Origin of the sequence: Proteiniphilum propionicum (genome assembly GCF_022267555.1) — a bacterium.
Lineage (GTDB): Bacteria > Bacteroidota > Bacteroidia > Bacteroidales > Dysgonomonadaceae > Proteiniphilum > Proteiniphilum propionicum.
Window position 1 is genome coordinate 2,832,501 of the sequence record NZ_CP073586.1, and the last position, 115,343, is coordinate 2,947,843.

A 115,343-nucleotide genomic window follows, 5' to 3' on the forward strand; every position below is an offset into this window, starting at 1 on the left:
AAACAGGTTGATTGCCCTGAACCCTTTCAACGGTAGAAAACTGGAATAGATGATCTTCATATTTACCCTGTTTTGTACATTATCACAGGTCTATCCTCTTTTTAGAACCTTTCTTAATACCAAAGGTAAAAACATTCCGTAATTTTTGTAACTTTGCATCCTTAAAAATTGATAAATCAAAGATGAACTGATATGAATAATAATTATTCCCCCGATCTTCCGTATAAAGTGGCGGATATTAATCTAGCTGATTTTGGAAGGAAAGAGATAGATATTGCTGAGCATGAGATGCCCGGCTTAATGTCGATACGTAAAAAATATGCATCGGAAAAACCGTTGAAGGGCGCTCGTGTGACAGGTTCGCTGCATATGACCATTCAGACTGCTGTACTAATTGAGACTCTGGTAGAGTTGGGTGCTGATGTGCGTTGGGCCAGCTGCAATATCTTTTCCACCCAGGATCATGCCGCTGCAGCAATTGCAGCAGCGGGAGTTCCAGTGTTTGCATGGAAAGGTGAAACACTGGAGGAGTACTGGTGGTGCACGGAGATGGCATTGCGTTTCCCTGGCGGCAAGGGACCTAACCTGATTGTTGATGATGGTGGGGATGCATCACTTTTGGTACATATGGGATATAGGGCCGAAAATGATTCCTCCACTATAGACAGGAAAGGAGCCAATCGTGAAGAGCAGGCTATCCTCGATACCTTGAACCGGATTCTGAAAGAGGACAACCAGCGTTGGCACAAGACTGTGGCTGAGATGAAGGGAATCTCCGAGGAGACCACTACCGGAGTGCACCGGCTTTACCAGATGATGGAAAGAGGTGAACTGCTGGTTCCAGCCATTAATGTAAACGACTCGGTTACCAAGTCGAAGTTCGACAACCTTTATGGTTGCCGCGAATCGCTTGCCGACGGTATTAAAAGGGCTACCGATGTGATGATTGCCGGCAAGGTTGTTGTTGTACTCGGATATGGGGATGTGGGAAAGGGATGTGCCCACTCAATGCGTTCATACGGCGCAAGAGTGATTGTAACCGAAATAGATCCTATCTGTGCATTACAGGCCGCTATGGAGGGGTTTGAAGTGACCACCATGGAGGAAGCTGTAAAAGAAGGTAATATTTTTGTAACCACTACCGGTAACCGTGATGTGGTGACCATTGAACATATGCTGCAGATGAAGGATCAGGCTATTGTATGCAACATAGGTCATTTTGATAATGAGATTCAGGTTGACAAGTTGGTTAATTACCCGGGAATTGTACATCTGAATATTAAACCACAAGTGGATAAATACACTTTTCCTGCAGGTAATTCACTGTTCCTGCTTGCCGAAGGCCGTCTGGTTAATTTAGGATGCGCCACCGGCCATCCTTCTTTTGTGATGAGCAACTCGTTCTCTAACCAGACTCTTGCACAAATGGACCTCTGGAAGAATAATTACGAAACGGGTGTATATCGCTTGCCTAAGCATCTTGATGAAGAGGTAGCGAGGCTGCATCTGGAACGGATAGGCGTGAAACTTACTACACTTACACAGGAGCAGGCCAAATATATTGGAGTGCATTTGGAAGGTCCCTATAAACCGGAACATTACAGGTACTGATACGCGCCATTAATATTTTGAATATAAGGCGCATAGCCGTATGTGTGCAAAATAAACCGTTTTTTATTGCATTAACAGTTGGAAAATTAAAATAAAGATTTTATCTTTGCACTCGCTTTTGCAAGAAAGCATTTAGGCTGATTCGCTAGCTCAGCAGGTAGAGCACATCCCTTTTAAGGATGGGGTCCTGGGTTCGAGCCCCAGGCGGATCACTGCGCAACCCGCCATCAAAGCGGGTTTTTCTTTGTTTAAGCCGATTGTAAGCCATTTAAACAGTTCCTCATTTAGTCGTTATTAGTCCAAAATAGTGCTATTTTTGTATCAAACACCCAAACGGTACAAAAATATTAAGATTATGAATAAAGGGAAGTCCAGACTATCAATGATAGTTGGGATTTTTTCGTTTTTGGGGTAAAAGCAGAAAATAGCTATTTTAGGCATATTTCACAGGTACAGATCGTGGAGCTGTTTGATATCGGAGGCCTTATAAAGAATCTTATCGTCTAATTTGATAAATGACAGTTTTCCCGTTTCCCAATAATCTTCAGGAGCTCAACGAATACTACCAGACCAAAATCCGGGAGAAAGAATCGGGAAAAGCCAATTTTCAAAACCTTATTACAAATCTCGTCAATCCATCGGGATAAGTGCGTAGCGAGTATTGGCAATTATGCTGCGATAGAACTTCACGAATGAAAAGCAGTCCGATTCCTTGTCCAGAAGGTTTACTCGAAAAAAACGGATTAAATAGCTTATTTTCAATATCCTTACTTATGCCTTTGCCATTATCGGCAATTTCGAGTGAGTTAGATTCGGCATCGGTTTTAATAATAATTTCGCCGTCTTTATCGATACTTTCGACTGAGTTTTTGATAATATTTAGCAATGCTTGTTCAAAAAGCGACGCATCCAATTGCAACGGTTGTAGGTTTCTGTCGGGATGAAGAGTGAGTTTTATGTTTCGATTATGGCACATAACTTCCATAAATCGGGTCATTGATTGGATTAAACCGTTCAAATCGGTTGGAACAAGCTCCGCTTTGGGTATTTTTACCACATCGGCAAAGTTGGTGATAAAATGGCTCATGCTATAACAACGCTCCACACAAACCTGCATGGTTTGTAGCAAATCTTGAGTTTTGGCGATGTCTTCCAGTTCCTTTCCAACGGTATCGAGCGTGGAAGTGATGCCGGCCGTGGTGTTATTCACTTCGTGCGAAATCATACGGATGACTTTTTCATAAGCCTTTTTCTCGGCACGCCGCACTTCTTCCGTAAGACTTTCGAGAAGATAGAAAGGGCGCGGGAAACCACGGTCGATAAACGATTCCAGTGTGCACTTGTACACTGCACCGTCGTTCAGGCTGATGGTTCGGGTTTCGTGCATCGGGATGCGGGTAAGGTCGATGAGGACATCGGTTTTCACGTCCGACAGAGTGCGTCCTTTTACGTCTTCCGGACGCTTTATTCCCATTATTTTTAGAGCAGCGGGATTGAGTTCTGCTATCCGATGGTCGTAATCTAGCACAATAACACCCATGGGTGATGCCTTAATGAGCAAATCGAGAAATTCGTTTTGCTCCCGGAGCCTGAGTCGCTCGTTTTTCAACTGCTCCATCATTTTGTTGAAAATTTCCACCACGCGGTCGGCTTCAAGCTGACCTACTTTACGCAGGCGTGAACTGAAATCCTGCTCGCGCAACAAATCCATACCGCTACCGATATTTTGCAACGGACGAACCGTTTTTCCGTAGAAAAAAAAGAGATAAGAGAGCGTGCCCAATATTATCACTTCAACGGCAACTGCTTTCCATGAAAAGCTGCTCAGCGTTTCGTAAAAAGTAACCCCGAAAATCAGAAGCAATAGAATTGCCAAAATATAGAAATAGCCACGTAGCTTCATTTTAATTTACGATTTTAGATTTACGATGTACGAATTAGCCCAATCTCCAAATCCACCAGTCACACCATCACAACCCATATTTCTCCATTCTTCGATACAATGCCGCGCGACTTATTCCAAGTGTACGCGCCACTTTCGACAGATTTCCGCCACATTGCTCCATAGCTTGCAAAATGGATTGCATTTCCATTTCTTCCAGCGTTAAACCAAGGGGAATTGTTTGCAGCGAATTTGAAAGCACCGCATCGTCTTGCAGCTGAATATCGGCAGCATCAATCATCGATTTACCGCTTACGAGGATAGTACGGTCTATAAGATTCTTTAACTCGCGGATATTGCCCCGAAAAGGCATTTTCTCCAGCAATTCGAAAGCTGCCGACGTGAACTCGACTTTTGACAGACGATTTTGCAACGACTGCCGGTCGGCAAAAAATTGCGCCAAGAGCGGAATATCTTCGGTTCGCTCGCGAAGCGCCGGCAAATGTATCTGGATGAGATTGATGCGGTAAAAGAGGTCTTCGCGAAACGTTTTTTCATGAACCATTTTCGCTAAATCGGCATTGGTGGCGCTTAACACACGCACATCAACCTTGCGCGGAAGGCTATCACCCAACACCTCGAAGGTTTGGTCTTGTAACACGCGCAACAGTTTCACTTGACAAGCCTTGTCCAATTCGCCAATCTCATCGAGAAAAATGGTGCCGTTATCGGCCAATTCAAAACGTCCGGTGCGGTCGGTATGAGCATCAGTGAAAGCGCCTTTTTTATGTCCGAACATTTCACTTTCAAACAAACTTTGCGATACGCCGCCCAAATTTACTTTCACGAAACGACTGCTTCGGCGTGCGCTGTTTTTGTGAATAGCCTCCGCAATAAGTTCTTTTCCTGTTCCGGTTTCGCCCGTGATTAGCACCGAAGCGTTTGTATCGGCAATCCGGGCAACGGTGGAAAGCACGTTCAGCATTGAATCGGATTTGCCGATAATTGCTGAAAAATCGTACATAGAGTCAAGTTCTTTACGTGTTTTAGGCACATCGTCAAGCACCGATTTCTTGCATCCCAAATCGAGCGCGGTTTCTACCGATTTCAGCAGTTGGCGGTTGTTCCATGGTTTCGTCATAAAATCGAACGCTCCCAGCTGCATCCCTTTCACAGCCAATGCTATGGAGCCCCACGCCGTGATAAGTATAACGGGAATACCGGGACAAAAAACCTGCATTTTCTGCAGCAAATCCAATCCTTCATCGCCTTTGGTGGTCAGTGAAAAGTTCATATCCATCAGCATCACATCGGGCGTGGTATGGCGTACGAAAGCCAGAGCGGCTTCAGGTGAGGCCACACAATGGAATTCGTGTCCCGCACGTTTCAGCAAAAGCGAAAGCGAAGATCGGACGGCAGCATCGTCATCAATAATGAGAATCATAGTTGTTTTTTTAGCGTCAAGTATTCCGAAACGACTTTGCGTTCAAAAAATGGGATGATACACTTTTAACATAGTCCGCTCCCTATCTTGTGCCTGACTTTCGGCAAACAGGGGGTGGCTTGTAAGGGGTTGCCAAACAATACCTAAAAGTAAGTGTCAAAATTACAAATAATAATCGAAAAAAGTATGGTTTGTCATTCAAAAATACCTATCTTTATAATTATTCATATAATATCACTTAGTGCTTATTTATGCGTAGTTTTGATAATATATTATCAGTTATTGACCGAAATGCCGACACAATATTAAAAAACATATCGGCAAAAGTGAAAGTCAGAAGATTGGAAATGAACCTTACGCAAGAAGGACTTGCTTCACGTGCGGGCATCAGCTACGGTACGTATCGTCGTTTTGAAACTTCGGGTGACATATCGTTACGAAATCTTGTTATGGTGGCGATGGCGCTAAACTCTGTTGACGATTTCGACAAACTCTTTCCCGAGCCTACCTACCGAAGTATCAGTGATTTAAGCGAACGCAATATAATTTCCACCCGAAAAAGAGGCAAAAGAAATGAATAATACCTCATCCATCGTATCCGTCTTCTGGAATCAACGCTTGGTCGGACAATTGGCACTGACACCCGAAGGACGCTGCGCTTTTGAATACAATCCAGCATTTGTTTCGAAGGGAACGTCCATATCGCCATTTTTTTGCCGTTGCGTCAAGAATTGTTTCTCGCTAAAGTAACTCCCTTCCCGGGCGGATTCGGCGTGTTCGACGACAGTCTTCCCGATGGTTGGGGACAATTACTTCTTGACCGCTACCTGCATTCAGTAGGTGTTGATGTACGCCGATTGACCCTCTTGCAGCGTTTATCGCTCGTGGGTTCCAACGGGCGGGGAGCATTGGAATACGTGCCCGACAAATCGGTTTTTGCCGAATATCCAGATTCGGATTTACACGTAATTTCTAAAGAAATACGAGAAATGCTTTCCGGCAACGACGACAAAAACAGTCTTGAGGAGCTTTATGTTCGTGGCGGTTCACCCGGTGGCGCCCGCCCAAAAATCTTCTATTGTCACGACGGAAAGGAGTGGCTCGTGAAATTTCGGGCAAGTAATGACCCTGCAAATATGGTAGAAACAGAATACCGCTATTCGCTTTTGGCGAGAAAATGCGGTATCGAGATGCCCGAAACACGTCTCTTTGAAAACAAATACTTTGGCGTAGAACGATTCGACCGCACACTTGCGGGTCAAAAAATTCACGTTCATAGTGATGCCGGAATGCTTCACGCCGATTACCGCATTCCGAGTCTGGATTATATCGATTTGCTCAAACTTTGCCGCTACATCACTTCCGATATGGAAGAGGTGAAAAAGTTATTTCGCCAAATGGTTTTCAATGTTGTAATCGAAAACAAGGACGATCACGCAAAAAACTTCGCCTTTGTATATTCAGACAACCGTTGGAAGTTATCGCCCGCTTATGATTTACTGCCATCTGACGGATTTAACGGTTTTCATACCACAACCGTAAACGGCAACGGTTTGCCTACGGCCGACGATATGCTGGTTGCCGGAAAAGAGGTGGATTTGAGCGTTTCGGTCTGCAAACAGATAATTGAAGAAGTGACGGATATTTGTGGTAATATCGCAACGTCAGATGTTCTATCGTAAAATTTCATTTCAGTCTTATTTAACGCAACAGTCATTACGGTAATGTGTGTCGCGTTAGCGAAGATATTTGTAAATTCAAAATAAGCAAAGAATAGGGATATTTTTATCCATACATAACATTCTTAACGATTTACCAATTTTTCGAACTCGGCATCCAAGTCCGTTTCTTTTTCAAAATCGTACAACGTAAGGCTGCGCAACTGATAGAGATAGTACCAGTACAAATGCATTTCCGAAACATATTTTGCCCGGGCATTGTCCTTTGAGAGCTGCGCGTCGTTGAGATCGAGGGTATTGATTTTACCGATCATAAACGATTCTACCGAAGTCTTGTACCGCTGTTGCGCTATTTCGTCGGCCTCGCGGGCGATGCGCAACTGTTCCGTCTGGTTGTTGTATTGCTCCACCAACAGGAAAATATCTTGATTGAAATTCATCTGCTCCTGTTTCAACCGGCTGGCAATCACTTCCCGGTTGGATTCCGCCACTTTCACGCGTCCCCGCCGCTTTCCCCAGTCGAGAATGGGGATTTTTACGCCCACCTGCACTATCTGGTAGTCCATCAGAATTTGGTATGCCGATTTAAAATACTGTTCTTGTCCGGTATAGCCAACCGATGCGAAAAGGTCTATTTCGCGTTGTGCGCCTTTTGCTTGTGCCACTTCATAGTCGGCTTCCAGTTGACGATGACGGATATTTTGAGCGAATGGGTTGTTTTCCTGTGCTTTAGCAAGTACATCCTGGTAATTTATAACGGGATAATTAAGCATTTCGGGAATTATTGGATCGATACTGTCCGATTCGCTTAATCCCAAAAACGAGCGCAGACGGAACATCGCACCGTTGAGTGACGATTGTTCCTTGGTAAGGTTCGATGCAGCTTTCAGTGCCGATAGTTTCAATTGTAGCAATTCGTTTTCCGATATTTGCCCCATTTGCCGCCGTGCTTGTGCGATTTCAAAAATGCGGTCGGCATTCTCCTTGTTTTGCATAGCAATGTTCAAGTTTTCTTTAGCCAGCAGTAACTGAAAGTAATACATAATAGCTCTGAGTGTTACCGTCTCTACATTTTCCAGGTAAGCTGCTTGCGCTTCCTTGTATCGAATGGGTTCGATACGTCGTTTCCATTTCATGTTGTTGACGGCAAATATCGGCTGTGAGAGTGTTACACCTACCGGAACGGTCATATAATAACGGTTTGCACCAGCCGTGTTGAGCGGATCGACAAATTGCATCGATGTGTTTACCGATAATTTCCCGCCCGTAAACCAGATGTTTTGGTCGATAGAAACATTACCTGTTACTCGTAACGAGTTGTTTCGTACGTATTTGTATGTCCCGTCTTCGGATTGATATAAGTTGTAGCTTTTTCGATAATCGGGCAACGTGGCGCTAAAATTAACTTCAGGCAGCAGGTCGGCACGATACGTGCGGTATTCCCAATACGATGTTTTAAGCTGATTGAGCGCCACGGCAGCATCTACCGATTGCAAACGCGCCAGTTCAATGGCTTCGGGAAGCGTCAGCGTTTGTTGCGCCGATGCTCCCGTTGCCATGATGAACACAAAAAGTAGAGTTATTAAGTATTTGGGATTTGCTATCTGGAATTTGGTATTTTCCCTAAATCCAAAAATCTGAAATATCTTTTGAGTACTATGAATAATTGTTGAGTGCATAATTTATCTTTTTATTTTTTATTTTTTATTTGGTATTGTAGAGATTTAGCACATCACTACTATTCTGATTTCAATAATTCAGAAATATCCAACTGTTTGATTTTGCGTGAAGGAATCCATATTCCGATCCAAAGGAAAATCAGCATCAGAAATGCGGTTACTGCAATAGCAGGCAAAGTGAGTTTGGCGGTAAATGTTTCTACTCCAAAATAACGAATGGCAAAAAATACCACAAGGGCAAAAACAAAAGCTCCCATCAATATCACCAAGTTTTCGAGAAAAATGTAACCGATTAGCTGCGGTTTCGAACGCCCTAAGGCGTATCGAATACTCCATTCCTGTTTTCGGCGTTCGGAGGTAAACCAAATAACGGCCACAAACGAAAGCAACGCGACCAAAAGCATAAACACGCGCGATAATAGAAACTGAAGCAGAAACATATATGCATAGAGGTTTACGGCTAATTCTTTATCGGAAATGGTTTCATAAGAAATAATATAATTGTTGATGCCGTAAGCCGATGCCAACAGATTTTCGAGCGAACGGGAAAAAGCCGGTTCCTCTCCTGTTTTTGTGCGAATGGTAAAAGCACCGTCTGGCTTTTCGTAATAGAAGAAAGACGGCGAAAAATTACTTTGCTTACTTTGCCGGATAGAGTTGCATACTCCCACAATAGCATATTTATTATCTTCATATTCAAATGATTTCCCTGTCACATTTTCTTCGTGGAAAAGAAGTTTCGCCATTTCGGGTGTAACCACTATACCATTAGAAATATGGTCGGACGGCCGCAACCAACGACCGTGTAACATCCTGATCCCCATCAAGTCTGCCATTTCTTCATCGCCACGTCGCGGATATGCCGAGAAAATGGTGTCGCTGTGTCCTTTTATGCTGATTCTGTTGTAATTGTAAATTAAATTGGGTGTTCCGAAAGACACTTTTTCCACGTAAGGTGATGCTTTCAACCGATTATACAACTCCACGTCCCGGATACTATCTGTTGCCTGATCTTTATTTTTGGTTCCGGCATATAGAATACCGATGTTGTCTAGTTCATACCCGCGGGGCAGGAAGTAATACTGCAGCCGCTGCATCATTCCGCCGATTGACAGGATGTTTACCAATACGGCTGCCGAAAGCAGTAGAAACGACAAAAGAGTTGTTACTTTGTTGCGGCTGATAATTCGCAGGATGTGTGAAATCATAATTCGTCTCCTTTCAATAGGTTTAAAACAGATTGACGATTGACGCGTACGATGGGCAGTGCCACACTGGCGGCTAAAAATACCACGAGCGTGAGCAGCAAGTGCGACAGCATACGCCAAGTGAATGAGAGCCACGCGCCGCCTTCAAAATTACCGGCATCGGCTCCGCTGATAAAGACTACCGGATAGAGATACACGGTCAAGTAAGCCAGAAAAACACCCAACACAATCCCGATTGAGATAATGACCGCGTTTTCGATAATCAGTTCGCCGTTAATTTCAAGTCTTCCCGCACCTACCATCCGGCGGATACCTATCTCGGTGCTGCTTTCGTTGGCACGCGCAAAATTCAGGCACATCAGTGCCAGTAGCGGAACCAGTAACAACCCCAAAGTGGACAGGTAGTTTCGCCAGATATCGGCTGCCGAAAATTGATATTTGTCCCGGTTTTTGTTTTTCCCGAAAAAATCGTTCATCCGGGTACTTATCATCGCCCGTGTTATTTTCATTTCGGGCTCCATTTCCTTGTTTAGTCCGGCAATGAGAGAGTTGTACTCCCGATGAATTTGGGCAAAATCCGACCGTTTGCGGGCAAGCGTTTGAACGAGATACAAGCCTTGTACTGCATTTTCGTCGTACGCCGAACTGTCGCCGTGAATTTTTCCGCCCCACGCCGTGTAAGGCATCCAAAATTCGCCAAAGGCATACGTGGACGAATAGGGTACATTTTCTACTACACCGCAAACGGTAAGCCGAAGTCCTTCTATTTCAATCTGCCTTCCAACAACCTGTGTCTCATTACCAAAGAACCGTTTTCGCGATGTTTCGGAAATAACCACCAACGGCTTATTTTCGGCAACGTCTTTCTCGGAATAAGGCAACCCTTCCACGAAACGAAACTTCATAACGTCCCAATAAACGCCATCGGTAGCGCGAAACGGAATCCGGTTTATTCTTCCGTTCTCAAACACCTCCCAATAACGCACCCACGTGAAAAAAGATACCTTTTCGGGCGATTTCATCGCTTTCATCCTTTTACAGAGTTTTAATCCGGCAAAAATCGTTTGCGTGCGGTTATCGGGATACATTATTTCTACGCTCGCAAGATATAAACTGCGATTCACAAACGGTTCATTCGGGTTGTTGGCGCCAATGCTGTCTATCCGAAGTTGTTGCTGCGCCACAAACATTACGGTAAGTGCTATGAGCACAATGTAGGCAATTACCAAAAATCGCTTTTGGAAGATACTTTTTAGAATGTGGTATAAGTTGTTCATATCGGGTGATGCGAATTCTAAATCGCATAAATTTTATTTTTACTTTGTATCATATAAGGACGTTAAGACGTTGTAACAACTCTGCGGAAATTGCGGACTGTGAATGTTGTAACATTCGGTTGATGCTCTCTCCAAGTTGCCCAGTCTCCACGTCGTATATTACTCCTCCCTCAACGCCTCCACCGGATGCACCCGCGATGCCCGGCGGGCGGGAATCAGGACACCCAGCAGGATGATCCCGGCCATGATTGCGGCGGTAAAAAGCTGGGTGATCCAAAACCGGCTTCGGGTGTAGTCCATGGCATCGTTGAACGTGTAGGTCACATCCCAGAAAGCGAGATTGGCGCACACGATAAACGCGGGAATAAATGCCGACGCGAATACAATCATGCTCTCCAACAGGATGTAGTTCAACACCCCTTTGCGGCTTGCTCCCAACGCCATGCGCAGCCCGATTTCGGCGCGCCGCGATTCCATCCGGAACCAGAACGTCCCCAACATTCCCAGAAAGACGATAAACAAAAAGAAAACGAGCAAGCCGGTAATGATGCGTACGTAGCTGCTGATCCCGCTATGGATATCTGCCACTTCGGAACGGAAATCGTAGGACATGAAGCCGAAAAGGTAGTAAGGACCGATATTGAGTTTGCTTTTCATATCGTCCGTAAACTGCCGGGCAAATCCGGGAACATCGGCTGCGGGGCTCACCCGAACGGCGATGGCCGGAACGGAGTAGGCAAACCTTTTGTAATTGAGCGGGGTGTAAATGAGCGGTTCGTAACGTCCGTACCTGTCGTATTTCATCGGCGCCGATACGCCGGTTGCCCGATAGGTCAAATCGGGTTCGTAATAATCGCGGAACGTTTTGCCGATCACCGATGGCGAATGAAACAGCGAGTCCGCCAACTCGGGCGAGACCACCGCTCCTTGCGGCGAGGTGGCGATATTCCAACCGGTAAAACCGCCGTCGCGCATCTTTACTTTAAAAACCTTGTCGTAGCCCTCGCTCACGTACCTGATTTTGGCTCCGTAAGCGTTTTTTTCGTCCGCCGTATAACCCTGGAATATGGCGTTTTGACTGAAAATACTTGTGCCGGTATAATAAGCCGTTGCCTCCACGCCCGGATAGGCTTCCACCAGCTTTCTCACTTGCAGGAAAGGGTCTATCCAGTAATAATCGATGCTGTCGGTATTGTTTCTGTCGAACTGCCTTGTCTGGTGCGCCCCTAAGTTCAGCCGATAGACGTGTTCGGTGTTGACACCCATCGGCTCCAGGTTTTTGCGGATAACCACGTACATAAAATCCACGCAGTACCACAACAAAACCGATACAACCCATATTTCGACGAATATCCAGAAATTTGATTTCCGGTTTTTCCAGATTTGTTTGAATGCTGATTTCCACATACGATTATGCTCCTTTTATGGTTTCGATGATGGTTGTCCGCGATGCGTTCCACACGGGAACAATGGCCGACAACAGATTGATGAACAGACAGAACAGCAGCATCAGCACAAACAGCCACGGGTTGAAAAAAGCCGACGCGGGCAGGCTGAAACTTTCCGAGGCGTTTACTGTCATCAGATCTGCCAGTAACCTGTTTTTGAACAGCGCTACCGCGGCGAAGGAGAGCAGCAGGCCGGCCACGCCGCCAACGAGCGTGAGCATCAGGTTCTCGAACAGTAACTGCCTGCCCACCTGCCCATTGCTTGCACCGTACGCTTTGCGGACACCGATCTCTTCGTTCCGCTTTTTCATTTGCGTGGAGAGCAAGCCCGACATGTTGATCGCCGGGACAACGAGCAGGATAAGGATGAGAATCACGATGATTCTTGCCGGATGGGCTATATTGTCGCCGAAAAAACTGGCTTGCGGATGGGAACTCATTTTCAACTCGAAAGTGAAGTCGCGCAAGCCGTCGTTCAGTTTCTTGATGTTTTCCTCTATCTCCGCCCGCAGTTTGCCGGGTGACACCCCCTTTTTGGCAAGAACCACCACCCGGCACATCCCGCGCAGCCCTTCGGAGTATTCCTGTCCCCAGTCCATGGAAAGCTTGTCGGCCACAATCCACACGTCGCTGTATGCCTTGTTGAACAGCGAGCTGACGGATTTTACCACGCCCACCACACGATGGTCGTTAAAGCCGATGGTGATGGTTTTACCCATCGCCTCGTCCACGCCGCCGAATAAACCCAGAGCGAGCTTATCGGTTATGACGGCCACTTTCGATTGGGCGTCGAATTGCTCGTCCGTCAACGGATTTCCCGCCAGGAAGTCGAACCTGAAAATCCGGAAATAGTCAGGGTCCACCGGACTGACGATGCGCTTTTCGCGATTGGCGGGGCTTGTGCCCACAAAACCGACACCTTCGCCCTTGTTGACGATATAGCTCACGGTTTCGGCATTTTTCAGATTACCAAAAATCTTTTCCGCCACGCTTTTCGACATTCCCCTATTGGCGTTCGAACGGTCTTTGGTCAGATAAGAATAACCGTCGCCCGAATAGAATGTGCGGCTGCGGTTGATTTCAGGTGCCATATCCGCCGTGCGAAAAGCATAGACCATATACAGCGTCATCACGAAAGCGATGGTGAACGCCGTTGCCAATACCGAAATAAGGCTGAAAAGCGGATTGGATTTCCAGAGTTGGATAATTTGTTTGAAATATTGTTTTATCATATCGGGTGATGCGATTTCCAAATCGCGTTAATTTTGGGTGATGCGAAATACCGTTCGGCCTTAGCCAATTCCGATTCGCCTTTTTATTGTTCGTATTTTATTTCTCACTTCATGATACGGCGATAGGGAATTGAAGTCAACGTAGTTAAATCGCCGCTTCTCGTCATTCATTTGCGGGCCCGAAAATGTTTTATATTCATATTTTGAGTCCCCTCCGAAAAGTCTTTTTTGCCAAAAGCTTCTGTTATAATTGAAACTTTTGGTATATTTGCCGAAAGTTTCTGTTATAAATTACAAAAATGACAAAGAGATATATTTCACGTCCTTTATATTTAGAGAAAATCCGTCCCTTCGTCAATAAATCCCTTATAAAAGTTCTTGTGGGGCAACGCAGAACAGGGAAAAGCTATATGCTGCTGCAGCTTATGGACGAAGTGCGGAATGAAAACTCGCATATCATTTATATTGACAAAGAGCTTGAGGGATTTTCCCCGATTAATAACGACAAAGAACTATATAACTACGTTTTGTCTCAACTGAATCCGCAAAAGGACAATTACTTGTTTGTTGACGAAATTCAAGAAATAAGCTCTTTTGAGCGTTGTTTGCGAAGCCTGCTCAATGAAGAGCGATGCGATATATATTGCACCGGGAGCAACGCAAACCTGCTTTCGGGCGAGCTGGCAACTCTCCTGTCCGGACGGTACATAGAATTTAAAATACACTCGCTGGGCTATACAGAATTTCTCAAATTCAACAACATAGAGAATAGCGATGAAAGTCTTACCCATTTTCTCACCTTGGGCGGAATGCCTTTTCTGGACAATTTTGACTTGCAACAACAACCATCGTTTGAATACCTAAAGAACGTGTATTCTTCCATTTTGCTGAAAGACGTTGTAGCGCGCGAAAATATCCGCAATGTCGCTTTTCTCGAAAACTTGGTAATTTACCTCATTGACAACGTGGGTAATCTGTTTTCGGCAGCCAATATCAGCAAATATCTCAAATCGCAAAAAATAAATATGCCCACACAAACCGTACTCAATTACCTGCGGGCCCTGAGCAACGCTTTTTTTGTGTACCCCACCCGGCGGATAGATATTAACGGATTGAAAGTGTTTGAGATTGGTGAGAAATACTATTTTGAAGATTTGGGCCTGCGAAACGCCATTCGCGGCTTTAATATGCAAAACGAAATTAACAAGTTGATGGAAAACGCCGTTTTTCTGCATCTTTTGCACCATGATTATTCTGTTTACGTGGGGAATACCCATGGCAAGGAGATTGATTTCGTGGCGCAACGCGGCAATGAGCGCATTTACATTCAGGTTGCTTATATGCTGTATGATGATGCCGCCGTCAGGCGCGAATTTGGCAACTTGATGGAAATAGCGGACCATTATCCCAAATATGTGGTAACAATGGATTCGCTGCCAATGCAGTCGAGTTATAAGGGTATTCATCAAGTTCATTTGCGCACGTTTTTAAGCAACAAAATATAATTTTTGGCGCAGCAACTTATTTTATTTTCAGCGAACTGCTTCTATGAACCGTTTTGGTAACATTTTTCGGATTCCCATACACAACCACATCGCTTCCGCCGCTTACCGATACCTCGAGACTGTTTGTGACGCGAATATTGCCATCAGCCGCTCCCGAAAAATCGGCTGTACAATTCTGCGCGTTAAACTCGGCTGCCGACACATCGCTTCCGCCACCGGCACTGATGTTAAGTTCTGCGGTTTTTCCCGTCAGCGTAACATCGCTGCCACCATTCGAAACAACCCGGCATTTTTGTGCATTTATGTTTGTGAAGTCCACATCACTGCCGCCGCTCATATCGGCTTTCAGGTTTTGCATTGGCGATGAAAAAACGATTTCGGCATCGCTGCCGCCCGAAAAGTTTCCGGTAAAATTGTCGCAACTTAGCGTAAGGTTTTCCAAATCTGTCCCTCCGCTCATGGATAAATCAAAATCGTTTGTCTCCAACGGCGTTTCAAAACGAATATCCACGCCGCCCGACGCGGTTATTTTCTTCAAATCGGTAACGGTTACGTAAGCTTTTTGTGTTATGTTGCGCATATTGCGAAACGAGAATACATGGTTTTGGCTTTTATTGTAGATGTGTAACGTGCCGTTTTTCACTTCGATAACCGCACGGTCTAATATTTCTCGGCTCACTTCGGTAGTTACCGATTGGCGGTTGCCTTGCCGGATGATTATATCCCATCCGCCGGTTGCGCTGATGGACGAAAATGCCGCCACCCGACGGTTTTGTTTTACAACTCTGTTGCTTTGTGCCGATGTGCCTGCAATTGTTGTTGCAATAATTAATAATGTAAGAAATATTTTTGTTCTCATATTTGTAAATGTTTAATATTTAAAGTTTAAGGTTCAAAGTTCAGGGTTTGAAGTTGAGCGGAAATCATATTCACGCCAAAACTCGCAACCCGAAACTTATCAAGATATCTGCCTTCCGTCCAAGAACCGTATGGTGCGGCCGGTCTCCTTGGCTTTACTCTCGTCGTGGGTAACCATCACGATGGTGCGCCCCTCTTCGCGGTTGAGCCGGTGCAGCAACTCCATCACCTCGGCACCCATTTTCGAGTCTAAGTTTCCGGTCGGCTCGTCGGCAAGAATGATGTGCGGATTGCCGATCACGGCGCGGGCTATGGCCACGCGCTGGCACTGTCCGCCCGACAGCTGGGTGGGAAAATGGCGCATCCGGTGCGAAAGGCCCACCTTTTCCAGCACCGTTTCGGCCAGCCGGCGCCGCTCGCGGGCGCCCACCTGACGGTATAGCAGCGGCAGTTCCACGTTGTCCAACACGTTGAGCGAGTTGATCAGGTGAAAGCTCTGGAACACGAACCCCAAGTTTTCGTTCCGGAATTTGGCCAGCGCCTTGTCTTTCATCGTTGCCGTCTCTTTCCCGGCGATAATCACATTTCCGCTGGTGGGCGAATCCAACAGCCCCATCACATTGAGCAGGGTGGATTTTCCGCATCCCGACGGCCCCATTACGGCAAGAAACTCGCCTTTCTTCACTTCTAAGTTCACGTTTTCCAACGCCACGGTTTCAATTTCTTCGGTACGGTATATCTTATGTACCTGGTTGAGTTGAATCATTGTTTCCATATTTGTTCCAATTATTAATTGCTCATTGTTAATTGTTAATTACTCCTCCCTCAACGCCTCCACCGGCTGCACCCGCGATGCCCGGTATGCCGGAATCCATACGCTAAGCGCAACGACTATTGCCAGTAAAATAAAAGTAATTGCATTGGTGATGAAAAAGCGCAGCCATTTGTTATTGGTAATGTATCCGCTGTTGGCAACTTGCTGTCCCACCACTTCTATCACATCGGCTTGAACAAGAAAAGCGTTCACGCAAAAAGCGGGAATGGCGGCAAGGGTAAGCAACAAAATGGCTTCGGCTATGTATTGCGCCTGGAGTTTGTTTCGCGAACTTCCCAACGCCATACGCAAGCCAATTTCATTTCTTCGTGCCTGATTCCGAAACCAAAACGTACCGATAATTCCCAAAGCGATATTGAGCAAAAAGAAAATCATTACCCCGGAACGCATACGTATATTGTTGGTTGTTCCGTCCATAGCCTCCATATTGTATTTAACTGCCTTGTAGCTAACAATACTGCCGGTAATGTCGTTCTTGAAATTTTGGAGCGAGAAATTTTCACCCACCCGTATTGCTATTTCGGGTTCCCTGACAGTGCTGTCATTGCGCTGATAGAAAAAAGAATAACAGTGCTGTTCGTAATCGTATCGTTTCTGGCTTGCCACCACATCCGATACCACATACGGGGATGTGCCCACAAAAACAGTTTTGCCGTAAGCCGGTTCATCTTTAAACAGAGCTTTTGCCAAATTTTCGGACAACACGATGGAATTTTTATCCGAAAAATTCAAATGTCCCAACTTATCGGGGTTAATGACGGATTTAACTTTAAAAATTGAGAAATAATTTTCCGAGCCGACCGGTTTCGATTGCGCTCCGAAACCTTCGGAAGCGCTTGTTGTATCGGTCTTCACGGTATATCCCGAAAAAGAGTTACAAAAAGGGGTTGTTCCCGAGTATTTCCCGGTTAAAAAAGCGGTTTGCACGCCCGGATACCGTTTTACTTTATCGTAAAAAATACGGAAGGCTTCTTTGTCGGCATCCGTTGTCAGATCCCTGTGCTTCACGCGATACGTGTTTTCCATATCGAATCCTCGCGGCAGCAATCTGTTGTAAACCATCATAAAGCCATAATCTATGATGTACCAGGCCAAAACAAAGACGATGAAAAGCTCGGCAAAGATCCACGCGTTGCGGCGGCGTTGCGTCCAGATCTGTTTTAAAATATGTAGAATCATGAGGGTTGAATTTATTTGTAATGGTCGAAAAGGGCGTCGATGATGTTCTTTCGGGTAAACCTGTAAGCCGGCACGAGGGACGAGAGCAGATTCATCAGCAGCACCGCCAACAAGGCTCCTATAAATACCCGTATGTTGAACAGCATGGCCGGGGTCACACCGACCGCGTCGCCCAATTGCGCCGACATGTCGGTAATGTTATAAAGGATGCTGCTTGGAACAAGCCACTGGCTCGAAAAGTAAACGAGCAGGTAAGACAGCATCAAACCAACCGCTCCGCCCAAAAAAGTAAGCAGGAAGTTTTCAGTCACCACCTGTCGGACAAGCACCGTTCGGGTGGCACCAAATGCTTTACGTATGCCCAATTCAGGTAATCGTTTTTCCATGCGGCTGCTGTTTAATCCCGATAGATTAAGTACCGGAACCAGCAAAAAAACAAGCAACAGCGCCGCAAATGATCTTCTGATTTTGTGGATGGATAACGGTCTGTTCCCTTTGCGAAAGGATGCTGTGAAGGCATCATCGGGTTGTCCTAAAAGATTCATTTTCCACGTAAGGTTAGCCTCGTATTTGGCTATATTTTCTGCCACTTCTTTTCGTATTTTGGAAAAATGTTTTTCAGACGGCGCCAAAATAAATACCAAATAATTTCCCAAAATACCTTCGGCACCAAACGATTTCTCATAATTCTCGTTGGTTGTGTAGGGAATCCAGATATTGGCATACGTGTGGGAGAGAATATACGAAACGTCTTTTACCACGCCCGAAACCCGGTATTCCGCATCGTTCAGCAACACGGTTTTGCCAATGGCGGAATTCCCGCCGAAAAGTCTTTTCGCGGTGGATGCATCAATCACCGCTATCCGTATGCCCGAAGCAAATTCCTCCTTATTATACGGTTTCCCTTCCACAAACCGGAAACGAAACAGATTCCAGTAATTTGCATCCGTGTATTTGACCGTCATGGGCAACTCAAACTTCTGTCCCGGCAATGACAAAAGATTATCATCGCCAAAGGCATTGAATACCGCCGTGACCGTTTCGGCCGACTTTAAAGGATAGAACACGCTTTTTACCGTTTGTAGCGAAAGGTTGGAAGCCGACATTCCCCGTTGGGTGGTGTCTTTCGGATAAATTTCGACAGAACCTACATAGAGCATTCTGCTGCGATTGACTTCGGGCGGAATATTCCCGCTTTTTATGTACAAATACACCGACACAATCATTACCATTGTTATGGCCAGCGCGGTTCCCAGAATATAGATCACGCTGTAGAGTTTATTGTCTTTCAGCAGCTTCCACGCTTGTTTGAAGTATTGTCTGATCATTTTTTCGTTTTTAAACCTTATCCATCCTAATGTAATTTCCTTAATATGAGACCTTTAACTTACTTTTATTTCGATACTGACTCATATCCGAAACCACAACCTTGTCGCCCGAATTCAGGCCTGAAATAACCTCCACCCGTTCGTAGTTGCTTTCGCCGAGTTGTATTTTGCGTCTTTCCAGCGAGTTGCCGTTCAACACGAACAGTTCGTAAGTGCCCGGTCCGCTGTAATAGGGACCGTTGGCAATGCGCATTACATCGTCCTTTACGGCGTTCATCACATAGACATCGGTTTTCAGTCCTGAACGAAGACGACTGTGGCTGTCATCTTCCAATTGTACGGCAAACTGGATAACACCGTTTTTCGATAATGGAGTAACGCTGCTTACGACACCCCTAAGTTCATCGCTTCCGATACGTACCACCACTTTGTTTCCGGTAGAGATACGGTCGCCGTAGCTGTCGGCAATCTCACCGTCGATGCGGAAATGGGATAAATCGGAAAGAATGGCTACCTGTGTCCCTTGCGCCACACGCGCTCCCACCTGGCTGTTGATGTAAGTCAGGATGGCTTTTCGCGGCGAACGTATCTGCGCATCTTCGAGGATGCGTTTGGTTTCTGCCAGTGTTTTGCGGAATATTTCGAGTTCCAGCTCCTGTACCCGCAGTTCGGAGTCGGCAACCTGCTTGTCATTTTCGAATTTCTTGCGCGACTGTTCCTGTTCTAATTTTGCCACGTTGTAGCTAAGTTCCACCTCACGTACTTTGTCGGTAGTACCCGCGCCGATGCTGTCTAAATATTTTTCGTTGCGTACTTCTACCTGCATCTTGTCTATTTGCATATCGTTTACCTTCAGTTGCATTTCGGTATTGCTGATGGTGCTGTTGTTTTTGATGCGTTGTTGCTCAATGCGGTATTGTCGCATTTGCAACTCATCGAGCATCTTGCGGTAATCGGTTTCGATGCTTTGCAAATCCAGTCTCAGAAGCGGTGTGCCTACATCTACCGAGTCGCCCGCTTTCTTGTACACTTCCACAATGCGGCTTTCGATAGGTGTGTTGATGATTTCTTCGAACGCCGGCGCTACCTTCCCCGACGCGCTTACCGATACTTCAATGGTTCCGGTATCCACGGTTGAAAGTTGAATGTTTCTTAGATTGATGCTTTCACGCAAAAGCGAAATAATAATTGCTATCACAACAACGAAAACCAATATTACGGCTCCAAACTTGATGAGTTTTATGTTTCGTTCTTTGCGCAGAACTTCGTTGGGGATTTTTCTATCCATAGTCTTTTGTTATTTCTGACAAACAATTGTCAAAACGCGTGCCAGAAATATAAATTATTGATATTTAGCGATATAATAAAAATATAACTGCCCGATATCGAACAATTGTGTTCACTATCGGACAGTTTTGAAGTAGGAGTAATTAGCAAAAATTCAAACATTCTTTGAATAACTTTTAAAACTATCAAACTACTGGATAAATTATTTGCTCTCAATTCATAGTTATTTTCAAAAATAATAGCTACCTCTACGCCCATATTTTCACGACAGATGAAAATTAATGCAAAACATTGCACAAATTCACTGGTATAAATCGTGGAATATGTTTAAAACATAAAGTTCAACGCCTTGATAATCAAAAGGAATATTGAATTTTTGAAATCCCGGGCAGATCACGAAAAACAGACTCAGGATTTAATTCATTGGTTAGCATTGTTTTGCATTGTTTTGCATAGTTCGATTTTGAGGTGAAAAAATAATTTTGTCTCACTAAAATTTCATACCCTACAAGATAGTTTTGGTCTCTCAGGGTGGAGTACGTTTGTTCGATGATAACATGCGTTTCAAGACAACACGTTATTTACCGAAAAGTTGTACAGTTTCCCTTATTCTTGAAAACATTTTAATTATGAGTCTGCTCCGAAAGCCCCAAAACCCGATTTAAGGAGGTCGCAACTCGCTGGGAATCAGTGGTGATTTTTGTAGGATTTTCAGCAAAAAAGACTTATCGGAGGGGATTCTATTATGGAGTAGAAACATTATTTTTATACTACTGCTTTACGGGCAGATGGACAGCCATCGTCCATTATTGCACCGGGCTATTTCTACTTCTATTGCTGACTTTTTTTGCCCTTTCTTATATCTTCGGGGCGCATACCTGTTTTTTTTAGGCAAAAATCGGAGAGATGTGACACATTTGAAAACCCCAGATCATCAGCAATCTGTTTTATTGTATTATCTGAATTTTGTAGCTGGGCAATCATCTCCTCTTTTTTTATGGAAAGTATCCACTGTTTAGGGGTGATGTTGAAATTCTTCTTAAAGTGCCTTGTGAATGTTTTTATACTGTTGAACCCACACCGGGCAGCAAAATCCTCTAGTGTTTTTGAATGTTTGTAGTTGTTTAAGACTGATTCCACAAAACTGTTCTCAATGACTTGATTAAGTACATTCACTGTCATCAAGCCTCTGTTTTCTTTTTTTGATATTATCTTTTGTGTACCGTTCTCAAAGTTCAGGATACACTCTCTCACATTACCGTAAATATTGGTAGTTCTGTTTTTTTTCCTTGTAGAAGAATGATTCCTTAATACGGACTTTGTCATCATATCGCAATAATTTGTGATAAATTAAATAATCGCTATCTGTCACTTACTAATCCGCAATACCATGCTTTCTTCGCGGGTATCCACTGCATTGCGGGTTGTTGCCTGAGCGTTTGAAGCATCCTGTGCCCACTGTTGAAGTGCATGAACCGAAAATTTATACTCGTGGTTGCGATAAATGTTGTAATCTATGGGATCGGCCGGGGTATTTCGTACAGGAAGTAAAAAATCTTTTTTATAATCACTGTCAGTTATATTCTGAAATTTTTTACCTTGAAGTGTTCCTTTGGCATGGCCTTTATGATAACGAATTAAACCACTCCAGTAATGACGGACAATATGATGGGTGCCTTTGTTTTTTCCCGAGGGAACCGTAATAACATCCAAGATAGATCCATGAATTCCTTTCATAGCATTGATGAAATTAATCCCGGTTAATTTTTCGAAATCTATTCCCCCCGGACCCACTGAGTAGATCCAGTCTTCCCAGGAGGTTTCATTCCAGACGATTTTTGTACTCTCTTCTCTTGATATAGTATCAGGTAATGAAGCCTTTGCTGCTTTCACATACAGTTTGGTGGCGTTTGCAGCACTTGTTTTGTCTTGTAAAATATGTTCAGGAACATAAAAAGAGATATTTTTATCTTTCAGTGACCAATAACCACCTGTCACCTGTGGATTTAAATCATACGGTTCAATAAGTACGTAATATGTAGGATAAAAATTACTTCCAGTAGTATCGCTGTATATTTTTCTGACCTCGGTGGCAAAATTTCCTGCGTTCAATTCCAAGGGAGTCGGATCCACAAGCCCGTCACCATCGGTATCTGTATAATATGATTGGTAGCATTCATTAGCGATTTGTGCTCCGGCAATAAAATTACTATCCAGCTTATTTTTATAAATAGAATAAGCATTGTTCCCTTTACCATCGCCTGTGTACCATATTCTTGTATCCTTTGCTTCTTGCACTTCATATGCTTCAGCATCGATATTTAATAAAATACTCCCACTCCAGTCCCGGTCGTAATAGCCCAGTTTTGGGTCTTCAAGCCCGAAATCGATTTTCTGGTATGCTCCGCTATAATAGGAAGGGGGGACTGTATATGGGTTAGGATTTGGAGGTGTAGTCTGTAACCGGTTTGGTGACCAGTTATACTCCATCGGCACGTTGACCAGTCCCATTTCCAGAATAAAGATAAAGCTGGTCTCCACATTGTTAGTGGCCGGACCTCCTGTTATCGGATAATTGGATATACTGTCTATAGTTACTTTTGCCATGGTACGGTCCAGTTCAAAACCTTTCTGGTTTTCACCCGGGCCACGCATATCGGCCAGATAAGGTGATTCATATGGATGTCCGGGCGGTATATCGAACTCATCGAAGGTGGACATGATAAAAGGCGGTTCATCTGGTACCCCGCTCGTATAGGTCACCCTTAACGGGGTATTGTATGAGAGTGGTGTTTTCACCAGCGCCTCCATCTGTGCGAGTGTGGAAAGCGTATTAAGCTGCCCTGTAAGCGATGTGCCACTAACTGCATAAACATCTTCATTGAGAACGACATATACGATGCTTGGCCCAGGTTGCGTAGATACCACTATTTTGCTGAAATCGACCGTCCAGTTGTTTTCTGCTGTTGGCGGTGGATATTCTGATATGTCGAATAATTGATTGGTAACCACTTTGCCGGTAGTTTTTGAAAATACGATAATGCGTAGAGATTTGAGAGTGATTGATTCAGGCTGGTTATCCTTCACGGGAAACGTAATCTTTGAAGATCTGAAGCCGAGGTAGGTTTCGGCTGATTTACACTCATCGCAATCAGTAGGCATGTCGTAGATACAACTAACCCAAAGCGGAATTAAAACCATCAATAGAACTATAATATTTTTCATCTTATGCGATGTTTTATTTTGTTTTACTAATGATACATTATGACATGAATATTATCTCATTTTAACCATCTGCATCAACTCCGGTCTGATAGGAGTGAATAAGCCAGTCGTTTACCCATACTTCGGTCACAACGTATGTATCAATGTGCTCCTTCACCTTGAAACGAATAATAAAGTCGTGATCACATCTCAGGTTCACATTCGGGTTTTGCAACAGCAGTGTTCCCAGTAGGTCCTCATTATAGAGAACTTCCCCGGCTTCTCCAACACCTTTTATAGTAAGCCGGTCGTCATGCCCGGTCTCTAATTTAAGTGTGTTGAATTTTGCCGTAAGGGTGCTGTCGATATACGTGTACTCCGCCGGGTAATTCATAACATCGCTGTTCAGGATTACCTCTCCATTAACGGAGTAATGACCGTTTCTAATCTTGATATCCACCATAAAGTCTTCGGGATTACGAAACCCCTCAACAATTACCTCAATCCTGTTGGTATATTCCCACATGTTTATGGAAGTATGATCGTAATATGGGCCACCAATGCTTTCCGGATCGGGAAGAAAAACATAGTTGCTATTTCCTTCATAGAGCTTTTGATTCTTAAGGCCGGCTGCATATCCGCTTGTCTGCTTCAAATGTAGGAGCAGATCCCCTTTTGTGGTAATCCCCTTCTTCAGGTTCTTCTGTTCAAAACTGCCGTTGCTATTGTTATTCGCCCATGCCACAAACGAATATTTACCCGGCGATGCAAAGGGAATAAGCAGTTCATAGCTTTTAGACAGGTTTACATTTTCGGCCGGCCACTCCATATAGAATTTGTCTCCGGCATCGAAAACATAAACAGTAATATTACTGATATCTGCCGGATATAGCGTATCTGCATCACAGGGTGTTTTGGTGTAAAATTTCAGATAAACCCCCTGGGGACAATTCAGCATATCTTCGTATATCAGTGCATCGCAACCGCTTCCAGCAATGATCCCGGTGAGGAATAACATTGCTGCGACTATCCTAATGTGCAGATTTTTCTTCATAATTCAATCAATTATTTGTTTTTTGTGCGAAGAGGAAAAACAAATCTCCTCTCCGCTGATCATGCGCTATGGAACATCCCCTCTTTTTTACCATTTATATTTTTTGCAAAAAAAGTACTTTATCACGCGATAACCTTTAGAGGCATCTTACATAGCACAATTTTTAAAAGAGCACTTCTTCCTTTTATAAACCGAAAATTAATACATTGTACCCGGATCGTCTAGGTTGTATTTGTAAGTGTGGATAGTCCATGGAAGAACCTTCACCGAGACAGATAGGTATGTGTAGTCTGTCTTCAACGGATCTTCCGCATTGATAGGATTATCAGGATTACCTTCTTTATCCGGATCATCAGGATTGAGCGGATTGTTAGGCAATCCCATGCGCAGGAACTTATCTATATGGGCATGATATACCTGATTCCGTACTGTCGGAGATACTTTCGGGTTGAGATCCGATGGTGTAGATGCCAATGCATTTGGGTTGAGCCATAGAACATACTTCATTACTCCATCTATAAACTCGGTAGCTTTTTGTCCCTGAGCTATTGCCAAATCACGGGTCTTGTAGAACTTCTTGTCGTTTTCGCCCCAGAACACTGTAGCAGCTGTAGTGGGTACTTCTACTCCTCCTTCTGAATTTATGATCACCTCATTAGGGATGAACTGTGCCCGAATCTCAAAATAGGTGGTGTTTCCTTTTTTATAAGAACCCCTTGCTATATCCAGGTCAGTCACATTTACCACATGGTTCACCGGAAGCACAAATTTGCTCGTTGTTTCTGCTGCAAGAGGAGTGCTTACATTAGCAGCATCATAAGCCCATTGCGTTACAGTTGTGAAGGAGGTGAGCCCTGAATAATCGAAATTAGTATTATTAGCTGCGGCCCAGGCTGCAAAATCGGCAGGAACGAACGTGTAAACCGGATCAGGCACTGCAAAGTCAGTTCTCTTCATTATATAGAACTTTTTATTGCTTTGCCCCACGGCGTAAGATACACCCTTTACTGTCGCTATTTGCGTTTCAGTTCCGCCAATCAAGGCATTTACAGGCCAGCCGTTTCCTTCTGTTTCCTCAGGAACTACAGTCATAAAGGCACGCGAAACCACTCTTTCAACATTTACCCGAATATTGTTGTTAACACCTGTCTTTGCATCTTCTTCAGAAATATAAGGCAAAACTGTTAAGGCATATGCATCCTGGTCGTTGGTCATCATAATGGTTTCTGTTCCTTTTGTTGCCGGTGCAACAGGACTATTATACCATGCTACCTGAGAGGCTATTTTGTTAGCCTCTGCAGCAAAGGCAGTGGCAAAGTTAGCAGCAGAAGTAGCTTTTAATGTATTTAATATGTCCTCCACACCATTGATAACAACATATGCTCTAACGTTTTCGCCGGCTGTTGCTTTCAGTGCAAGGTTAGGATGCAGCACACCATTTATGTCGATCTCAGCAAATGCGCTTTTAGAGAAAAAGTTGTAATCTACCACCCCTTTTGTCTCATTAACCAGGAATACGGTAACCGTTTCCAGATTGTCGCGTCCCATCCATGTTCCGTTTTCATTATAGTCGCCAGGTAGTGCCCTTGTGGAAACTTTACCAGGGAATTTAATTGTAATACTGGCGTAGGAATCGGTTGTCTTATTTTCAACTACAGGCTGTTCATCCGCATTACAGGCCATAAATCCCAAGCCTATAACAGCAACTAAAAATAACTTAAATAGTTTCATACTCAATAAAGTTTAAAATGTTAATGGAATGTATATTTAAAAATTAAATTAAACGTAGTTATATCACTTCTGATCTCTTTGTTTCTCCAATTCTCCCAGATTGGCTGATGCCCTGTTATCACCGGCTTCTGCAGCTTTTTGGAAGTACTCTTTTGCTTTTTTCAATTCTCCGGCCTTTGCATATGCAACACCGATATTGTTCCAGCTCCTTGGATCATCCTTTACTTTTTCGAGGCGCTCAAGAGCAGCAGTACTGTTTCCACCCTCAAGGTCGGTTGCCGAACTATTGATAATGGCAATGGGATCATCAGGATAGAGCCGTGCTGCGATGTCGAACACTTGCCTGAAATCTTTACTTTCTTTCGGATATGATTCGGCAACCAGATACATTTCGTTGAGACTTAATAGCTTTGGGTTTGTTTTGATTAACTCTCTGGCCTCTCCCACTGAGAAATTTCTCACGTTAAAAGCTATGGTATAGTCGGTGCGCCGGAGCGATGGATAATATTGATCCAGCAGCATCCGATAGGTATTTCCGCCGGAGAGCTTCATTAGTACGGCATCGCGGGCATCGGGAGGAAAAACATCGTTGATAACGCGAATTATATTGCTCTTATCGTTTAATGAGGAAGCTTCCACTGCCTTGCGCAATCCCGCCCAGTCTTCACCCAAACCTTCGATCTTCTTCATCTGGTTACGCTTGATGTTGTGTGCCGATTCCAGATATTCTGCAAAAGAGTTAGCTCTTTTACCAGAAAGTGTACGGTTGTAGTCGAATCCACCTTCGGGCGAGGCATAACCCTCTATCACAAAATCTGTGATGGAGAGGTCAGTGTTCCCTTGAATCTCTTTGATCACTTTATCAACTTTATTAAATTCAGCGGCGTTATTTTTATAATTGCGCTGCAGTTCATAGCTGTTTAACTGATAATTAAACGATGCACTGTATTTTTCGCTGCGCTCCTTCACCGATTCGGGTTCCGGCACTATATAAGTGAGTTGATAGCTGGGTACATATTCTTCCGGAATGGCTTGAGCAAGGAGTAAAATCTTATCATCTTCAAGAGAGCATTCGGCACATCCGTTGTATTCGACTGCCAGAAGCAGCGAAGCATCATTCATCCAGCTTTTAAAAGGCAGCGTGTAATGATATTTGATAACCTGTTCCGATCTGTTATCTCTTTTCACAATAGCATATGGATTTAGTTTGTCAGCAGAGTTTTTTGATTGAAGTGTTATCTGTCTGTTAACAACCTTATGCCTAAGTGAACCATTGACAATTACCGGAGGAAGGGTAAAGATATTAAAATTGGTGCTATCAGAATTGGATTTCAAGACAGGGGTCACAATCATCATTTCGTTCCTTCCAATCTTTGTCTGCCCCACATTAATATTCATGTCGAGCCGGACAAGTTCACCTTGTCGATCTGCCTGCAGGTTAATAACCTTTAGTTGACTGGTATAACTCTTTTGAGCTGAAATATTATAAACAGCAGGCGCAAAACAGAGAAGTATGGATATTATGAAAAGCGACAGGTATAATTTTTTTGTTGACATTTCTCTTTTATTTTATAATGTAAATAATTGAAATAGCTCCTTTAGTTGGCCCAAAGTAGTTTTTATCAGCCTTACCCAGTGATTCACCACATTTCAAACATGGATACCTTTCATAATGGAAGCGCGCATAACCCCCGCCTGCAGTAATTTCGAGGTTCCATCTATTATTGAGCACCCACTGGTACCCGTAGCTTATTCCCGCACCATACTCATATCCCTGGTAGCGCCTTTCTTTTAGATTTTTAAAATGCCAGAAAGGAATATCCCATCCCCCAACATTATATTGGGCGCCCAAACCATGAAGCCCAAAGAAGTGGCCATTGAACTTCTCGCAGGTCCAGTACCGCAATTCACCATAAGCCAGCCAGTGTTTCAAGTATCTGTTTTCTGATATGTTAAACGGATTGAATCCTGCCGTGGCTTCTAACGTTATCTTCTTGCTGAGTGCAAACTCTAATCCTATGTTAGGGGTTGTTGTTGCTAAATAGGGTAGGTTGGTCTTGATTCCGATATTTTGAGATGTCAGCATCGTGGAGAATAATACCGTTCCTATAAATACAAAAATGAACTTGTTCATATCATCATAATTTTTTATTGCAAAATAAAGACATGTTTTAAAAATTTGTTTGTCCCTAAAATGCAACTATTATAACTTAATCGGCATTAACCTTGGTTAAATTATAACAATACGTGCATATACGACCGTTATAATATTGATAGACAGTACCTAAGAAAGTCAAAATATATTATTGAAAAAGATGTTGAAATGGGAGAAAAAGATAAATAATTGGTAAAAATTATGTAAAAACAGGGACAAAATGGGACAAATATTATCCATTATTTACTGAATTAATGTCCATATTATTACATAATGTAGATATGGGGAAGAGATTGTTCTATTGAGACAAGTATTTGTAAATAACAGACACGCATTAATCCTGGTTCTATTATTAATATGTCAGGTTTTTTTAAGCAAATATCAGGTCATGGGCATGTGGTTAATTCTTCAAATTCCACTTCTGTTACAGTTACAGATGAATCTTTTATATCTATTATTACAATACTTCGGAAATTATTTTAAAATAGTTCTTATAATTCGCTGAATATCAATCGAGTATGACGCTTTTTAGGAGTATGACATAAATTATTGACTGTCAGTATTATAAATGAAGTTTTAACGAAGCATTATTATTAATGAAACTGCATCCTTTACATCAGTTATGGTAATAGTATATTCTTTCGGCTGATTAATTAACTGCTGAGGCGGGGCATCCGCTGGAAAGAGGTGGGAGTCATTCCGAATTCCTTTTTAAAGGAACGTGAAAAATAGGCAAAATCGCTAAAGCCACAACTCAAGGCAATTTCTCCAATTGGTTTCTGTGATTGTGCAAGCATCTTTCCGGCTTTATTCAGCTTAATCTTTAATATATAGTTTGAGGTTGTCATTCCTGTGATTGCTTTTATCTTGCGGTTTAGCTGCGATGAACTAAGGCAGGCTTCGGCAGCAATTTTTTCAATGATGTTTTCGGTATTACTTGCCTCTTTGTATATTAGATCTGTAATCTGTTTAAGAAATGCCACCGAGGGATCGTTTTTTACTGTTGCATATTCCCTTTTGCTACCTGTATGTGTAATCATGATCGCATATTTGTCCCTGATCTGTTTTCTAGCATTCAATACTTGTTCTAACACTGCCAGCAATTCATCTTCATATACTGGTTTAGAGAGGAAAACATCAGCACCGCATTTGAATCCTCTTATTCGTTCTTCTTTTGAATGGAAAGCTGAAAGCAAAATAACCGGTATATGTGCGGTAACATTTGAGTCTTTTATTGCTTTACAAAAGTCGAAACCATTCATATGATACATTTTTGTGTCGGCAATAATGATATCTGGTATTATTTCATTTGCTGTTTGAATAGCACTTTCTGAATTATCGTCCGTCAGGATATGATAATTATCTCCTAATACAGATGATAGATAGTAGCTCATATTTTTGTTCCCATCAACTATTAAAACGGTAGGATTCTCTATGGTTGCCTGACGTTTTAGCAAGGAAGGGAAATTAGTGGCTTCATCGTTTTTCAATTCATTATTGTTATTATCTGAGTGTCCATTGCTTCCGCAACGTTCATTGATTATTGGAAGTATTACTCTAAAAGTTGTATCTTTTAAAGGTTCGCTCCTAACATCTATGCTGCCGTTGAACTTTTCTATAAATATTTTTGTGAAGGGTAATCCGGCACCGTTGCCGTTATTTTTTGTTTCGTTTCCTGAAATCCTGTGACTTAGTTCAAAAATATTTGTCAGATCTTCTTTTTGAATACTTTTTCCGTTATGTGAGACTGTAATAGCACAGGTCTTCTCATCCCTGTTGCAGCTTACCTGAACAGCGATCCTGTCGTTTTCATGGCAATAATTGAAAGCACTGTTTACCAGGTTGTTGATAATAAGACGTAAGAATTCAGGTTGATAATCCATAACAAGTTCTCCGGTATTACTCCGGAAGTTGTAATCAATTTTTTTACTTTTTGCAAATGCCGAGAAATTTTCACACAGATAATTTAGATATCCGATTATGTTGCCATTTACTGTTTTAGATGATTTCACTATTTCAAGTATACTTGCAGTTGACGACATCTCATCTATAAGTGTAAGCAGATCTTTTGACTGACGTGAAAGTATATCCAGATCATTCAGGCCGTTGTGTAAATTGTTTTGTTCCAGATTATTCCTTATTCGTTCAATTAATCCTGCTATAATTGTAACGGGAGTTTTAAATTCGTGTGAGAAGTTTATATAAAAGTTAGATTTCAATCTTTCCTGTTGAAGGGATGACTCTACTTTTCGTTTTCTGTGTTTAATGTATTGGAAATAGAGTAAGGCAAAGCTGAATAATACAACAGCAGAGAGCAGGATAATATAAATTGTCTTCTGCTTGTTTCTTTCTAATTTTTCAAGCTGTAGAGCCAACACTATTAATTTTTCTTCATTCAGCCCATTTTCATAATTCAACCTGTTAGTCATAATCCGGATTATATTCCGCTTGTTCCTGAAAACGTTTGCCAATGAGTCGCTCAAATTGTATGTTTCCAGAGCTGCAACCGTATTTCCCTGTTTTATGTATAGTTCCGAGAGAAGTGAGTATGCTTTTTCAAGTCCGTTAGTCAAATTCAGTTCTTTTGATACTGTTAATCCTTCCAGGATTATGGTTTCCGCTTCATGATAGTTGCCTTTTTTGATGTTAAGGCTACCAAGTGAAAAACAGGTATTTAACCAGTTCAACCTGTCAGTTGACCAATATAATGAGTTGTATGCACTTTCAAAGTACACCGTTGCGCTTTCATAATCTCCCTTAAGCATATAAATGTTGCCAATGCGTTCAAAACAATAGTTCATTCCAGATAGTGAATTTGCTTTGATATAGTAAGACAATGAGAGATCGAAAAAATAGAAGGCAGAATCGTAGTCCAATTTGTTTTCATATGCTGACCCGATACTTGCCAGATTTTCAGCTTCTCCTATAATATTATTGTTCTTTTTATCTATCTGATGTGCTTCTTGCAGAAAAGCCATAGCTTCATCTGGCTGATTCATTTTTAAGTATATATTTCCCAGTCCGTTAAGTGTTTTCGCCTTCTCTTGTTTTATTTTTTCATTATCGTTGTTCTGCAGTTTATTTAACAATGCCAATGCTTCATAGTAGTGTGCAGATGATTCATTCAGGTCATCTATTTTAAAATAATTGTATGCCAGCATGTTTAATGCTTCTAGCTCACTGATTGAGTAATGCCCTTTTTTTGCAACATCGAGGTACTGTTCGTGATATTGCGTTGCTTTCAGAAAATTGTAATTATTGAAATAGTAGACCCCTAGTTGTTTATAGGTTTTCATCTCCGCATACTGATCACCGATTGACTGAGATAATTTAAGGTAACTGGTAAGAGCAACTGTATCTTTGGAAATTCGGGACACAAGTGAATCAATTACATTTTGATTCTTTTCTCTGTTTAAATTGTTACGGGTTAATTCCATATCTCCGTTAATTCCCTGGTTACATGCCAGAAAAGCAAAAGATACCATCATAATTAACCATTTATGGATATCCCGGTTAAATGTAAATATTCTCCGCGACATAGGAAATTTGCTGTTAATCCGTATTTCTATCTGATATAAAACATTAATAATGTAATATAACGGACTGGAATATGCATAAAACAGACACCTCTGTTTATTTTAAAAAAAATGTCATAGTTAGGTTTTAATAACTAATAATGTGTCGCAAATATGCATTAAATGTTCCGTAAATATAGTAAAGTTAAATGAAAAAGAGATATGAAATTATTTAATTTCACTTTTTTTTTACCACAAAAATAAAAAAAATACTATTTCCTATTTTTCTTGAAGAAAACGGACTTCTGCTTAAAGAGGTTAATGGATGTATTTCAGTATTATATGATTTAATGTGCCTTTTTGGCATTGTGGATATGGCGTACTCTGAATTTTTCACGAAAATATTTACATTTCAGGTGAATCAGATTCTTGGTACGCGATAATATCAACATCGGAAAATTTAACATAACGGATATATTCTCTAAACTGATGAGGTGTCATTCCTGTCTCTTTACGGAATGAATCGAAAAATACGGATTTGGTATTAAAGCCTACTTCAGATGCAATTTTTTCGAGATTATATTCACTTCTTTGATCGTTTTCATCTTTGAAAATCTTGATTGTTTCCAAAATCCGGTATTTATTGATAATCTCAGTGAATTTTAATCCTCTGGAGTTTATAGCTCTGGAGAGGTAACTACGGTTTGTACCTATCTCCCTTGCAGCCATGTTTAAATCGAGTTCAGGTTGCAGATATTTTTTATCTTTCTCAAGCCAGGTCTTGAAATCACTGAACAACAAGGACTCTTTCTGTTCGGCTGATAGCTGTGAAATGCTGTCTTTATTGATTATTTGATGCTGTTGGTTGATGATTTCATCCATTTTTTGAATCTGATTCACATGGGTTAGATTTTTTCTCACTAACAACAACAAAGCTTGACTCAATCGTTTTCTCATATTGGAGAACAGAATAAAAACAAAACTAACCAATAATAATAAGGTGAACGTGGCATAGAACAAGAGACGATTCCTTTTTTTATCGCTTTGGAGTATGTCTATCTTGCGGATTGCCCGTTCCAGTTCCAATTGCGTTTCGATAAAATTTATTGTTTCGGTAGTGGATAAACGATTATATTTTTCCAGATTGACTTGTGCCGAATCCAGATAATTACTTGCTTTTAATGGATCGGTCGTAATGAATGCACTAAAAAGTTCCTTGTAGGCATCATATTTTAAGTTGTCGAGCACATCGTTGTCAATGATTTCTATTGCATGTTTAGCACAGTCGGTCGCTTTTTTATGATTGTTTAGAATATTGTAAACTGAAGCCAGGTTAATATATGCTTCTGCCTGGCGTCTTTTCGCACCAAAGTAATCATCACCTATCTGAATCACTCGCTCGAAGGATGCTATTGCAGCGGTGTAGTTTCCCTGAAAACTTTCAATGGTTCCCAGATGATTGAAAATGGATGCCCGCATTTGCTTGTCTTGTGTAAAATCTGCAGTCTCCATAGCCTGTTTTACATAATATTTAGCTGTATCTATACTGTTATAACTCAAATATGTTTTTACACCTATTACGTAGAGATAAAAAAGTTCATCTCTATCGTTATATTCTTTCAATGTTATCTCAGCTTCTTTGATTTTTTCCACCGCATCGGTGAAAGCTCCTAATTGAGCGTAAAGACTTGCCAGAAACTTTAGATTCACGGCTGCACTTTTGTGTAATCCTGATTCACGATAATGTTCACCGGATCTATAAAACATACTAATTGCATGATCATATTGCTCATAGTATGTCATAATCCTTGCCATCATACGCTCTGTGAGAGCTTGAGCTCTGAGGTCATAAGTATTGCTTTCAAGAACACCTGCAGCTACCTGGAAAGCTTTTTGGTAATGTCCGGATCGAAATTTAATTAAGCCCAGAATACAGTTGTAATAGTAGAGGTCGCGCTGTTGTAATGGCTCTGGACAGACTTCTTGTAACACAACTTTTGCACTGTCGATATTACCTGTTTCACAAAGAGATGCGGCCTTGAAGATAGTTTTAACATAACGGATGTTTTCAGGTAGTGATACGGTTTCAGGATTGTCTAGTATTTTCAATACACTTTCGTATTCATTTTCAATAAAAAAAAGATCAATAGCTCTCTCTAATTGAGCAGGATAGCCGGTTTCTGATTTTTGCCTACAAGTTACAAACAATAATAAAACTTCAATCAATAAAATTGAAATTGCTGTTGTTTTTATGTATTTGTCAACAGACATGCCTCGATAATTGGTTAATTGGTTTATATTTAATTACTTGCTCTTTTAGTTCTTGTTCCCAGACTTTAATGATAAGTGCAATAATTATCTTTATTTTGTCAAATATATTAAATTTTAAATATAACTACAAATAATTGACCATTTAGTTCTGAGTTCAATACTAAGTTCAAGATAGAAGTGCAAAAGATTTGATTACATTACACTTCTTATCTTAATTGTTTTTTTCCAAAATCCCCTTTCAAAAGTGCTTAAGGGGTTTTGAAAAAAACAATTAGTCAATCAGCAACATAAAAAAATAAAAAAGGAGACCGAAGTCTCCCTAAAATTAACTATTATGTTGCTTATGAAAAAATACAAACAGTTAACTTCAGAACAAAGATATGCTATTTATTTAGGCTTACAAAACGGAACAAGCAAGTCTGAAATAGCCAAGCAGATAAAGGTAAATATTTCTACGGTTTATAGGGAATTAAGCCGTAACAAAAACAAAACTGGAGGCTACTCATGGCGTTTGGCACAAGAGATGGCCCAAGAGCGCAAAGAACGTTTACCGGGCAATAGATCGACATCGGAGTGGATTAAACAGAAAATAATCCGTCTCATTCGCAAAGATTGGTCGCCCAAACAAATCAGCGGATATCTCGCAAAATATGATCAAATATCGATCTCTCACGAGACTATTTATCAATGGATCAGGCAAGATAAGAAATCGGGAGGAAACCTTTACAAGCACTGCCGCCACAAGCTCAAATACAGAAAAAGACCCGTAGGTTCTGCCACTAACATACCCAACAGAAAAAGTATTCGCCAAAGGCCAAAAGAGGCCGACGGAAGCCGGTTTGGAGATTTTGAAATGGACACCATAATAGGAAACGGACAAAAGGAAATAATACTGACAATGACAGAAAGAAATACAAACTTTATAATGATGAGAAAACTGCCTATGGGCAAAGACTCTAAGCAGGTTTGCAAGGAAGTCATTGCTATGTTGCTGCCTTATAAGGACAAACTGAAAACCATTACAACAGATAACGGATCCGAGTTTGCAGCACACGAACTGATAACAAAAAAGTTGAAAGTACCGGTATATTTCACTGATCCTTATTCATCGTGGCAAAAAGGAGCTGTTGAAAATGCCAATAAATTAATCCGGCAATACATCCCAAAAGGAGCAACATTTAAAGATTATTCTGATGAGAAAGTAAAAGAAATACAGCATAAACTAAACAGAAGACCAAGAGAAAAATTAGACTTTAGCAATCCTAAAATAGAGTTTTACAAAAATTATTACTAAATTGCACTTGCTGGTTGACTCTAGGAATGCGTTTTTTTGTGAGACATGCTTTGTAAAGAATAAAATAATTTCTACCTTTGCACTCGCAAATACAAATTATTAATTTCAATAGAACTACTAAATGGCAACAAAACTACGTTTACAGAGGAGAGGGCGCAAAAATCATCCCTTTTACCAGATTATTGTTGCAGATAGCAGAGCACCACGAGATGGAAAGTATATTGAGAGGATAGGTTCATACAATCCGAACACAAATCCTGCTACGATCACTTTAGATTTCGACAGAGCTTTGTATTGGCTGCAGACAGGCGCACAACCTTCAGATACTGTGCGAAACATTTTATCACGCGAAGGGGTATTAATGAAAAAACACCTATTGGGAGGTGTTGCAAAAGGAGCTTTTGACGAAGCAGAAGCAGAGAAAAGATTCAATGCATGGAAAAATTCTAAAATAGAAGCTGCTCAGACGATCAAAAATAAAGAAGAAGAGAAAAAACGTGCTGAAGAAAAAATCCGCCTTGATGCCGAAAAAGAGATAAACAAGGCTAAAGCTGATGCTTTAGCAAAGAAGAGAGCAGAAGAGGACGCTGCAAATGCTCCTGTAGCTGAGGAATCGGCAGAAGCAGTAGATACAGTCGCTCCTAATGTTAAAGAAGTGTCGGCTCCAGCAGAAGAACCCAAGGCTGAGAAACTTGTTAAAGAAGATACTCTCAAATCAGCTGAAGAGTCCAAGGAAGCTGAACAGGCTTCAGATAATAAGAAATAGGGAATTGCTTATTAAAAAAATGAAACATACTCAAATAAAAAACCCGGTGCATCCGTACCGGGATTTTTATTTTCAGTAATCTATTAAATACTCAATACTTCGCGTTGAATGTTTTTTTAACCTTACAATCAGAAAAAAGTGTTTAGCTTCGCTCAGGTTTATTCTACAGATATTTAATGTATTACGAATAGATTTGGAGCTATTTCCCGGACTGTTTTCTCTTCATCCCGGCTAAAAATATTATATTTCAAGACAATAGTACCGCCGATTGAGTGAATAATAATTTATAGTTACATTGAGAATATAGGAAAGTCCCATTGAATAATATAGAATCATTCTAAAAAAAGACATGCATCTATAATCCTTTATGTAAAATAGTTACAATGTTTTTTATGAGAAATATGTAATATATTGTAAGTAAATTATTAAGATGTTTGTGTGATTTCAGATGCTTGTTATTATATATTTGTGATGACATTAAAATTACAGCAATATGTACACACAAAAATTAGAAGTAAGGATTGAAAAAAAATATCAGTTCAAAGATAACATTGTGATCGATATCAATGAAATGCCTTATCCGACGGCAATCTTTATTCCTTCGGTTAAGGAGGTGATATTAAACAATCTTGCATATAAAATACTTGGGATGGAAGTGTCCGAATTGTTTGATCTGGCCGCATGGAGAAGGATAAACCCTTATTTGGAGGATGAGGTAAAAAAGATTAATAAAGACGTTATCATTGATCAGAAGATACACGTTGTATTATTTAATGGCAAGCATGAGATTATGAATTATTCGCTGAAACGGATTTATGATAACAAGTTTGGAAATATTTGCATTATCCATTTCTCCAAAGCTTCAGAAAAATACTCGGTGGCTTCAATATCGTCGCTCTATTCAATAAAGGATGAAGTGGCGAAATTGAAACCCTATCTTAACCGGACCGGGAAAATGATGCATGAGGCTACCATGAGAAAGTATTTTAGAGAGGGGAACAATCTGAAACTGACGTTGAACGATTTGGTTTATTATGAAAAAGAGTTGAGGATCATTCAAAAAGCATACCCTTCGCTGTCCAATCGTGAAGTAATTCTTTGCGGATTGCTTGTAAACGATATGGACAGCAAGGATATAGCCTCAATCACCAACAGGACACCTGATTCGGTGTTTGTAACTATTCATCGCATCAACAAGAAGCTTGATTTACTCAACAAAAAACAGTTGGTAGATAAGTTGAAAGAACTTTTGAATTCGACAGGTAAAAATCAGCCTGTTACCACTTAGGAGGGTGGCCTCTAAACTAATTAATAGTTCTGTGGCCCTTAAGAATATAGGTATTGCAGTATGGTGTTATATCGTCTTCAAACTGTATTTCAAAACTGATACTGTCGGGAGTGACAATTTTTCCGTTAGCAATCTTAATTCCTATTCCTTCTTCGCACTGTTCGCAGTTTGATTGTCTCGTCTGAAAGGTACCATCTTTCTCATTCAACAAAGCCTTTACACTAAAATTCCAGAACTTCATTTCAGAATCCTGAATGGTGATGGAGTCGTTATTTGATGAGTTATCCTTAAAAGTTATTACCCTGAAGGGGCCAAATACTGATACGGTATCGATGTATGCAGTTATTTCCCATTGACCTGTAGCTGAAAATGAAGGCTCGGGGAGTGATATCCTTTCCACTTCGTTTTCGCATGCTGCTAGTAGAGTGAAAGCAATAAATCCAAATAAATATATTATTTTTTTCATACTGTTTTGCTGTTTTTTTATTAGATAATTTTGAAATGAACTTACAGTTATACACTGGCTGTTGCCATGTCATGATGTATATGTTTATCCATATGGCTTGTTTATTTAATGTATATTGTTTTTAAGTTCGCTTTTTCGCCATTCCTTACAAGTATATAATATTTTCCTGTAGTGGGCCTGTATGGGAGCACGTTATGAAAACGGTTTATCTTTTTTTGATAGGCAACATTACCAGTGTTGTCATAAACAGTAGCTGTTGCAGTCTTTAATATTCGTCCTGTAATATTGATACAAATCCGGTTAAAACTGTCAAGATAGATTATTATAGAGGGATGGTTTATTATATCAGGCAGCTGAAAACCCAGTTGTTCTGTTTCTCCAGTCTGAGCAGTTTCTCCGGTTCCGCCAGTTTGGTCAGTTCCGCCGGTTTGGTCAGTTCCGCCAGTTTCTCCGGTTCCCCCGGTTTTATCATCAGGAATAACTACTGTTCCTCCCCCTGGATTCGGATCTGTAGGAGTGGTTGATGATATGGCTCTTCCGATGATTTTATCGGGTAGAATTGATTCATTTATGCTTGAATCATACCTGTTGGTCTCTTTGCCGGAAACTGGTTCCATGTTTGTCGCAATCCACCAGTTATTCACATAACCATCCTTATTAGTGTAATTGATGCTGTTGTTTGCAGCTGTGATATTATATGATGCTCCTAAATTCCCGTACCAATTACACATAGTCATTCCCACATTGGTAAAGTAATTTCGTGTACCATACACTTTATTGTTTCTCAGGGTCATATTGTTGCCTCCTGAAATAGCAATTCCGTACTGCCCAGGGTTTACCAATACATTATCTTCGGCAATCTGATAAGAGCCGCCAATGTCACCAAGATTGATTCCTCCACCCGAACCTGAAGGGCCTCCGCCTCTAATCCAGTTTCCTCTGACCACAATAGGGCTTTCGGCAGTGCCGTTCGACTGGTTTATGTTGATGAGGTCTTCGGGAGAACTGTCCCCGGGAAAGTTCTCGCACACATTGTAACTAATGCTGCTGCCCGCACCCGATACCTGAATAAATTGAGCCATCACTCCAAACTCATCGGAACCCTTTAATTTTCCAAGTATGTTTGTAAGATCGTTGTACTCAAATTTAATTTCCTGAGAGGTAGATGCCAGCATTCCCGACTGCACGTTTTCAAACGTATTATCGATGATGGTCACATTTTTGCACATCCATAAATAGATGCCTCTTTTCAGCGGGCTTGGCCCCAGCTTGCAATTTCTGATAGTTACATTTTCGCAATTATATAAGGCAATGCAGATTTCGCTGGCGCTCGAAATTTCCAATCCTTCAATTACGAAATTACTTTTGCCGATATATTTTATCGGCGCCGATTTGGTGTAATTCCCGGTATAACGGGATCCTTGCCCATAAGAATTGTGCAATGGAAAGGCAATGCATATCATAGCAAAGATGATATGACAGAGAGTGGAGTTTAGTTTCATTTAAAAAAAAAATTAATGATTAGGCGTTCATCCATGGCAGCTTAATCGATAAAATTATGGAGTGGTGGAATAAATTAAACGTTAGCTGTTGCATGATGATTGTTTTACAAATATAGTCGATTTTATTTATACTATCATGTTAAAAAACAATCAAATATATGATCATTTTATTGAAATTAAAAAGAATTAATTTGAGTTAACCACCACACTGAGATTATTTATAATTATTATAAATAGAGATCATTATCAAAGATAATCTCATAAACAATTTTCCAATATTCTTAACTTATAATGTAATATTATGTAAGTAAAAAATAGAAAGAATTGAGAAAATGCAGGTATAATTTTGCTACACTTAACTATTTAAGTTAAGTAAAATATTGTAACAGCATAACAATATCTGTAAAATATATCGTTTTTAAATTAATATATGGGTGATAAATGTAAAAATAATTAAAGCGCACTTAATAATAAAAAGATTCAGTTTCTTCTTTATTATTACATTTTTTACCATTTAATGTTCTCAGGTGAATGATATTTGCTTTTCAGTGTTGGATATTCCAGAAACAAAAAAATATTATTTATCAACTTATCAGGTATGCAGGATGTGATATTTATTTTTACGTAAATTTAGTAAGTCAAGATGGTTAACTGCATATTTATACGGGTTATTAAATATTATGTTGCTATTACGATATTATCAGAGGTTATTCATTAAAAACAAATGAGATGCTGATAGAGGTTTCAAAAGAGGAATACAGAAAACATTTCTCTACAGACTCAAGTCCTTTTATCACAGAACAGTTTGTAGAACTGGTAGAAAACAAACAGGACAAGATTCTCCGGTTGATGAAGGATGATAATCCTTCTATTGGCTTGTTGGCCGGCACAAAAGATGGGATTATGCGATCTCCTTTTTCAGCCCCGTTTGGCGGGTTCCATTATAAGTATGAGCATATGTTGCTGCGTGTGGTCTATGTATTCATTTCTGAGCTGAAGGATTATATTTCTAAAAATGGGCTCAAACAGCTATATATTACACTTCCCCCGAATCTATATCAGGCCAGTATGAACGCCAAATTGGTGAACGCGTTTATTAGCCTGGGATTCACGATGGAAACGCCAGATATAAACAACTGGATTAATTTAAAAGAGTTCAATGGAGAATGGGTGAAAAGTGTGGTGCTGCAGAACTATAGAAAAGCTATGAAACATGGCCTGACATGGTGTGAGGTTTCTTGCAGGAGTGAGATGGAGGAGGCCTACAGAGTTATCAGGAGAAATCGGGAAGAAAAGGGGCGCGATATTTATATGACCCTTGACGATCTGTTGAAAGTTAAAGAAATTTTTCCGGTAGAATTCTTCATTATCAGGGACAAGAACGCCAAATGCGTAGGAGCCGGGATATTCTACCGAGGACATGAAAATATTGTTCAATGTATTTTCCTGGGTGATGATATGGAAAACAGAAGCTTAGGCGTCATGAACCTGATGTATATTAATTGCTACAATTACTATAAAAAACTGGGTTTCGATTATATTGATATGGGTGCCTCGAGCCTGAGAGGAGAACCAAATTCAGGTTTGATTAGGTTCAAGGAACTACACAATTGTGTTACATCGCTCCGCTATACGTTTACATGGAAATCGTAACAATTAAGAGGGGTATGTAATCATGAAGATTCTGCCCGGAAAATCATTATCTGTGCAGAAGCACATTCCAGAAGCTTTCCGGAAGCATTATATTGGATATATCTGCGGCACGGGAAAAAAGAGGCGCGATTTCTGAATCACGGAAACCTGCAATGCCGCAGCCTACACGTGTCACAAGAAAAGTAAGTTCGGGATTTGCAATAGCGAAATCGATAAACTCTTCAACATAGGGCTTTATCTCTTCAGTACCACCGTGCATAGTAGGTATTCCGTATGATTGTCCCTGTAATCCAGTACCTTTTCCCCAGACAGCGCCAAACTTCTTATAGGCAGTCAAGGCAGCCCCCCCACGGTGATTCCCTTCTAAATTGCTGCCATATACAAATATCTCATTTTCCTTCAAATCGGAAATGTATCCCGGTGTAGTTCTTTTGTTAAACAGTAAATTATTCATTTCATCGATTTTTAAATTTAAAACGTAAACAGGAGTTCCATCGTGATCTTGTTAGAATCCATCTCTCTGTTTTTTGCGAATATATCCATGCTGTTATTCACGAAATACCATTCGTAATCTAATCTAAGCAAGGAAGAATATCGTTTGTTGTTATATCCGAACCCCAGTCCCGCAGTCAAACGGTTCACATCCCATCCGCTCTTATCAGAACTTTCATCAATGCCATCCCAGCGAATGGCAGGTTTTATAAACTCGAACATTTTTGTCTTGACAGGAAAGAGATATGCACCCTGCACATAATATGATAGCATATTGTTGTGATATTCTGTCTTACTCTTTCTTTTCATGATTTCCGTCTCAATCTTCCACCTGTCACCTTTGTAACGAAAGTCAGCTCCGTAAAAGACAAAATGGGTGGAATCGCTTTTCGGATAGTTATAAATTTTGGCTGTTACACGCGCACCCTGCATTTTTCCCAGCTCAACGCGTCCTCCGTAAGCCATATCTTCTTTCCAAACAGGATTATTTATTGTATTTCCATTGAACATTCCGAACTCCAATTTGGCGGGAACTGTACCAAGCAAAAGATTATATTTAGCCATAACCCCTAGATCTCTGGTGCTAAGGAAATATTTCCCCAAAAACGCCCGGTTGGCGAACATCATTTCACCAGGGCTTACAACATATGAGTTAAACAATGGTATGCTTGTCTGTCCTAAGGTAAGAGAGAGCCCGTTAACCGGCATTAAAGTACCACTAAGATCCAGCACACTGAACTTCCCTTCGTTACTGAGCTCTACCTGAACCTTGTATGCAGAGTAGGTATTAATGTTTCCCGAAACGCCTATGCGTGAGTTCCGTACCGAAAAACGATACATACCTGTCTCAGATGCATATTCGAATTTATTTTTTAATGTTCCGTCCACTTTGAAGTTCGGATATAATATACTGTCTGATTCTTGCGCACTCAAACAAAATGTTAATGTGCCAATTGACAATATTGTAAACAGAAGATTACGCATGATTATAAAATAATATTTTCTATCGATTAAAGTAATTATATTGCTGATTCGTTTTTCAACATCATCTCTTTTATGCCTAAACCCCAGTGATATCCACCCAGGCTTTTGTCTGAACTTATTACCCGGTGACATGGGATAATGTATGAAATAGGATTCTCTTTCACTGCAGAGCCAACAGCCCGAAAAGCCTTGGGGTTACCTGTATTTTCCGCGATAATTTTGTAGGTAGTTGTTTCCCCGTATGGGATATTAAGCAGCTCTTCCCATACTCTCAGCTGAAAACTGGTTCCTTTTATATGTAGGGGAAGGAAGTCGTCGGCAACTTTACCGTCAATAAGGGAAAGAGCTGTATCGTGTACTTTCTCGCTCTCTTTTATGTGAATGGCTGCGGAGTATCTTTTTTTTAGTTCGTACTCCATATTTTTCTCGTTGCCAAAGGCTATATAACAGATACCGGTATTGGTAGAAGCAATAAGAACTTTACCGTACAACGAATAATAAATATTATACTTTATTTTAATTCTGTTTTCCTCATGTGGTGACATTACGGTAATATACAGAATATTATTATTTCTATCTTGTTGGCTCATCTCAGGTTATATTATTTGTAATCAGCAACGCAGATAAGTATGTACAATTTATAAAGCATACATTAATTGGATAAAAACTGTTCAAAACCATCGGAATATTTTATGCCGAAGGTGCTGTCCTGCTTTTCGTAAATGAAATAGTAGTACAGCCCGGGAAGTTTACTGGCTACTTCAATCGATCTCTCCATTCCCATTGCCATGAAGGCTGTCGCATATGCATCGGCAGTCATGCAGTCATCGGCAATAACTGTAGCCCCAAGAATATCCAGTTGTGAGGGATATCCCGTTTGTGGATCTATGGTGTGTGCATATTTTTTCCCATCTTTTATATAGTAATTACGGTAATTGCCCGATGTTGCCATTGATTTGTTGCATAGTGACAGAATTACCTGCAGGTCGTGCTGAATACCTGTAAAATCGTCAATTGGCTTATCCACTCCAATTCGCCAGCACTCACCCTTCTCGTTCACTCCTTTTGCAGTAATCTCTCCGCCAATCTCAACCATGTAGTTATCAATTCCGTAACTCTCCAGTAGGTCTGCTATCACATCACATGCATATCCTTTGGCAATGGCAGATGCATTTATCTGTACTCTGGGATCGCTTTTCAAAATGTATCCATCACTGTCTATGCTTATTTTTTCGTAACCTACAAAGCTTTTGAGGCTGTCGATAATTTCAGGTGTTACACTGTCGATATTCTTAAATCCGAAACCCCATGCATTGATAAGCGGTGATACGGTGATATCAAATTTTCCTCCGGTATTTCGTGAAACCTCTTCCGATTTCAGGAATACGTTCAAGAAAAAAGAGTCGGGTTTCACCTGCTCATTACGATTTACTTTTGATATTATTGAGCTATCTTTAAAAGGATTTAATGACATATCGAACTTGTGGAGTTCGGCCACAATCTCCTCTTTAAGTGAATGGCTGTATGAATATTTTATATTATAGCCGGTTGTGAAGATCTCTCCTTGATCATGATGATATGTATAATTCTCTTTTTTATTCACTGAATTACATGACAGGACCAGTGAAACTAAAACCAAAGAAAGTGTATTTATATATTGAACTCTCATCTGTTTGGTTATTTTCATCATTCACACAATTAAAATATTAATGAACAGTCTTAAATTCTAAATCGACTTTTTGCAGGTGACTTTTTTCTTATTCTTAAAATTCTTCTTCAATCCGGTAATAGTTCCTTTCGGGCGAATTCCTTGAAATTAGCTCACCCAAAAATCCCGCCAGAAAGAGAAGCGTTCCCAGTATCATCATTGTTAGAGAGATATAGAAATATGGCGACTCGGTAACCAGGCGGTAAGGGTTCCCATGGTGCATGTCGTACAGTTTCATTGAACCTACGAGAATGGTTGCGATGAAACCGATAAAGAACATCACGCTTCCCCACAACCCGAAGAAGTGCATTGGCTTTTTCCCGAACCTGTTAAGGAACCATAAAGTCATTAGGTCGAGGTAACCATTAACGAACCTGTCGGCACCGAATTTACTCCTTCCATATTTACGTGCCTGGTGGTGTACTGCCATTTCACCGATTTTAGTATATCCTGCATTCTTGGCCAGTACCGGGATATAGCGATGCATATCGTTATACACCTCTATGCTTTTTGCCAGTGATTTGCTATAAGCTTTTAATCCGCAATTAAAATCGTGAAGTTTTATTCCTGACACTTTTCTGGCTGTTGCGTTAAACAATTTGGACGGCAGGTTCTTTGTCAGTTTATCGTCGTACCTCTTTTTTTTCCATCCTGAAACCAGATCGTAGCCATCTTCCCTGATCATACGGTAAAGCTCCGGTATTTCATCTGGACTATCCTGAAGATCGGCATCCATTGTGATGATAACATCGCCTTCTGCTTTTTGAAAAGCACAATGCAGTGCTGGCGATTTGCCATAATTCCGTCTAAACTTTATTGCTTTTACCATATTGGAGCCGTTCTTCAGCTTTTTTATGATCTCCCAGGAGCCATCAGTGCTTCCATCGTCTACAAAAATAATTTCGTATGAAAAACCATTCTCCTGCATAACACGTTTTATCCAGTCGTGCAGCTCTTGAAGCGAGTCTTCTTCGTTAAATAACGGTATTACAACTGATATATCCATCGATTTGAAAAAACATTAAATATTTTACAGTTTTTTTAAACGCATCGCCGTGGGAACTACAATAAGAGAGAGAATGAAACCCAGGAAAACATCCGCCAGGATTACATTGCTTATGATATAAGAAAATATTGATGGGAGGGGTTGCTCTGCCAGGCGTGATGCGAAGGATTTACCTATATTTATTGTCTGAGCCATCTCTATCATTTTCTCATAAAGATTCGATATATAAGCAGGTTCGATCCATTTAACATGAATGAACACTACAAGAGATTCGAGTATGGAGGCGAAAAAAAACAACAATATTGAAAATTGAACCCCATGCCAGAAACTCATTTTGTTCTGCATTAAACAAGTATTGTATTTTACAAGAAAATAAAACAGCAACAGGGGAGTGCCAAAACTCAGTATCGAACCAATTGTGTTGAATATCCGATAGCTATTCCCTGCAATTACAAACAGGTATTTAAAAACCCAGAATAACCCAAGGTAAATACCTGCATACGTAGTATAATTCAACAATTGATTTCTGTTCTCTTCCATTTAGTACAATTTATCATACAAAAGTAATCAAAAATATTAAAAAGTAGAAAATGAAGATTTTTGAATAAAATTTGACTGCCCGGACTCATTGGTTATAATCAATATAATTTATTGTTAATTCTATAATCCCATGCAAATCAAATAGTGCTACTAAAAAATCCACGTTAAATTAAGATTTATTAAACAAAAAAGTATCGAAGTAATGACAATACATTTTATATTTGTGACATGTTTTAAAGATCACAACAGTATGGAATCCCCAAAATTGGAGATAGGGAGGAGTGGATTGTTTCAATCAGATGGGAAAATTTTGATTGATATAGATGATATACCTTATCCCACAGCTGTTTATTTTATTGATAATGATGAGGTTGCTTTGAATAAGTGTGCATATGAAATTCTTGGAATGAAGGATGACGCAGTTTTTGACCTTAATTCGTGGAGAAAAATTAATCCATACGTTGAAGATATTCTAAAAAAAATAACCCCCGGAATTGTAACAGACCAAAAAATTCATGTAATACTTTTTGATGGAAAACATGAAATTATGAACTACTCATTCTCTTGTTTTTCAAATCCTTTAATAGGTAAAATTACTATTATTCATTTTTCAAAAGCTTCTGAAAAATATTCCGTTGCCTCATTATCTTCTTTATATTCTATAAGGGAGGAATTGACAAAGTTAAAACCTTATCTGAACAGGCCCGGTAAAATAATACATGATGAAATAATGACAAAGTATTTCAGAGAGGGGAATCAAAAACTCACATTAGATGATTTAGTATATTATGAGAAGGAGCTTCGCATTATCCAGAGAACATATCCATCTTTATCACATCGTGAAGTAATTTTGTGCGGATTACTTGTAAATGATGTTGACACAAAGGATATAGCGGTTATTACCAACAGGTCGTTGGTCTCTGTATTTGTTACAATCCATCGCATCAACAAAAAACTGGGAATATTAAATAAGAAAGAATTGATTCTTATGCTGAAAAATCTTGTAAGAAAGAAGGAAAAACAACATAAAATAACTATAGCCGGCTTCTGATTCATTTTGAATGAAAATAGCAGTAACGTAATCATTACACTCCATCTCACGTAATCAGCAAAATATTTAAATATTAACCACCATGCCTGCCTTTGCTGCCAGATATATTTAATGCATTTTAATCTGTAAGCTAATTCCTGAATAGCTAACATCATTTCAGCTACAATGTACTTTATTTATATTGCTATAGTATTGAAACATTGCTGTACTGGTTTCAAACATGCCCGGTTTTGGAAACAGAGCAATGTTTAACAATATTTATTATGCAATTTATAGCAATTCCAATTAAAATATCAGCAACAGCGTTAAACAGTCGTTTATGAAATATAGTCCATCTGTTTTGTAATATTATGTAATTAAAATTTTAATAATAACGATAAATTGAAAATATATATTTGCAGCACTTAACTAATTTAGTTAAGAACAATGCAACGTACTTTTTCTTTTATTCGGGAATAACATTTATGTGGAAAATAATATTTAGGCTGAAACATTATCATTTTAAAATTCGATCCTGATATTTTCCTAGTGTGATAAAGCGTGTTTTATGTAGTGTTTCTAACTTCTATTGAAATGAATAAAATTATTTACACTCTGATATTAATTATGATATCCATATCTTGTTCTCAAGTTAAGGATATTTCATATTTTCAGAATATTGAGCAGATAATGACTTTACCCGGCAGTAACGGTAACGGGCACGATGCGAGAATAAAACCTAAAGATATTTTGTCTATCACCGTTGTTAGCAGTGAACCTGCCGCATCGAGAAGATACAACCTTTTTACACCGCAAACTGAAACTGGCGGTACGTTCTACTCCCAGGCAGTGCTTCAAAACTATTTGGTGGACAGCGATGGAAAAATTAATTTTCCATCTTTGGGGTCTCTGAAGGTAGAAGGGTTAAATACCAAAGAGCTGGAATTGCATATCAACAATCTGCTTGCTCCGTTCTTCACTGAAGAGAAGCCGGTTGTCACTGTCAGAATTGTTAATTATTCGGTCAATATAATGGGTGAAGTTCTCAGGCCGGGGAAATATGAATCAATGAGCGGCCGGATGACAATCTTAGATGGATTGGCAATGGCGGGCGATATGACTATTTACGGACGCAGAGATAATGTGAAAGTGCTAAGGGATGATGGAAATGGAGAGCTAATTATATACACGCTTAATCTGACTGATAAAAACATGTTTTATTCCCCCGCATTTTTTTTGGAGCAAAATGATGTTGTGTATGTCGAACCCAACAAGTCGAAGGCAAATTCTTCAAAATATGGAGCCGCTGAATCTTTCAGGATTTCTACTTTGTCGGTATTGATCTCTCTGATAACTATGACTACAACAATTTTCGGATTGTTGAGGTGAATATTTTATAACCACATTTATACTACAGCTTTACAATGTATAAATATTCTGAAGTTGAAGAGGAATTTTCGGCGCTTGCAGAAAAGAGGATCGATCTGATTGATATTATAATGAAATATCTGTCTTACTGGAAATGGTTTTTGCTCTCGATAATATTATCTCTGGCCATTGCAGTATCTTATATCTATATAACGTTGCCTAAATACAAGGTGGCGACTTCAATACTATTCAAAGACGACCAAAAAGGGGGGTTAACCGAGATGAACATCTTTAGAGAGATGGGGGTAGTAAACAGAAAAAACAATGTAGATAATGAGATAGAGATACTAAAAAAATCATTGATTGTAGAGAGTGTTGTCAGGAAGCTGAATCTGTATGTTACATATACAAAACTGAATCCATTTGAGTTTATTCATCAAACAGGAATTGATAAGGTTTTTCCAAAACTTACATATTTAAGATCGAAAGTAATTTACGGGAAACAATGCCCCATAATAATAGTGATCCCTGAAAATATTCTGAATAATATGACGAATAACATCGAATTAGATGTTCGGGTAAACAGTGACGGGCATTATCTTTTTTCAGGTATGCATGAAGGGAAAAAATATTATGTCGGTGGAACTTTTGCCAACAGTACCGCTAATCTGCCTTTTGGTGAAATAAATGTGTTAAAGGGTAATGCCGTTCCAGAAAAAAGCATGGTCATACGACTTCAGATAAACCATCCGGTGAATGTTGCCGATCAGTTTCTAAATGCCCTTGAGATAGAGCTGACATCGAAAACATCATCGGTAGCGACACTTTCTCTGGAATGCATGAATGGTGAATTGGGAAGGACCTTTTTAAAAGAATACATCGAGACATTTAATGAAAAGGTAATAAACGAGCAGATGGAGCTGGCTGAAAAAACAGCAATACTTATTGATAAACATCTCACAAAACTTAGCAATGAACTAAGCGAAATGGAGTCTCAGGTGCAGGATTACAAGCAGTCACAAGGGTTGACCGATATTTCTTCACAGGCTGATCTCTTTAATGTTCAGTCGGCAAATATGAGACAAAGGAAGATGGAGGTTGAATCGCAATATGCAATTGTATCTGATCTTAATAAATATGTACAGCAGAGGAACGATCATAATCAGCTTATACCTGCCAATCCGGGTATAAAAAGCGAGGTTTTGAATGCACAGATTAACGCGTATAACAATTTGGTGTTGGAGAGGAATAAACTAGCGCGCATAGCCTCTGGAAGCAACCAGTCGATGATAGACCTGAATAACAGGATTGAATCAACTTTCAACTCTGTTAAAACAGGACTGCAAAACGAGATGAATAACCTTGTTATACAGCAGCGCGATATCAATGCCTTATATTCTCAAAGCAATGCCAGGATACGGGCTATACCACGCCAGGAACGTGTCTATTCCGATATTATACGTCAGCAAAACATCAAAGAAGCGTTGTTCCTCTATCTTCTTCAGAAAAAAGAAGAGAGATATATGAATATGACTACTGGTGAACCTACTTCAAGGATTATTGATAATATACGTGTGTTGGGGATAGTTTCGCCAAACAAGAAAATTATCTTTTTTTTATTTTTTGTCATCGGATCAATATTTCCCGTAGTGGTTATTAAAATCAGAGATCTGCTAAGATACCAGATAGACACTAGGGAGGATATTGAAAAAATCTCTTCTATACCGGTACTTGGAGAGATACCAAAATCGGTTCAATCGCAGATAATTGCAGTGAAAGAAGACTGCAACGACAGTTTTAATGAAATGATAAGGCTGTTGAGGGCAAACCTTTTATTTGTTATTGAAGGTGATAATAAGGTTATAAACATATTGTCGGGAATAAGCGGTGACGGAAAAACGTTTGCTACTCTCAACCTGGGCATGAGCCTGGCACTACTTGATAAAAACGTGTTGATCATTGAGCTGGATATCAGAAAACCTAAGCTTGCCAAAATTCTTGGATTAGATAGCAAGAAAGGAGTTACACTTTATTTATCAGGTATTTTAGATAGAAATGAGCTTGTAAAACCTTCCGGTATTCATCCTAATTTGTATGTAATTACTGCTGGAGCGGTTCCTCCTAATCCTAATGAGATTTTGTCGAAATCAATGCTGGATGAGTTGATAAACAATTATAAGAGCGAATATGATTTCATATTTCTTGATACTGCACCGTTGGGGCAGGTATCAGACGGATTTGTATTGAACCGGCTTGCAGATGTGAACCTCTACGTTGCCCGTTCAGGATATACGCCTAAAAAATATATTGGCGATGCAGACAGGTTTTACCGTGAGAACAGGTTAAAGAAAATATATTTTGTGCTGAACTCTGTTAACATGAACTCAATGGAGTACAGATATGGATTTAGTAAAAAATATGGATATGGGTATTAATGAATAGTTCAATTGTCGCATATGTTATGAGTTCATATTAATTTTTCAATGAAGCTGGATATTATAGCTATATGCTAATTGGATGAACAGATGTAAAAGTTAAGCAAATAATATGTGATTCGATTATAAATTTCAGGCATAATGGAGCTCAATGGCGCAAACATAATTCAACTTCCTAAAAAATTTGACAGAAGGGGAAACCTTTCAGTCATAGAAGAGATAAAAAATATTCCATTTAAGATAAAGCGTACCTATTGGATTTATGATGTTCCGGGGGGAGAGGTACGAGGTGGACATGCATATAAGCGCAATCAGGAATTTATTGTAGCACTTTCAGGTAGTTTTGATGTGATTCTGGATAATGGGGAGGAGAGAAAAATATATACTCTCAACAGGTCATACTATGGCCTGTATGTACCAAAAGGAGTGTGGAGACAAATGCAAAATTTTTCGACCAATGCGTTAGCTCTCATACTTGCTTCCATCAAATTTGACATGAAAGACTATATTTATGATTATACTCTGTTTAAAGAACTGACAAAAGAACTAATAACCTGATAAATAATTCGAATGTATATTTTTTGGAGAGCATTCAATTACCGACATTTAAAGAATTATAATGAAAAGGACAAACATATACGACTGTTCAATAATTGAAATTGATAAACATCACAACGAGAAAGGGAATATAAGTGTGGTAGAGAACGGTAAAACCATACCCTTCAGAGTAAAGCGTGTTTATTACCTGTATGATGTACCCGGTGGTGAGTCAAGGGGCGGGCATGCGCATAAGAAACTACATCAGTTGATTGTTGCGGCCAGCGGAAGTTTTGATGTGACGGTTGATGATGGTGAATTAAAAAGGACCTTTACCATCAACAGGCCTTACAGAGGAGTGTTAATAGTGCCGGGCATTTGGAGAGAGCTGGATAACTTCTCTTCCGGTTCTGTTTGTCTGGTATTGGCATCGACTGAATATTCAGATGATGATTATATAAGAGATTACAAGCAATTTAAGGAGTATAAAAATAATTTGTCAAACAAGCGGGGTAAGCCGGAAACTTTAAAATGACAGGTGATGGTAATTATATTGTCTTGTATGTGAATGTTTTATATAAGATGAACAAGGTGTGGTTGAAAAACGGTTGACATGATAAAATTTCTTGATTTGCAGAAATTAACGCAGAAGTATTCTGCCGAAATACATCAGGCTGCTTCGCGTGTAATAGACTCGGGCTGGTATCTGCTGGGTGAAGAGACCGGTTTATTTGAAAAAAATTATGCTGAATATATTGGTACCGGATATTGTGTGGGTGTTGCCAACGGCCTCGATGCTTTAAGAATAATTTTACGTGCTTATATAGAGATGGGGGTGATGAGTGAAGGTGATGAAATTATTGTTCCAGCCAATACGTTTATCGCTTCTATTATAGCCATTACCGATAACCGGTTAGTGCCTGTTTTGGTTGAGCCGGATATAGGGAATTATCAGATTGACGACACGAAAATAGAGGCTGCTGTAACCCCAAAAACCAAGGGAATAATGATTGTTCATCTGTACGGACAGTGTGCATATACAAATAAAGTGGAGGAGCTATGCAAGAGGTACAACCTTAAATTAATAGAAGACAATGCACAGGCATGCGGTTGTAAGTTCAACGGCAACAGAACCGGTTCTTTGGGCGATGCAGCAGGACACAGCTTTTACCCTGGAAAAAATCTGGGAGCTCTTGGTGATGGCGGGGCAGTAACAACCAACGATGAGTACTTAGCAGAAAAAGTGAGGACTCTTGCCAATTACGGTTCTCGAAAGAAATACATATTTGAGTATCACGGTTATAACAGTCGATTGGATGAAATTCAGGCTGCTATCCTAAATGTGAAACTAATTCATCTGGATAAAGATAATCAAAGGCGAAAAGAGATAGCCCAATACTATCTCGATTGCATAACTCAGCCGGAAGTTATTCTACCCGTGATAAACGACTGGGATGCCCATGTTTTTCATCTTTTTGTCGTTCGTTCGGAACGCCGCGACGAATTGATTCAATTTATGAATAGCCTGGGTGTTCAAGCGCTTATACACTATCCGGTTCCACCTCATAAGCAAAAGGCTTACGAAGAGTGGAACAGTCTCTGTTTCCCGATTACTGAAAAAATACACAGAGAGGTTGTAAGCTTGCCAATCAGCCAGGTGATAACGGATGAAGAGGCAGATACTGTTGTTAATGCAATTAATGCTTTTCATTAGAAAACATAATCAGTATAAATGAAATGACAGAAAAGGAAAATTCATACTGGAAGATCATTCAAAAGGTTATGCAACGAATAAAAAAGATACAGATGAATTTAAAAGAGACTCCTTTGGTCTCGGTAGTGCTCGTCACGTATAACAGTGCCCAATACGTTATAGAGACACTGGAAAGCATTAAAGCCCAGACATGGCAGCAAATAGAATTGATTGTATCTGACGATTGCTCCACCGATAAGACAGTAGAGTTATGTTCGAATTGGATAGATTGTAATAAAGGCCGTTTTAGTAAAACGAAAATGATTACCGTTTTACAAAACAGCGGTATTCCGGCTAACTGCAACCGCGGTTTAAGAGCTGCGCAGGGAGAATGGGTTAAAATAATTTCTGGAGATGATATACTTATAAAAAATTGTATTTCTGACAATATGGAATATGTAAGACGCTTCCCTGATGCCTCTTTCGTTGTTTCAGATATTCGCGAAATAGATGAAAATGGTGTTTTAATACATGAACGGGTCGTGAATGAGGGATTGTCTTTTTTTGTTAATATTCCGTCAGCCGGGAAGCAGCTTAAGGCATATTCACGCTGGCCTGCGTTTTTGAATTCACCAACTTTTTTCTACAGGAGAGAGGTAATGGAGCTGGTGGGGTATTGCGATGAGGAGTTCCGGATATATGAAGATATGGTTACTATTTTCAAAGTTACGGAAAAAGGGATAAAGGTGCATTACTTGAACAAGGCTACAGTTGATTACAGGATTCACCGCGACTCTATTTCTAGATGCATGAAAGCAGAAATGTTGCGTGAAAATGAGGCTTTAGAAATTTTCAGGAAATACCGGAGAAGAAACCTGAGTATTTTTAATCCCCTCGACATGTCGGTCTGTTACGAGAGCTGGTTGCAGTTTAAGTATAAGGGGATTAAGGGTTGGAAAGGAAACTCTATTTTACGAAAATTCAGCCTTTTCTACTGGTATGTGAGGTTTTATGGTGTAAAATCATATTAATGTAAAGATAATAGTATGCGCGTTCTGTGGATTACACATGATCTATTTGAAGTGTTCCTCCCTTTTGTCAAGGGCAAACCCACTAAAGGGGGATCATGGATTGCACCGCTGTTTTATTCAATTCAGAAAAAAACAAATATAACGCTGGGGTCAGTTACCCCGGTGATAGGCGGTAAGCAACAAAAACAGATAATAGATGATGTAACATATTATTCTGTCGGTATCGATAAAAACGAAAATAAGACAAAGATGAACAAGAGGCTGGTAAACAGTTACATGTCTGCAATTGATGATTTTAAGCCTGATATTGTTCATGTGCACGGGACAGAAAATAATTTTGGCCTTTTGCGTAAATACATTGATGCGAATATAGCTGTTGTTTGTTCCATACAGGGGATAATTACTCCCTGTCTTGACTATTTAAAACAGAGTGTTTCGTCAATCAATATCGGGAAATACAGATCAATAAAAAACAGGATGGGTCGTGGAGGAGTAAATAGTAGCATAAGAAAATGGGAAAAATACAGTGATATTGAAAAAGATATATTCAAATTAAATCATTACTTTATTGGCAGAACCACCTGGGATAAAGCCTGTTTAATGGAGTTTAATGAAAAAGCTGAATTTTTTCACGGGGAAGAGCTCTTGCGTTCACAGTTTTACAGTTCTTCGTGGAGTATTGACCAGTGTGAACGATACAGAATATTTGTATCTTCCGCAGCATACCCGCTGAAAGGGTTTCATGTTTTGCTGCATGCATTAGCTATATTGAAAAAGCGTTACCCACATGTAAAAGTTGTAGCACCGCTTTCATCAATTGATCAAATGTCATCAAGAGTGAAGGATTTTATGATGGCCGAGGATTATGACAATTATATCAAGAGTGAAATAAAAAAATTAAAATTAGAGGATAATGTCATTTTTCAAAAAAAATTAAGCGCCGGGGAGATGGCAATTCAATATTGTAAAGCACATGTTTTTGTACTTCCTTCCTTTATCGAAAATAGCCCTAATTCATTAGGAGAAAGCATGATGATTGGAACCCCCTCTGTTGTAGCCCCGGTAGGTGGTGTGATTTCCATTGTAAGCGACAATGAGAGCTCGTTGTTATTTCCTTGTGGTGATCACGCTTCCCTGGCTTTTCAAATCGGCAGAATTTTTGATGACGATAATCTTGCGGTGAAAATTAGTAATAATGCCAGGGAGATAGCCCGGAGACGCCATGATGTGCAAAAAGTCACCGATCAATATTTATCAATTTATTCCGAAATAATAAAACTCCATTATGAAAGTAGTACAAATACTCCACGAACTTAAATTCTCAGGAGCAGAGATAATGTATGTCGATGCAGCTCCTTTTTTCAGGGAAAAAGGGTGTGATCTGACAGTTATGGCCACAGCACCTGTAGTGGGTGAATACTCTGTTCATTTTGAGAACGCGGGTTATAAGGTGGTCCATAATCCTTATCCTGCCAGGAGAAATTATTTGTCACGCCTGCTTTATTGGGCCTCCTTTACCAGTTTCATCAAGAAAGAAAAATTTGATGTAATTCATATTCATACAAGCGCGATAATGTGGGAAATAGCATTTTGTTCATGGTTGGCAGGAATACGTTCAGTGTTTACATTCCATAGTGTTTTTACTTCTCATTTTTACAGTTATCCGTTGCATCTGATACAGCGGTGGACAGCAAAAAAAATATTTGGCTGTAAGTTCCAAAGTATCAGTGATTCAGTGTATGAACATGAGTTGGAAAAATACCATAACAACACGATAAAAATTAATAACTGGTATGGGCTGAATCGTTTCTATCCGGCAGGCATTGAAGAGAAAAAACAGGTAAGGAGGGAGCTGAATATACCTGAGGAGGCACTTGTTTTAATCTCCATAGGCGAATGCAGTCCCATAAAAAGGCATTCTGACATTATAATGGCACTTCCAAGAATATGTTTATCACATCCTTCGGTACTATACCTTCATCTGGGCAAAGGGGACATGGAAGAAGTGGAAATTGAACTGGCCGCAGGATTAGGAGTGAGGAATAACGTTCGTTTTTGTGGAAATAGAAAAGAGGTAAGAATGTTTCTTGTAGCAGCTGATATATATGTGATGACCAGCAAATATGAAGGGATATCAATTACAACCATTGAAGCGATGGCATGTGGTGTACCTGCAATTTTGTATGACGTAGCCGGTTTGTGTGATTTCAATAAGACAGGAAAAAACTGCATGTTGATAGCTGAGGATTACAACCTGTTGGCGGAGACTGTGATTTATCTTTACACACATCCGGAACTTTCGCAATTACTATCACACAGGGCATTAGAGCTGGTGAAAAATAGCTACAACCTGAATAAAAATGCATCAGGAATTTATCAACTTTATTCAAATTAAAAGAAATAAACCTGTAAGAAAATATGAGGTGTTTTAAGTTAAAAAATGATATGGATAGTACTCTCATTGTACGGATTTTTATGCTCCTGTGTGAGTTTTATAATTGCATTTGCTACAGATTTGACTCGCATCCTTCCGTCCCCCCAGGGACTGGTATAAATTGGAATAACTGTAACAGCAACAGATTCTAAAGTCAAATAAATTACAATTCTTGTATGCGTATTTTATGGATCACAGTCGATGTTTTTGAGCTTTTCTTCCCCAAAGTAAAAGGCAGGACAACAAAAGGGCGATTTTGGATAGCACCATTGTTTTACAGTATTTATCATCAGGAAAATGTAAAGCTGGGAGCGGTAATCCCTATTGTTGACGGGAAAGAGCAGAAACAGGAGATTGAAAATGTTGCATACTACTCTGTCAATATCGGCAAAAAGGAGGTCATGACTAATATGAACAAAGGACTAATTGACAAGTATATAAATGCAATTAATGATTTTAACCCCGATATTATTCATGTACACGGTACGGAGATAAATTTTGGCCTGCTTCGCAAATATGTGGATGAAAGGATTCCCATTGTCTGTTCAATACAAGCTATTGTATCACCATGGCTTTCCTTTATGAAACAGAGTATGGCAGATGCAAGCGTGAAAAGGAGCAAGTCTTTAAAAATCATATTTGGAAGAGGCGGGGTGGATGGAGTATTAAAAAAATGGGAAAAATACCCGCTAATTGAAAAAGAAATTTTCAGGATAAACAAATATTTTATCGGCCGCACTTTATGGGACAAAGCATATGTTTACATCCACAACCCGAATGCATTATATTATCATGGTGAAGAGTTGTTACGCTTTCCTTTCTATAATACTCACTGGGACATCCGCTTTTGCGAAAAGCATAGAATCTTTGTCTCTTCTTCGGTTTATCCGTTAAATGGTTTTCATACACTTATAAAAGCTGCCGATATATTAAAAAATAAATATCCTGATATAAAACTGGTTGCCCCATTTTCATTAATACGGGAGAACTCTTCGAGATGTGTTGATCTATTTATATCGAAAGACTATGATATATTCCTGAAAAGAGAGATTGTTAGTCACGGTTTGGAAAGAAATGTAGTGCTGCTTAAAAATCTTAGTTCGGAAGAAATGGCCAATGAATATAAAAAAGCCCATCTCTTTGCTTTACCCTCCTTCCTTGAAAATAGCCCTTACTCGCTGGGAGAAGCAATGATGGTTGGAACCCCTTCTGTCGTTTCCTCTGTTGGTGGTGTGACTTCAATAGTAAAAGATGAAACAAGCGCACTATATTTTGCTCCGGGTGACTTTGTGATGATGGCATATCAGATTGACCGGTTGTTTTCGGATGATATGCTGGCATTAAAAATAAGTGAAAATGCGCGGATAATTGCAGAAAAAAGGCATAATGTGGAGGATATAATTGATCAGTATATGAGCATTTATACCGATATCATCTCTAATCACAATCATAATCATATTTTTTATGTTTAATATTTTCAAATAAAACTAAATGAGTACAGTGAATAAACAGATTGTCAGCCATGTTATTCCCGTTACCATATTTCTGATGACGGTTTATACGGTATTGCCCTTTTTGAAGCCAGGTGTTCCCATGGCCTCCTCTTTGAACAATACTGCTCTGTGGTGGGCAGTTTCAATATTCATACTGATTGTTTTCTTCCTTTCGAGGTTCTATTTTTTCGATAAAAAAAACGAGGATAATACACTTATTGTATGGATTTATCTTTTTTGGAATGCAGTGTGTATAGTAAGAGGAATATTTGTAGCCGAAATTTACTGGGATTGGAAAGCTTTGATTAGCAATGCTATGGCACTAATGTTGCCTGTCGTTATTTTTTCAGCTACTAACAAGATGGTGGTACAGTCGCTGCTCTCTTTTTATATGAAGTATGCCTTGCCCCTGTTCCTGATTTTTGCAATGATAATAAGAACCGATGCCTTTGGATTCTATCTGATTCCGGTCAGCTTTTTGTTGTTATTCTTGCCCGTGTTTACAAGGCGCCAGAAAATAATCCTGTTGATTGTTACGGCAGTGGTTTTTTTAGCCGATATGGGGGCGCGGAGCAATGTAATAAAGTTTGGATCTCCACTGTTAATACTGCTATTATATTATTTCAGGAAACAGCTTTCCCGTAAAGTCTTAGAAATAACCCGCGTTGCATTATTCACAGCTCCGCTGTTTCTTTTCATCATGGGTGTTGCAGGTATTTTCAATGTGTTTAATACCGATGAGTATGTACGGGGTACTTACTCTGCAATGGGTACCGACGAAGAGGGTAACAGAGTAGAAGTTAATGTAATGGCAGATACCAGGACATTTATTTATATTGAGGTGCTGAATTCAGCTGTAAACAACAACTATTGGTTGTTGGGACGCACACCGGCACGTGGAAATGATTCAGACACTTTTGGAGTAATTGAAGCCGAATTGACCGGCAGAGATGAGCGTTTGGCTAACGAAATAGGTTTAGCAAACGTGTTTACATGGACAGGCGTGGTGGGCGTGATACTTTATCTGCTTATTTTCTACAGAGCTTCATATCTTGCTGTAAACAAATCGGAGAATATATTCGCGAGTATGTTGGGTATTTACGTGGCTTTTCGATGGCTCTATTCATGGATAGAAGATGTAAATCAATTCAATATAAACTATTTTATTTTGATGATCATAATTGGATTGTGCTTTTCCGAATCGTTCAGGAAGATGTCAGATAAAGATATTTTAATTTGGGCTCGTGGTATGTTTGATGCCCGTTATATCAGGCTTCAACAATATCTGTTAAAAAAAAGAAAATATGAAACACCGGAATATAGCAGTATTGCTGACATGCCACAACAGAAAAGTTAAGACGCTTACCTGCCTCTCTTCGCTGTATAATGCAAATATACCAACCGGATATGTGCTGGATATCTTTCTTATCGATGATGGTTCTACTGACGGCACGGCAGAGGCTGTAATGTTGCTGTTCCCGGGTGTACACATGGCAAGAGGTGACGGAAAACTGTTCTGGGCTGGTGGCATGCGCCTGGCATGGGAATCAGCCATGGAAGAGAAGTCCTACGATGCCTATCTTCTTATAAATGATGATGTGAAACTCTATTCCGGTTTTTTCAACAATCTGCTAAAGGCTGAAGCCTATTCGATTTCAGTAACAGGTAAAGCCGGTATATATTCCGGAGCTACCGTGGATGAAAAGACCGGAATGGTATCTTACGGCGGCTACCGAGTAAAGGACAAAAAGATAGTTGTAAGGATGCAAATAGTTACACCTGTTGAACAACCTCAAAAGTGCGATGTAGTCAACGCCAACGTATTGTGGGTAAGTAAAGAGGTGGTGGATAGAATTGGAATTTTTGACTACCATTTCACTCATGGTATTGCCGACTTTGACTATTCTTTGCAGGCGCTTAAAAGAAGTATCCCAATATTTCTGGCACCTAATGTATGTGGCGTTTGTAACGATGACCATGGAAAAAACTGGTTGAGCTGTACAATACCACTAAAAGAGAGAATAGCTTATATGAAAAGTCCAAAGGGACTTGCCTATGACGAGTATATCTATTATATCAGAAAACATTTTCCGATGTTTTTGCCATACTCATTCATTATGCTGTGGATGAAAACGTTATTCCCATTTTTATGGGATTATTTTAAAAAATAATTCTTCACTGTTATGACAGGTAAAGAACAGATTAACAAGAAGAAAATATTAATTTTTCACCCTGCTCTTGCACCGTACAGAATAGATCAGCTAAATGCTCTGGGTGAGCTGTTTGATTTGGAAGTGGTTTTTCTTTTAGATAAACTGTGGAATTTTAATATCGATAATAGAAAGTTGCAGGAAGAGTGCCGTTTCAAAAATTCATTCCTGTTAAAAGGGTTTCGGCACAAGGGGCGATTGTTCCGCTTCGGAATGTATCGAATAATAAGAGAGGTGAAACCTGATATTATTTTTGGATATGAGTATTCTTTCACTACCCAATATCTTATTTTATTGAAAACTGTAGGCTTTATCAGACAAAAAGTGGGATCATTTATTGATGACAGCCCTGATATATGTATAAATGTACAGTCTGCTCTGCGTGCTTTTATAAGGAATAGATCGGTTAGACATCTCGATTTTTTGGTTGTAATGTCTGAAGAAGTGTCACGTTTTTATCAGGAGAGTTTTTCGATTCAGAAAAAACAGGTGATCGTTTCGCCCATACTTCAATTACCGGAGAGGCTAAGGAGAGATCAGGAGAAGATAGAGTCAATTGCACTTAACCATATCCGGAATTTCCAGTTGAAAGGGAAAACAACAATTTTATTCGTGGGACGTTTTATTCCCGAAAAAGCATTGCCTCTTTTTATAAGTACAATTTCTAATTTTCTTGCCGAAAGAGAAAATTTCTTGCTGGTACTGGTAGGAGAAGGCAGCGACATGGACCAGTTAAAAACCATTGTTAATGAAAAAAAGTTGGAAGGGAAGGTTATTTTTCCCGGAAAATACCAAGGAAAAGAGCTTTTTGGATGGTATGCTTGTGTATCGGGATTTGTTTTGCCCAGCCTGTCAGAGACCTTCGGTGCAGTTGTTAATGAAGCTTTGATTTTTGGTCTTAAGGTGTTGTGTTCAAAGTTTGCCGGTGCATCGTGCCTTATAAATCCCGGGAATGGAGAAATTTTTAATCCGTTAGACAGTGCGGATACATTGGAGAAATTCTCTCGTTTTTCATATAGTTTGCAACCTGTTGGAGAAGTTAATTTGACCAAAAGGCTGCCTTTGATTGATGACCACACACAACAGTTTATTTATGAATGGAGGAAATTAACTGTATGAACAAAATTTATCAACTTATAACTTCAATTCAGTTAGGTGGTGCCGAGATTATTGCTTTTAACCTGGCTGAACATTGCGCCGGAGAGCCTGGTAACAACACCGAGATAACGATTGTTGAACTGTATCGCACTAAAAATAATTATGCCAAAGTAAAAAAGAGAGAGCTTACCTCAAAAAATATTCGCCTAATTACGTTACACAGGGGTGGAAAACGAATGTTCCCTATATTTGCTACTATTAAATTGATTTATTGTATATGGAAAGATAAGCCATCTATAGTTCATTCTCATACCGATTTGCCTGATTTTGTTTTATCTATTGCTAAGAGATTTTTTAGTTTTTTTAGGCTAGCGTTCCCTGATGTTGTCCGGACCATTCATAGCACCCAATTGTGGCATACACATAACAAGCTTGGTAAAATTTCCGAGTCGGCTTTTAACAACGAATCAATTGTAGCCGTATCCTCATTTGCAATGCATGCCTACGAACAACTGAGAAAAAAATACAATTTGCCGGTCTCTGCCAACAGGCGAATAATTTATAACGGTTCTGTTGTACCTGGACGGCATCCACACTTTTTCAGGATTGATAAAAATAAGATAAATATTGCTTTTTGCGGACGTTTTGAAGATTACAAAGGTATGGAAACACTTATTCCTGCAATCTCGGAGGTAGGGAGAATGTTTCCCAATCATTTTGTGTTTCATATAATAGGCGACGGTTCATATAAGTGCCGTCTGCTTCAACTTTCGCAATTGCTTGACAATGTTTATATGTATGATCCTATACCTAATGTCTCGTCAATGATCTATGCGTTCGACTATCTTTTTATGCCATCACATTTTGAGGGTCTGCCACTTACTTCAATAGAAGCTTCATTTTCAGGTGTTCCTGTGATTGCAGCACATGCACCCGGACTAGATGAGACTTTGCCGGAAAATTGGCCACTGAAGTTCCATCTCGAAAATAATGATGAATTGTATTCCATTTTTGAGAATATTAAAGAAAAAAGGTACAACAAGAAAGAGCTTCAGCAGCTGGCATACAATTTTATAAGTGAAAGATTTTCCCTCAACAAAATGGTTCAATCATATAATGCACTATATAACAAAATGTTATGAGCCAGATTCAGGTAAATATTCTTTTTATGCTTCATCTGCCACCACCGGTGCATGGTTCATCCATTGTTGGAGAATTGGTAAAAGAGAGCAAAATTATTAACGAATCGTTTCACGCGAGATATTTAAACATTATTATGTCGCGCAAGGTGGAAGAGACTGGAAAAACCAGCCTGAGGAAGATTGTGCGCCTTGTAGAGATATGGCTCTTATTGTTGGTTAAGCTTATCCATCGAAGGCCGCGGCTCTGTTATTATTCACTGACAACTACCGGGGCCGGTTTCTTCAAGGATGTAATACTGATCTCTTTGTTACGCTTATTTCATGTGAAGATTATTTATCATATCCATAACAAAGGCATTAAACAATTTCAAAAGAAAAAGCTCAATCATATTCTTTATCGATTTGTCTTTAAAAATTCGCGTGTGATACTTCTTTCCAGGCACCTTTATTACGACATAGAGACGTGTGTTGCAGAAGAGCATGTTTTTTATTGCCCTAATGGCATAAAGGATTATCAGCCAAAAACTGCTTTTCTCTCATTGCCTGAAAAGAGAATTTTCAAGATCCTTTTTCTGTCTAATCTTATCAGGGAAAAAGGGGTGTTTGTATTGATTGAGGCTTGCTCAATATTGAGGGATAAAGGATACTCTTTTCAGTGCGATTTTATTGGGGGTGAGGGGGATGTAACTGAAAAACAGTTGAATTCATTTATTAAACAGAAAGAACTAACAGAACATGTAAAATACCTTGGTAAGCGGTACGGTAAACTTAAAGAACTGGCTTTTGAGCAAGCTGATGTGTTTGTGCTTCCTTCTCGCTACGATTGTTTCCCATTAGTAATACTAGAAGCAATGCAGCATAGCCTACCCGTAATTTCCGCCTATGAGGGAGGCATGCCAGATATGGTTGATGATGGAAGCACCGGCTTCCTTATCCCTGTGTATGATGATGCGGAAGAACTGGCCAAAAGGATTGAATATTTGCTTTCCAATCCTTTTGAGCGTAAAAAGATGGGAGTTAACGGAAGGATTAAATATGAAAATAATTTCACCCTTCCCATTTTTGAGAAAAGATTTCTTTCAATATTGCAGGAGGCTGTAAAATAAATTAATTTTTTTAAATCACCAAAATGCTTGTCGAAGTTTCAAAAGAAGTATATCGAAGGTACTTTCTCACCGATTCAAATCCATTCATAACAGAGGCTTTCATTAGTCTGGTAGAAAAAAAATGTGAGAGGGTTATAAGGCTCATGAAAGATGATGATGTCTCAATCGGGCTCATACTCGGCATGAAAGATGGCATTATCACTTCTCCTTTCTCTGCCCCGTTCGGTGGGTTTCATTATTCGCATGAACATATGTTTTACGATGTTGTTTTTGGTTTTCTTTCAAATCTTAGGGACTATGTAGCCGGTGAGGATTTTAAAAAGGTATTGATAACACTTCCGCCTGACCCATACCAGGTAAATATGAATGCGAAATTCGTTAACGCGTTTATAAGGCTTGGATTTAATATGGCAACACCTGATCTGAACAATTGGGTGGACCTGAAAAAAATTGACGGTACCTGGTGCAAGAATGTGGTGGAGCAGAATTGCCGGAAAGCTATAAAAAATGGGCTTGCCTGGTCTATAATAACCGATAAGAAATCTATTGAAGATGCTTACTCTGTGATTTTAAGAAACCGTAAAGTACAATGCCGCAAAATTTACATGACATTAGATGATATTCTCGAAGTGAATACCATAATACCGGTAGATTTCTTCGCGGTAAAGGATCTTAACGGAAATTGTGTTGGGTCAAGTGTTTTTTATCGTGGCCATAAAAAGATTGTTCAGTGTGTTTTCATGGGCGACGATACGGAGAAGAGAAATATGGGCATCATGAATCTTATGTACAAGAATTGCTTTGAGTACTACAAAAATATGGACTTCGATTATATCGATCTGGGCATCTCATGCCTTGAAGGAGAGCCCAACACTGGATTAATAAGGTTTAAAGAGCTTCATAACTGCGCTACATCGCTCAGGTACACTTTTTCCTGGAGCCCTTGAAATATAGGGGATTATGATTAGGAATTAAGATTGGCTAAATTAAATAATTCAACTTTCACATGTATAAATTCAATGAGCCTATGGTAATACAACTGCCGGATGATTCAACTGTAATCGCAATACATGCGAAAGTCAAGCAAATAAAATTATGTTACAGACTTTTGAATTATACAATGGGGCACTGCATGAGATAAATTCTTCAAAACAGTTGATCACTACATTGAATGCACACTCATTCAATACACTTAAAAGTGACCCTGAGTTTTTGAAAGCGTTGCAGGCCAGTGACAAGCTGTTACCCGACGGTATAAGCATGGTATGGGCTATGCGTTTATTGAAAGGAGTAAGAATAAAGAAAATTGCAGGTGCCGATCTTTTCAAATATGAAATGCAGCGTGTATATCAGCAGAGAGGCAAGTGCTTTTTTCTTGGGAGCTCAGATGAGACCTTGAACCTTATTAAAGAGAGGGCTAAAAGAGAATTCCCGGGACTGCATGTTTATGGTTACTCACCGCCTTTCAAACCTTTTTTTGATGAAGAAGACACTCTTGCTATGATTAGCGCCGTGAATGAGGTTGAGCCGGATGTGCTTTTTGTTGGTATGACTGCTCCAAAACAGGAAAAATGGTCGTTTGAGCACTTCCATCGTCTCAAAGCCGGACATATATGCTGCATTGGGGCGGTATTTGATTTTTATGCAGGTACAGTCAGAAGAGCACCAGGATGGATGATATCGGTGGGACTGGAATGGTTTTACCGGTTAATACGAGAACCGAGACGTATGTGGAGGAGGTATTTGATAGGTAATATCTTGTTTGTGCTTGCTATTCTGAAAGAGAAGTTTTTACAAAATTATAAAGTGTCTAAAACTGTTTCTGTACGGCCGGATGCGATTAAAGGAGAGCAGGCTTGAATAAAGAAAGCTCTCCTTTAGAAAACTTTTTAAAAGTCACACAACATTATATTTTTTAAAATTATGCACACAGATAATATGGGAGTAAAATTATTTTTTCTTCTATTCGATTTATTACTCTTAAACTTATCCGTTTTCATGGTTTATCATTTCAGCCCGATTTATGAATATATAGATCTGCCGGGGAGGGATCTCTATTTTCTTCATGCCAACATTTGCGAATTATTCGCTTATGTTTTGTATTCGAAAAGAAACTATTTTTTTACGGATAAGTACTTGTACAGGGTTAAAGCGTTCAGTATACGTTTTATTATTCTTTTAATTACCATATTTTTACTTGCGGAAATATTTCTTCCAAAGGATTATTACAGAGGCTTTTTACTGGAATATGTAGCATTCTTTTATATTTTGAAAGTTGTTGTTTTTTATTTCATCTATAAATATCATCAATTCAGATACAAAAAGGGTTACACCTATTACAGGGTAGCTATATTGGGCATAGAGAATTCGAGCAGGATATTGGGGAAATTGCTGAATAATAATCCTGCCCTGGGATTCAGGTTTGTAGGATATATTTCAAATAATGAAGATTGTTCTGACTGTCCGGTTTTGGGAGAATTGGATGACCTTTCGTTGTTGTCGGAAAAGTTCAAATTAAATATGCTTTTTGTGACCAACCCTAAATACTTTACAAAAAAAAGGACCAATGAGCTGCTTACCCTGTGTAATGAGACAGGAGTAAGGGTACGCTACATTCTTACTAACGGATATTGGAACAGTTATGTGAATAAAAGGATAGAGTCCTCGGGCTTTTTTGAAATGTTTAATCCTCAGGAGATTCCATTGGATAATTTGAATATGAGAATTGAAAAGCGGATTTTTGATGTTTTTTTCTCAACTGCAATTATCCTGTTAGTTTTCAGTTGGTTGTTTCTAATTATAGGCATTTTTATAAAGATAGATTCTAAAGGTCCCGTGTTTTTTTTGCAAAATAGAACAGGGATAAACAATAAAACATTCAAGTGTTTTAAATTCAGGACAATGACAGTGAATAACGAGGCAGACAGCAAACAGGCAGAGGTTAACGATTCACGAATAACAGCAATAGGGAACATCTTAAGACGAAGCAACATTGACGAGCTACCTCAGTTTTTTAACGTGTTTTTAGGGAATATGTCGGTAGTTGGGCCACGCCCGCATATGTTGAAGCATACTGAACAATATTCTGCATTGATAAAATATTACAAGGTGCGGCATTTTGTAAAGCCTGGTATTACAGGATGGGCACAAGTCAATGGCTACAGGGGCCTTACTGATGAACTTTGGAAAATGGAAAAACGAGTTGAATATGATATGGAGTATCTGGAAAAATGGAATTTCTTTTGGGACATTAAAATAATTATTATGACGGTTTTTGGCAATAGTGCATATAAAAACGCTATGTAGGAATAGTGATGTTATTGTTAAGGCGTGATTTGAAACTTGTAAAAGCATAAAAGATGCGATTGAGAATGAATGAGAGTAGCAAAATATATATTGCCGGACATAAAGGCTTTGCCGGTTCTGCTATTTGGGGAAATCTTCATTCACGGGGTTATACTAATATTGTAGGCCGTTCTCATAGTGAACTGGATCTTATGGAGAGACACTCCGTGAAATATTTTTTTGATAAGGAGAAACCTGAATATGTGATTCTGGCAGCAGCTTTTACGGGGAGAACTGTTGAGAATAACAATAACTGCTGCCGCGCAGATTTCATATATCGTAATCTGCAAATACAGAACAATGTTATTGGCGAGAGTTTTCTCCACAAAGTAAAGAAACTGTTATTTCTTGGCAGTAGTTGCATATATCCTAAAGTCTCGCCACAACCATTGAGGGAAGAAGATTTGTTGACTTCATTACCAGAATATGTTGATGAACCTTTCGCTATAGCTAAAATTGCCGGTATAAGAATGTGCGAGAGTTTCAATATTCAGTACAGGACAAATTATATTTCAGTGGTGCCGGCCGACTTCTATGGGCCAAACGACAACTTTAATCTGGGAAAATGTCATGTCCTCCCTGGTTTGATGCGTAAAATGCATCTTGCCAAATGTTTGCAAGAAAATAACTGGAGTGGTATTCAAAAAGACATTAGGCGCAGGGCATTGGACGATATTGGCGGCGACAGCACCATGGATGATTTTGTTTTTACTTTGAGTAAGCTGGGAATTTACTCCAACCATTTGGAGTTATGGGGTACGGGAAGGCCCATGAGAGAGTTTTTATGGAGCGAAGATATGGCAGATGCATGTGTTTTCATTATGGAGAATATCAATTTCAACGAACTGAAGAAGGGTAAAACGGAGGTCCGTAACTGCCATATAAACATAGGAACAGGCAAGGAGACAAGCATAAAGAGTCTGGCTTTTCTTATGGCTGATATATTGGGTTATTCCGGCAGAATAAAATTCGATACTACTGTGCCTGATGGCTCTATGAGGAAACTGACAGATGTCTCCAAATTAAGGTCATTGGGATGGCAGTATAAAGTTGATCTTGATGAGGGTATCAGGAAGATGTATAAATGGTATTTGGAAGATCTTGAATTTGAATAGTGTTAATAGTACCGGTTGTAATAAATAACAATTTGAATTAATTTTATAAACCGGAAGAGGATAGGGAGCAATTACAAATAAAAGAGTTATTTTATAAAACAACTTGCTGCAAACTTTAGCAATAAACATAAAATATATGGGGCAAAGTAAAAATTCATGTCCTCGATTCAGGGAGTTTGATCGTAGGGTATTTGAAAAGTCGTTGGAATGGCTGAACGATCCTGAAATAAAGTATTTAATCGTAGCACCGGATTCAGACCGGGAGTCACGAGAACGATGGTTTAACAGCCTAAAAACAAATAAATCTCAATACATCAAGTCGATCTGGTGTAAAGAAGAACCAATTGGCGCATTTGGTATTAAACATATTACTCCTGTGGATGGTGAAGTTTGGGGATATATTGGAGAAAAGAAACATTGGGGTAAGACCCTAGGAAAACAGATGTTTCAGTATTTGGTTGATTATGCCAGATCAAACAAAATGACGTCTCTTTATGCCAGATTACTTAAAGATAATATCCGTTCATATAATTTATTTCTGAAGATAGGTTTTGTATTCGAAAAAGATATTGGTGAGAATATGATATTAATGCGGTTGTTCCTATAAGCTTACCCTTTTGTTATTGAGCGCTTTCAGAAACAGGCTCTTTTGACTGGGTTTTCAATTGTGAAAAGTACATTGCGAATGAGCGATAAAGGAAGTGAGTCCATTTGCCGAACGGGACAATTATAAGCGCCCATTGTGCAAGCACTATGAGATGGATAAGATAAACCCACCTGACTGACTCTGTGAGGTTAAGATCGATGAAAAGACGAACTAAAAAAGCGGTGATACCCATCAGTAGCAGCCAGGTGACAAAGAGCCAGTCTGATGGTTGCGAGAATTTGTTGAGTGTCCGGCTTTTTTTGATACGACTACCCACAAAATCGAAGGTGATTGCAAAGATCAGTAAGCTCTCAACATATCCCAGAATAATGAAAAACAGATTGTATGTGGCAAACCAGTTAAGAAAAACAGTTGTGAAAAGCAGTGACAGATATGCAAACACCAGGATCATATGTTCAAACCACCTGAAGTGTGTATTTTCCTCACAATCCTTGTATCGTTTCTGGGTGAACATATGGACAAACAACTCACCTGATGTTGAAAAGTACCGTTTCAGAGGTGTTCTTACTTTTGGTTTTACAATAGTGAAGTACCACATACGCAGCAGGTTGGGGACAAATATAACCAGAAAGACAGTGCTGATGGCAATAATTTCGAAACGATGTCCGTAATGAAGCATTTCCTCAAGGTTAAAGTCCCTTGAACAGGCAAAGAAAAGAGTACCTGCAAGAACAAGAATCAGAGCGGCAATGGTAGCAGGGAAGGATCGATAGAGAAGGCTGGAGAGCCCTGTCCAGTCGTATTTCGACGTTAACCACCTTCGTAGCGACATCATCAGTTCACCAGGATTTGCTGTTTGCGGGCAGCTATTGGTACACTCGCCACAATAGTAGCACTCCCATGGTTTTAGTGATGATTTTATCTCATCCTCAATTCCCAGGGCGCTGAGGCGTATCATCTCACGGGGAAACGATTCTTCCGTGGAGGAAAGAGAGCAAACTGCCGTGCAGGTGCCACAGTTGTAACAAGCACTCATATTCACCGCACCATATTTCTTCAGCTCATCTTTAAACTTCGGATTAATTTTTGTCGCCATTTATTTCACAAGTTTATAGGTATAATATTCATCCATATAATCTATCTCTCCAGTTGCAATAATTCCGTATTTAACCAGTGTCATCAGATAGAACGTGATCTCCGACTTAGGGATCCGAAGCTTCTCCGACAGCTGGGTGATAGTGAGATCTTCCTCTTTCAGGGCATCAGTAATCACCTTTTTAATGCGGTTATATTCCTTAAGTTGCTCCTTTGCCTTTTCTGGTATACCTTGTTTGTCCCTTAGGTATTTAGCTGTTTTTCCAATTTCGGTTTCCATCATTTCGTATTTTTACCCTGTATAAGAAAGTAATGCTTCGTTAAAACTTCATTTATAATACTGACAGTCAATAATTTATGCCAGATCCCCAAAAAGTGCCATACTCTATTGATATTCAGTGAACTATAAGAACTGTTTTAAAAAAATTACCGAAGTATTGAGAAAGTAAACTTGTTCTTTTATTTAAAAGTTTGGCAAATATTCTTTTAACATCTATATTGACAAATAATTATCTGGTTTATCCTAAAAATGCTAGTGTTGGGTTATACCAGAACGTCGATCATACTCATCATCTCCTTGCTGCTGTAACCTGTAAGGTCTATGGCATCAACCGGGCAGACAGGGGTACACATTCCGCATCCTTTGCAAACCGAAGCATTTACAATAGCAACCTCTCTATTGTGAACCGCCTCTTTACTAATTGCGTCGAACGGACAGGCATTAAGGCATTTACTACACCAGGAACAGTTTTCTTGGTCGATTTTGGCGATAATCGGCTCAGTCTCCAGCGTTCCTTTGCTGATTAGAGAGTACGACTTGGTTGCAGCCGACAGGGCTGAGTTGACAGACTCGCTGATATTTTTTGGACCCTGACAGGTGCCGGCGATGGTAACTCCATCAATCACCGTCTCCACCGGGCGCAATTTCATATGCACCTCGTTATAAAATCCATCCCTGCCTTTTGGCAGCTTCAGCATGGAGCCTACTGACCGATCGGAACGGGGCACCATTCCAGTGACCAGTACCACCAGATCAGCTTCCACCTCAAGCTCTTTCCCTGCTGAAAGAATATCCTTTACCGCAATAACCATCTTTTGCTTTTTGACGAAGATTTTGGGAAGAGACTCTTCGTTGAACTGCAGGTAGAGATCGCCCATCTGCAGCGATTCAGCATAAAGCAACTCCTGTTTCCCGTAGGTTCTTATACCCCGGTTAAGATGAATATTAACGATTCCATTAAATTTTTTTTTGGCTTCTATAGCAGTATGGATTGCCGAGGTGCAGCAGTAGCGCGAACAATAACTGTTTCCGCCATTGGCCTGGCGGCTTCCCACACAGTAAATATAGACCACATTACTGATTCTCATTCCTTTGTACTCCAATATCTTACCGGTTGAGCTATCCACCAGCTTTTTGAATTCAGGCAGTGTGATAACCCAGTCACTATTCCCGAAACCATATTCGCCATCTTTAGGTGAATAGTGATCATACCCTGTTGCCACCACTATAGATCCAATCTTCATAACCATTATCTCTGACGGATCGCCCTCTTTCTGAGGCTTTTTTCGAATTCTGATCTCGAAATTTCCTATACTCCCTTTTGTAGAGATCACCTCTGCTCCGGTAAGGATAAATATATTCTCACGGTTCCGAATATCTCCGGCAATCCTTTCAGTCAGTTCGTACCCTTTTTCGTCTGTCATCGCGAGGCTGCCCCATTCTGCCGTGTGGCCTCCCAGCTGGCTCTCTTTTTCGATAAGCACCACATTGCTGTTTTTGTCAGCAAGAGATGCCGTCGCCTTCATGCCTGCAATACCTCCCCCAATGACTGCTATGGTTTTTTCAGCTTCAAACCAGTAGGGATACAACGGTTCGGCATATCTCGATTTAGCGATGGCTGCTTTTACCAGGTGAATGGCTTTTTCAGTAGCTCCTGTTTTATCATCGGAGTGAGCCCACGATGCCTGCTCACGGATGTTGGTATGCACATAGGTGTACTTGTTCAGTTCGCCCCGCTCGGTAACATTACGAAAGGTGGCCAGATGAAGCTTGGGCGAACAGGAAGCAACGATCACACCATCGAGGTTATGCTCTTTAATGTCGTTGATCATTTCATTCTGATTACTGTCAGAGCAGGCAAACAAGGTTGTCCTGGCCAGTACCACGCCATCTTCATTTTCTACTGCCCGGCACACCTTTTCCACATCCACATAATCAGATATGTTGCCGCCGCAGTGGCATACGTAAACTCCTATTCTCTCTTTCATTGTTGTTGAGGTTGCGATAAATAACTGATTGCTTCTGAGGATGCCGATCCGGCCGAAAGGATGGAGTCGGGGATATCCATCGGCCCTGAGGCTGTTCCGGCAACGAACACTCCGTCGATACTTGTTTTTGAAGGACTACCCATTAAATCTTTCTGAGCCACAAACCGGTGGAAATCGAGTTTCAGCGATCCGGCATCAAAGATATTTGAAACAGCCGGGTTAGATTGAACCCCTACAGATAGAACCACCATATCGTGCTCGGCCTCGGAAACCACACCACTGCTTATATCTTCGTAGCGAAGGATAAGGTTTCCGTTCTCTTTCTCGGTAATCTTTCCTATTTTTCCCTTTATGAAATTGACTCCCATCCCTTTGGCTTGCTGGTAAAACTCTTCGAACCCTTTGCCGAATGACCGGATATTGATGTAGTATATAGTTACATCAGCCATTGGTAATGCCCCCATGAGCAGTTGTGCCTGCTTAATGGAGTACATGCAGCATATCTGTGAACAGATGGGATTGCCCACAGTGTTGTCGCGTGAGCCTGTGCATAGCACGTAGGCAATCTTGTCGGGCACCTTGCCATCTCCAGGGCGCAGTATGGTGTTGTAGGGGCGGGTAGGAGCTATCTCTCGCTCCATCTGCATGGAAGTGATCACATTCTTGTATTGTCCGTATCCGTAACGGGGTATCTCTAGCGGGTCGAACAATCTGAATCCGGTTGCCAGTATCACTGTCTTCATTTTAAGTTCATACAACTCAGTCTCCATTGTGAAGTCGATGCAGTGTGTGGGGCACACTCTTTCGCAGGCACCACAAAGTGTACAGTTCTCAATATCAATTACTGCCGCTTTGGGGTTTGCTATGCTGAAAGGTATAAAAGCTGCCTTTCGTCCTATCAGGCCGTACTGGTACTCATCAGTCACGTTTACGGGACAGGCCTTTTCGCATAGCTGGCAAGCGGTGCAGTCCGCCACATGGACATAACGCGGTTTTTTTGTGATTTCAGCGGTAAAATTGTTCTGGCCCCTCTTACTTACATGTGTAACCTCACTCTCGGTGAATATGGTAATGTTTTTGTGGCGCGCAATCTCGGATACCTTTGGTGTGGTAATGCATGCTGCACAGTCGAGCGTCGGGAACACCTTACTCAGCAATATCATCTTTCCTCCCAGCGAATGGTCCTTTTCTACCAATAGTACCTTATAGCCAGTATTGGCGAGGTTAAGCGCAGCCTCACCACCCGCGATACCGGCACCTATTACCAGCGCATCGTATTCAATTTTTATTCTCTCTTCCATCAGAAAAATCAAATTTCACTCATAATAATGAGCATTGTTTCTTATGCATTCCTGGTTTTCAGCAGGTAGTCGTTGAAGCTGCGTATCTGCTTCACAAAAGCTTCACTGCAGACCGAGCAGATAGCTGCCATACGCAGGCGTGCCGGATCCAACTCTTTCTCTTTCATCTGCTCGTGTGTCATACTCACAATATTACCCGTTTTTTCAGTGCAACTTTCACCAAAGATACAGTCGCTCCCGTCGGCAGCAATGAAAACGCCGTCGAACCCTTTTTCATATGCATACATGATCCATGCCGGCTTGATACCGCCGGAACATGGTACTGTGAGGGTATAGACAGTAGGCGGGTAGTGTAATTTCAACAGTCCCGCCATATCAATTGCAGGATCGGAAATTTTCTCGGTTGAGAAGACAAGTATTTTTGCACTTTTTTTCAATGCTCCATTCATAACAGAAACGGATTAATATATTTTACACTCCGGAAACGATTATGGTTCAGCTACAATATAGTGTGGTATTCAGGTAACGTTAGAATTATTTTTTTCTCATGTAAACCTTGAAATACCCGTTCTCTTCTACACATCCAAGGTACTCATGTCCCTGTTTGTTGCACCATTTGGGAATATCAGATTTTGTGCCTTCGTCGGCAGAAAGAATCTCCATCACATCACCACTGCTGATGGTGCCTATTGCTTTCTTTGCTTCAAGAAGTGGCCCGGGACAAGCTGTACCGCGTGCATCTACCGATTTTGCCACTGTTAATGTTCTCAATTCATCTGTTGTCATAGTTGTATTGTTTGTATTGTTTGTATTGTTTGTAATGTTTGTTCCTCCCTGTTTAATTTCGGGAAGGAGCATGATAATTAGTAATTTAACTTTCGCATGAATAATTTACTGATATATACAGCTGACTATAAGCTGTATATATGTTTTGTGGAATACCCACCAGATTAAACCATTGTTTGTTTATAATTAGATGAACCATTGCATGCTGCTCTCTCCTGCATCGGCAACAAAGGTTGTGGCCCCAGCATACCGAAGATCGGGATAGTCTATCATCTCCTCCTTTTTAAATCCCATAAGGTTCATCGACATCTCGCAAACTGTGATCTCTACTCCCAGGGCAGCTGCCTCCTGAAACATTACATCGAGCGACATCACATTTTGCTTTTTCATTAGAATTTTAATCATTTTAGGCCCTATGCCACACATGTTCATTTGTGAAAGTTTCAGCTTGTTGCGTCCCTTTGGCAACATCATTCCGAACATTTTCGAAACAATATCCTTCCCTTTTGCCTTCTTTTTCGGATCTCGCAGCGCTGAAAGCGCCCAGAAAGAGAAGAATAGTTTCACATGACTGTCCATTGCTGCCGCTGCAAGCGATATGATCATCGCCGCTAATATCTTGTCCATATCTCCAGAAACGATAGCGATGGATAGCTGATCTTTGCGTGAATCCTCCAGCCGGCCGGTTCTTGATTTCAGGGTTTCCAGTTCCGCCAAAAACTTATTCATGGTGATCTCTGTTGAGTTATCCATAACATTTTAAAATTTAGTGATTTAAACTATGACAAATTACGGAAATATTTCTGAAAAAATAACAGAAACCAAGGTGTTGTATAATACAATTTTTTGTGATATTAATCACATCATTTTACTATCTTCGCAGTGATATGCAGAGATTATTTTCACCTCATTAACTTTAAAATATGATTATGAGTGAGTGTCTGAATTGTGCTTGTGTGATGAGATCGATGAACAGGTTGAATAATTGCCAGGTGGAACAGCTGGAAAAGAACCATGCAGTGGTTAAATTCAAGAAAGGCGCCTCTATTATCAGGCAGGGAATGTTCTCAACTAACGTGGTATTCCTTCGTAATGGGCTGGCTAAGATGCATTTGAACGGACCTTATCACGAGCAGATTGTGAGGGTGATAAAAGCGCCCACTTACCTGGGGCTGCCTACCACCTTTGGCGATAAGATTAATCAATACTCCATTACCGCTGTAATTGATAGTGAAGTGTGTTTTATCGATATGAATGTTTTTTCGATGGTTCTTCGTGAGAACAGTGACTTTTCTACCCATATCATTCAGGAGCTAAGCAAAAGCGAACTGGAGACCTACCGGCGGTGTGCGAACCGTACGCAGAAGCAGGTGAGGGGGAATCTGGCAGATGTATTGCTCGATTTTGCCGACAATATATTCGGAAGCGACGAATATACGCTCCCTCTTTCACAGTCGGAGATTGGCAACTGGGTTGATGCCAGCCGCGAAAGCATCAACCGGCTTCTTTCGGAGTTTGTGTCGGATAAAATTATTGACATGAAAGGGAAAAGAATACACATCCTGAATAAAGCTTCACTGCAGCTTATCAGTCAGTACGGATAATTTTCTCTTTCCGGCAAGCTGTAAACACCCTCCTCTAGTATTTCACGGTGGGGGAGATTGTTAGTTATCTCTACAAAATTTCCAGAATGCATGCCGGTAGTAACCTGAAAGGGTTCAAAATAGTAGTCCATGCCATATTTTTTAGCAAGCAGATAGATATACCCGGTTTCACCTGCTATATCCAGCGCGCTTTCCGGAACCCCTTTCCCTATGCGTTCAGAAATGATCACATCAGCCTCCACATACATGTTATTAATGCGAATCAGTAGTTGAAACTGTCCGCTAGTTTATTTAGTTAAAGTGCTTAAAATTAATGAAATAAGCATGCCAAGTATTTGCTCAATCCACTGGAAATCATTAGCTTAGAAGAAAATTGCCACAAATTCTCTAAATAATGATTTCCAGGAAGAAACAGGCAAGGAAAAGTAGCCCCGAAGATAACGATCTGACCTCCTTTAAACAGCTCTTGGGTGATCATATCTGTAACACAAGGATCTTTGGAGACAAGATATATTCTGATTTTAAATACTGATTCGCATAATTTGTCAATTATCCTTGCTAAAATCTTGTTATTTTGGCAGACTTTTTTCCATGTCAACGCAATCGAACCTTATACACACTACACTTCCATTTGTAAACATAATATAAGTGTACAGGAAAAAACCATTTTCAGAAACCTTAAATGCGACATCGCCGGTACCGTTTCCATTGTTGGTACCACCGTAGGTGCCTTTTGTGAGATTCCATATTGAAGAATTGAGTCCGGTATCGGTGCTGACATCATATATATATGCTGTATCATCAGTGCCGCCGCTATTGAGATTGTTATGTATTACATAAGGCACTTTATTAAAGACAACATAATCTGCAGCATTTGATACTAATACAGATGACGGGCCGGATGAATTTATAGCATTGGTTTCACCGTCAACCCACGAAATAAAAGAGGGATTGTTGCCGTATGCAATAAAATAATCTGCAGTAAGGTCAGTAGAGCTGGTCGATACAACATCAACATTATTAGCCCAATTGATATTTGTACCGGTTATTGTGACGAGTTGGGGATCCTGAGATTGGAGAACACCTGCTTTAACCTGCCACCTGGCAAACCTGTTTCCGGCACCCATTATTGGAGCAGTAATAATTGCATCACCATCCACACTCCCAATTATCGACAACTTCCTTCCAATAGCAACTCCTCCCGCCCATGTAATATATGGCTCGGGAGTTCCAGTGACCCCTTGTATTTTCCAGACCTTGAATGCGCCATTATTAGATGCATCATTGGGAGCCAGATTACATAGCAATATATTATTGTTATCATCACCTGTATGATAGAAATTTATAAGATTTCCCTTTATTCCGTTCATATTAATAGTATCCGGGGATAATGCGCCTGTTTTACTGTTTACATATATACTTCCTTTGTCTCTGGTGTTTATTGCTAAATAATCATCCAATGCAGCTATACCTCCTGTTACCTGTAGAACATTGATTTTAAGGTCATCCTGCAATTTTTTACTCCATAATAAAGTACCGCTTCCTGACCTTATTCCCGAAGCTAATTTAACAGGAGATACTCCATAAATTGTATATGTTACATCTTTGAAAAGATTATTGATGACTAATTTTTGAGGTGTTCTTAAATCAAATTTCACAATAGTATCTGATATGGAAACCAACTTTGTTCTGGGATTGAATTTAAAATGCAATTCAACATCAGATAAATCATTTTCATTAAAAAATATCAGTACAATTGTCTTGTCGTCTTTTGATATTAAAGCGTTAGCCACATCCTCACCATCTTGAGCTGTAACAGCCTTTATAGGATTTATTACAGGTACCACGGGAATGGATTCATCTATGCTTTCTTCCTTGCATGAAGTAAAAAGCAGACAAAAATAAATCAATATGTTTAAATAAATCAATATTTTTTTCATGACAAATTAACTTAAAATGATTACCACCAAGGATTTTGAACAAGACTCTTTGTTTTATCTATTTCTGTCTGTGGAATAGGAAACAAATAGTACTCTTTTTTAAATATACGAGTTTCAAAAGGAACTATGTTGTAAAAACCAGTAAATGAGAAATTATTCGTCGATGGGCTTCCTGCATTGATATCCATACCCCACATACGTCCGCCATCTCCCCACTTACGGTTATCAGTTACTCCATCCTCATCGGGTGTATGAGCCAGCCACCGCCTTCTGGAAGTAAAATAGCGATCTCCCTCAAAACAAAGTTCTATCTGCCGTTCTCTTAAAATAAATTCTCGTTGCTTTTCTTTATTGCCTGATATCTCAGGATAAACCTGGAATACGCTTGGAACCCCGGCTCTTTCACGAATCATATCCCAGTATTTTCGTATATCTGCATTATTGGGATCATATTCGTTTAATGACTCAATATAGTCCAACAATACTTGAGCATAACGGATGTATACATTTATATAATCTTGTGGATAAGTCCGGTCACGCATATTGGCCATTGGGTCAACATTCTTGAATGCCAAATATCCTGTTCTTGAAAAGAATGTATAAGAGCCTGATTGGCGGGATACCCCTCCATAGTATAACTCTGCACGACCATATCCGTTTTTTTGGCCTACTGAACTGTAGTAGTCTCTTTTTGCAACATCATCAGGTATTTGAGGTATTACTCTTTTGTTATACAAAATAGCAGCATAAAATCGTGGTTCCCGGTTGGCGTACATATTCCATTCTCCTGTCCAATGTCCCCATGCTTCAGAAGTACGAATATCTGCAATTATTTGTTTTCTTCCTGTATCTGAATTAATATTTCTATTGTTCGGATTCCAGTGCGGCCCACCTACAGTGGTGAACCCATCCTGTATATATCCCGACATCGGATCATCTATAGTTCTTCCGTTTTCCATAAGGAAAGCATCAACTACTCTTTGTGTTGGCCCAACTCCCCCAAGATTGTTGGGACCCGGAGAGGTATGTATCATCCAGGCTTGTGTTTGTCCTGTTCCATATGCTCCCCATATAATTTCACAGTTCCACTTTATTAATTGTACATCCACTACCGATTTGTATGGATTAAACACTGTACCGCCATTTTCGTTGTTTTTATATAATTTCAGTCTTGCTTCGGGTTGTGTTTCTGAAATATTTATTACATCCTTGCAAGCGGCAGCCGCCTTTCTCCATTTATTCTCATCATATGTTGTATTAGCAAGTGGCGTTCCATCCGGGTTTTTGAAATCGGCATATTCTTTGTTTCCATTCCATTGAGGGCTTGCAGCGAAGGTCAACACCACAGATTTAACAGCCTTGCACACTATTTTATTAGGCCGGCCAATATTGATTTGGTTATCCCACCAGTGAAGTGGTAAATCCTTTTCAGCTTCATCCATCATTTCCACAATATAATCAACACATTCATCAAATGTATTCCGGCTAAATGATGCATAATCGGCGTTCAGGGGCTGTAGTTCTTTAATCAGGACCATAGGGCCATACTGGCGTATCAACAACCAATAATAATAACCACGTAAAAATTTCGATTCAGCTTTATATTGTGTTATTAATTCAGGACCAAGTTCCAGACACTTGTCAACATTGGCTTCAAATACATGTGAAGCACGTATAGCTCTGTAATAAGGTTCATATTTTCTATAAAACCAAGATGTTGTTGTCCAGTTTCCTAAATTGATTGGATATGTATTATAAACAGTCCATGAGTTGTCAATCTCGTCAGAACAGCCCAGCCATGGATCATCTTGATGAAGGTTGTGTCTTGGAATAGCTGCGTAAATATTTGCAAGATAAGATAGTACATCGTTTCTGTTAGCCCAGACTTTTTCATCTGTCCTGATATCTTCGGGTATTTTATCCAGGAAATCAGAACAATTAGTTGTAATAACTATAAACGCTATTAGAATTAAAAATATAAAATTTTTCATAATGATCTGTTTTAGAAAGTTGCTCTTAAACCAAAGTTTAATTTCCTGGGTAAAGGATACCTATTTCCGTTTTGTGTACCTGTTTCAGGATCCCACATATCCCATTTAGACCAGAGCGCTACATTTGTAGCCAGTAGATAAAGCCTTAGTCCCTGCATACCATAGGTTGAAATGTATTTTTTATTTATATTATACCCAAATTCCAAATCACCCAGTCGCAAAAAATCCCCGCTGTAAATTGTTCGTGTTGATATCTGCCAATTGTTGGTTGACCTTCCGTTTGACATACGCGGATAAAAAGCGTTCGGGTTAGGATTCTCCGGAGTCCATCTATCTAATGCTTTTGCAAATACATTTCCTTTGCCAACTCCTTCACTGAATGGAATAAATGTAGACCCGCCCAATGAATATGTCACATTAGCCTGGCCCCGGAAAAAGATTCCAAGATCAAATCCTTTCCACAGAAACTGAGCTCCGAAGCCATAATTTATTTCAGGAATACTGGAGTAACCAATAGGCGATATATCATCAATATCTATAACTTCATCGCCGTTTAAATCGGCATATTTAACATCACCAGGGCGCACCGCTCCAAAAGTTTGCTCCGGACTATTATCTATCTCTTCCTGATCCTTAAAAAGCCCGATAGCAGTAAGTCCGAATTGCTGCCCATATCTTCTTCCTGTTAACATCCGTTGCGGAGAAACACCTTGTGGTTCATCATTAAATAATATCTTATTTCTGTTGAAGGCGAAATTTCCATAAATGCGATAATTGAGTTTATCTATATGTTCATTTACCTCGATGGTTGTTTCAAATCCACGGTTTACCATTTTACCCATATTTGCAAATGGTGATTGATTAAATCCTGATATAGCGGGAATAGAAGATCTTGTAATAAGTATATCATATCTTTTTTCATGGAACAGATCAAAATCGAATGAAAACAGATCGTTGAACAATTTAAATTCAATCCCCAGATTTTTTTTAAGTCCTTTTTCCCAGGTCAGTGTTGTTAAGCCAACTTGCTGTTCACCCAATCCCCCTACAGCAGTAGGATTGTATCCCCACGCATATCCACCCAATCCGCTACCCCAGGTTGATAGGTAAGCGTAGCGCAAATTGTTTGGTAACGCCTCGGAACCGACTAAGCCATAAGAGCCTCTAAGCTTTAAAAAATTGACAGGTTTAAATTTCCAGAATGTTTCATTTGATATTACATACCCTAATGCAATGGCAGGAAATATACCGAAACGATCTTGTTTGGGGAAATTTTCTGAACCATTGTATCCAATATTAAATTCAGTGAAATAAGTATCTCTGAATGAATATGTGGAACGAAACGCTATACCTTGCTTTCTATATGGGAATGAGGTTATTGATGTTGAGGCAGTATTATTGTTGAAGTCACGCTGATAATACATAAGCATTCCCCCTACACGGTGTGAATTCATGAAAATTTGTTCGTAGTTTAATTGTGCTTTAGCTTCAATAGCCCTTGATGAGCCTGAGTTAAACGAATACCCCATTACATCGGAACCTTTGGTAATCTCTTTTACGGTAAATTCACCTGTATCGTCATCAATTTTGTCAACGGCGTATGTTGACATTTGTTTTAAACGTGCCTGAGAGGAATTATTATATCCGTCATATGAAAAAAAACCCTTTAAATTCAAGCCTTTTAACAAAAATGAAAGATCCTGATTTAGAATCAGCTGACTCATTATTTGAAAGGTATATCTTGTATGGTATCCTGATCCCAACAACCTTTCTGCCGGATTCAATTCCCCGATCTGACTTGGAGCACCCCAGCCCCATAAAGTATTTCCATCTACATTCTTCCCTATAGGCAAACGTACTGGAGCTGCAAGAGGATTGGATAGATATGCCCAATAGTAAAGCTCTTCCACCGGGCTGTTAAACCATGTTGAATAGAGAGTCCTGTTCCCAACTCCGGGTTCATGCTGATCCATAAGATTCGCTCCAAGTTCTAAATTGACAATCGTTGACTTTGTCAGGTTCATATCAATATTAGAGCGGAAGTTATATCGTTTTACAGTGATATTAGAATCATAATTATTAAGAGGATAATTCCTCAGATTCCCTTTTTCTTGAAAAAAACCTGCACTAACAAAGTAACGGGCTCTTTCTGCTCCTCCATTAATATTGATTGTTGCATTGCTGTTTGTAGACCATTTTTTAAAGATTTCATCAAACCAGTTTACATTGGGATAAATAAATCTATTTGAGTTGTCTCTCAAATTCTCAATGTAATCTTTTGAATAATTCTCATGTCCCAATGCTTCATTATATAGCATGGCATAATTAGCTCCATCCAAAAACTTAGGCAAATTTGGCAGATCGGAAATACCTGTTTCCATTTTTACATCAATTACCGGTTTTTGAGCAATACCTCTTTTAGTTGTAATGACCACAACTCCATTAGCAGCTCTGACTCCATACACAGCAGTAGCAGATGCATCTTTTAATATTGAAATTGATTCTACCTCCTCTATTGAGACATTATTCATATCTCTTTCAACACCATCCACCAGAATAAGTGGTGCACTCGAAGTAAATGATGATAATCCTCTCACCCAAAATGATGCATTGTCATATCCCGGCTCTCCTGAACGCTGTACAATAGTCGCACCGGCTATGCGTCCAGACAATGAGGACACTAAGGAGCGCTGTGGAATCATTAAATCTTGGGTTGACACAGATGAAATAGAACCTATCACACTTACTTTCCTTTGTTTACCCATACCAACAACAACAGCTTCATCCAGGAGTGTTGTTTCTTCTGTCAAAGTGACATCTATTGCCAATCTGTTTCCAATTGTTACTTTCTGTTCATGAAAACCAATAAAAGAAAAGATAAGCACCTCTCCTTTTTCAGCTTCTATTACATAATAACCTTCAGTATCAGTTACAACGCCACGAGTAGTTCCTTCAACCGTAACATTGGCTCCGGGTAAAGAATTTCCACTTATGTCAATTACTTTGCCTCTGATAAGCATTCTGCTTTGAACAGTTTCATCTATTGTTGTATTTGCATATGCTTCCATAACAGGATAACATAAAAACACAAATAACAACTTCAGCATTACCATAAATGCAGCTTTTGTTAATTTGAAGTTAATATTTCTCATACATAAGATTTTTTAATAAATAAACATGTCTAAATGCATTTAAATTAAATTTGAATATTTTAATATGAATATCTAATTAATTCAGTAATGAGATAAATAATTCTATTTTACATTATAGTCTGTCATTAAATATTTTACCTGTGATATATTCAGCCGGAAAGAAATAATATTCTCCAGAAGTTGATTTTTAAAATGTTTTATTAATTTAAATTTATTCATAATTTTGGTTTTATGAATAAGCGAAATACTAATAAATCATGGATTCCAATATAATATTTAATTATATTATACAAATAAAATATAAATATAATTAATGAACAAGGAAATGATTAAATATTTACAGGTATCGATCTGTTTTTATATTTTTCAAACGTATACAGATTACTTTGTTGCTGAAATTTCGCATATGGTTCGATAGCGGCTAAATATTTTGTAAATATTATGAGTGCGCAAATTACCCGCAAATAAAAAAAGCAGCTACATTCTCTTTTTATGTAACTGCTTGATTGTGAATGTAGCGAGACCGGGGCATGATCCCGGGACCTCATGATTATGAATAATTGAAGACTGTATTTCTCCCGCTTTCTTCATTTTATATACTTTATTTATATATCTTATTATTAATAATATAAACGAAAAATATTTCTTTATTCGTTTCATATTTATTTTCTATTTTTGTTTACCCACCTTTTAAAACGAAGTAAAATGGCTAAAACAATTTTTGACTATCAAAATAGAAATGTATCGGTTACTTTAACCCGCAAAGTAAGGAACAAAGGTGATGAATTTGCTCCTGCATTTTGGCGGATTACCTATAATCGAAAACTGAAACATTACACTTCCGGCTTTACATTTATGGCTGACGATTGGGATGATTTCGTAAATACTGGCATTGCTCCCCAAACCACAATGTTATCTATAAGTCACTCATTAGCTGTATCCCCTACTTTAAGCAGTTATTTAGCAACAGGAATAAGTTATGCTCGGACTAATGGGGCAGCGGTTATAAATAACTCATGGGGTGATTATGGAGGCGCATATTATGAGTATTTACATAGTACTGTCTTAGAAGATGCTATTCGTACTGCATTAATTTCTGGAAGAAACGGAAAAGGATGTGTTGTTGTTTTTGCATCTGGAAATGTAAACAGAAATGGGGTAGATTATCCAGGATCTTTTGATTCAAGACTATTAGTCGTAGGAGCAACAACTACTTCTGATAGAAAAGCCAGTTTCTCTTCTTATGGTTCAAGTCTTGATGTAGTGGCGCCCGGAGTTGACATATTGTCTACTGTTCCTAATAATGGTATCGAGTATATGAGTGGCACGTCAATGGCTGCCCCTCATGTAAGTGCGGTGGCTGCTTTGATTCTCTCAATTAATTCTGACCTTGCAGGATCTGAAGTTGTGAGAATTATTGAGAGCACTGCGCAAAAGGTTGGAGGATATTCTTATGTAACTACATCAGGGAGACCAAATGGAACATGGCACAATGAAATGGGATATGGATTACTTGATGCGTTTAATGCTGTTTCAACAGTAAGCGGGGTTGTTAATTTTGTAAATAAAACTGTCACTTCAAATACAAATGTTGCTGGATGGAGTATCTATGCACAGAATGTTACGGTTTCCCAATCAGCCATACTTAATTTTACAATTGGAAATCTTATAACGATTGATTACCCTTTTACAGTTAATGCAGGTTCACAATTTATAATAAACTTGTAATAATTTCACTATTAACTCAAAACTCATTTACAATTAAAATAATAAAGGTGGTTTTTTTGCCACCTTTATTTATTAGAAGAAATCTACAAATATCTATCAATCTAATTATTTTCAACCTTGGTTATATACCAACAGGATGTTGTGAAGAAGTTTCTGATATATCTGATAAGAGAAAGAATAGGTGACAATTTTCGGGGTTTTAGGCTGAACTTTTGTTTATAATGTGGATTTATGAACCACAAGTATCTATTAATCTGGATAAAGTCGTTTTTCTTCAAAAGTTTCTCAAACTTTTCTATTGGAACTCTACATTCCTTTATATCCAGCAATTCATCTACACAAGTTTGTTCCTCTCCAAAAGAATATAGTAGCCATCGATATATAGGTCTCGGTAAAAGATGGAAGAATGGCAGTTTTGACAAATATTTATGTCTACAAATTTGTTGATGCCCCCCAAAAGGCATTTGCCATGCGGGAAATCTCCAAAAAATAATACCATCCTTTGCTACAAATTGTTTTATATGTTTCAAAAATTCATCTTTGCGTCCAATATGCTCTATCACATCATGCACCAGTACAATATCATACTTCTCGTCCCCGTCTCTATTATTCATATCAAAAAAATCGATTGAAACGAATTTGCCCTTAATATTCAAAGATTCATAAAACGAGTCAGCCTCTAAAATCCTTTGTTCCGAACGATCAATTCCTGTTACATCACAACCAATCTCTGCGAACGGCAATAAATTTCCTCCCTCCCCACATCCAACTTCAAGTACTTTACATCCTTTACTAATAGAATAATACTGCCGTACATAATCAATATAAAACTCTCTTGAAGTATTTGCAAGTTCATTGAAATAACGCAATCGATCTGAATGTCTCTCTTGCATATAATATTTTTTACATATTTTTATTTGACTTAGATGAGAGTACTTACTGCCTCTCACTAAGTTGCAAAGGTAAAAAAATTACAACAACTTACGTGTAGAAAGCTTTTATATAACACATGAAAGTTTCTGTAAATCTCAATCCTACCTTTATTCTTTACCTATGTAAAATCTTTGATGTTTTAGATCACTACACATTCACATGCGTCATTTATTCCTATTTAGTTATTCATGATTAGTAAAGCATTTTGTTGCTTCCTCTGTCAATTGTTCCGCTTCCTGTTCTTTCAGCCTTGCCCTTTCCAACTTTTTAGCTTTTTTCGATAACAGCCTTTTCGTATAGTTCCACTTGTTTGCGAATTATTCTCACGCTATCCCCCCCGGTTCTCAAAAATACTGTCCAAGCTGATTACTCCTGCAGGAGTGATTTCTCCCTGCATCTGAACGTACCGGTATTTAAGATCGTTGTCCTTATAGGTGGCGATTTCTTTCCGCTGGTAGAATACGATGATAATAAAAAACAGACATATAATACATAATCCGATCATCCCGTAAAATATCTTGCTGGAAGCAATACTGAAAATATGGTGGTGTTCGGTTCTTACCGGTTTGCGGATTTCTCCAATCGCTTCATCCAGTTTACCGGATAACTCGTCTATGGCCGACAAGTCCGGTAGTTCAATATCGGGTTGGATGGGGTTGTTGTTCCTGCTCCCTGCCTTTATAAGCCCCCTGATTTCTTCAAAGAGCGTGTATATCTCGTTAATTTCTATATTCTTCATTTTTTAATATGTTATTATGTTATTGCCTTGATGTTTTATTGCACCCTTGCATTTATGCATTGGGGCACTGATGTAATGAGATCATGAAGCCATGACTTGTTGAGATATTGACTTAATGCATTATATAGAGTATATCTGCCGTCCATGCCTTCGTCTTTTCTTTTTCCTCGGTTGCCGGTACAGGTATTCCTGATCGTCATTGTTACCGTTTGCAGGCCGGATGTCGAACAGTCCTCCCAATCCCGATGTGATGGATTCGATGCCTATCTGTACTGTTGCCGATTGGGATTGCGCCTGATCCTGCTGTATGGATTGCCTAGCATTCCGGTTCAACTGAAAGTCAATTTTCGAGTAGCTGAACATCCTGTCTATTTTTGAACCGCTGAACTTGTACCCGTTCTTCTCAAACCGTATCCCTTCCACGGTGGTGGTATTGCCTTTGGTTTTAAATTCCGTTTTAATTCCCGTTCTCTTAAGCTCCTGCATCAACTGTTTCCAGTTCCGGCATTTTGGTACGGCCGTTTTAAGGACGTTGTATATCTCATATTTGGTTTTGTCCGGTTCCTATAGCCGGTGTTGCTTTACATTCTCATTGCCGGTGGAGAAATACAACCCGTACTTTTCCGTGAGTTCCTTGCAGATCTTCCCGCTACGGTAACGGCCGTTACTGTCGGAAATGGTCTTTCCGTTATTGTCAACTCAATTGAACACTAAATGAATATGCGAGTGTTCCCTGTCGAAATGTCTGGCGATGACATACTGCGTGTCGGTGATTCCCATGCGTTTCATATAATCGTGTACGATCTTCACCATCATTTGGTTAGTTATCTTGTCCTTATCCTGTGCGGAAAAATCAAGGGAGATATGCCCGACCGGTTTCGACACCCTGCCGTTCATCCCTGCCTGCGTTACAAAGTTCTCGATGAGGAAAGAAAGGTTTTTCAGGCGTAAACCGTCCGTATCAAGTATCTGCGTCTTTTTCTTTTCATCGATGACGTATTTTACCACACCCTTGAAAGAACTTCCCTTTGTGATCTTAGCTATCATTGCGCATATCTTCTATCACGTAATCGATCTTGTTTGCCAGACGGAGAGTATATCCCGTGGAAAGGATAAGGCATCCTTTTTCTTTCATCGGAATTTAATTTTGATGAGTGTTTGATGAGCTTCTATTTTATTTATTATTAAATATATAGATAAGATATTCATCATTTCATCAAAAAACAGGTGTCTGAAAATTCCCGTGTGACGGTAAAGAACCGTCCCGTTTTTTTCTCGTCCTTATACTTTATCAGATTCAATGAATTATAAGCTGGAATATAGGTCGTATAGGTGAGTGTGCTGGCGGCGGGCTGTAGGCTCCACCGGTTTTTGATCCGTTCCGAATCCTGCTGCCTGTCAAAGAGCACTTCCTCAATGCCGATCAGCAACTTGCCCGTCCAGTCGGCATTGAACTGGCTGCGGAAATCCTCGTTGGTGTTGAAGGTCATGTTCTTACCGAAAATCGTTTTCAGCAAATTAAGGAAAGTGGATTTTCCGGTATTGCGCCCCACGGAACACGCACCTTTGTCATCTCACCGGATAGCAACGGTTTATGGACTTCCTTGTAATAGGTGGTTCCTACCCTGACATATAATTTGTGGGCTTCCATGACCTTATTTCATTTTCCTGCGTGAGCTGCGGGCAACGGTGCGGGTGATTTCACTATAGTTATGGCGGTCACGTGTCTTGTTCTCCGCCCATGCCAGTAATTCTTTCCGTGAAAAGACAAGTTTGCCGTTATAAATCCGGTGGGGGATATCCCCTGCGGAAGTGAGCTTGTACATTTTCCCTCTGGATGTGGAATAACCGTTTTCTTTAAGGAAAGCGAGTACTTCCACAAGGTTGACAACATCAGAGTCCGTTTTTTGTGCTGCCGGTGGGGGCAGTAACCCGTGTACGGCTTCTTTCACTAAAGACCGTAGTTCTTCGGGTGTAGTAAGAATAATTTTTTCCATTCTTCTTCGTTTTTTATTTTAATGAAACATATAAATAAATGTCGCAAAGTAAGAACATAAACAATTGAATATTAAATCGTAAAACCGGTTTACACGGTACTACAAACAACGCCAATCGATGCCGATGGAAGACAAGCGGCGCCAAACGTAAAGCGGTAAACTATTTCCTGTTAAATAAATATAAATAAAGCGGGGAAGAACGGGAAGGCGGGAGGTGGTATTGGATATAAATTACTATGTCCTATTGTTTACAGGTTAACTCTTCCAACACTTCAGAACGGATCGGGTGGTATAGGAATAAACTTCAACTCCCCTGAATGTATATGCTATTTCATCCACGATAATCCCGGCATCGATCCGTTTATCCACGGTCGGGCGGGAAATGCACAGGATATCGCTCATCTCCCGCTTGCTTAACTCGACTGGTTCTGTAATACCGTTTCGGGAAATATACTGTTTAAGTGATGCAAGGGCTTTTTCAAGGTTTTCTGGCTGTGCGGTGTAGGGTTGTTTGCGTTGTTTCAGGGTTATAACTGCGGTTTCAATATCAAAATCATCCAGTTCCGGCTTGGATTCAAGTTCCAACCTTAATTTCTTCAAATCCTCCCAGTTCGGAAAGGGGAAAGGTATATTTGCGGGGACGTGCCATAATGCATGATTTTGAAAAACAAACATACTAATTTATTATTTGATTTCAAGCAATGGCTTTGAGTTCTTTTGTTTACCCATTGTTTACCCGCAAATAAAAAAAGCAGCTACATTCTCTTTTTATGTAACTGCTTGATTGTGAATGTAGCGAGACCGGGGCATGATCCCGGGACCTCATGATTATGAATCATGCGCTCTAACCAACTGAGCTATCTCGCCATTAAATAATTACAGCCTTTGTCAACTGCTTTTCAGACCTTATGATTATGAATCATGGGCTCTATCCAGCCTGGCTGTTTATTGAAATATCTGAAAAAAGGTACACAAAACTAAAGTTTACTGCCCTAAATTCGAGGTGCAAAAGTAGCACTTCTTTTTGAATTCTGCAATACCAATTTCAAAAAAACATTCAATACGGGCTTAATTTTAAAATTCTCACTGTTTTTATCTCTTTCACTTGTGGGAGACAGCAGTAAATGGGATGATAGATTTTAGTGCTTTTCAGACAAATTCCCTTTAGATAAATTCGGTTTAATGTTGTAATTTTGTGCCGTAAACAGTGTTTCTAACCTCACATTAATATTAAAAAGTGATTTATCCCGATAATTTTGAGCAGAAGATAGAGTTTAACAGAGTACGCCAACTTCTTTCGGAGCGATGTCTGAGCCAGCTGGGAAAAGAGAAGGTGGAAGAGATGCACTTTTCTGCCTCCTACAACGAGATAACGACTCATCTCTCCCAGACCGAAGAGTTTGTTAGAATAAGGAAAGAGGAGGATTCTTTTCCCGACGGCCATTTTTATGATATGCGGCCGGTACTGAAACGTATACGTATAGAAGGGGCATGGATAGACCAGGGTGCTCTGTTTGAATTACGCCGTTCACTGCAGACCATTAACGGGATTGTGGCATTTCTGCATCGTGACGATGACAAAACACCCAAATACCCTAATCTGCTTGCTCTTACAGAAACATTGATCACCTATCCGGAGATCACCAAAAGAATAGACATAATACTCGATGATCTTGGCCAGGTGAGGGACAATGCATCGCCCCAATTGTCGAATATCCGTCGCGAACTGAGCTCTACTATGAATGGTATTTCAAAAAGCCTGAACACTATCATGCGTAAGGCACAGGCTGAAGGATTTGTAGATAAGGATGTTTCGCCGAGCATGCGTGACGGACGGCTGGTGATCCCTGTTAATCCTTCTTACAAGCGTAAGATAAAGGGAATCGTACACGACGAATCCGCATCAGGGAAAACAGTCTTCATTGAGCCATCGGAGGTGGTGGAGGCCAACAACCGCATCCGTGAACTGGAGGCGGATGAGCGCCGGGAGATCATTAAAATACTGACAATATTCAGCAGCTGGCTAAGGCCTTTTCTGCCGGATCTGCTGGAGTCGTATGAGTTTCTGGCTAAAATAGATTTTATTCAGGCAAAAGCATCTTTTGCGATGCTTACAGGCGGAATCAAGCCTTCCGTGGACAACGTGCAGCAGATAGATTGGGTGGAGGCGGTACACCCTTTGCTCTTCCTTGCCCTTAAAAAACAGAACAGAAAGATTGTACCACTTGACATCACACTTGATAACAAGAACAGGATACTTGTGATCTCCGGTCCCAATGCCGGAGGTAAATCAGTATGCCTGAAAACAGTAGGTCTATTGCAATACATGGTGCAGTGCGGGCTGCTGATACCACTGAAAGAGAACTCGAGAGTGGGCTTGTTCCACGATATTTTTATCGATATTGGTGATGAGCAGTCTATAGAGAACGATCTTTCTACATACAGTTCACATTTGATGAACATGAAGTTTTTCGGAAAGAACTGCAACGGCAATTCGCTGCTGTTGATCGATGAATTTGGAAGCGGTACCGAACCGCAGATTGGAGCAGCTATTGCGGAGGCGTTGCTCGACAGGTTCAATAGTCAGAAATCGTTTGGAGTTATCACTACCCACTACCAGAACCTGAAGCATTTTGCCAATGAGCATGAGGGAGTGGTTAACGGAGCCATGCTTTATGACCGGCATGAGATGCAACCCCTTTTCAGGTTATCAATTGGTAATCCGGGGAGCTCGTTCGCCGTGGAGATAGCCCGTAAAATTGGCCTTCCCGAAGATGTGATTATCAGGGCATCGGAGATAGTGGGCAACGATTACATCAATATGGACAAATATCTGCAGGATATTTCACGCGACCGGCGCTACTGGGAGCGCAAAAGAGACGAGATACGCCGTGAAAGGAAGCATCTGGAAGAGCTGACATCGAAATTTGAAACCAGACTCGAAGAGATAGATAAACAGAAAAAGGAGATAATCCTGCAAGCAAAACAACAGGCTGAAAAGCTTATCCAGGAAAGCAATGCCCGTATAGAGAGTACTATCAGGCAGATTAAAGAGTCGCAGGCTGATAAAGAAAAAACAAAACAGGCACGACAATCGCTTCGTGAATTCAAGGATAAAATTGAACCTGATGGAGCTTCAGAAGTAAAAGCCCGTGGAAGGCGGAAAAGGAAGCAAAAGACACTTCCAGCAGATGCTGCACAACAGGTGAAAAAGCCGGAGGTAGGAGATACCGTGCGATTTAAAGGACAGGCTTCGGTGGGAGAGGTTTTGGATATTTCCGGTAAAAGGGCGACTGTCGCTTTCGGGATGATAAAGTCAACTGTAGATCTGGACAAGCTTGAACAAGTTAGCGCCAATCAACTTAAAAAAGAGAAGAGAACATCTAACACACGCGATTTTATGCATGAAAGGAGATTGAATTTCAAGCAGGATATTGATGTTAGAGGAATGCGTGGTGACGAAGCACTGCAGGCCGTGATCTACTTTATTGACGATGCCATACAGCTTGGCGTTTCACGTGTTCGTATTCTACACGGCACCGGGACAGGTGCCCTGCGGCAGATTATAAGGGAGTACCTGGGTAGCGTGAACGGCGTGGCGCATTATCAGGATGAACATGTTCAATTTGGCGGAGCAGGTATAACCGTGGTAGATCTGGAATGACATCATTAATAAAAAAAGAAGTGCCATCACTTCAATGATGATTGGTATGTTTATTATTCCCCTCTCAGCACTGGTGATGTAGTTAGGGAACCAGGCTGGAGCCCTTAATGCGGCAGCCTACGCAGAGGCAACCCGGAACGCACACTATATTTGGTATGTGTTCGTTGCTATAGGTACTGTTTCAGCAGTTACGTTGAATATTTACGTACACATTACCCGTAACATTGACAAGGAAAATAACTATGAACAAGAAGCCGGAGCACATGACAATAGTTAAATTATCCTAATTTAGAACTTGTCACTTGTAAAGGCGTTATAGTATAAACATAAATTATAGTTTTAAAATTACTAACAGGTATGAGATTAGATCTGAGTTCACACATTACACTGGAAGGGGTTCCAAAAAAGTATTACAGGCCTGAGAATGATTATGAAGAGTATAATCTTTCGAGGTACGAGAAGTTGCCGCTGGCTATTTATGAGGAGACAAATAAAGCTGCCAAAAAGATAGCAAACGACATTGTAAAAGAGATGTTAAAGCTGAAACAAACGGGGAAACAGTTTGTATTGGGAATTAGTGGCGGCAGTTCACCTCTGCCGGTATATGAGGAGTTGGTAAGACAACACAGGGAGGAGAATTTAAGCTTCAGTAATCTGGTTGTATTCAATACCTACGAATTTTACCCGGTCATGGATTTTGCGTACAGCAACCTGCAGATGCTGAAAGATTTTTTCTTGAACCGGATAGATATCAAACCGGAGAATATATTCTCTCCTGATGCAACCATCGAAAAAGACCTTATAGCCGAAAACTGTGAGGTTTTTGAAAAGGATCTCCAGAGAATGGGCGGATTGGACTACCTCCTGCTTGGGTTGGGTAGTAAAGGCAACCTTGCTTTCAACATGCCGGGCAGCAGTCTTCACTCTCAGACACGTCTGGTTATGCTCGACGGTGATTCGAGAAAAGATATCGCTCGCAATTTTGGTTCACTTGATAAGGTTCCTGTAAGTGCAATTACTATGGGGCTGTCAGATATGATGGAGGCAAGAAAAATTACTCTTGTAGCATGGGGTGAACAAAAAGCAGAAAGTGTGCATAATATCGTTGAAGGCCCTGTAACGGATATGGTTCCCGGGTCAATATTGCAGACACATTCGGAAGTTAAGCTGTTTGTTGATCTGGCAGCTGCCTCTGACCTTACACGCATAAGCCATCCATGGCTTGTAACCAACTGCGATTGGACAAACAAACTTATCCGGAGGGCTATTGTTTGGCTCTGTGGCGTTGTTGACAAGCCCATTCTGAAGCTAACTAACAAGGATTACAATGATAACGGTTTGAGCGAACTAATTACACTATACGGATCGGCATATAATGTTAACATTAAAATATTCAATGAATTACAGCATACAATTACAGGGTGGCCCGGAGGTAAACCCGATGCCGATGATACTTATCGTCCCGAAAGGGCAAAGCCATATCCGAAAAAAGTTATAATCTTCAGCCCACACCCAGATGATGATGTGATCTCTATGGGAGGCACATTTCAGAGGCTTGTCAATCAGGGGCACGAAGTACATGTCGCTTACCAGACATCGGGGAATATTGCTGTGGGGGACGAAGAGGTGATCCGCTATATCTCTGTATTGAAAAGTATGCGCAAAAAATTTGATCCCGGCAACAAAGGATTACTGGAGAAATACGAGGGTATCCGACAATATCTGATGCACGAAAAAGCAAAAGAAGATCAGGATACCCCCGATATTCTGTTTATAAAAGGAAGAATCCGTCGAGAAGAAGCACGTTCTGCCGATAGGTATGTGGGGCTTTCTGAAGAGAATGTTCATTTTCTGGACCTTCCTTTTTACGAAACCGGAAAAGTTAAAAAGAACCCTATCTCCGAAAAGGATGTGAACATTGTGAAAGATTTCATTCAAACCATAAAACCGCATCAGATATATGTTGCCGGCGACCTTGCCGATCCGCATGGTACACATAAGGTGTGCCTCGATGCCATTCTGGCTTCCATTGACATACTAAAAGAGGAAGAATGGTTTAATGACTGCCGTGTATGGATGTACCGTGGTGCATGGATGGAGTGGGAGATAGCCCATATTGAAATGGCAGTACCCCTTTCACCTGAGGAGCTCAGACAGAAAAGGAACGCTATACTTAAACATCAGTCGCAGATGGAGAGTGCACCTTTCCTTGGGGACGATGAGAGGTTGTTCTGGCAACGCTCAGAAGAGCGTAACCGTGCTACTGCCGAAATGTACTGGAAGCTTGGACTGGCGTCATATGAAGCGATAGAGGCATTTGTTGAGTACATTCCGGTACAATGATGTAAAAAGACCCTTTTGGTTATTATTGATATAATGAGCTGCCCGGAAAGCCAGGCAGCTCATTTAGTTGGTGCCTGATATACTTATGGCTACTCTAATACATTGTACATGCTGGTATTGATCTGTGGTATTTTGTTGCTGAGATCCACAGAACAAAAAGGTTATCAATATTATACATATGATAGCTGTTTTGAACTGACAGGGAAGAATATTATATATTTATGTCGATATTTTAAAAAAAAAGTCGTATATTGTGGCCTTTTCTAAAATAACACATGTCGAAAGAAAAATTCCATATTGAGTTTTTGATGGGCAATGCAACTCAGAGCAGTTTGTGGCGTATGATCAGCCAGATTGATGGCCTTTCGGAATGGTTTGCAGATGAAGTGTCAATGGATGAGACAGAAACCATTTACACCTTCACGTGGGGGAAATCATCAAACCAGGCTATGATTTTGAATCAGAAGCCACAGTCAAGTATTCGTTACAGATGGATTGACGAAGGTGAGGAGAACTATTATTTTGAGTTTTTACTTCGTAAACTTGAACTATCAGGTGATGTTACACTGGAGGTTACAGATTTTGCCGATCCGGGTGAAAAAGGAGATGCTATTACTTTATGGGAGTCGCAGATAGATGAGTTGAAGCGAAGATTAGGCATCTGACAGTTTGTGGTTGCAATATAGTTACTCGCTTTAATCAACTTTACATTTTTGAACTGCATTTGTACGTTTGATTTTACTATCTTTGTCATAAAATTAAACAGGTCTCTTTTTGTTCAGATTTAATGGGTAGATTTTTCCAAATAAAGCGATTATACAGTTATATTCTTACAACCTTTATCCCGCTTTTTCTGATGACTTTTGCCATATGCCTTTTTCTGGTATTGATGCAATTCCTGTGGAAATACGTGGAAGATATGGTAGGCAAAGGGCTGGGGTTGGATGTAATAGGGGAGATGTTCTTCTATGCTGCACTGAACCTTATTCCGATGGCATTACCATTGGCAATCCTGCTTGCATCGCTGATGGTATTCGGGAATATAGGCGAAAACTTTGAGCTGCTGGCCATAAAATCGGCAGGTATCCCTCTGCTTAAAATCATGAAACCGCTCATTGTCCTTGTTTTCTGTATTTCAGTGAGTGCCTTTTTCTTTCAGAACTACGCTGTTCCAAGAATTCAGACCAAATTCTATTCGTTACTTATATCCATTAGACAAGCATCACCAGAACTGGATGTTCCAGAAGGTGTCTTTTATAAAGAGATAGAGGGGTATAACCTTTACGTGGGAAAAAAAGACAGACGCACGGGAATGTTGTATGATGTGCTGATATACGATATTGCGAGCGGATTCAACAATATGGCTGTGATTATTTGCGATTCGGCCAAAATGAGTATGACAGAAGATAAGACAATGCTTATCTTCACAATGTACAGCGGGCAGCAATTTCAGAATTTCAACCAGGGTTCATCATCTCAGTATAATCCCGATTTTGTTCCGTACGCACGTGAAAGCTTCAAGGTGAAGACAATGATGATCTCTTATGATGCCAATTTTAACCGCATGGGAGAAGATGTTATTGAAGGAAGCTCTACAAGTAACTATGTATCCAAAAATCTTTCAGAACTTGGCTATTCCATCGATTCCATGACTATGATAATGGACAGTGTAAACGTGATGGACAGAAAATTGATGAAAAATTACTCCTTTCTCACCTTTCGCAACAGCTACCCTGCCGATAAGAGAGATTCGCTAATAACAGCTCCTTTGTATTCAAATGTTGAGGTCCCTTCGCCCGACACCCTTCTGCAGTCGAAAAGGGCCGAAGAGCAGTCGGCTATACTCCAGAGTGCATTTATGAAGGCCGATAATAACAGCAACGAGTATCTTTTCAGATCTTTCAACAAGACAACTACTCAAAAGACCATAAACCGGCATTGGATAGAATGGCATCGAAAATTTACCATTCCTTTCACCTGCCTTATATTCTTTTTTATTGGCGCACCACTGGGGTCGATAGTCAGAAAAGGAGGTCTGGGCACACCTATTGTCATATCAGTAATACTTTTCATTATCTATTACATTGTGGAAAATGTTGGATACAAGATGACACGAGACGGTGTTTGGGTACATTGGTTCGGTATGTGGTTCAGTTCGCTTGTTCTGCTGCCTATTGGTGTATTCCTTACCCACAAAGCAGTTAACGATTCTGTAATCATGAATGCAGATACCTATGTTGAATTCTTTAAGAGGCTGTTCTTTATTCGTGAAGCAAGAAAGTATAATGTAAAGAGTGTAATTATTGATATACCGGACTACAACAAAATATCGGGTTCTTTATCGGAATTATCAGGTGAAATTGATATCTTTATCAATAGATATAGAAGGTTGTCCTATAAACAGTATTGGACAGATGTTAATTACGATAGGGAATTGAGATACATCAAAAGCTCAATGGAAATAATACTAAACCAGCTATCCAACTCAAGAGAACTAAAGGTGCTTGCAAAAGCTGAAGAGTTCCCGGTGCTCATCAGTAGTTTCCGCCTTTTTAAAACAAACTCGCTTCCTGCCAGGATAAGCATGTATTTCTTTCCGTTTGGTATAATTCCGAGACTCTTATTTATACCCTTTGAAGTGAGAATAAGAAAAGATCTGGAGAATATTCAACTGCTGATAGTGAATTTAAAAAAAATTATCGGTAATATTCATGCACCTGTTGATGCAGCAATTGCAGGAAAAACGGTGATAGAACATAATTTTGATGCAGTAATATCTGAAGATTAAAACTCAGTAACAGCATAAAATAATTTTATATATATGCAAAATAATATTAAATTAAACACCATCGAGGAGGCTATTGATGAAATAAGGAATGGAAATTTCATAATCGTGGTCGATGATGAAGACAGAGAAAACGAGGGCGACCTGATTATAGCTGCGGAGTGCATTACCCCTGAAAAGATCAACTTTATGGAGACACATGCAAGGGGCCTTATTTGTGCGCCTGTGACTAAAGAACGCGCCGAAGAGCTGGAGCTTCCGATGATGGTTACTCATAATACTTCTATCCATTCAACGCCTTTCACGGTATCCATTGATTTACTTACCCATGGTTGTACAACTGGAATTTCGGCCTACGACAGGGCTCAAACCATACTTGCACTTACCCGCGAAGAGACTGCGCCGGAAGATTTTGGCCGTCCGGGACATATTTTTCCACTTAGGGCACAATCAAAGGGTGTACTTCGTCGTGCAGGGCATACAGAAGCATCAATAGATTTTGCCCGTCTCGCAGGCTTGTATCCTGCCGGCGCACTCGCAGAAATTAAAAACGAGGATGGTTCCATGGCTCGCCTTCCGGAATTGATGAATATGGCCAGAAAGTTCGATCTTAAGATTGTATCCGTAGCCGATCTGATTAAATACAGGCTCCAGACCGAATCGCTCATAGAAAGGGGTGAAGCGGTCAGGCTTCCAACGCAATACGGCGATTTTATGATGATTCCTTTCCTGCAGAAAGCCACCGGACAGGAGCACGTGGCGCTGGTAAAGGGTGAATGGCACGATGATGAGCCTATACTGGTACGTGTGCACTCATCGTGTATAACGGGCGACACTTTTGGTTCAATGCGCTGCGAGTGCGGGGAACAGCTGCATAAAGCGTTGGAGATGATTGAAAAAGAGGGTAGAGGCGTGCTGGTATATCTGAACCAGGAGGGACGTGGAATAGGACTAATGGCAAAAGCAGCTGCATACAAACTGCAGGAACAGGGACTTGACACAGTAGATGCCAACCTTCATCTCGGCTACCAGGCCGATGAGAGGGATTACGGAGTGGGAGCCCAGATATTGCGCAGCCTTGAAGTGAGGAATATGCGACTGATGACCAACAATCCCAGAAAAAGGATCGGATTGGAATCGTATGGACTGGAGGTAGTTGAAAATGTGCCTCTTGAGATTACGCCCAACAAGTATAATCACTTCTATATGGAGACCAAAAAGAAGAAAATGGGGCATGTGCTTCGAAATATAAAATAGATTATAAAAATAAATAGATATGTACGGAAAAATGCAACAACACCTTCAGGCCGAGCTTAGAGCAATAGAAGAGGCAGGACTTTACAAGAATGAAAGAATTATTGTTACCCCGCAAAGGGCAGAGATAAGAGTTCAATCGGGGCAACAGGTACTTAACTTTTGTGCCAACAACTACTTAGGGTTGTCTGATAATCCGAGGCTGATAGGCGCTGCAAAGCGGGCATTGGATGAACGCGGTTATGGCATGTCGTCGGTTAGATTTATCTGCGGTACTCAAGACTACCACAAGGAGCTGGAAAAGACTATCAGTAACTATTTTAAAACTGACGATACCATTCTTTATGCTGCCTGTTTCGATGCAAATGGCGGACTATTTGACCCTCTTTTTACCGATGAGGATGCTATCATCTCCGACATGCTTAACCATGCATCTATTATTGACGGTGTTCGGCTTTGCAAGGCTAAACGATATCGTTATGCCAATGCTGATATGAACGACCTTGAAGAAAAGCTGAAAGAGTCGCAGGCTCAGCGATTCAGAATTATTGCAACCGATGGTGTATTCTCAATGGATGGAAATGTGGCACCTATGGACAAAATAATGGAGCTGGCAAAAAAATACAACGCACTGGTAATGGTAGATGAGAGCCATTCTGCAGGTGTAGTTGGTAAAACCGGAAAAGGCGTTACTGAATTATTCAATATCATGGGAGATGTTGATATCATTACTGGTACTCTGGGTAAGGCTTTCGGCGGTGCTATTGGCGGATTTACCACTGGGCGCAAGGAGATTATTGAGATGCTGCGCCAGCGTTCACGACCCTATCTTTTTTCCAACTCAATTCCACCAATGGTGGCTGCATCTGGCATGGAGGCTTTCCACATGCTGCAGGAATCAAATCAGCTGCAGGATAAACTGCATGAAAATGTGGACTATTTTGTAACTAAGATGAGAGAGGCAGGGTTCGACATTAAACCAACCCAATCGGCCATTTGCGCAGTGATGCTGTATGATGCCAGATTGTCGCAAGATTTTGCCGCCGGAATGCTTGAAGAAGGAATATATGTGACCGGATTTTATTATCCTGTGGTTCCGAAAGGTGAAGCACGAATTCGTGTACAGCTTTCCGCAGCTCACGAACATGAACATCTTGACAAAGCTATTGCGGCATTCATAAAAGTGGGGAAAAAACTGGAAGTGATCTGATTTCTGACTTACAACTCCTTAAAATATTTATCAAATGAAAGCATTGGTTAAGATTCGTCCTGAAAAGGGTATCTGGATGGAAGAGGTGCCAGTTCCATCTGTTGGTGTGAACGATGTACTTATAAAAATAAAGAAAACAGCTATTTGCGGCACCGACTTGCATATTTACAAGTGGGACGAATGGTCACAAAAAACCATCAATACACCTATGACTATTGGGCACGAATACGTGGGTGAGATTGTTGATATGGGCAGTGGTGTGGAAAATCTGAAGATAGGCGACCGTGTTACAGGTGAAGGCCACATTGCCTGCGGACACTGCCGTAACTGTCGCCGAGGCAAACTTCATGTCTGCGAAAACACCATGGGTGTGGGCGTTAATCGAGACGGTGCTTTTGCTGAATATCTGCAGCTTCCGGCATCGAATGTTGTGAAGCTTGATCCTCGCATACCCGATGAGATCGCTTCCATAATGGACCCGTTTGGAAATGCTACACATACTGCACTCTCGTTCCCATTGATTGCTGAAGATGTACTTATTACCGGAGCGGGGCTTATAGGAAGCATGGCTACCGCCATTTGTCGATTTGCCGGTGCACGTTATATTGTGGTGAGCGATTTGAGCGATTACAGATTGGATATTGCAAAAAAGATGGGTGCTACGCTAACGGTTAATCCATCAAAAGGTGAAACTATAGCGAAGGCGGTAGAAAAGCTGGGTATGCGCGGATTTGATGTGGGGCTCGAGATGTCCGGTTCTCCTGCAGGCTTCAGGGATATGGTGGAAAATATGTACAACGGCTCAAAAATATCTTTACTGGGTATTCTGCCCAACACCACTACTGTAAACTGGAATGAGATTATCTTTAAAGCACTAACGCTGAAGGGAATCTATGGAAGAGAAATGTGGGAGACATGGTATCAGATGGAGCAGATGCTAATTACAGGCCTTGATTTGACCCCAGTTATTACACACCGCTTTGGCATTGATGATTTTCAGAAAGGATTTGATGTGATGGAAAGTGGACAGTGCGGAAAAGTTATACTGAACTGGGATTGATTTTGCAATTATTGCCCGTCTCTTGGATATTTAATTTCGGGACTGTCTGAAGGCTGCACTCAAAGCTAATTAGCTTAGTCTGTTAAGCTGTTCAATTTTATCGGAATTATTGCTGATTTTGCACCTGTAAGTATCAGTATCGTTTATAAAAAAAAGATAATCATGAAGCAGCTGGTATTATTACGCCATGGCAAAGCCGAACAAAATACGATGGCCAAAGACGACTATGACCGTGCACTTACCTTGCGTGGAAGCAAAAACGCTGCTGCAATGGGTGAATACATACTGAAAAGGTTGGGAATACCTGATCTGATACTCTCGTCATCGGCCCAAAGGGCTTATGAAACAGCAATATATGTTTCAAAAAGTATCGGGTATCCGGAAGAAGATATTAAAACCGATCAGAATTTGTACTTTGCCCCAGCGCGGTGGATAATGAATGTGATTTCAAAACTTCCAAATGAGGTTGACACTTGCCTTTATGTAGGGCACAATCCGGGTATAACAAATTTGATAAACGACCTGGGAGTGCTGATTGATATTCTTCCCACGGCATCGGCCGTATGCTTTGAGTTCAATGTCGATTCATGGATTAATATTACTGCAGAGCGCGCCAACTTCATGTGGCTGAAACTGGCGAAGGATCTGTAGAAACAAGCTTCAAAAAAGCCTTATTTGCTATTTAAAGACAAACTACGGTTTTGATTGTACCACAATCGAGGCGTAGAAAATCTTTCTTGTTTACTGATTAACGCCATCGCCATCACGTCACATAACCATCACGTCACATCGCCATCACGTCACATCGCCATCACGTCACATCGCCATCACGTCACATCGCCATCACGTCACATAACCATCACTGGAATTATCGACCTGTTAATTATTGCTGTAAAAATATCACCTTAAAGTTTTAGTAGTTACTGGTATTGAGCTGAACACATTTTATTGTGACTACTCTTATCACGGTTATTTTGAATGGTTCAGAGAGTAAAAGTCGCAATTGGTCGATAAAATAGTTCGGTTTATCTATTTGATTTGTCAAGGCATCCGGGTGTTATTATTTTTGTCTGCAAAATTGATTTCATCATATCAATAATTCAACAGAAAATAATATGAAGAAGATATGTTTTATAGCAACTTTTTTGTTACTATACTCTTTTATGTACCCACTGCAGGCGCAAACTAATAGTTCCATATCGGGTAAGCTTATTGATAAGGAAACCGAAGAGCCTGTACCTCTTGCCAATGTAAGGATACTTAGGCAGGCAGACAGCACCTTTGTAACAGGAAAAGCAACCGGCTCCAATGGCCTGTTTGCCATTCCGGTAAGATACGGATCATATATCCTGCATATCTCTTTCATTGGATATAACGATGTGTATAAGAATGTAAATGTAACTTCCGGCAATTCCTCGGTACAGCTTGGAAATATCTCAATAAGTACTGACAACATACTTTTATCGGAGACTGTGGTAACTGCAAAAGCGCCTGAAATAACTGTAAAGGGTGATACGTTGGAGTACAATGCGGATTCCTATAAAGTAACTGAAAGTGCGGTTGTTGAAGACTTGCTAAAAAAGATGCCGGGTGTGGAAGTGGATAATGATGGCAAGATAACAGTAAACGGGAAGGAGATAAAAAAAATATTGGTGGATGGAGAGGAGTTTTTCAGCAGCGACCCGAAAGTGGCATCTAAAAATCTTCCTGCAAAAATGGTTGAAAAGCTTCAGGTGCTTGAGAGAAAAACAGAAATGGCACAGATGACCGGATTCGATGATGGAGAGGAAGAGAATGTTATTAACCTGATGGTGCGCCCTGGCATGAAAGAGGGGCTTTTTGGAAATGCCTTTGCAGGCTACGGAAGCAAGGACCGGTATGAAGCTAATGGAATGCTTAACTATATGAAGAACAAGGACCAATTTACATTCTTAGGAGGTGTCAACAATACTAATAATGCAGGTTTTTCAGACCTTGCTTCGGCAATGTTCGGCAGTATGGGTGGCCGTGGAGGGAGAATGCGCATGTTCGGCGGCAGAGACGGAATATCAACCTCTGTAAATGCAGGAAGCAACTTCAGCAAGCAATTTACCTCAAAATTCAAGATCGGGGGAAATGCCCGTTACGGATATACCGATACCGATGTTCAGTCCGATGTATTTACACAGAACATTCTCAGCGCCGGAAATACACTGGAGAGCGAGAGTAACAGGTCGAACAACAAAAGCCGGAATTTCAATATGGACTTCAGGGTTGAATGGAACCCGGACTCATTCACTACCATAATTTTCCGTCCCGAAGCTTCATTTTATAACAATACCCGCGATGAAGAGGGCCATTTCCTTACCAAAGTTGAGCTGTCGGGCGATACTGTTAACCATGGTGATTCGAGGTACTTTTCAGAAGGAGACGGGAAGAACTACGGTGGAAATCTTGATATAAGTCGCAAACTTGGAAAAGCTGGCAGGGTAGTGAGTGCTCAACTGCGTGCAAACAGGGGTGAATCTGATAATAAGGGAACAAGCGTCTCTGCCACTTTTTACAAAGGGCCGCGTCCCGACGATCTCATAGATCAGCATTTTACAAATACCAGCGACAACACCTCCTGGAGCGGATATTTCTCATACGTGGAGCCTATAGGCAGAAATAACTTCCTTCAGCTTGCATACCGGTATCGACAGAACATATCTGAATCTGACAAAGACACCCGCTCAAAGGACGAAACAGGCAACTATACTGTACTGGATTCGTTGTACAGCAAAAGGCTGGAGAACAACTTCGTGAATCAGGACCTGGGATTGAACTTCAGGGCAATAAGAGAGAAATATGACTATATGTTAGGCTTTTCAGTGCAGCCGTCCAGCTCACGTAGTAAAACATTTATCGGAACAGATTTAATTCATGATGCCAGTCAAGAGGTTATAAACTATGCACCCATGGCTCAGTTTAACTATCGCTGGAGTCGAACCATGAATCTTCAGATACGCTATTTCGGAAATACCGACCAACCGTCGGTCTCGCAACTCTCTCCCGTGGTTGATGTCTCTGACCCGTTGAATATCCGCTATGGCAACCCCGACCTAAAGCCTTCTTTTCAACATCAACTTAGCTTGAGGTACAGGATGTCGAATCCCGAAAAGGCGAGCTCCATCGCAGCTTTTGTGAACGGTGGCTATCTTACCAACGATATCGTGTCTTCAACATTTACCGATATCAATACCGGCAGAAAGGAGACCACTTACAAGAACGTTGCCGGTAACTGGAATGTCAATGGCCGTGTTATGTTTAATGTGCCACTCAGGAATATAAAATTTTCAGTTTCTTCAATGTCTTTTGCAAGTTACAACCATACAAACGGATTTTCAAACAATGAGAAAAATCTGAATAAGCGCGTCAACCTGTCTGAGATGCTGGGATTGAATTATCGGTCTGATCTGTTCGATTTTGGTGTTCGGGGAAACATCAGCTACAATAGCGTGTCAAACACTATTAAAATACAGAACAATCAAAACTATTTCAACTATGGCGGAAATGCCAATACATCAATCTATCTGCCGTGGGACCTGACCATAGAGAGTGATATCAACTATTCAACAAACTCCGGATATGCAGATGGATTCCAGCAGAAAGAATGGTTATGGAATGCATCTGTTCAGAAGCAACTTTTTAAACAAAAGAACGGTACCATCCGTTTTAAGATATATGATATTCTGCAACAGCGCAGCAATATTAACAGAAGCGTAACATCGAACTATATACGTGATACTACTTCAAACACGCTCACAAGCTATTTCATGGTGCACTTTGTTTATAGGTTCAATATATTCAAAGGAGGCGCCACAAGGGAAGAGATGATACCTGAAAGAGGTAGCGGAAGATTTGGAGGCCATGGCCATGGTGAAAGAAGAGGCCCTAACATATTTTAATTTTTTTACAATATGGTACAGGTATTACAACAAAAACAGAAGGTAAGTTGGAACAATGTGTTTGTACATATCCTTCTGTGGGGTGTGATATTTATTCTTCCCTACTTTTTTACCGATCCCGAGCGGATTTTCAACTTTCGCATGTTTTTAAGGTCACTCCCCGAGATGCTGGGATTCATGCTGGTTTTTTACCTTAACTATTTTTTTCTTATCGATAAGCTGCTGTATAAAGGAAAAAACAAAGAGTTTATAATTTACAATCTATTACTCATTATTGCAGTATCTTTCCTGATGTATTATGGCCGAGGAGTGATAGATTCTTTACTCCCTGAATTTAGGCCAAGGAGGCACAGAAGAAGCAGTTTCAGGTATATTTTTATATTACGCAATTCCACCTCTCTTTTTTTCATGACCGGGCTTAGTGTTGCATTGAAGATGACTGTAAGATGGCTTGAGGTGGAAAACGAACGGAAAGAGCTGGCAAAAGCAAAATCTGAAGCCGAGCTTCAGAACCTTAAGAACCAGATCAACCCGCACTTTTTGCTAAACACACTCAACAATATTTATGCGCTCATAGAGTTTAATCCTCCAAAAGCGCAGCAAGCAGTTGTGGATCTGAGCAAGATGCTGCGACATCTGCTCTATGACAACAACCAGACCTATGTTCCGCTAAAGCAGGAGGCTGATTTCATGCGTAACTATATTGAGTTAATGCGTATACGGCTACCTGATAATGTGAAGCTTACAACCGAATTCTCTTATTCGGAAACTGGGAATACTCTTATTTCTCCACTAATTTTTATATCTTTGATAGAAAATGCATTCAAGCACGGTGTAAGTGGAGACAAACCGTCGTTTATTGAAATTTCGCTAAAAGAGCATCCTGACGGAAAAGTGGAGTTTATTTCCAGAAACAGTTATTTCCCAAAATCGGTTTCAGATAAAAGCGGCAGTGGAATAGGGTTGGAGCTGGTGAAGAAAAAACTTGAGCTGCTTTACCCTGACAGATATCAGTGGAATATAAAAATTCAGGGCGATGTTTATTCTACTGTACTTGCGATTGATACAAAAAAAGAGCCTGATGATATTGAATTGTTGGATAGTTGATGATGAGCCGCTGGCTTTGTCGCTTCTGGAATCGTACGTTCAGAGAACCCCTTTTCTGAATCTTACCGGCAAATACAGTAATGCACTTTCTGCAATGAAGCACATAGCAGTGGAGAAAGTTGATGTGCTTTTCCTTGATATCCAGATGCCCGATGTGAATGGTATTGAGCTTGCACGTATCATTGACAATCATACACGTATTATCTTTACCACCGCTTTCAGCGAATATGCTTTGGAGGGATATAAAGTAAATGCGATAGATTATCTGCTAAAACCTTTCTCTTTTTCAGAATTTCTCGCCGCAGCAAAAAAAGCTTTGAACTGGTTTGAAATGACAGAATCAAAATCAAATAGTGAGTCTGTACAAGAGAATGTGGGCATTTTTGTTAAATCTGAATATCGCCTCTTGCATGTGTTGTACGACGATATGCTGTATATTGAAGGGTTAAAAGATTATGTGAAGATTTACACGGAAAGCAGTTTAAAACCTATTTTGTCTCTGATGAGCCTAAAATCGCTGGAGGAAGAGCTTCCCTCCGAGCGTTTCATCCGTGTTCACAGGTCGTATATCATTCACTTAAACAAAATCTCAAGCGTTGATAAAAACCGTATTATAATAGGAAAAAAACAGATTCCGGTTGGAGAGACCTACCGCAAACAGTTTCTTTCTGCTATCAGAAAATAACAAAACCTTCTGCCATAATCCACTTATAATACACGAAAGAAGTTGTGCTTTTTTGATCGGATTACCGAAACTTTCATTCTCATACCTCTTTATGGACTGTCACCTTAGGCGTTTTGTTTGTGCAAAATGTTTTCATGCTCATTATCTCTATTGCCGTGATCTGTAATTACTGAGCCATTATTTTACTTTTATCCTCGTTCTCTTCATTCTCTTCATTCTCTTCATTCCCTTCTTCGTAGTAATTATATCGAAAAGGCAATACCTCTCTGGTATCTTTTTCGCGAAGATACTTGTCGTAAATATTTATTTCTTTCTCTTTTAGAATCTCTTTTTGCTTCTGTGATACAATTTTTAATTGGCGTAACCGGCGATAAACAAAATATAAAAATAGCGCCCTGACATTTTTCCGTCGCGATTTAAAAGATTTTTTCGGCAACTCTTTTAAAGTGTATTTATATGTTTTTTTTAGATAAAAACTATCTGAATAGTTATTTACAGACTGAATGGCTTCTTCTTTATCAATGTGGGAATATTGGGCGTAATTTACTGCAATAATAGTTGTGATATCACGTAATGGAGATAATCGCTCAAGGTTTTTGAAATACTCGTCGTTAAACGAATGTATATTCATTCTGTTTACATCAACAAGGCAAAACAAATAGTTGTGACTCTCTTCACTGTACTTCCATAAAATATTGCCGGGACTGTAATCTTTATGAATAATTCCCCGCAAATGAAGTTGTGAGGTATATTCAGCAAATGCTTTCAGTAGTGCATTATTTTGTAAAGTTCCGTCCAGATATGGCCTTATAGAGTTATAATCTTCTGCATAGATGCAAATGTAATAACTATCTTTCAATCTTCCCCAACGTCGCTCTTCTATATACGCAACAGGTGTTGGTGAGATGAAACCGCGATTAATAATTTCGGCGGAATTGTAATAAGAGCGTGCAGCTTTCGACTGCCGAAATGTGGAATAGATAAACTGGTTTATGAAATTTGGAACGGAAAATTTCTTCACCACGACTTTTTCTGAACCCAGACGCATCTTTTTTAATATATTGCGCCCTTTATAAATAATTTTTCCTTTTTTGTTAAAATTTTCTGATATCGTTTCAATATCTCTTCTCAAATGCTCATATTTAGGATTGATTAAAATATTGACATGATGTTTTTTCACAAAGCTTAATAGGATCATCTTTAAAAAAATTTGTAATAGAATATTTCTTTATTAAGAAATAAGATTAATTGATAAAAATCAGATCTTTTAGTCACATTTGCCGCAGGAAAGGGAAAGAGTATTGAAAAGTTTGTCTTGCAAGAGCATATGTGCAGTTTTAATTGCAATACCATCTTCTCTTATTCTATTTCCCGTCTCATCGTCAATTTCTGATACATATATCATATCAATAGATTCGTTTGATAAGAAAAGCAATGCATTTTTTACCGAATTTTCTTCAAAAAACAGGCTTTTGACACCATTTACCGATTCGCTTTCCTGATCAAAAATTGTCACATTGACATTACTCTCAGAGAGGCGGCATAATTTATTTCTTTTATAAAAAATGGCAATTTTCATAGGACTCATTTTTTTGCTGTACTCCCAGTTACAATCTGTTTGGGTAAAATAAAAAAAGCATGATTTATATTTACAATTGCTCGCTATTACTTCAAAGAATTACACGTAACTACTTGATTATTAACTGCAGAATTGTCTTTTAATTACATGGCCCATTTGCCTGATTATATAAGTGTTAATTAAATATAGTGAAAAATTTAATAGGTTGCAAAGTTAATAAAAATGCTGCAGTTTTTCTCATTTTCAACTTCTCTTTTCAGTACAGTAAATTTAAAACAGATTATAAAAATCGGGCTTTATACATATCCCCGCTCTTAACTGCAAGTCTTTCCTTTTGTAATCGAGCAAACTATCGCCCGTACCACTGTACAGTTCACCAAAAATATATTGATTGAATCTGTCTGAGATCTTATAACTGGCAGTAAGTTTGAGATTGATTGTCTTTACGCTCTTTATAAGACTGAATGTGCCTGAAAGCCACCATTTATTATTTGATGATTTTAAGTCGGCGTTGAAATAGCCAGTTCCTCTGTAATCGTACAAGTCGCTGTTTTCTTTACCGGTAAAAAAAGGAATTGTAATTTTGAAACCGACAGCAAGATTCGATGTTAAAAAATATTTTCCTGAGAAGCCAATCCAATTAGTACTTCTCGACTCAAGACTGTCACGGCCGTTGGATTCATGTTCTAAATGCAAAAAAGCTGCTCCAGTCAGCCGGTTATCAACAATAATATATCTTCCAAGCCCGATGCCCGGGTTATAGTTGCTGTCCCTGAATGGGGCAGAATCGCGGTAGATATCCCAAAACGATTTTTGAGTATAAGTAAGATATAGAAAAGTATCGAAAGGCAATCGGCTTGATGTAAGCCTGTGGCGGATACTGAGTTGAAATTTAGCATCGGCTGTTTCCCTGTTTATTCCTTTGTTGAGCGGGATGCCGGTAATAAAAAAGTTATCCTTATATATAGAAAAAGGGGGCAAACCATCCATGTACCGGATAATCTCACCTTCCGTCATAACCAATTCTTGTCTCTCTTGTTCTATTTTCGATTTTAAATAATCAACAATATTCATGAGCGGCCTTTTTGTTGAATCGGAAAGAGCTACTTCAGGCTGTGACATTATTTCAGGAATTAACAAAAACATCATCAGCACAACACTAAATAAAAAATTATGTTTCATTGTAGGGCAATTTTATTATTTAAATGGTACGTAATTTCATAAAATTAGGGTATGGCTGAGCCGGTTGGCTAATGTTTATCCTCTTTTTTTATAGCTGACTACTGCCCAACCATTCAATACTACTGCAATTACTCCCAATTTAAGCAGATTCCCCGATACATCAGCCAACGTGCTCCCGTTCAGATAGAGCATGCGAAAGGTAGTTGTAAGGTAGGTAAACGGGTTGACGTATGCAATCAACCGGGCCCATTCGGGCATGCTTGATATGGGGGTAAACATACCGCCAAGCAGGATAAGGATAAGAATAAAGAACATCACCAGAAAGCTTGCCTGCTGCATATTTGAGGAATAGTTTGAGATGATGATTCCCAGCCCTGATATGGAGATGATAAAGACAACAGCTGAGAAAAGTACAGCTAAAACACTTCCTGTGGGCCAGAGCCCATACAGCAGGTATGATGCTGAGACTGAAATTATCATGACAACAAGGCCTACAATCCAGAAAGGAATAAGTTTAGCCAGAATAAACACTATTCTGTTTACCGGGGTCACATTGATCTGGTTAATGGTACCGTTCTCTTTTTCCAACACAATGTTCAGTGCGGGTAAAATGCCACAGATAAGTGTGAGGAGTAACACCATAAAACCTGGAATCATAAAGAATTTATAGTCCAGAGCAGGATTAAACTTGAACTGGGGAACAATATCTACTTTTGGCATTCGCATTATTGAGGCTCTGGATTGCGGAGGCATTGTATGCATAAGTTCACCTAACAGTTCCGATGAGAAATCGTTCACAATCTGCATAATATAATTGCTACCCAACAGGCCCTGGGTGCCGTTTACCGAGTTGACTGCCATGCCTACTCCTGATGCTTTGTTTTTTACCAGATCCATATCGAACGAAGTGGGTATTTCCAGGATCATATCTGTTTCGCCATGTTCCATATTCAACATTGCTGTCTGGTAATTGGGCGGAGTGTCGTTAAGGATAAAGTATCGAGAAGATGCAATTTTGTCGGTCAGTCTTTTAGAATATACATTCTTGCTATGATCTACAACATCAATTTTAATATTTTTTATTTCGAAACTTACTGCCCACGGGAACACCAGCAACACCATAACCGGATACATAACAATCATTTTTGGAATCATAGGATTCCTGAACATCTGTTTAAACTCTTTTTCTATTAGGAATTTTATTGTTTTCATAATTTTCAACCATTCAGTAATAATGTTCCAGTTCCGATTTGCACGGATTAAACTGTTGATAATTTGTTGATAATTTGTTGATGATGCACTGGCAACATGTTAATAATCTGTTGATAATCTGTAATTGGTTAAACCTTTACTCCAGCCTTTTTTTAGTATTTATGATTGTAACCACTAACAGGAACAATATCATTCCAATTAATATAAGTATCTCTTTCCAGACCATCATTAATCCCTGTCCCTGAATCATCACTTTACGTACTGCTTCAATAAACCATCGTGCAGGTACAATAGTAGATAAAGCCTGCAGCACCATCGGCATATTGTCGATAGGGAATATCATCCCTGAAAGCATCAGTACTGGAACCATTGCTGTTATAGCCGAGACAATAACTGCGTTTACCTGTTTATCCACCAGCGTTGAAACGGTCAGTCCATAAGACAGGGTCAGTGCAATGTAGATGATCGCAATCAGAAAGAACAGCAAAAGATTGCCATTAACAGGCACATCTAAAACAAAATAGCTCAGAAGAAGAATAATTATAAAATCAATAAAGGATATAACCATATATGGAATTGTTTTGGCAAAGATCATAGTCCCTTGTTTCAGGGGCGATGCAAGCAACACCTCCATTGTTCCTCTCTCCTTCTCCCGAACGATGGAAACTGAAGTCATTATGGTACATATGATCATCAGCACTAATCCCATTATACCAGGTACAAACATATACGATGACTTCATGAGTGGGTTATAGATCATCCTGTTTTCGGTCAAAATCTGAAACGGCATCTGCATCAGCCCCGTTTGCTCCCTTTGATATCCGGCTATAATTGCAGTTGCATAGGTAACAGCTATAGATCCCCTGTTTGGATCGGAGCTGTTTGAAAGCAACTGCACAGCTGCATCACCTGAGTGCACCAGGTCCTCCTGAAAATTTTGCTGAAATACCACTGCCAGATCTAGTTTTCCTTTACGCATCAACTCCCCCATCTCCTCCATGGAGTACACTTTCCCAAGATAATTGAAATAGGCATTCTGCTGGATACGTTCAGCAATGCCATTAGTGAATGTGTCGGGGGTGGGGTCGTAAACCGCCACACGAATGTCTTGTACTTCCATATTGATAGCAAATCCGAATAACAGTATCTCCACTACCGGCATGCCAAGTATTACGAGAAGTGTTCTGTTATCACGGAAAATATGATAAAACTCTTTGCGTACAAATGCAATAAATTGTTTCATTTTTTGATGTTTTAAATATCAATTTGCAGCCGTTGCGATAGGTACGGGCATTGTCGGCTTAATCGCCCCGTTTTGCTTTTCGTGCCAGCTGCCTGAATACTTCATCCATTGAGCCGGCGTTAAAATGGCCACGTAATTTTGCCGGTGTATCCAGGGCATCGATGCGGCCGTCTACCATTATTGAGACCCGGTTGCAATACTCTGCTTCATCCATGTAGTGCGTGGTTACAAATACCGTGATTCCCTGGTCGGCTGCTTCATAGATCATCTCCCAGAACTGTCGCCGCATAGCCGGATCGACTCCACCTGTCGGTTCGTCCAGAAAGACAATTTTCGGTTTATGAAAAATGGCGACAGAAAATGCCAGCTTCTGCTTCCAGCCAAGGGGTAGATATTTCACCAGCGTGTTACGTTCATCTTTAAAATCGAGCCTTTTAAGCAACTCATCGGTCTTTGTTGATATCACCTTGTCGGTAAGGCCGTAAATGCCACCGAAAAGGCGGATATTTTCCCATACTTTTAGATCTTCATAAAGAGAAAACTTCTGGCTCATATACCCGATATTCCGTTTTATCAGTTCATTCTCTTTAATGATATCGTATCCCGCTACAGTCCCTTCTCCCGCTGTCGGCATGCTGATACCGCAAAGCATCTGCATTGCAGTGGTTTTCCCTGCTCCGTTTGCACCGAGAAACCCGAAAATTTCTCCCTCCTCAACATCAAATGATATATGGTCCACTGCCGTGAAATTGCCGAACTTTTTCGTTAGGTTCGATATTTTAATTACTTTTTTCATATTCAAATGGTTAATGCCATAAAACAATCTTCCACGGTAGGCTGGATAGGATCAATTCTTACGTCGCTGAATTCTTTTTTTGTTAGGTATTCTTTAAGCTCTCCGGTTTTTAGCCCGCCTTCAACTGTGACGTGAATCTTGTCTCCAAAAGCGAAGCTGCTTTTTATCTTGGAATGAGAACGGAGCTCACTGAGTAATGCTGACATCCCAGTTCCTTCCACCGACCATAATGTCTCGGCGTAATCATCGATAATTCCTTGTGGGGTGTTGTTCGCGATAAACTCCCCTTCACGCATCAGGGCTATTCTGTCGCATCTACCGGCTTCATCCATATATGCAGTTGAAACCAGGATGGTTATGCCCTGCTCTTTCAGTCGTTTCAGCATATCCCAGAACTCCTTTCTCGAAACCGGGTCTACCCCTGTAGTGGGTTCATCAAGGATAAGGATTTCCGGCTTATGAATTAGGGCACAGCTTAATGCAAGCTTCTGCTTCATACCTCCCGAAAGCGCTCCTGCTCTCCGGTTTTTAAAGGGTTCTATCTGCTGATAAATATCTTTGATCAGATGGTAATTTTCCTCTATGGTGGTGTTGAAAAGGGTGGCAAAAAATGTCAGATTTTCTTCCACGCTCAGATCCTGATAGAGAGAGAACCGACCAGGCATATAGCCGATTATCTGCCTGATTTCCCTGTAATCTTTTATTACATCATGTCCGTTCATCAAAGCTATTCCACTGTCGGGTAGCAAGAGTGAGGCAAGAATGCGAAAGAGCGATGATTTACCGGCGCCATCCGGGCCAATTACTCCGAATATTTCCCCATCTTTGACAGAGAAAGTGACTCCATTCAGTGCGTTCACCTTACCTTTGGTGTAACTCTTATGTAAATCTTTTACTTCGATCATTTTGTTGTTTTTAACAGGACGTACAGGTCCATATTATTTTTCTTTCAGAGTAAGAGTATTCTTTTTACAAATGTGTAGTGGAGTTTTTTCTTCTCTTTTTTTAGAATTTGACTTCGCCGTACATGCCTATTTTCAGATAACCATCATTTGGAACAGCAATTTTTAAGGCATATACAAGGTTAGCCCTTTCGTTTTTAGTCTGTATTGTCTTGGGTGTAAACTCTGATTTGTTTGATATCCAGATGATTGCACCCGTGTATGATTTCATATTTCCTTTACCGTTGTCTACCCTTACTGTTACCTCGTCATTAAGTTTAATCAGTGCAAGCTGGTCATTTGTCACATAAGCCCTCAGGAACAGCGTGCCTGTATCTGCAATTTTGAAGAGGGGAGTACCCATGGTAGCAAGTTCACCAGCCTCGACATACCTGTTAAGTACAGTGCCTGAGATAGGTGAAGTGATACGGGTTTTCTCCAGTTGGTCTTCAAGTTGTGCAATCTGAATATCTAGAGTGGAGCTTTGTGCAGAAATATTGGCACTGTTTTTTTGCAATGTGGATGTCAGTGCTGATAGCTGACTCTGCACAACTTCTAATTGAGATTCAATGTCGTCAAGCTGTTTTTGATTGGCAGCATTTGCGGCAACCAATCTTTCTACCCGCGCTTTTTCCCGTTTCAATGTTTTTATCTGATCCTGTAAAGCTGCTGTCTGTGCTTCAATATCTGGATGCTGGGCACGTACCCCTTTTACACTTGAAAGGAGGCTCATCTTTTGAAGGTAGAGCTGGGTGCTATCTATCAGGCCTACTATCTGTCCCATTTGCAATTGTTCTCCTTCGTTTACGTTTAATTCCAGAATACATCCGCTTGCCTGAGACGAGACAATAATTTCTGTAGCTTCGAACGATCCGGTAGCGTCATATTCACCGCTGCCTTTGCTGCATGAAAATAGGAGGAGGGTTAATAATGCAGATAACAAGTAAAAATTTGGTTTCATATGATTATATTTATTTGTTTACTTTTTTTATAGTTTTACTTTTAGTTCTGATTAGTTGAATGTTTCAGTGAATAAACCGACATTAGATATTGAATTTCGTGAAGCGTTTTGGATTGCCTGGCAGCCTCTTCAGCATTTATCTCTCTCATAAGGTCCGAAACGGTAAGTGTGCCATTTTCCACCTTCACCTCTGCTGCCTTGCGAATAAATGTTTGGTGGCGAATGATTTCATCATCATCCTGCATTGTCTTTTTATATTTTTCTATCTCTATCTGCTGTTGCGGTATCTGCATAAACAAATTTTGCATAAAGACCTCTCTTTGAGTATTCACTGCCTTTTTTTGTAAATCAATAATTTTTTTATCGTTATTTAATGTATACAAATTTCCAAAGTTCCATATCAGGCGGATTCCACCCAAAAAGTAAGGTGAAAATTCGTTATCGAACATATTCAATCCCGGCTTTCCGTAGCCACCCTGTGCAAAGGCTCCCAACTTCGGCATATTCTTAGCCTTTAATAGCAATTTTTGCGACTCAATAGCTTCCTCCTGCGCGTTGAACATCTTTAATTCTGGACGGTTGATGATAGGAGATATTAAATCGGTTTCGGGGTTTGGTTTTACAAAAGTCATATCTTTATCAAGTGGCTCTCCCGTCATCACCGATAACATCCGGATATATGCATCAAGTGTGGATTCAAGGCTGATTTTCTGCTGTCCCGCTTTCAGCTGTTCCACCTTAACCGTGCTGAGGTCGGAAACGTTTGCCACACCATTTTGCACATAGGCCTGTACGTTATCGTAATTGCGTTGCAGTTCTTTTTCCAGGATTTCATGTTGCTGCAGATTTCCCTTCATTAGTAGTATACCGAAATAGAGATTGTTTACACGCTCTCTCAAAGCGTAAATTTCAGTATCCAGTTTTTTAATCTCTAGTTCAGAGTTAGCTGTCAGGCTCTTCTTCTGAGCGGTAATGTTGCCTCCATCCCAGATAGTCTGGTTCAGTTCAGCCACTAATCGGTATTGATCCTGATCTGGTACAGGAATTTCAATGGAAGGAAATTCAATCGGAAGATCCAGGTCGATTTTTGTAACGTCTGACTGCCAGGCTGCCTGTGAGCTTATAGAACCCTGCGG

Annotated in this window: 95 protein-coding genes, 2 tRNA genes and 3 pseudogenes (2 of these 100 cut by a window edge); 43 read left to right on the plus strand and 57 right to left on the minus strand. The window is 40.1% G+C overall.

Annotation, left to right across the window (positions count from 1 at the left end):
- Nucleotides 1-60 carry the start of a hypothetical protein gene (locus KDN43_RS11685; RefSeq protein WP_238866342.1) on the minus strand. 273 nt of this gene lie to the left of the window's left edge, so only the first 60 of its 333 coding nucleotides appear in the window; its start codon is at nt 58-60; the stop codon falls past the left edge of the window.
- Nucleotides 61-192: 132 nt separating this feature from the next.
- On the opposite strand from KDN43_RS11685, the gene ahcY reads away from it, so the two are divergent.
- Nucleotides 193-1,611: an adenosylhomocysteinase gene (gene ahcY / locus KDN43_RS11690; protein WP_238866344.1), complete on the plus strand. Its 1,419-nt coding sequence runs from the start codon at nt 193-195 to the stop codon at nt 1,609-1,611.
- 139 nt (nt 1,612-1,750) lie between these two features.
- Nucleotides 1,751-1,823, plus strand: a tRNA-Lys gene (locus KDN43_RS11695).
- Nucleotides 1,824-2,218: 395 nt separating this feature from the next.
- On the opposite strand, the gene KDN43_RS11700 is transcribed toward KDN43_RS11695, so the two are convergent.
- On the minus strand, nt 2,219-3,514 hold the full coding sequence (locus tag KDN43_RS11700; protein ID WP_238866346.1) for a sensor histidine kinase: 1,296 nt from the start codon (nt 3,512-3,514) through the stop codon (nt 2,219-2,221).
- A 67-nt stretch (nt 3,515-3,581) separates the two neighbouring features.
- On the minus strand, nt 3,582-4,937 hold the full coding sequence (locus KDN43_RS11705) for a sigma-54-dependent transcriptional regulator (RefSeq protein WP_238866347.1): 1,356 nt from the start codon (nt 4,935-4,937) through the stop codon (nt 3,582-3,584).
- A 326-nt stretch (nt 4,938-5,263) separates the two neighbouring features.
- On the opposite strand from KDN43_RS11705, the gene KDN43_RS11710 reads away from it, so the two are divergent.
- From KDN43_RS11710 to KDN43_RS11720, 3 genes are read left to right on the plus strand one after another with little or no spacing between them, the layout of a single operon-like run.
- Complete coding sequence (locus KDN43_RS11710; RefSeq protein ID WP_238866348.1) at nt 5,264-5,518, plus strand: helix-turn-helix domain-containing protein; 255 nt, start codon at nt 5,264-5,266, stop codon at nt 5,516-5,518.
- A complete protein-coding gene (locus tag KDN43_RS16465) occupies nt 5,511-5,687 on the plus strand; it encodes a HipA N-terminal domain-containing protein (RefSeq protein ID WP_256448705.1) in 177 nt (58 codons plus the stop codon). Before KDN43_RS11710 ends, KDN43_RS16465 begins: the two co-directional genes overlap by 8 nt.
- Nucleotides 5,669-6,619 (plus strand): type II toxin-antitoxin system HipA family toxin, encoded by a 951-nt coding sequence (locus KDN43_RS11720; protein ID WP_256448706.1) that lies wholly within the window; start codon nt 5,669-5,671, stop codon nt 6,617-6,619. Before KDN43_RS16465 ends, KDN43_RS11720 begins: the two co-directional genes overlap by 19 nt.
- A gap of 122 nt (nt 6,620-6,741) precedes the next feature.
- On the opposite strand, the gene KDN43_RS11725 is transcribed toward KDN43_RS11720, so the two are convergent.
- The 5 genes from KDN43_RS11725 to KDN43_RS11745 form a co-directional block, all read right to left on the minus strand.
- Nucleotides 6,742-8,175 (minus strand): TolC family protein, encoded by a 1,434-nt coding sequence (locus KDN43_RS11725; protein WP_238869466.1) that lies wholly within the window; start codon nt 8,173-8,175, stop codon nt 6,742-6,744.
- A 179-nt stretch (nt 8,176-8,354) separates the two neighbouring features.
- On the minus strand, nt 8,355-9,503 hold the full coding sequence (locus KDN43_RS11730) for an ABC transporter permease (protein WP_238866349.1): 1,149 nt from the start codon (nt 9,501-9,503) through the stop codon (nt 8,355-8,357).
- Entirely contained in the window at nt 9,500-10,780 is a 1,281-nt protein-coding gene (locus KDN43_RS11735; protein WP_238866350.1) for an ABC transporter permease, read from the minus strand. The genes KDN43_RS11730 and KDN43_RS11735 overlap by 4 nt, the downstream gene beginning before the upstream one ends.
- 159 nt (nt 10,781-10,939) lie before the next feature.
- A complete protein-coding gene (locus KDN43_RS11740) occupies nt 10,940-12,187 on the minus strand; it encodes an ABC transporter permease (protein WP_238866351.1) in 1,248 nt (415 codons plus the stop codon).
- Nucleotides 12,188-12,191: 4 nt separating this feature from the next.
- The gene (locus KDN43_RS11745; RefSeq protein ID WP_238866352.1) at nt 12,192-13,481 is read right to left on the minus strand and encodes an ABC transporter permease; all 1,290 of its coding nucleotides are present in this window, start codon (nt 13,479-13,481) and stop codon (nt 12,192-12,194) included.
- Nucleotides 13,482-13,759: 278 nt separating this feature from the next.
- Here KDN43_RS11745 and KDN43_RS11750 point away from each other — a divergent pair, with 278 nt between their 5' ends.
- Nucleotides 13,760-14,965 carry an ATP-binding protein gene (locus tag KDN43_RS11750; RefSeq protein ID WP_238866354.1) on the plus strand — a complete coding sequence of 402 codons (1,206 nt, stop codon included), beginning with the start codon at nt 13,760-13,762 and terminating at the stop codon, nt 14,963-14,965.
- Between the two features lie 16 nt (nt 14,966-14,981).
- On the opposite strand, the gene KDN43_RS11755 is transcribed toward KDN43_RS11750, so the two are convergent.
- The 13 genes from KDN43_RS11755 to KDN43_RS11815 all read right to left on the minus strand — a co-directional run bounded on the left by KDN43_RS11755 (nt 14,982) and on the right by KDN43_RS11815 (nt 34,319).
- On the minus strand, nt 14,982-15,824 hold the full coding sequence (locus KDN43_RS11755) for a head GIN domain-containing protein (RefSeq protein WP_238866356.1): 843 nt from the start codon (nt 15,822-15,824) through the stop codon (nt 14,982-14,984).
- Nucleotides 15,825-15,923: 99 nt separating this feature from the next.
- Complete coding sequence (locus KDN43_RS11760; RefSeq protein WP_238869467.1) at nt 15,924-16,589, minus strand: ABC transporter ATP-binding protein; 666 nt, start codon at nt 16,587-16,589, stop codon at nt 15,924-15,926.
- Between the two features lie 48 nt (nt 16,590-16,637).
- On the minus strand, nt 16,638-17,837 hold the full coding sequence (locus KDN43_RS11765; protein ID WP_238866357.1) for an ABC transporter permease: 1,200 nt from the start codon (nt 17,835-17,837) through the stop codon (nt 16,638-16,640).
- A gap of 11 nt (nt 17,838-17,848) precedes the next feature.
- Nucleotides 17,849-19,165 (minus strand): ABC transporter permease, encoded by a 1,317-nt coding sequence (locus tag KDN43_RS11770; RefSeq protein WP_238866359.1) that lies wholly within the window; start codon nt 19,163-19,165, stop codon nt 17,849-17,851.
- A gap of 40 nt (nt 19,166-19,205) precedes the next feature.
- Entirely contained in the window at nt 19,206-20,453 is a 1,248-nt protein-coding gene (locus tag KDN43_RS11775) for an efflux RND transporter periplasmic adaptor subunit (protein WP_238866361.1), read from the minus strand.
- A gap of 830 nt (nt 20,454-21,283) precedes the next feature.
- The gene (locus tag KDN43_RS11780) at nt 21,284-21,781 is read right to left on the minus strand and encodes a helix-turn-helix domain-containing protein (RefSeq protein WP_238866362.1); all 498 of its coding nucleotides are present in this window, start codon (nt 21,779-21,781) and stop codon (nt 21,284-21,286) included.
- Between the two features lie 39 nt (nt 21,782-21,820).
- On the minus strand, nt 21,821-23,677 hold the full coding sequence (locus KDN43_RS11785; protein WP_238866364.1) for a hypothetical protein: 1,857 nt from the start codon (nt 23,675-23,677) through the stop codon (nt 21,821-21,823).
- Nucleotides 23,678-23,738: 61 nt separating this feature from the next.
- Nucleotides 23,739-24,710 (minus strand): FimB/Mfa2 family fimbrial subunit, encoded by a 972-nt coding sequence (locus KDN43_RS11790; RefSeq protein ID WP_238866366.1) that lies wholly within the window; start codon nt 24,708-24,710, stop codon nt 23,739-23,741.
- 198 nt (nt 24,711-24,908) lie between these two features.
- Nucleotides 24,909-26,441, minus strand: a complete 1,533-nt coding sequence (locus KDN43_RS11795; protein ID WP_238866367.1) for an Mfa1 family fimbria major subunit — start codon at nt 26,439-26,441, stop codon at nt 24,909-24,911.
- A gap of 63 nt (nt 26,442-26,504) precedes the next feature.
- A complete protein-coding gene (locus tag KDN43_RS11800) occupies nt 26,505-27,998 on the minus strand; it encodes a DUF3868 domain-containing protein (protein WP_238866368.1) in 1,494 nt (497 codons plus the stop codon).
- A 7-nt stretch (nt 27,999-28,005) separates the two neighbouring features.
- Nucleotides 28,006-28,575, minus strand: a complete 570-nt coding sequence (locus KDN43_RS11805) for a DUF3575 domain-containing protein (RefSeq protein ID WP_238866369.1) — start codon at nt 28,573-28,575, stop codon at nt 28,006-28,008.
- Between the two features lie 674 nt (nt 28,576-29,249).
- Nucleotides 29,250-32,084 (minus strand): helix-turn-helix domain-containing protein, encoded by a 2,835-nt coding sequence (locus KDN43_RS11810; RefSeq protein WP_238866370.1) that lies wholly within the window; start codon nt 32,082-32,084, stop codon nt 29,250-29,252.
- 432 nt (nt 32,085-32,516) lie between these two features.
- Nucleotides 32,517-34,319 carry a tetratricopeptide repeat protein gene (locus KDN43_RS11815; protein ID WP_238866371.1) on the minus strand — a complete coding sequence of 601 codons (1,803 nt, stop codon included), beginning with the start codon at nt 34,317-34,319 and terminating at the stop codon, nt 32,517-32,519.
- Nucleotides 34,320-34,725: 406 nt separating this feature from the next.
- Between KDN43_RS11815 and KDN43_RS11820 the strand changes: the two genes are divergently transcribed.
- The 3 genes from KDN43_RS11820 to KDN43_RS11830 all read left to right on the plus strand — a co-directional run bounded on the left by KDN43_RS11820 (nt 34,726) and on the right by KDN43_RS11830 (nt 37,730).
- On the plus strand, nt 34,726-35,676 hold the full coding sequence (locus tag KDN43_RS11820) for an IS30 family transposase (protein ID WP_238866016.1): 951 nt from the start codon (nt 34,726-34,728) through the stop codon (nt 35,674-35,676).
- A gap of 121 nt (nt 35,677-35,797) precedes the next feature.
- Nucleotides 35,798-36,442 (plus strand): 30S ribosomal protein S16, encoded by a 645-nt coding sequence (locus KDN43_RS11825; protein WP_238866372.1) that lies wholly within the window; start codon nt 35,798-35,800, stop codon nt 36,440-36,442.
- 493 nt (nt 36,443-36,935) lie between these two features.
- A complete protein-coding gene (locus KDN43_RS11830) occupies nt 36,936-37,730 on the plus strand; it encodes a helix-turn-helix transcriptional regulator (RefSeq protein WP_238866373.1) in 795 nt (264 codons plus the stop codon).
- Nucleotides 37,731-37,746: 16 nt separating this feature from the next.
- Here KDN43_RS11830 and KDN43_RS11835 read toward each other — a convergent pair whose 3' ends face one another.
- Together KDN43_RS11835 and KDN43_RS11840 are read right to left on the minus strand one after the other, a co-directional pair.
- Nucleotides 37,747-38,196 carry a lipid-binding protein gene (locus KDN43_RS11835; protein WP_238866375.1) on the minus strand — a complete coding sequence of 150 codons (450 nt, stop codon included), beginning with the start codon at nt 38,194-38,196 and terminating at the stop codon, nt 37,747-37,749.
- Between the two features lie 101 nt (nt 38,197-38,297).
- Nucleotides 38,298-39,698, minus strand: a complete 1,401-nt coding sequence (locus KDN43_RS11840; protein ID WP_238866378.1) for a right-handed parallel beta-helix repeat-containing protein — start codon at nt 39,696-39,698, stop codon at nt 38,298-38,300.
- A 729-nt stretch (nt 39,699-40,427) separates the two neighbouring features.
- Here KDN43_RS11840 and KDN43_RS11845 point away from each other — a divergent pair.
- Nucleotides 40,428-41,351, plus strand: coding sequence for a hypothetical protein (locus KDN43_RS11845; protein WP_238866379.1), 924 nt, complete (start codon nt 40,428-40,430; stop codon nt 41,349-41,351).
- Nucleotides 41,352-41,397: 46 nt separating this feature from the next.
- Here the strand turns inward: KDN43_RS11845 and KDN43_RS11850 are convergent, their stop codons facing one another.
- The 6 genes from KDN43_RS11850 to KDN43_RS11875 form a co-directional block, all read right to left on the minus strand.
- Entirely contained in the window at nt 41,398-41,805 is a 408-nt protein-coding gene (locus tag KDN43_RS11850) for an A1S_2505 family phage non-structural protein (RefSeq protein ID WP_238866382.1), read from the minus strand.
- A 17-nt stretch (nt 41,806-41,822) separates the two neighbouring features.
- On the minus strand, nt 41,823-42,776 hold the full coding sequence (locus KDN43_RS11855; RefSeq protein WP_238866383.1) for a hypothetical protein: 954 nt from the start codon (nt 42,774-42,776) through the stop codon (nt 41,823-41,825).
- Nucleotides 42,777-42,862: 86 nt separating this feature from the next.
- Nucleotides 42,863-43,417 (minus strand): methylated-DNA--[protein]-cysteine S-methyltransferase, encoded by a 555-nt coding sequence (locus tag KDN43_RS11860; RefSeq protein ID WP_238866384.1) that lies wholly within the window; start codon nt 43,415-43,417, stop codon nt 42,863-42,865.
- Nucleotides 43,418-43,479: 62 nt separating this feature from the next.
- Nucleotides 43,480-44,496 carry an FAD:protein FMN transferase gene (locus KDN43_RS11865; protein ID WP_238866386.1) on the minus strand — a complete coding sequence of 339 codons (1,017 nt, stop codon included), beginning with the start codon at nt 44,494-44,496 and terminating at the stop codon, nt 43,480-43,482.
- A gap of 94 nt (nt 44,497-44,590) precedes the next feature.
- Entirely contained in the window at nt 44,591-45,541 is a 951-nt protein-coding gene (locus tag KDN43_RS11870; protein WP_238866387.1) for a glycosyltransferase family 2 protein, read from the minus strand.
- A gap of 24 nt (nt 45,542-45,565) precedes the next feature.
- Nucleotides 45,566-46,081 (minus strand): DUF4199 domain-containing protein, encoded by a 516-nt coding sequence (locus KDN43_RS11875; RefSeq protein WP_238866389.1) that lies wholly within the window; start codon nt 46,079-46,081, stop codon nt 45,566-45,568.
- A 250-nt stretch (nt 46,082-46,331) separates the two neighbouring features.
- On the opposite strand from KDN43_RS11875, the gene KDN43_RS11880 reads away from it, so the two are divergent.
- From KDN43_RS11880 to KDN43_RS11975, 20 genes are all read left to right on the plus strand, one after another.
- Complete coding sequence (locus tag KDN43_RS11880) at nt 46,332-47,132, plus strand: helix-turn-helix transcriptional regulator (protein WP_238866391.1); 801 nt, start codon at nt 46,332-46,334, stop codon at nt 47,130-47,132.
- A 573-nt stretch (nt 47,133-47,705) separates the two neighbouring features.
- Nucleotides 47,706-48,500 (plus strand): polysaccharide biosynthesis/export family protein, encoded by a 795-nt coding sequence (locus tag KDN43_RS11885; protein ID WP_238866393.1) that lies wholly within the window; start codon nt 47,706-47,708, stop codon nt 48,498-48,500.
- A 35-nt stretch (nt 48,501-48,535) separates the two neighbouring features.
- Nucleotides 48,536-50,914, plus strand: coding sequence for an exopolysaccharide transport family protein (locus KDN43_RS11890; RefSeq protein ID WP_238866395.1), 2,379 nt, complete (start codon nt 48,536-48,538; stop codon nt 50,912-50,914).
- Between the two features lie 141 nt (nt 50,915-51,055).
- Nucleotides 51,056-51,472, plus strand: a complete 417-nt coding sequence (locus KDN43_RS11895) for a sugar 3,4-ketoisomerase (protein WP_238866397.1) — start codon at nt 51,056-51,058, stop codon at nt 51,470-51,472.
- Nucleotides 51,473-51,533: 61 nt separating this feature from the next.
- Nucleotides 51,534-51,986 (plus strand): sugar 3,4-ketoisomerase, encoded by a 453-nt coding sequence (locus tag KDN43_RS11900; RefSeq protein ID WP_238866399.1) that lies wholly within the window; start codon nt 51,534-51,536, stop codon nt 51,984-51,986.
- A 78-nt stretch (nt 51,987-52,064) separates the two neighbouring features.
- Nucleotides 52,065-53,165 carry a DegT/DnrJ/EryC1/StrS family aminotransferase gene (locus KDN43_RS11905; RefSeq protein ID WP_238866401.1) on the plus strand — a complete coding sequence of 367 codons (1,101 nt, stop codon included), beginning with the start codon at nt 52,065-52,067 and terminating at the stop codon, nt 53,163-53,165.
- A 23-nt stretch (nt 53,166-53,188) separates the two neighbouring features.
- Nucleotides 53,189-54,175, plus strand: a complete 987-nt coding sequence (locus KDN43_RS11910) for a glycosyltransferase family 2 protein (RefSeq protein ID WP_238866403.1) — start codon at nt 53,189-53,191, stop codon at nt 54,173-54,175.
- A gap of 15 nt (nt 54,176-54,190) precedes the next feature.
- Nucleotides 54,191-55,492: a glycosyltransferase family 4 protein gene (locus KDN43_RS11915; protein ID WP_238866405.1), complete on the plus strand. Its 1,302-nt coding sequence runs from the start codon at nt 54,191-54,193 to the stop codon at nt 55,490-55,492.
- Entirely contained in the window at nt 55,461-56,570 is a 1,110-nt protein-coding gene (locus KDN43_RS11920; RefSeq protein ID WP_238866406.1) for a glycosyltransferase family 4 protein, read from the plus strand. The genes KDN43_RS11915 and KDN43_RS11920 overlap by 32 nt, the downstream gene beginning before the upstream one ends.
- Before the next feature lie 215 nt (nt 56,571-56,785).
- On the plus strand, nt 56,786-58,081 hold the full coding sequence (locus tag KDN43_RS11925; protein WP_238866407.1) for a glycosyltransferase family 4 protein: 1,296 nt from the start codon (nt 56,786-56,788) through the stop codon (nt 58,079-58,081).
- Nucleotides 58,082-58,100: 19 nt separating this feature from the next.
- Entirely contained in the window at nt 58,101-59,459 is a 1,359-nt protein-coding gene (locus tag KDN43_RS11930; protein ID WP_238866408.1) for a hypothetical protein, read from the plus strand.
- Nucleotides 59,407-60,273 (plus strand): glycosyltransferase family 2 protein, encoded by an 867-nt coding sequence (locus KDN43_RS11935; RefSeq protein ID WP_238866410.1) that lies wholly within the window; start codon nt 59,407-59,409, stop codon nt 60,271-60,273. The genes KDN43_RS11930 and KDN43_RS11935 overlap by 53 nt, the downstream gene beginning before the upstream one ends.
- Nucleotides 60,274-60,285: 12 nt before the next feature.
- Nucleotides 60,286-61,431, plus strand: coding sequence for a glycosyltransferase (locus tag KDN43_RS11940; RefSeq protein ID WP_238866412.1), 1,146 nt, complete (start codon nt 60,286-60,288; stop codon nt 61,429-61,431).
- A complete protein-coding gene (locus KDN43_RS11945; RefSeq protein ID WP_238866414.1) occupies nt 61,428-62,552 on the plus strand; it encodes a glycosyltransferase family 4 protein in 1,125 nt (374 codons plus the stop codon). The genes KDN43_RS11940 and KDN43_RS11945 overlap by 4 nt, the downstream gene beginning before the upstream one ends.
- Nucleotides 62,549-63,658 carry a glycosyltransferase family 4 protein gene (locus tag KDN43_RS11950; protein WP_238866415.1) on the plus strand — a complete coding sequence of 370 codons (1,110 nt, stop codon included), beginning with the start codon at nt 62,549-62,551 and terminating at the stop codon, nt 63,656-63,658. The genes KDN43_RS11945 and KDN43_RS11950 overlap by 4 nt, the downstream gene beginning before the upstream one ends.
- A 23-nt stretch (nt 63,659-63,681) precedes the next feature.
- On the plus strand, nt 63,682-64,605 hold the full coding sequence (locus tag KDN43_RS11955; RefSeq protein WP_238866416.1) for a hypothetical protein: 924 nt from the start codon (nt 63,682-63,684) through the stop codon (nt 64,603-64,605).
- A 148-nt stretch (nt 64,606-64,753) separates the two neighbouring features.
- Nucleotides 64,754-65,518, plus strand: a complete 765-nt coding sequence (locus KDN43_RS11960; protein WP_238866417.1) for a WecB/TagA/CpsF family glycosyltransferase — start codon at nt 64,754-64,756, stop codon at nt 65,516-65,518.
- Between the two features lie 78 nt (nt 65,519-65,596).
- On the plus strand, nt 65,597-66,964 hold the full coding sequence (locus KDN43_RS11965; protein ID WP_256448737.1) for an exopolysaccharide biosynthesis polyprenyl glycosylphosphotransferase: 1,368 nt from the start codon (nt 65,597-65,599) through the stop codon (nt 66,962-66,964).
- Between the two features lie 65 nt (nt 66,965-67,029).
- Nucleotides 67,030-68,118 carry a GDP-L-fucose synthase family protein gene (locus KDN43_RS11970; protein ID WP_238866419.1) on the plus strand — a complete coding sequence of 363 codons (1,089 nt, stop codon included), beginning with the start codon at nt 67,030-67,032 and terminating at the stop codon, nt 68,116-68,118.
- Nucleotides 68,119-68,254: 136 nt separating this feature from the next.
- The gene (locus KDN43_RS11975; protein ID WP_238866420.1) at nt 68,255-68,725 is read left to right on the plus strand and encodes a GNAT family N-acetyltransferase; all 471 of its coding nucleotides are present in this window, start codon (nt 68,255-68,257) and stop codon (nt 68,723-68,725) included.
- A gap of 13 nt (nt 68,726-68,738) precedes the next feature.
- On the opposite strand, the gene KDN43_RS11980 is transcribed toward KDN43_RS11975, so the two are convergent.
- The 7 genes from KDN43_RS11980 to KDN43_RS12010 all read right to left on the minus strand — a co-directional run bounded on the left by KDN43_RS11980 (nt 68,739) and on the right by KDN43_RS12010 (nt 74,928).
- Nucleotides 68,739-69,821 carry a 4Fe-4S dicluster domain-containing protein gene (locus KDN43_RS11980; RefSeq protein WP_238866421.1) on the minus strand — a complete coding sequence of 361 codons (1,083 nt, stop codon included), beginning with the start codon at nt 69,819-69,821 and terminating at the stop codon, nt 68,739-68,741.
- The gene (locus KDN43_RS11985) at nt 69,822-70,103 is read right to left on the minus strand and encodes an ArsR family transcriptional regulator (RefSeq protein ID WP_238866423.1); all 282 of its coding nucleotides are present in this window, start codon (nt 70,101-70,103) and stop codon (nt 69,822-69,824) included.
- Nucleotides 70,104-70,363: 260 nt separating this feature from the next.
- Entirely contained in the window at nt 70,364-72,088 is a 1,725-nt protein-coding gene (locus tag KDN43_RS11990; RefSeq protein WP_238866424.1) for a CoB--CoM heterodisulfide reductase iron-sulfur subunit A family protein, read from the minus strand.
- Nucleotides 72,085-73,389, minus strand: coding sequence for a CoB--CoM heterodisulfide reductase iron-sulfur subunit A family protein (locus tag KDN43_RS11995; protein ID WP_238866426.1), 1,305 nt, complete (start codon nt 73,387-73,389; stop codon nt 72,085-72,087). The genes KDN43_RS11990 and KDN43_RS11995 overlap by 4 nt, the downstream gene beginning before the upstream one ends.
- Before the next feature lie 41 nt (nt 73,390-73,430).
- The gene (locus KDN43_RS12000; RefSeq protein WP_238866428.1) at nt 73,431-73,838 is read right to left on the minus strand and encodes a hydrogenase iron-sulfur subunit; all 408 of its coding nucleotides are present in this window, start codon (nt 73,836-73,838) and stop codon (nt 73,431-73,433) included.
- Nucleotides 73,839-73,923: 85 nt separating this feature from the next.
- A complete protein-coding gene (locus tag KDN43_RS12005; RefSeq protein ID WP_238866429.1) occupies nt 73,924-74,247 on the minus strand; it encodes a sulfurtransferase TusA family protein in 324 nt (107 codons plus the stop codon).
- Between the two features lie 114 nt (nt 74,248-74,361).
- A complete protein-coding gene (locus tag KDN43_RS12010) occupies nt 74,362-74,928 on the minus strand; it encodes a DsrE/DsrF/DrsH-like family protein (RefSeq protein ID WP_238866431.1) in 567 nt (188 codons plus the stop codon).
- Between the two features lie 176 nt (nt 74,929-75,104).
- Between KDN43_RS12010 and KDN43_RS12015 the strand changes: the two genes are divergently transcribed.
- Complete coding sequence (locus KDN43_RS12015) at nt 75,105-75,779, plus strand: Crp/Fnr family transcriptional regulator (RefSeq protein ID WP_238866432.1); 675 nt, start codon at nt 75,105-75,107, stop codon at nt 75,777-75,779.
- Here KDN43_RS12015 and KDN43_RS12020 read toward each other — a convergent pair.
- From KDN43_RS12020 to KDN43_RS12035, 4 genes are all read right to left on the minus strand, one after another.
- Nucleotides 75,767-76,027, minus strand: a complete 261-nt coding sequence (locus tag KDN43_RS12020) for a hypothetical protein (protein WP_238866434.1) — start codon at nt 76,025-76,027, stop codon at nt 75,767-75,769. The two genes, KDN43_RS12015 and KDN43_RS12020, sit on opposite strands and share 13 nt — an antisense overlap.
- A gap of 321 nt (nt 76,028-76,348) precedes the next feature.
- A complete protein-coding gene (locus KDN43_RS12025) occupies nt 76,349-77,719 on the minus strand; it encodes a DUF5018 domain-containing protein (RefSeq protein ID WP_238866436.1) in 1,371 nt (456 codons plus the stop codon).
- A gap of 20 nt (nt 77,720-77,739) precedes the next feature.
- On the minus strand, nt 77,740-79,710 hold the full coding sequence (locus tag KDN43_RS12030) for a RagB/SusD family nutrient uptake outer membrane protein (RefSeq protein ID WP_238866438.1): 1,971 nt from the start codon (nt 79,708-79,710) through the stop codon (nt 77,740-77,742).
- 11 nt (nt 79,711-79,721) lie between these two features.
- The gene (locus KDN43_RS12035; RefSeq protein ID WP_238866441.1) at nt 79,722-82,862 is read right to left on the minus strand and encodes a SusC/RagA family TonB-linked outer membrane protein; all 3,141 of its coding nucleotides are present in this window, start codon (nt 82,860-82,862) and stop codon (nt 79,722-79,724) included.
- 705 nt (nt 82,863-83,567) lie between these two features.
- On the opposite strand from KDN43_RS12035, the gene KDN43_RS12040 reads away from it, so the two are divergent.
- The gene (locus KDN43_RS12040; protein WP_238866443.1) at nt 83,568-84,590 is read left to right on the plus strand and encodes a S8 family peptidase; all 1,023 of its coding nucleotides are present in this window, start codon (nt 83,568-83,570) and stop codon (nt 84,588-84,590) included.
- 101 nt (nt 84,591-84,691) lie between these two features.
- On the opposite strand, the gene KDN43_RS12045 is transcribed toward KDN43_RS12040, so the two are convergent.
- The 8 genes and pseudogenes from KDN43_RS12045 to KDN43_RS12085 form a co-directional block, all read right to left on the minus strand.
- Entirely contained in the window at nt 84,692-85,483 is a 792-nt protein-coding gene (locus KDN43_RS12045) for a class I SAM-dependent methyltransferase (RefSeq protein ID WP_238866445.1), read from the minus strand.
- Between the two features lie 368 nt (nt 85,484-85,851).
- A complete protein-coding gene (locus KDN43_RS12050) occupies nt 85,852-86,262 on the minus strand; it encodes a hypothetical protein (RefSeq protein WP_238866447.1) in 411 nt (136 codons plus the stop codon).
- Nucleotides 86,263-86,382: 120 nt separating this feature from the next.
- Nucleotides 86,383-87,309, minus strand: a pseudogene (locus tag KDN43_RS16580) (relaxase/mobilization nuclease domain-containing protein).
- Nucleotides 87,310-87,590: 281 nt separating this feature from the next.
- Nucleotides 87,591-87,809, minus strand: a pseudogene (locus tag KDN43_RS12065) (primase-helicase family protein); the annotation flags it as partial.
- A complete protein-coding gene (locus KDN43_RS12070) occupies nt 87,773-87,913 on the minus strand; it encodes a hypothetical protein (RefSeq protein WP_238869535.1) in 141 nt (46 codons plus the stop codon). The pseudogene KDN43_RS12065 and the gene KDN43_RS12070, both read right to left, overlap by 37 nt.
- Before the next feature lie 4 nt (nt 87,914-87,917).
- Nucleotides 87,918-88,259, minus strand: a complete 342-nt coding sequence (locus tag KDN43_RS12075; protein WP_238866453.1) for a helix-turn-helix domain-containing protein — start codon at nt 88,257-88,259, stop codon at nt 87,918-87,920.
- A gap of 255 nt (nt 88,260-88,514) precedes the next feature.
- Nucleotides 88,515-88,934 (minus strand): hypothetical protein, encoded by a 420-nt coding sequence (locus KDN43_RS12080; RefSeq protein WP_238866455.1) that lies wholly within the window; start codon nt 88,932-88,934, stop codon nt 88,515-88,517.
- Between the two features lie 118 nt (nt 88,935-89,052).
- Nucleotides 89,053-89,126, minus strand: a tRNA-Met gene (locus KDN43_RS12085).
- 370 nt (nt 89,127-89,496) lie between these two features.
- On the opposite strand from KDN43_RS12085, the gene KDN43_RS12090 reads away from it, so the two are divergent.
- The 11 genes from KDN43_RS12090 to KDN43_RS12140 all read left to right on the plus strand — a co-directional run bounded on the left by KDN43_RS12090 (nt 89,497) and on the right by KDN43_RS12140 (nt 106,293).
- Complete coding sequence (locus tag KDN43_RS12090; RefSeq protein ID WP_238866457.1) at nt 89,497-91,923, plus strand: endonuclease MutS2; 2,427 nt, start codon at nt 89,497-89,499, stop codon at nt 91,921-91,923.
- A 357-nt stretch (nt 91,924-92,280) separates the two neighbouring features.
- On the plus strand, nt 92,281-94,266 hold the full coding sequence (locus tag KDN43_RS12095) for a glucosamine-6-phosphate deaminase (RefSeq protein WP_238866459.1): 1,986 nt from the start codon (nt 92,281-92,283) through the stop codon (nt 94,264-94,266).
- 275 nt (nt 94,267-94,541) lie between these two features.
- Nucleotides 94,542-94,931, plus strand: a complete 390-nt coding sequence (locus KDN43_RS12100; RefSeq protein WP_238866461.1) for an START-like domain-containing protein — start codon at nt 94,542-94,544, stop codon at nt 94,929-94,931.
- Between the two features lie 122 nt (nt 94,932-95,053).
- On the plus strand, nt 95,054-97,054 hold the full coding sequence (locus KDN43_RS12105) for an LptF/LptG family permease (RefSeq protein WP_238866463.1): 2,001 nt from the start codon (nt 95,054-95,056) through the stop codon (nt 97,052-97,054).
- Nucleotides 97,055-97,087: 33 nt separating this feature from the next.
- Nucleotides 97,088-98,308 carry a bifunctional 3,4-dihydroxy-2-butanone-4-phosphate synthase/GTP cyclohydrolase II gene (locus tag KDN43_RS12110; protein WP_238866465.1) on the plus strand — a complete coding sequence of 407 codons (1,221 nt, stop codon included), beginning with the start codon at nt 97,088-97,090 and terminating at the stop codon, nt 98,306-98,308.
- A 19-nt stretch (nt 98,309-98,327) separates the two neighbouring features.
- Nucleotides 98,328-99,515: a glycine C-acetyltransferase gene (kbl, locus tag KDN43_RS12115; RefSeq protein WP_238866466.1), complete on the plus strand. Its 1,188-nt coding sequence runs from the start codon at nt 98,328-98,330 to the stop codon at nt 99,513-99,515.
- 34 nt (nt 99,516-99,549) lie between these two features.
- Entirely contained in the window at nt 99,550-100,575 is a 1,026-nt protein-coding gene (gene tdh / locus KDN43_RS12120) for an L-threonine 3-dehydrogenase (RefSeq protein ID WP_238866468.1), read from the plus strand.
- Between the two features lie 162 nt (nt 100,576-100,737).
- On the plus strand, nt 100,738-101,226 hold the full coding sequence (locus KDN43_RS12125; RefSeq protein ID WP_238866470.1) for a SixA phosphatase family protein: 489 nt from the start codon (nt 100,738-100,740) through the stop codon (nt 101,224-101,226).
- 464 nt (nt 101,227-101,690) lie between these two features.
- On the plus strand, nt 101,691-104,501 hold the full coding sequence (locus KDN43_RS12130) for a TonB-dependent receptor (RefSeq protein WP_238866472.1): 2,811 nt from the start codon (nt 101,691-101,693) through the stop codon (nt 104,499-104,501).
- Nucleotides 104,502-104,513: 12 nt separating this feature from the next.
- Entirely contained in the window at nt 104,514-105,608 is a 1,095-nt protein-coding gene (locus KDN43_RS12135) for a sensor histidine kinase (protein ID WP_238866474.1), read from the plus strand.
- Entirely contained in the window at nt 105,583-106,293 is a 711-nt protein-coding gene (locus KDN43_RS12140) for a LytR/AlgR family response regulator transcription factor (RefSeq protein WP_238866476.1), read from the plus strand. The genes KDN43_RS12135 and KDN43_RS12140 overlap by 26 nt, the downstream gene beginning before the upstream one ends.
- A gap of 166 nt (nt 106,294-106,459) precedes the next feature.
- Here the strand turns inward: KDN43_RS12140 and KDN43_RS12145 are convergent, their stop codons facing one another.
- The 9 genes and pseudogenes from KDN43_RS12145 to KDN43_RS12185 all read right to left on the minus strand — a co-directional run.
- Nucleotides 106,460-107,491: a lipopolysaccharide kinase InaA family protein gene (locus KDN43_RS12145; RefSeq protein WP_238866477.1), complete on the minus strand. Its 1,032-nt coding sequence runs from the start codon at nt 107,489-107,491 to the stop codon at nt 106,460-106,462.
- Between the two features lie 69 nt (nt 107,492-107,560).
- On the minus strand, nt 107,561-107,872 hold the full coding sequence (locus KDN43_RS12150) for a hypothetical protein (RefSeq protein ID WP_238866478.1): 312 nt from the start codon (nt 107,870-107,872) through the stop codon (nt 107,561-107,563).
- A gap of 270 nt (nt 107,873-108,142) precedes the next feature.
- Complete coding sequence (locus tag KDN43_RS12155; protein WP_238866479.1) at nt 108,143-109,054, minus strand: phospholipase A; 912 nt, start codon at nt 109,052-109,054, stop codon at nt 108,143-108,145.
- A 75-nt stretch (nt 109,055-109,129) separates the two neighbouring features.
- On the minus strand, nt 109,130-110,266 hold the full coding sequence (locus KDN43_RS12160; RefSeq protein WP_238866480.1) for an ABC transporter permease: 1,137 nt from the start codon (nt 110,264-110,266) through the stop codon (nt 109,130-109,132).
- A 136-nt stretch (nt 110,267-110,402) separates the two neighbouring features.
- Nucleotides 110,403-111,509, minus strand: a complete 1,107-nt coding sequence (locus KDN43_RS12165; protein WP_238866481.1) for an ABC transporter permease — start codon at nt 111,507-111,509, stop codon at nt 110,403-110,405.
- A gap of 58 nt (nt 111,510-111,567) precedes the next feature.
- Nucleotides 111,568-112,284 (minus strand): annotated as a pseudogene (locus KDN43_RS12170) (ABC transporter ATP-binding protein); the annotation flags it as partial.
- Between the two features lie 23 nt (nt 112,285-112,307).
- The gene (locus KDN43_RS12175) at nt 112,308-113,210 is read right to left on the minus strand and encodes an ABC transporter ATP-binding protein (RefSeq protein ID WP_238866484.1); all 903 of its coding nucleotides are present in this window, start codon (nt 113,208-113,210) and stop codon (nt 112,308-112,310) included.
- Nucleotides 113,211-113,310: 100 nt separating this feature from the next.
- On the minus strand, nt 113,311-114,207 hold the full coding sequence (locus KDN43_RS12180) for an HlyD family secretion protein (protein WP_238866486.1): 897 nt from the start codon (nt 114,205-114,207) through the stop codon (nt 113,311-113,313).
- A 41-nt stretch (nt 114,208-114,248) separates the two neighbouring features.
- A protein-coding gene (locus tag KDN43_RS12185; RefSeq protein WP_238866488.1) for a TolC family protein crosses the window boundary here: on the minus strand, nt 114,249-115,343 show its 3' portion. It continues 189 nt past the right edge of the window; 1,095 of the gene's 1,284 nt are visible here — the last part of the coding sequence; the start codon falls outside the window, past its right edge; the stop codon is at nt 114,249-114,251.

Coding starts and splice junctions, on each gene's coding strand:
- ahcY (WP_238866344.1), top strand. CDS start 193: ATGAATAATAATTATTCCCCCGATCTTCCGTATAAAGTGGCGGATATT.
- KDN43_RS11700 (WP_238866346.1), bottom strand. CDS start 3,514: ATGAAGCTACGTGGCTATTTCTATATTTTGGCAATTCTATTGCTTCTG.
- KDN43_RS11705 (WP_238866347.1), bottom strand. CDS start 4,937: ATGATTCTCATTATTGATGACGATGCTGCCGTCCGATCTTCGCTTTCG.
- KDN43_RS16465 (WP_256448705.1), top strand. CDS start 5,511: ATGAATAATACCTCATCCATCGTATCCGTCTTCTGGAATCAACGCTTG.
- KDN43_RS11725 (WP_238869466.1), bottom strand. CDS start 8,175: ATGGCAACGGGAGCATCGGCGCAACAAACGCTGACGCTTCCCGAAGCC.
- KDN43_RS11730 (WP_238866349.1), bottom strand. CDS start 9,503: ATGATTTCACACATCCTGCGAATTATCAGCCGCAACAAAGTAACAACT.
- KDN43_RS11735 (WP_238866350.1), bottom strand. CDS start 10,780: ATGAACAACTTATACCACATTCTAAAAAGTATCTTCCAAAAGCGATTT.
- KDN43_RS11740 (WP_238866351.1), bottom strand. CDS start 12,187: ATGTGGAAATCAGCATTCAAACAAATCTGGAAAAACCGGAAATCAAAT.
- KDN43_RS11750 (WP_238866354.1), top strand. CDS start 13,760: ATGACAAAGAGATATATTTCACGTCCTTTATATTTAGAGAAAATCCGT.
- KDN43_RS11755 (WP_238866356.1), bottom strand. CDS start 15,824: ATGAGAACAAAAATATTTCTTACATTATTAATTATTGCAACAACAATT.
- KDN43_RS11760 (WP_238869467.1), bottom strand. CDS start 16,589: ATGATTCAACTCAACCAGGTACATAAGATATACCGTACCGAAGAAATT.
- KDN43_RS11765 (WP_238866357.1), bottom strand. CDS start 17,837: ATGATTCTACATATTTTAAAACAGATCTGGACGCAACGCCGCCGCAAC.
- KDN43_RS11770 (WP_238866359.1), bottom strand. CDS start 19,165: ATGATCAGACAATACTTCAAACAAGCGTGGAAGCTGCTGAAAGACAAT.
- KDN43_RS11775 (WP_238866361.1), bottom strand. CDS start 20,453: ATGGATAGAAAAATCCCCAACGAAGTTCTGCGCAAAGAACGAAACATA.
- KDN43_RS11780 (WP_238866362.1), bottom strand. CDS start 21,781: ATGATGACAAAGTCCGTATTAAGGAATCATTCTTCTACAAGGAAAAAA.
- KDN43_RS11785 (WP_238866364.1), bottom strand. CDS start 23,677: ATGAAAAATATTATAGTTCTATTGATGGTTTTAATTCCGCTTTGGGTT.
- KDN43_RS11790 (WP_238866366.1), bottom strand. CDS start 24,710: ATGAAGAAAAATCTGCACATTAGGATAGTCGCAGCAATGTTATTCCTC.
- KDN43_RS11795 (WP_238866367.1), bottom strand. CDS start 26,441: ATGAAACTATTTAAGTTATTTTTAGTTGCTGTTATAGGCTTGGGATTT.
- KDN43_RS11800 (WP_238866368.1), bottom strand. CDS start 27,998: ATGTCAACAAAAAAATTATACCTGTCGCTTTTCATAATATCCATACTT.
- KDN43_RS11805 (WP_238866369.1), bottom strand. CDS start 28,575: ATGAACAAGTTCATTTTTGTATTTATAGGAACGGTATTATTCTCCACG.
- KDN43_RS11810 (WP_238866370.1), bottom strand. CDS start 32,084: ATGATGGTATCTTTTGCTTTTCTGGCATGTAACCAGGGAATTAACGGA.
- KDN43_RS11820 (WP_238866016.1), top strand. CDS start 34,726: ATGAAAAAATACAAACAGTTAACTTCAGAACAAAGATATGCTATTTAT.
- KDN43_RS11825 (WP_238866372.1), top strand. CDS start 35,798: ATGGCAACAAAACTACGTTTACAGAGGAGAGGGCGCAAAAATCATCCC.
- KDN43_RS11830 (WP_238866373.1), top strand. CDS start 36,936: ATGTACACACAAAAATTAGAAGTAAGGATTGAAAAAAAATATCAGTTC.
- KDN43_RS11835 (WP_238866375.1), bottom strand. CDS start 38,196: ATGAAAAAAATAATATATTTATTTGGATTTATTGCTTTCACTCTACTA.
- KDN43_RS11840 (WP_238866378.1), bottom strand. CDS start 39,698: ATGAAACTAAACTCCACTCTCTGTCATATCATCTTTGCTATGATATGC.
- KDN43_RS11845 (WP_238866379.1), top strand. CDS start 40,428: ATGCTGATAGAGGTTTCAAAAGAGGAATACAGAAAACATTTCTCTACA.
- KDN43_RS11850 (WP_238866382.1), bottom strand. CDS start 41,805: ATGAATAATTTACTGTTTAACAAAAGAACTACACCGGGATACATTTCC.
- KDN43_RS11860 (WP_238866384.1), bottom strand. CDS start 43,417: ATGAGCCAACAAGATAGAAATAATAATATTCTGTATATTACCGTAATG.
- KDN43_RS11865 (WP_238866386.1), bottom strand. CDS start 44,496: ATGAGAGTTCAATATATAAATACACTTTCTTTGGTTTTAGTTTCACTG.
- KDN43_RS11870 (WP_238866387.1), bottom strand. CDS start 45,541: ATGGATATATCAGTTGTAATACCGTTATTTAACGAAGAAGACTCGCTT.
- KDN43_RS11875 (WP_238866389.1), bottom strand. CDS start 46,081: ATGGAAGAGAACAGAAATCAATTGTTGAATTATACTACGTATGCAGGT.
- KDN43_RS11880 (WP_238866391.1), top strand. CDS start 46,332: ATGGAATCCCCAAAATTGGAGATAGGGAGGAGTGGATTGTTTCAATCA.
- KDN43_RS11885 (WP_238866393.1), top strand. CDS start 47,706: ATGAATAAAATTATTTACACTCTGATATTAATTATGATATCCATATCT.
- KDN43_RS11890 (WP_238866395.1), top strand. CDS start 48,536: ATGTATAAATATTCTGAAGTTGAAGAGGAATTTTCGGCGCTTGCAGAA.
- KDN43_RS11895 (WP_238866397.1), top strand. CDS start 51,056: ATGGAGCTCAATGGCGCAAACATAATTCAACTTCCTAAAAAATTTGAC.
- KDN43_RS11900 (WP_238866399.1), top strand. CDS start 51,534: ATGAAAAGGACAAACATATACGACTGTTCAATAATTGAAATTGATAAA.
- KDN43_RS11905 (WP_238866401.1), top strand. CDS start 52,065: ATGATAAAATTTCTTGATTTGCAGAAATTAACGCAGAAGTATTCTGCC.
- KDN43_RS11910 (WP_238866403.1), top strand. CDS start 53,189: ATGACAGAAAAGGAAAATTCATACTGGAAGATCATTCAAAAGGTTATG.
- KDN43_RS11915 (WP_238866405.1), top strand. CDS start 54,191: ATGCGCGTTCTGTGGATTACACATGATCTATTTGAAGTGTTCCTCCCT.
- KDN43_RS11920 (WP_238866406.1), top strand. CDS start 55,461: ATGAAAGTAGTACAAATACTCCACGAACTTAAATTCTCAGGAGCAGAG.
- KDN43_RS11925 (WP_238866407.1), top strand. CDS start 56,786: ATGCGTATTTTATGGATCACAGTCGATGTTTTTGAGCTTTTCTTCCCC.
- KDN43_RS11930 (WP_238866408.1), top strand. CDS start 58,101: ATGAGTACAGTGAATAAACAGATTGTCAGCCATGTTATTCCCGTTACC.
- KDN43_RS11935 (WP_238866410.1), top strand. CDS start 59,407: ATGAAACACCGGAATATAGCAGTATTGCTGACATGCCACAACAGAAAA.
- KDN43_RS11940 (WP_238866412.1), top strand. CDS start 60,286: ATGACAGGTAAAGAACAGATTAACAAGAAGAAAATATTAATTTTTCAC.
- KDN43_RS11945 (WP_238866414.1), top strand. CDS start 61,428: ATGAACAAAATTTATCAACTTATAACTTCAATTCAGTTAGGTGGTGCC.
- KDN43_RS11950 (WP_238866415.1), top strand. CDS start 62,549: ATGAGCCAGATTCAGGTAAATATTCTTTTTATGCTTCATCTGCCACCA.
- KDN43_RS11955 (WP_238866416.1), top strand. CDS start 63,682: ATGCTTGTCGAAGTTTCAAAAGAAGTATATCGAAGGTACTTTCTCACC.
- KDN43_RS11960 (WP_238866417.1), top strand. CDS start 64,754: ATGTTACAGACTTTTGAATTATACAATGGGGCACTGCATGAGATAAAT.
- KDN43_RS11965 (WP_256448737.1), top strand. CDS start 65,597: ATGGGAGTAAAATTATTTTTTCTTCTATTCGATTTATTACTCTTAAAC.
- KDN43_RS11970 (WP_238866419.1), top strand. CDS start 67,030: ATGAATGAGAGTAGCAAAATATATATTGCCGGACATAAAGGCTTTGCC.
- KDN43_RS11975 (WP_238866420.1), top strand. CDS start 68,255: ATGGGGCAAAGTAAAAATTCATGTCCTCGATTCAGGGAGTTTGATCGT.
- KDN43_RS11980 (WP_238866421.1), bottom strand. CDS start 69,821: ATGGCGACAAAAATTAATCCGAAGTTTAAAGATGAGCTGAAGAAATAT.
- KDN43_RS11985 (WP_238866423.1), bottom strand. CDS start 70,103: ATGATGGAAACCGAAATTGGAAAAACAGCTAAATACCTAAGGGACAAA.
- KDN43_RS11990 (WP_238866424.1), bottom strand. CDS start 72,088: ATGAAAGAGAGAATAGGAGTTTACGTATGCCACTGCGGCGGCAACATA.
- KDN43_RS11995 (WP_238866426.1), bottom strand. CDS start 73,389: ATGGAAGAGAGAATAAAAATTGAATACGATGCGCTGGTAATAGGTGCC.
- KDN43_RS12000 (WP_238866428.1), bottom strand. CDS start 73,838: ATGAATGGAGCATTGAAAAAAAGTGCAAAAATACTTGTCTTCTCAACC.
- KDN43_RS12005 (WP_238866429.1), bottom strand. CDS start 74,247: ATGCTCCTTCCCGAAATTAAACAGGGAGGAACAAACATTACAAACAAT.
- KDN43_RS12010 (WP_238866431.1), bottom strand. CDS start 74,928: ATGGATAACTCAACAGAGATCACCATGAATAAGTTTTTGGCGGAACTG.
- KDN43_RS12015 (WP_238866432.1), top strand. CDS start 75,105: ATGAGTGAGTGTCTGAATTGTGCTTGTGTGATGAGATCGATGAACAGG.
- KDN43_RS12020 (WP_238866434.1), bottom strand. CDS start 76,027: ATGTATGTGGAGGCTGATGTGATCATTTCTGAACGCATAGGGAAAGGG.
- KDN43_RS12025 (WP_238866436.1), bottom strand. CDS start 77,719: ATGAAAAAAATATTGATTTATTTAAACATATTGATTTATTTTTGTCTG.
- KDN43_RS12030 (WP_238866438.1), bottom strand. CDS start 79,710: ATGAAAAATTTTATATTTTTAATTCTAATAGCGTTTATAGTTATTACA.
- KDN43_RS12035 (WP_238866441.1), bottom strand. CDS start 82,862: ATGAGAAATATTAACTTCAAATTAACAAAAGCTGCATTTATGGTAATG.
- KDN43_RS12040 (WP_238866443.1), top strand. CDS start 83,568: ATGGCTAAAACAATTTTTGACTATCAAAATAGAAATGTATCGGTTACT.
- KDN43_RS12045 (WP_238866445.1), bottom strand. CDS start 85,483: ATGCAAGAGAGACATTCAGATCGATTGCGTTATTTCAATGAACTTGCA.
- KDN43_RS12050 (WP_238866447.1), bottom strand. CDS start 86,262: ATGAAGAATATAGAAATTAACGAGATATACACGCTCTTTGAAGAAATC.
- KDN43_RS12070 (WP_238869535.1), bottom strand. CDS start 87,913: ATGGAAGCCCACAAATTATATGTCAGGGTAGGAACCACCTATTACAAG.
- KDN43_RS12075 (WP_238866453.1), bottom strand. CDS start 88,259: ATGGAAAAAATTATTCTTACTACACCCGAAGAACTACGGTCTTTAGTG.
- KDN43_RS12080 (WP_238866455.1), bottom strand. CDS start 88,934: ATGTTTGTTTTTCAAAATCATGCATTATGGCACGTCCCCGCAAATATA.
- KDN43_RS12095 (WP_238866459.1), top strand. CDS start 92,281: ATGAGATTAGATCTGAGTTCACACATTACACTGGAAGGGGTTCCAAAA.
- KDN43_RS12100 (WP_238866461.1), top strand. CDS start 94,542: ATGTCGAAAGAAAAATTCCATATTGAGTTTTTGATGGGCAATGCAACT.
- KDN43_RS12105 (WP_238866463.1), top strand. CDS start 95,054: ATGGGTAGATTTTTCCAAATAAAGCGATTATACAGTTATATTCTTACA.
- KDN43_RS12110 (WP_238866465.1), top strand. CDS start 97,088: ATGCAAAATAATATTAAATTAAACACCATCGAGGAGGCTATTGATGAA.
- kbl (WP_238866466.1), top strand. CDS start 98,328: ATGTACGGAAAAATGCAACAACACCTTCAGGCCGAGCTTAGAGCAATA.
- tdh (WP_238866468.1), top strand. CDS start 99,550: ATGAAAGCATTGGTTAAGATTCGTCCTGAAAAGGGTATCTGGATGGAA.
- KDN43_RS12125 (WP_238866470.1), top strand. CDS start 100,738: ATGAAGCAGCTGGTATTATTACGCCATGGCAAAGCCGAACAAAATACG.
- KDN43_RS12130 (WP_238866472.1), top strand. CDS start 101,691: ATGAAGAAGATATGTTTTATAGCAACTTTTTTGTTACTATACTCTTTT.
- KDN43_RS12135 (WP_238866474.1), top strand. CDS start 104,514: ATGGTACAGGTATTACAACAAAAACAGAAGGTAAGTTGGAACAATGTG.
- KDN43_RS12140 (WP_238866476.1), top strand. CDS start 105,583: ATGATATTGAATTGTTGGATAGTTGATGATGAGCCGCTGGCTTTGTCG.
- KDN43_RS12145 (WP_238866477.1), bottom strand. CDS start 107,491: ATGATCCTATTAAGCTTTGTGAAAAAACATCATGTCAATATTTTAATC.
- KDN43_RS12150 (WP_238866478.1), bottom strand. CDS start 107,872: ATGAAAATTGCCATTTTTTATAAAAGAAATAAATTATGCCGCCTCTCT.
- KDN43_RS12155 (WP_238866479.1), bottom strand. CDS start 109,054: ATGAAACATAATTTTTTATTTAGTGTTGTGCTGATGATGTTTTTGTTA.
- KDN43_RS12160 (WP_238866480.1), bottom strand. CDS start 110,266: ATGAAAACAATAAAATTCCTAATAGAAAAAGAGTTTAAACAGATGTTC.
- KDN43_RS12165 (WP_238866481.1), bottom strand. CDS start 111,509: ATGAAACAATTTATTGCATTTGTACGCAAAGAGTTTTATCATATTTTC.
- KDN43_RS12175 (WP_238866484.1), bottom strand. CDS start 113,210: ATGATCGAAGTAAAAGATTTACATAAGAGTTACACCAAAGGTAAGGTG.
- KDN43_RS12180 (WP_238866486.1), bottom strand. CDS start 114,207: ATGAAACCAAATTTTTACTTGTTATCTGCATTATTAACCCTCCTCCTA.